The sequence below is a fragment of the Paulownia witches'-broom phytoplasma genome, assembly GCF_019396865.1.
Taxonomy (GTDB): Bacteria; Bacillota_I; Bacilli_A; order Acholeplasmatales; family Acholeplasmataceae; genus Phytoplasma; species Phytoplasma asteris.
In genome coordinates this window covers 634,387-749,729 of sequence record NZ_CP066882.1, presented here as the reverse complement: position 1 = coordinate 749,729, position 115,343 = coordinate 634,387, and the positions used below count along the sequence as shown (strand labels likewise).

The following is a 115,343-nucleotide window of genomic DNA, read 5'->3' as shown; positions in this document are numbered from 1 at the left end:
TAGAATGTTTTAAATTAACATTCCGCGGAAGACAATTTTTATATTTCCAAAGCCGTAAACTAATAACGAACCAACCGCCTTTGTCGTGTTAGACGATAAAGGAGTAGGTTGGAGAGTCTATTATTAAGCTAATAAAGCAAGAGGGCTGAAACTGGACCTAATGATGCAAATATAGGTGTTAGAACTAAACAGCCAACAACAACCTGCACCTGTTGGTTAGTGTTACTACTGAAATATCTTTAATTAATTTATTTTCATCGTTATCATAATTTGAATTCCAATCAAATTGTTATTGCTCTTCTTCTTTTTTTTGTTTTTCAGTTTGAGGTTTTAATTGCTTTAAAGTTTTTAAACGTTTTAAAGAATTAATTAATCCAATTATATTATTAACTTTATTAGTATCATAAATATATTGAGTTTGATATTTAGATTGGGTTTCAACTTTATTTTTATCTTGAATTGATTTAAATAATTTAGGTAATCTTAAACCTAAAAGGAATAAGAGAATTAGAAGAATAATGGAGATGAAGATAACCCAAATTATTAATATAATTTTTCTTTTTTTATTATTCATAATTAATAAGTTGATTCTTCTTTAACAGTTCCGTCTGGGTTATAAAATGTTTGTTTGATTATGTTTTCTTCGGAGTTGTATTCATTAATAGAGAAAATAGTTTTACCATCTTTAATGTAATTAGTGATTTTGGTTAGTTTACCTTCGGGGGTGTATTCCTCAATAGTTTTAATAGTTTTACCATCTGAGTTGTAAAATGTTCTTTGGATTATTTTTTTAGTTTTGGAATCATATACTTTAATATAATTTATAGTTTTACTACCTGGATGATAAACTATTTCTTCTTCGTTTGTTAATTTATCAACTTCTTTGTTAATCTTATTCAAAATATCATTATATGTTTCTTCTTCTTGTTGGGAATTTGGTTGTTGTGGTATTTGAATTTGTTTTGGAGTAGATTTAGAGGCTTGTTCTGGTTGTAATGCTAATAATAGAATTATTAAAAGACCAATAACAGATACTGATATAAACAATCCCCAAATGATAAAGATAATTTTTTTATTTTTTGATTTTGGTTGATTATTGTTTTTCATTTAGTTTCTCCTTATAAATGTTTATTCTTATTATCTTTTTCTAATTGTTTTTTTAATTTACCATTTTGTAATATTAAAATTAATAATTCTTTTCCCATTTTTTCTAATATTGATTGTTGTGTTTTAGAATTATTAGTTTGAACTGGTTGGGTTAATGCTGATTTGGGAGTAAATAAATATTTTAATAATAGTAAAAAACCATATATTGCTAAAACAAAATATTTAATTGGGTAATAAATAGTATATTTTATTATTTGCTTAACGATATTAAAAATAGAACCCATAAAAGATAAAATAGTAATGAAAATTAAAATATAAAAGATAGATAACCAAATTGAATAATTATTCCGATAGAATTTGGGATATCAAATAAACTAAAACTAACATTTCTAATAGCAATTATATTGTTGAAAGTGTTTTTAAGGAATGATATAATAAAGATAGCATATTCATTTATTTTATCAATAAATGCGCTTATGTTTAAATTGAATATTTGCATGAATAATGCATCCTTTCATGGTAGTTATATAAATCTTTTTGCTTTTGGTAGGGCATTGATTTATATAGCTATTTTTTTTATACTTTTTTAATGTGGACTTTACATAACAAAAATGACCCTACATATATGCCATCTGACAAACATATACATAGAGTCATTAATAATTTTAACATTTTATTTATATCAAAATTAAATAATAATATTTTTTGTCAGATGAATACACTTATATTATATCAAAAAACCTAGTAAAATACACATCAAAATTAATAAAAAAAAGCATTTAAGTATATAAATATTTTAAATATTTTTATCTAAATCTATTTTTAAATCTTTATAAATCTCCTCTTTTTGTTCTTTTTCGCTCAATCTTTTTATTTGGAATTCATTTAATAAAGTATTAGGTTGTTTAAAAGGTTTATCATATTTCTTATCAACATTATTCCAAACACTAGTATAAATATATTTGGAATCAATACTAATATGATAAGTACAACGACGTTTTAATTGAATAATGCTTTCATCTTTTTTAAAAATATCTTCAAAGAAATCATCAATGCTTTTAACAGTAGTAATAATAATTAATTTACATTCTAAAACTTTATTTTTATAACGTCTCTTAACTGATGATGCAGTATTATTATCTAACATTTTTATTAAATCAGATAAACCTAGGCAATAAGAACGTAGGTCATCTAAAATAATACATTCTTCACCACAATAATCATCTAAAACATCATTACTACCAGATGAAATATAAGCTTTATAACCGTTATCTTTGGCTATTTTTTTGGCAAGAGTAGATTTCCCTGAACCACTCATACCAGTGATGAAAACACATTTCATTTCTCTTTTTAGTTCCTTTAAATCTCTAATTCTATACTTAAATGCTTTTTCTATTGCAGCAGAATAAATATTATTCTCTATAATAGAAATATTTTTATTTATATTATACTCTTTTATTTCTCCTGAACTTATTTTAAGTAAAATATCTTTTAAGCGAGCATCCATTTTGTATTTTCTGTTAAAAATATCTTGTTGGGCCTCGCTTTTCCAATCAAAATTACTAACTACTTCTTTTTCATCATATTGATGTTTGTCAGAACGATTAGCATGAATCATATACATTAAGGCATCACTAAATCTACCTTTTATTTTAGATACAAAATTTTCTTGAGTATTAAACCATTGAGATATATGTTTTGTATCATATGCATTATTAAATCTTAAATATATATGCCAATGAGGGGCTTTTAAATCTCCTACTTTTTTACCATTCAATTGAGCTTCTTTTTTATTTTGGTAAATATCTTTATCATGTAAAATATAGGCATAATTTTGAATAGCTTTTTTTTAGTTTCTAAAATATTTTCTATTTTGGTTTTAGTAATTAAATTACTATTAATAACAATTTCACAGATGCGTAATTTCATTTTATTGATTCCTTTTAATATTTTTTAATGGACTCTCCAACCTACTCCTTTATCGTCTAACAAGACAAAGGCGCTCGATATTATTGTAACATATATATGCAACAAATAAAGGTTTTTTTTGTTGTAAATGATAAATTGAATATTACTTAAAAAACCTAATAAAATTAATAATTTCTTGCAACAATTGCAACCGCCATAGAGACAAGCCCTTCTATGTCGTAAATACTCAGTAATATTTTGTTTTACAACATATATTTATATGTACGTTTGGGTATAAAAATGACCTTACATATTACGAATCTCTGAAAAAAATATATGTAAGGTCATTAATAATTTTAACAAATTTATGTATTATAAAAACCCCCTAAATCCCCAAAGGGGACTTTATAGGAGGAGGGTAAGAGTTAATTTGGTTGTACTTCGGCTGGACGCCTAGTTCGCTACGCTCGTCTTTGAATACTTTTAGATTTAGTAATTTAATAAATATTTTAAAAAAATAAAAATTGAATGCATTTTTTAGTTATAATTATTTTTGGAATTAAAAAAAATATTAAGATAATTGGTGTTAATAATGCAAAAATTAAAGAAAAAGATAAAATTATTACAAAATATGATTTTCCATATTCAAACCATTAATAAAAAAATTGTTTTTCAACTGGTTAAACAATTTGTCAAAGACCTAAATTTAACTACCATTTTAAAAACAATTCGTATTAATCGAAGTACTTATTATTATTGGCTAAAAATTGAAAAAAAGTTAAAATTAAAACAAACAAAATATTTTTTGCAACAACATCGCATTCAAGGGTTTTTTGTAGGCGATTACTGAGTTTTTTTCAAAATATTGTTTCTTTTTAAAAAAATCTTTTTCTTATTACTTATATTATAGCATTAATAATTTTAATAATTTAAAGTTTTTTTAAGTTTTTAAAATTTATAAATAATTTTATTTATTTTTTCCCAACAACAAAAGCCGTCCAATAATTAGACAGCAAAATTAATTAAAAATATTGAATTTAAAATAATTTAATCAAATTAAATTAAGGAGAAAGTTGAAAACTTTGAATATAATTATTTTCAAGATATCTATACCAATATTGACATTCAACTTTATTTAATATTTTAATATCTTTTTTTTCATAATCTTTTTTAAGTTTTAATTTAAGTTTTTGTAACTTAAAATATTTTTGAAAATTCTTATTAAGAAAATGATTTTTTGGTTGAATACCAGATAAATTTAAACTAAAATAATTAGAATTTTGAAATTGATCTGAATTCATATAAGATTTACACAACAAAGTTAAATTATGTGGAATTTTAATATTTCTTCCATTAACTCTTTTGTTTAATATTCCAATCAAATATATTAGAAAAGTTAAAATTAACAATTGGAAATGGACTTAATTCTATTTCTTTAATTATATCATAAGGAAATAATGCCAAAAAAGATTTTTGCGGACAAGTAAAACATGTACGAGAAAATCCAAACAAATGACGACTATAAAAATCAATTCCTTTATTAGAATTTGTTTCAATTAGTTTATCATTTTTAGAAACATATTTACTAACATATGAAACAATTTTATTGACATAATCTTTTTTATCAAAAGTACCTTTATAAAAAGTTTTACATTTACTAATTTCAATTTTTTCAAATAAAAGATTTTTTTTGATGGTCTAAAAATTTGCACGTTTTGACTAATTGGATTTAAATGTTTATAATGTTTTATATTATTTTTATTCATAACAGATGCATAAGCATTAGCCCAAAGCAAAATAATTTTTGGCACTTTAACATTCTTTTTCTCATAATAATTTTGAGGTATTTTAATATTACCTTTTTCATCTATTTTATGCATTAAATAATCATCATAAAAAATACTCTTATTTCCTTTAATAGGTCGGTTTTTTAAACCCAAAGCATAATCTTTATCAGTACACAAATAACGAGAATATCCACCAAAAGAATTTAAAACATCAATATTAAAAATAATATGATAATGAATAACTCCTAATTTAGTAGTTTCTAAAGACCAAAAATAACGAAAATCTTGCATTTTAGAATAAACCAAATCGTTTTGAGAGAATTGTTGAAATAGATTTGATAAATAACTTTTTCTCACTAAACGAATAAAACGTTTCCTTACTTGCCCCATAATATCAGGTTAATGAGTATATTTTATAGTTTTACCTTGTAAATCATCATAAGGAGCTGCCAAAGTAATAAAAGATATTTTTTTAGAATCTTTGAAATTATATAAAAGTTTATCCTTAGCATTTTGAGAAGAATCTCGATAATGCCTTAAAATTTTTGATTTTGGTTTAATTTCTTGCAATTTATTTTCTTTTAATTGCTTTTTTAAAGAATAATCCAATTTCAAATCATCATCACTTAATGACAAATACCTTTCTTCTTTTTTTTCTTTTAAATGTTTTTTATAATATTTAATTCGTTCCAAAGGTTCAAACATAAAATAATTAAACCCTTTTAAACGAGTTTCATAACCATTATCTTTTTTATTTACTTTATAAATATTTTTAGAAATTTCCTTAAATAAAAAACATAATTTTAAATAACATTTCTTATAATAAGATTCAGTAATTTGATTAAATTTATGTTGTTTTTCTAATTGGTTAACTTTTTCATTATAAATTTTAATAGTAGTAGATAATTCATCATAATTTTCTATATCTTTTGAATTAGGTAACAAATTTTTAAATAATCTAAATCAAAAATTTTATCATTTAATCCTTTTATAAAATCATCAGAAATTAATTCTTTTTTTATTAAGGAATAAAAATAATCTATAAAAATAGAAGAATCATTTAAAGTTAAAATTTCAATATCACGTTTAGCACGTGTTATTGCAGTATAAATTAATTTTTTTTCTAAAACTTTATCTTGTGATTCATTTCGATTTTGCCAACCAATTAAATAAACGGATTCTTTTTCATATCCTTTATATCCATGTATAGTTAACAAAACAATTTCATTTTCTTTACTATTATTATAAGATGTAGTAAAAGGGATTTGGTTTTTTGTAAACTCATCTTTAATTTTTTGTAATTCAGCATTATTACGGCAAAGAACAGTTGTAGAATAAATTAAAGAATTTTTAATTTTTTCACACAAATAATTAATTTGTTGATAAAAATTATCAAAAAAAGAAAAATTTATAAAATCTCTATATTTTTTTTCACTAAAAGATAATTGTAAATATTCCTTATTATCAATTAATTCATTAGCTGCTTTAACAATATTAATACCTTTGGAACGATAATTAACATTTAAAAAATGTTTTTCAGGTTTAAAATCTTTTACAAAAAGTTCCAAAATACGTTCACTAGAACCAAAATAACTATAAATATTTTGAGTATAATCACCAAAACAATATAAAAAATTTGGTTTATTAAATAAAAGTTCTTTTATAATAAAATAATAAAAATAATTTAAATCTTGAAATTCATCAATAAAAACAGGACGATTATAAATTAAACCATTATTTCTTTCAACAAATTCAATAAAATCACTAGTTTCAATTAATAAACCATCAAAAGTTATTAAATTATAATAATTTAATTTTTCATAAAACAAATTTAATAACAATTCAAAAGATTTTTTTAAAACTTTATCATCAATTTTAATAGATGAATAACAGTTTTCTTTTTGGAAAGTCAAACGTATTAAATTATTTAATTCCTGTAAAAGCTTTCTAAATGAATATTTTCTTTGTTCTTTAAAATACATTTTTAAATCTTGATTTTCTTTTAAAATCAGTTTTTAAATATTTAATTTAGTTTCATCATCAATAAATTTTCTTTGTTGTGCTGTTTCATTAAAAATATTATATTTTAAATAACAAGAATAAGCAAAACTATGAAATGTTCTAATTTCATAATTTTCTTTTAAATATTTTTCTAATTCATCATCATTATAAGAAGGATAATCTTCTTTTTAATGATGAAAATAATTTATCATAAATAATGTTTTTAGTAGCATTAGTAGCTACCAAAATTAAAGGTTTTTCTTTTTCTTTTTGTCTTAATTTTTCAATTAAAATAGTAGTTTTGCCAGAACCAGCTCCACCATGTATATACATGCAAGAAGCATCTGAATTAATAATATCTTTTTGTTCTTTTGATAAATTAAATAACATCTTATTCTCCTTTATAATATTAAAAACCCCCTAAATCCCCAAAGGGGACTTTATAGGAGGGTGTAATAGATTAATTTGGCTGTACTTCGGCTGGACGCCTAGTTCGCTACGCTCGTCTTGAAATACTTTTAATATTAATTTTCTTTTTTTTATTCATGATTAACAATTTATAACTTCTTTAACAGTTCCGTCTGGGTTGTAATATGTTGTTTTTGTTTCATCACCTGTTTTATTATCATATTCTCTAATGAAGTCAATTGTTTTACCATCAGCTGAATAATTTTCTGATTTAATTATAAGCTTACCTGTTTGAGGAGAAAATATCCAAATATAATCTAGTGTTTTACCATCAGCTGAATAATTTTCTGATTTAATTATATTACCTGTTTGAGAATCGTATTCATTAATATAATCTAGTGTTTTACCATCATTACGATAAAAAGAAGTTTTTTTGATTAATTTACCATGTGAACCATACTCTTCAACATTATTATATTTATCAGTTTTTTTCAACAAAAGACCATTATTTTTATCATATTCCCAAATTGCATCATCTTTATCAATTTTTTTAACTAATTTGTGAGTAAATAAATTATAATATTCTTTTTCTCCATTATCTCTTATAAACTCATAAGGAGTATGTTTAAAATATTCGTTTTCTTTTTTAAGTTTTTGATTTTCATTATATATATCGTCATTTAACTCTCTTGCTTTTGCTTCAATATCTACTTCTTGTAATTTACTTCTTTCTTCGGTTTCTAAATGATATTTATAAGCAAGCCCACCTATCCAAAACACAAAAAACAGTAATGTTCCGGTAGTAATTAAAAAAGGAATTATTTTATAATGTTTATTGCCTATTCTAAAGCTTGACATTTTTAACATTTTTAAACCTCTTTTCTATTACTAAAAATAATTAAAGAATTTTTTTAGCATTTTCAAATACCCATAAATATAGGAAATTAATAAAAAATGATAAAACGAAACTCAATATTATTATAACCTTTTTAAACAAAAATAAAAATAATTTTAAAACAATTGAAATAATATCTAATATTCTTAAAACAATTTTAAACAACAAATCACCTATTTTAATGAAAGAGTTTAAAAGAAAACTATTAACTTCTTTTAAAAAATAAATAACAGAACCAGCAACAGTAACATTAAAAATTATCTTTGCTATTTCTTTTAATTTTTCCCACATACTTTCACTAGGGTCCATTAATTTTTGACCGGTAAGACTTGTTATAGAACTTTTTATATAACCTATAATACTACCAAAAACATCAATAAAAATTTTTAATATTTGCATTAAAAAATCAAACAATGAACTAAATAATTTTAAAGGATAAATTAAAAATATTAATTTTTCCCATATAAAAACAATTGCTTTTTTTATCATATTAAAAATAATTAAAAAATTATTATTCCAACCAACGTTAAAATCAAATAAAAAAGATGATTTAGTAAAAAAATACTATAAAAAATACTATATAATAAATAAAAAAAATCTTTAAATTCAAAGAAAATTAAATATTTTAAAAAATTAAAACTAAACATTTTCAGTATCATCAATAGATTCCGCAATTAAAGGATTTTTTATATTATTTAATTGATTTTTTAATTTTAAATTCTCTTTTAAAATTTCATCTAAATTATTATTATTTTCTTTATTTTCTTGATTATTATTTTTTTCATCAAAAATACCCTCAGAAAAATTAAGTCCTCCATGTTCTCCAAATTCTTTAATCATTGTTTCGACATGTTTTCTATATATACCTAAGTAATTACTCATTTGAGATATTATCCTAATTAAAGCTCCAAACTCTCTAACAGTAATTCGTCCATTTTTAATATATTTATTTACTAAACAATGCAATTCATCACTAAAATCATATTTACTTTTCCATTCTTTAATATAAAAATAAAGCCAATAAATAAAAATACCAAAGATAGAAGAAGTAAAAGAAATAAATAATTTAGATTCAACAATATTAATAATTGTTTGTTGCATATCCATCAATTATTCCTTTCTATAAAATTATTTAAAATTATTTAAAATATTTTCAATATCTTTTTTATATAAATAATTTTGGTTATTATAACTTATAAAATTATTTTTTAATTTATTTTTTAAATCTAATTTTTGAGAATTAGTTAAATTAACATATTTAATAATTTCTATTGGCTTTTCAATTTCCTTTATTATTTCAACTGGTTTATTATCTTTTTGGATTGTTTCTATTTTTTTATTATTTTTGATAAAAAAATTAATATATAAAAATATACCAATAATTGCGCCCATCAATAAACAAATAAAATTATCAAATAAATTATATTTTTTCATCTAATTTTCCTTTATTCTTTTCCAACCTTTTCATAATTTACTTCTTGAAAAAGTAATTTAGGCATCAAATGAACTATTAAACAAAATGAAAGAATACCAATACCCAAAATATAATTGAGAGTTGCAAAAATTTCATGATTAATTGGAGAAAATGAAAATAAACTCGAAAACCCAAATGATACAAAAATTCCAACAAAACTAATTAAAATCATTAAAGCCATTATTAAACCAAATAAAGCAACATTAGAATAATTCACACTTATTCGCGAATCAGTTTTGCAACATTGACAATGTTCGTTAAATTCTTTTTTTATTTTTTGTTTTTTATCCATTTTAATTAACTCCTTAATTTTAAATTAATTTATTCATATATTATCTCTTAATGAGTGGTTTTTTAAAAAACCACTCATTATTTAATCCATGTAATTTTAGTTGCATCAGGAACAATAAAACCAAGTTTATAAGCTGCAAACGTAAAAATAAAACTAAGAGCAATTAAAGTTAATAGTTGTCTTGTAGTCATTTTTTATCCTCCTTTTTATTATTTAGCTATTGATAAATAACCTTTTGAAGCAAAATAAACAATCAAAGGAAAAACAATGCCTAATGTAGGTAAAATCCAATATGTAAAAAAATTGCCTAAAGTTAATTTATTTCTTCTAAAAGATTTTTTACTGAAATAAGAACGTCTGTAATTCCTCGCCATTTTAATCTCCTTTTTTATTATTTAATAAGAAAAATATTTTTGAGTATTTAGAAATATTAAGGAAACCAACTTAAAAGTTGGTTTTTTTAATGGTTCTTTAATCGCCTACAATATTCAAGCTTTATGTTTGCAACACGAATATTTTTTCGGTCATCGTAAAATTACTGATTTATACCAAGAAATTTTTAACGAATTTATTACTAAGAAAAAAGTTTATCTTATCATGAAAGAAAATAATATTTGTTGTAAGTTAAGGCCTCAAAAAAATAAATATTATCATAAAAATTTAAAATCTAACCTCAAAGTAGTCCCAAATTTAATTAATCAAGACTTTACTACCTCCCAGCCCATGAAAAAACTCTTTACCGAGGTTACTTATTTCCCCACTCCCCAAGGATTTATTTATTTTTCATGTGTTATTGATTCTTTCAACAATCAAATTGTCTCTTCTCACATCTCTAACCGCCAAGATAAAGAATTAATTTTAAATACCATTAAAAAAATTCCTCCTTTGAAAAATCCTTGTATTATTCATTCTGACCAAGGTAAAGTTTATCAATCTCTAAAAGTACAAAAAGTTTTAACTAAAAAAGGGGTTTTAATCAGCATGTCCCGTAAAGCAACCCCACGTGATAACGCTGTCATTGAAAATCTTTTTGGCAAGATGAAAAGTATTTTACCCAACCAACATCCTTTTTTATTCCAAAAAACACCAGGAAAAATCAAAAAAATTATCAATCAATTCCCTTCTTTTTGGAATAATAAATGGATTTTAACTAAATTAAACAATTTATCTCCTTTGAAATACTTTCAAACTTTTAGATAAATATTTAATTACAGATATTATAAACTTATAACCTTTGAAAAAGGTTGTTTTGTCATGCATTTTTTTCTACCCAAAACAATAAATTCCTCATTATTGTGTAAAAAAATTTAACCCATGTCGTTTTATAGGTGAGTTTTTCGTTTTTTTGCCCTAACTATATAATGTAGGGATAAAATATTTTAAAAAATATCTTTTGAAACTAGCAAATTATGAAAAAACATTAGACACTTTTTAAGTTTAATGAAATTACTTTGTTAGTTTGAAAAGATATGAAATTATCTATTTAATTTTAAGTCTTAAAGAGTAATTTTTAAATAAAAAAGTGTCTAAAAAAAAGGAACACCTCACTAATTACCGTCCCAAAAACCAAACTCTCTTCGTCGATCCTCAAATCTTAGAAGAAATGAAACAAACCAAAATCACCTTAATTAATGATAATTTCTCTTCTAGTAATAGTAAACTATTACTTTATGATTTAACCCCACTTAAAAGCCAAAATAACCCCCTTAAACACCTCTATCCTCTTTTTCACAAATCAATTATCAAAATGAAACTAAAAACCGTATCAAAGAATTAATTGGAAAAATTGATGTCAATAAATTAGAAACTTTACAATTATATCAATTAGACCCTCAAAAGCTAGATAAATATCATAAACCAATGAAAACTAACTATAAGAAGAGGTTAAACATCATCTATTATCGAAAAGAAGATTTAAAATATCTTCAATTCTTTTTGACAAAAGATAAACAAGGTTATCGGGTGAAAAAACTACATCCTATGTATAAATATTTAATAAAAAAAGAAAACTAACAACTTTATGACACTTTACTAACCAGTTTTATAACACTTTACTAACAACTTTATAACAGTTTGACTTTGAAAATAATCTATATAAACATTAACTCATTTAAGGAGTGATATATTTGATATTTTATATCGATAATGATAATGATACTCGATATTTGATATTATCGCATTATCATTTTTCATATCATTATTATATCGATATCATAAAAACCTCTTTTGAGGTAATTTTATTTTTTTAATTTATTTCAATCATTAAATCAACTTTAATTTTTAAATTAACTGCCTTACCAAGTATTGATTATTATATATGAAACAAAAAGATGAACGCGCTGAAGCACTTATTAAAATCTTTTAGAGCTATAATAGTTGATATATTTAAAATAATTTATAAAGATAATTGGTGTTAAGATGCAAAAATTAAAACAAAAAATTAAATTATTACAAAAAATGATTGAAAAGATTAAAAAAACTGATAAAAAGATTGTTTTTCATTTAGTTAAGTGATTCAATCAAAATCTTAATTTAACCACCATTTTAAAAACAATTCAAATTAAAAGAAGTACTTATTATTATTGGTTGAAAGTTAAAACTAAACTAAAAGAGAAAAATACCTGTTACAACAAAAAAGAATTAAAGCTTTATGCCTTCATTATCAATATTTTTACGGTCATCGAAAAATCACTGATTTATACCAAAAAACCTTTAACGAATTCATCACCAAGAAAAAAGTTTATTTCATCATGAAAAAAAACGACATTAGTTGCCGTTTAAGAATCAAAAAAATTGTACTTATCGTAATTTAAAAAATAAGCTCCAAATAATTCCTAATTTAATCAATCAAGATTTTATGGCCACCAAACCTCTTCAAAAACTCTTTACTGATATTACTTATTTTAAAACGAATCAAGTTTTTCTCTATTTTTCTTGTATTATCGATTCTTTTAACAATCAAATAATTGCTTCTCACACTTCAAATCAACAAAATAAAGATTTAGTTTCAAAAACCATCAAAAACTGCCAAAATTAAAAGAAACTTGTATCATTCATTCTGATCAAGGAACCGTTTATCAATCACAAAAAGTCCAACAAACACTAACTAAAAAAGGTTTTTTAATCAGTATGTCAAGAAAAGCCACCCCTCGTGATAACGCCGTTATTGAAAACTTTTTCGGCCAAATGAAAACGATCTTACAACATCAAAATCCTTTTTTATTTCAAAAATCTCTAACAAAATGAAAAAATTAATCAATCAATTTCCTCAATTTTGGAATACTAAGTGGATTTTAAGCAAATTAAATCATTCAACTCCATCTCAATATTCTCAAAATCTAAGATAAATTTTTAGTTGAATTAATATAAAATAATATAAAATTGAAAAAGGTTACTTTAGTGCGCTTTTTTTACCTAAAAATAGTAAAATTTAAAAAAAATATCATTTTCTTTCATTTTGTTGACGAGTTTTTAACTTTTTTTACCTAACTATATAGTGAAGGGTTAAAATATTAAAAAAATATCTTTTGAAACTAAAGAATTATCAAAAAAAGTTTAGACAATTTTTTAAACGAAAAAAATATTTCTTTAGTTTGAAAAGATAGGAAATTATCTATTAATTTTTAGTCTTAAAGAATAATTTTAAAAATTAAATTTGTTTAAAAAAAGGAAACAGCTCAGTTTCATCTAAATATATATTATATTTTAATTGTAGCAAAAAATATAGCAAAAATCCAAGAAAAACAAAGTGTTTATGTACAAACCAAATAAAGGCTTTAACTATTTTACTAAATTATCAAATAAATATACAAATATAATGGAGATGATGGACAAAAAAGATAATAACCGTGCGCAAAATAACATAAAAACAATCAAATCAAATAATGTTGCAATTAAAATAAATCCCTATCCTAAATATAAAATTATCCCAAACCAAACAACTAACAATAAATTTATTTTTAACAAAAAAACATCATCCAAATAAACCCTTATTGTGATATAATAACTTATATATTGTAATTAACAAAGGAGAAAAACAATGAGTAAATGTTATATCACTGGAAAAACCACCCTTTTTGGTAATCGTCGTAGCCACGCTATGAACACAACTAAAAGAATTTGGAAAGCCAACTTACAAAACGTAAAAATTGTTGACGAAAACGGCAAGGTTCAAAAAGTAAAAATCTCTGCTAGGGCACTCAAAAAGCTCAAATTACAAAGAGCCTAAAAACTCTTTGCCTTCTTTTCTTTCTTATTTTTTATATTTATATTTTATGATTTTTTCATAAAGATAAAGAAAGAAATAAGAAATCAAAAGTTCAAAAATCCCATCAAAAAGTTAAAATAATAAAAATCAAAAATTGAAAAATAATAAGGAGTCCTAAACACATGAAAGCAAATATTCACCCTCAATTTGAAACAGTGGAAGTTTCTTGTGCAACTTGTGGCAAACAACACCCAATTGGCACCACAGTTACTAGCATCAAAATAGAAACTTGTTCTAATTGCCACCCTTTTTACACTGGCGCCCAAACTTTTGTAGTTAAAGCAGGGCCAGTTGACAAATTTAACAAACGTTATGGTATTACCCAAGACCAAAAAGTTAAAACAGTTTCTTCAAATGCTGATAACCAAAAAGAAACCACCGAAGAATTGATTAAAAATAAATAATAAATACTTAAAAAATAAAATAGCAAATCACCCTCCAAGTTCTTTTGGACCAACTATCACACCACAAAAACCAAAAAAATTAATTCAAATTATCTTATTTATAAAGGAGTTCAAAAGAATGAGCCAAAAAGAACAAGGGCAAGGTTTTATTGAAGTTGTTTGTGGACCAATGTTTGCAGGCAAAACAGAAGCATTAATTCAACGCAGTAATCAAGCATTACAACTCAACAAAAAAATTTTATCCTTTAAACCACAAATAGATGACCGTTATTCTGTTAAAGAAGAAATAGTTTCTCACAATCAAAACACTATTCCTGCTATTTTAATTGACAAAAGCAAAGACATTCTCCCGTTTATTACTCCCGAAATTAATGTTGTCATAATAGATGAAGCCCAATTTTTAGATAACGACATTGTCGCTATTGTAGATTATTTAGCTAACTGCAATATTGAAGTTATTATATCAGGTTTAGAACTTGATTTTTGCGGAAAACCATTCGGACCAATGCCTTATTTATTAGCAATTGCAGACACCGTTACTAAATTAACTTCAATTTGTGCTATCAGTGGTAAAAAAGCCAACCGCACTCAAAGATTAATTGACGGCAAACCTGCTCAAAGCAATGAACCTGTTGTTTTGGTAGGCGGAAAAGAATACCACGAACCTCGTTGTCGCAAACACCATTGTTTAGCAGATATTGACAAAACAAAAATTAACTGGCAAAACTTCACCAACCAATCTAAATAACTCCACTAAAATAATTCATCTCAATAATTCGTTTGGAATGTGGATTAATACTTAAAATATGGAAAATAACAACCCACAACATATTTTTTTTATGAAAGAAGCTTTAAAAGAAGCCCAAAAAGCCTACCTCAAAGAAGAAGTCCCCATCGGAGCTGTCGCTATTTTAAACCAAAAAATAATTGCACGAGCTCACAATAACAGAAACACTAAAAAACTTTTTTTTGGACACGCTGAATTTTTAGCCCTCATGAAAGCAGGCAAAAAGATAAACAGCCGTTTTTTAAATGATGTATCTCTTTATGTCACTTTAGAACCTTGCTTAATGTGTACAGGAGCCATCATACAAGCAGGCATCAAAAACCTTTATTATGGCACAAGCATGGAAAAATCATATTCTTTTAATGATATGTCATCTATCCAAAATATGCCTTTTATGGATAAATTAAATATCCAATCAGGACTTTTAGCTCAAGAAAGCATGCAACTTTTACAAAAATTTTTTCAAGAACTAAGAATCAAAAAAAAATAATTTACTATCCCGATAAAAACAACAAAAAACAAAAAAATAATTTCAGCAACCCAATAAAAACTCTTATCACAACCAAATTAGACCATCACAACCGATGGTCTTTTATTTTCAAAAAAACTAATTTGCCAATAATAAAATGTTGTTATCTTAAATATTGACACATCCTAAATAATACACCCTACATTAAAATTACAAATAAATACTAATAAAAAATACTATATTGAACCACATTTACCAAAAAATAAATAATAAAGCAAACTAAAAACAACCTTTAATATTTATATCTATTATCTATTTTACTTTTATCTTAACTATATTTATCATCAAAGGCAACCAACCAATCAAACACAAAAAAATAAAAAAATTAGAAATATTGCTAAAAGCCCAAAATATGAAACATTCCAATCAACTAAAAACAGCTCAAAAAATAATTACTATCTTAAAAACAAACGGATTTGAAGCCTTTATTGTGGGTGGCACTGTCAGAGATTATTTACTCCAAATAAATGCTAACGAAGACATCGACATCACTACTAACGCCGCCCCCCAACAAATAAAACTCCTTTTATGCCCAGAAAAAACAACCCAAATAAAAATTAATTATGGTAGCTTTAAAATAACTTTTGAAAATTATCTTTTCGAAATTACTACTTACAGAAAAGAAGGCACTTACAAAGACTATCGCCACCCTAGTGAAATTTTTTTCACCAAAAACGTCCATCAAGACATTTTAAGACGTGATTTTACTATTAACGCTCTTTTAATGGATGAAACTGGTAAAATATTTGATTTCACACCTGAAAAACAAGGAAAAAAAGATTTAAAGCAAGGTTTGATCCGCACCATCAAAGACCCTTTTATTAGATTCCAAGAAGACCCTTTAAGAATTTTAAGAGCTTTTTATTTTCAATCTAAACTAGGATTTTGCATAGAAAAAACTACCCAAAAAGCTATCATCCACAAAAACCATTTATTAGCTAAAATTTCTTCTCAAAGAATCTATGAACACATCGAAAAAATCATCACTCACAAAAACTGGCACCAAACTTTTAAAACTATGATAGAAACTAAAACCCATCTATTTTTACCCCAACTAAACCAAAGCATTCTTTGTTTAGCTTATCTACATGAAACTCAACTTAAATACATTCAAACACACCACAAATTAAAAAGAAGAATTTTTTGGTCAATGTCGCTTTTACTCAACAACCAAATCCTTGCATCTTTTCCTTTTACCAAACAAAAGAAAAAAAGCTACCAAAACATTGCCTCTTTAAGTTTATATCTTTGGGAAAATATTACTTTTAATTTATTTAAACATGGATTAAAAAATTGTCTCCTAGCTAATCAAATTAATTATCTTTTGCAAAAAGAACCTTATGCAGCAGCCAAAATACAATATATTTATCAATATTTACCAATAAAAACAATTACTGAACTTAATTTTAGTTGGCAAGAAGTCTTAAAACAATTACCCCACAAACCCAAAGGAACATGGATTAAACATACACAAAAACAACTAATTGCCAAAGTACTTAATAGAGAAATACCCAACATTAAAGAACAATTAATTAATTTTGTACTTAGCCAAAATCAAATCCTAGATAAACAATAAATAAATAAAATAATGAATAAAAATAAAATGAAATAAATTATGTAATAACAAAATTATAAACATCAATTTATTTTTGTTTATAAATGTAATAATGCAAACTTACTATTTCCATTTACAAACACTTCCATCAACATATTTTTATCAATCCCGATCTAGACCAATAGGAAACAAACGTATGAAAAAAAACCAAACCAACATATTACCCAAATATCAAAAAGGACAAATCAACTTTTTTACAGGCAAAGTAACAAGCATCAATCAAGGACTTCATTTTTATAATATCACCTTGCAATTACAAGACAAAAGCGACATCAACATCAAATTAGAACCTCAAACCAAACCACCTATCCAAGGACAAATATATCATTTTAAAACTATTTGTCTTCTCAAAAATGAAGAACTTATTTTGATGAATCAAACATACAATTTAGCTTATAATGTATTAGATATGCAAACTTTGTATGAAACTTATTTAGCCTTTTATGAATGTGCTCCTATTTCTTTTGCAATAGTAAAAGACGAATTAGAAAACTATTTACATAAAATAAAAAACAAAGTCTTAAAACAAATTACTTACAATTTATATTGCAAAAACAAAAATAAATTTTTAATTTCCAAAGCAGCGTTAAAAATTCATCATAATTATTATGGCGGACTTGGTTATCATACTTTAACTATGTTAAAAATGGCAGAATCTCTTTTAAAAATTTATCCTTTTCTCAATAGTGATTTAATATTTGCAGGTACTATTTTACATGACATGGAAAAAATTAAAGAACTAGATTTAGAACAAAAAAACTATACTCCCAAAGGTTTGCTATTAGGTCATTTAGTCATGGGTGCTTGTAAAGTAGAAAAAGAAGCCCAATTATTGGGTTTTCAAGATAAAGAAGAAGTATTATTATTAAAACATATGTTAATTTCTCATCATGGACTTTTAGAACATGGAGCTGCCAAAAGACCACAAATAGGAGAAGCTCTTTTACTTTGGTATTTAGATAATATTGATTGCAAATTAACATCTTTACAAGAATTTTTACAAAAAACCACCACCCAAACATTTACAAAACCCATCCCTGTTTTAGAAAGAAAAGGGTTTTATAAATCATTAGATTTAGATCAAAATAATGATGATGAATAATTTTGTTTTCTTAATTACAAAAAATAGTGAGTTTGAAAATGCATTTCATAATAAAAAAAGACCGTTTTTAAACGGTCTTTTTTGTTGTAATAATCATTATTTATTATCTATTTTATTTTTGTTATAATATGAAATATTAAAAGTTTTGTAATAAATTATCCAAGTAAGAATTCTTGCAAAGTTTGCCAAGGCAACAAAACACAATTAATTTTACCTGGCAATTGATAAACTATATCAAATGATTTTAGATCAGAATTAAGCAAAGTGCTGTCATAAGTTTGATTTTGTACCATAGCCATAAAATGATTAATTTTATTTAAGGTTTGTGTTTTGGTTAAATGTTGCAAATAAACTGACATAACACTGGCAGAAGCAACACAAATAGAACAAACATTAGCTTCATATTTAATATCTATAATTTTATTGTTATCACACTTTAATTGAATAATAACTTTATCACCACAATAAGAAGTTTGCTTTTCAAACAGAATATAGCCTGGAAGTCGATGAACTGTTCCAAAACTTTAGACACTTTTGACTTTTTAAAAATTCTTTAAGATTAACTATTAAGTTAGTCTTTTTTTTTCTTTTCTAAGACTAAAAAAATAATTTCTTATCTTTTCTAAAAACGTTTTTAGAAAGGGATTAAATAAGAGAAGAATTATTTAAAGATTTTTTAAAAAACCAAAAAGAATTTAGAAATACGAAATCAATTAATCGATTTACATTTGCCATTAGTAAATAAATTAGTTAAGCAATTTAAATATTATCCGCGTGTCCTTCAAAAAGAGGATTTATACCAAGAAGGGGTTTTAGGATTAATCAAAGCCCTCAATCATTACCAAGATTTAGGTTATGACTTTATCGCTTATGCTACTCCAACCATCAAATCGGAAATAAGAGAAATAATAAGAAAAAGCCATTCTCCTTCCATTTCACAAAAAAATCATAAAAAGGATAATCTTTCTTTTCAAGAAGATTTTTGTGAACCATATCAAATAAATAAACTAAATCCTCATCAATTATGGTTAAAACAAGTTAAGCATGAAAATTTTTTAAAAAAATGAAAGCTAAATTAAGCGAACCCGAATTCAAAATTATCCATTTAAGTTTTGGTGTTCCTTTAGGGAATATCAACGAAGATTATCAAAGATGTTATACCAACAACGAAATAGCTGAAAAACTTAATTTATCTTTAAAACAAATAGAAAATATTAAAAACATCGCTATCAAAAAATTAAAAAAACGTTAAAACCCATCGCTTGTCCGTAATGACGTTAAACAGTTATTCGAAACAATAAAAAAAACAGATTACTTTCAAAGTAATCTTTTTTTTATCAAAACTCAACATAAAAAGTTTTATTTATTAATAATAATTAAAAAAAGTAAAGAAGATAAAAAATGAAAACAAACAAAAAAATATTATTAGAATTTTTGCCACCAATAACATATTTATTAGATGAAGCAAAAGATTTAAGTTATCGTGAATTTTTAGATGCTGTAAATGAAATTGTTTGGAATGTAGAAGTTTCAGATGAAATCGAAAATTCAAAAAATTTAACTGATGATGACAAAGAAGAAATTAATTACTTTTTATCATCAATTCAACATTATTTTTACAAACTTAAAGATGACATCAGTAAAAATGCGCTTGAATCACTTAATGATGAAGTTAATAATTTATTAGAATATTGTAAAGATGAAACCATTGGAATTGTTTATGAAAATGACGATGATGACTACGAAAACAACGACGATAACGATGATGATAAAACAATAAAAAAAAAGGAAAAATAAAATTATGTTAAATAAAGTTCAATTAATCGGCCGTATAAGCCATGATTTAGAAAAACAATATATAAATTCAAACAACGAACAAATCCCTAAAATCGATTTTCAATTAGCGGTTAACCTTAAAGAGATAACCCAATTCATCCCTTGTGTCGCTTTTCGAAAACAAGCCGAAAACATGAAGAAATATTTACATAAAGGTTCAAAAATTTATCTTGAAGGAACTTTATCCATCCAAAAATACACGAATAATGAAGGACAAACTAAAACTAACACTAAAGTTATTCTTCAAAACGTGATCTTTTTAGACAACAAACCTCAAGAAACTTTACCTTTTTAAAACAATCAATTCATATAAAACTCAATAATAATCAAATAAAATTAATCATTTAAATCCTCTTTCAAAAGGGTTTTTTTATTTGAAGAACACAACAAATTGGTAAGGGCACCAAAAGAAATAAAAAAATAAAGGAGACAAAATGAAAAAAAGATACCCTATTTTATTAACCATTTCCTATTTATTTTTCATCATTAGTAATATTATGGCTTTATTTTTCAATTTTGAATTAGGATTAAAATTTAACGCTACAATCGCCATCTTTTCTGATATTTTCTTTTTATTTTATTTATGGAATAAGGAGAAGAAAGATGAAAATCCATTGGATTGGATGTAAGAAAAAACTTTTACCACAAATTATTGCTCATTTACCTTCTAAATTTAAAACCTATTACGAACCTTTTTTAGGAAGTGGGGTTCTTTATTTTTACTTAAAACCATCAAAAGCGATTTTAAACGATAATGATCACCAATTAATCACTATGTGGAAACAAAGTCTCCAAAATTCCCATCATTTTGTTAACAAGGTCAAAGCCATAGAAAATTATATTTACCAATATCACAACCAAAAGAACCAAAAACAAGCTTTTAAGCATTTATTAAATCAATATAATCAAAATGCCAAAAAAAGAAAAAAATTAACCAGGTCAGCTATCTTTTATGTTTTAAATAAATACGCTTTTCGTGGTATTGCTCGTTATGATAAGCAAAATAATTTAAAAACAAATTTTGGGTATAAACCCAAACAAAAACTCCCATCATCAATTTAAACGAATTAGTTACATTCAAAAGACATTTCCAAAAGAAAAAACATGTTTTATATTGTATGGATTTTCGTCAAGTTATCACCAATAGTCAACAAGGCGATTTTCTTTTTATCGATCCACCATATTACTATGAAGGGATTAAAGGTAAAGATTTTTATCAAAAACCATTTTCTTTTACTAATCATCAACAATTAGCCTTAAAATTACACCAAGCAACCAAAAGGGGAGTCAAATGGTTATACATCAATTACGAAACAACCTCAATTATTAATTTATTCCCAAACTGTAACATTATTAAAACAAAAAAACAACGAACCCAACATCTTACCAATAAAACATCAATCAAGAAATCATTATTAAAAATTATGAATAGAATTAAAATTTTTACTATTATTTACCATCATTCAATTGGATATGAAACTCTATTTTAATTTAAATAACAGTAATTTTCAAAAAAAACAAAATAAAGGAGTCAAATCATTATGACAAAAAAAGAATTAATTAAAAAAATCGCTTTAGCCAACAAAACTTCCGTAACTAAAACAGAAGAATTTTATCATATCTTCGAAAAGACTTTAATCGAAGCAATTACTACTAATGAAGAAGTAGTTTTATCACCTCAAATCGGTAAATTCCAATTAAAACCAAGAAAAACCTACATCGGTAGAAATCCTAAAACAAAGAAAAAACTAAAAATCCCTGCCAAAACAGTAGTCATTTTTAAACTTTCCAAAACCATCAAAGATAAAACGAAAACTTTAATTTTAAAATAACCCAATTATTTTCTTTCAAAAACCTAAGAAAGGAGGTTCTCTATGACATTACAAAAAAAATTTATTTGAGTTTGATCGGATTATTAAGTTTAGGTTTCTTGATTTTATTAATTTTTGGTATCACTCATTCTCGCCCACCAACTAAAAACCCATCATTAACTAAAAACCTCCATCAACACAACAACAAGAGATCGACCACCAAATCAAATTAGAACAAGCCAAAATTCAAGAACTCCAACAAAAAGATCACACCTTGAAAACCCAAATTGATGATAATGTTAAAACTTTAACCGACATTATTGTCAACATTAAAACTCTGCAAAATGAATTAACTAATAACCCACAATTACCCCCAAACACGAAAACCCAAAAAAACAACAATTAACAGAACTGAAAAACCAAAAACAAACTCAACAAACCTTAGTCGATAATTTAATGGAAAAAAGAAAAGCGTTAAACCAAAATCAAAAAGAAAAACAAGAAGAATTAGAAAAATTAGCGCAAGAAAAAGCCCAACAACAAGCCCAAGAAAACCTCCAGCAACAAATTTTTCAATTAAATCAAGCCCTTAATTATGTGGAAGCTAATCAAAAAAAGAATTGAAGAATTAAAAACTCAAAAAGAATATCGAAAAATCAAACCGAATTAAAAAATTTCAAGGATTTTCAACTTTTCTTAACTGATCAAAAATTCGCTTTTGAAAAACAAAAGAAAAATTTAACTATCCAATTAAATCATTTAAAAGAAAATAAACCACTTCCTCACACTAAAAAACAAGTGACATTTAAAGGCGTTTATGGCATGGAAAAACAGAAAAAGAAGAATTAGAAGACTTATTAACTTATTTTCGCACCCACCAATCTTTAATTAACTTCGATCAAGTTCGCCCCAAAGGTTATTTACTTTATGGTCCACCAGGAACAGGCAAAACCTTATTAATCAAAGCGCTTTGTGGCGAAGCTAATGTTCACTTTATTAACTTAATTCCTTCCAAATTCCGACAAAAATACATTGGTGAAGGGGAAAAAGAAGTGGAGAAAGTGTGGCAAGAAGCCGAAAATCATGATAAAACCATTATCTTTATTGACGAAATTGAAGGATTAGAAAATCGTAATGATGCCAACATTTCTTCTGGTGGAACCAACGTCATCAATACGCTTTTAGATAAATTAGATGGTTTTAATAGCAGTAATAAAAAAATTGTCTTAATGGGAGCGACTAATAACCTTCATAAAATTGACACCGCTTTACGCAGTCGTTTCAGTAAAGAAATCTATATCGGTCATTTAAAAGATAAAGAAATTGAAGGTTATTTAAAACATATTATCACCCCTTATCAAATTAGTTATCATACTCTTTCTTAGCTTTAAAAGAGATTACCCAATTATGTCAAGGGTTTTTTGTAGGCGATTACTGAGTTTTTTTCAAAATATTGTTTCTTTTAAAAAAATCTTTTTCTTATTACCTATATTATAAAACATTACTAATTTCAATAATTTAAAGTTTTTAAAGTTTTTAAAGTTTTTAAAGTTTTTAAAGTTTTTAAAGTTTTTATATTTTATTTGATAATTTTATTTGTTTTTTTACAACAACAAAAGCCGTCCAATAATTAGGACAGCAAAATTAATTAAAAATATTTAAAATCAAATTAAACTTTGAATATAATTATTTTCAAGATATCTATACCAATATTGAAATTCAATTTTTTTCAATATTTTAATATCTATATCTTTTTTTTCATAATCTTTTTTAAGTTTTAATTTAAGTTTTTGTAACTTAAAATATTTTTTAAAATTCTTATTAAGAAAATGATTTTTTGGTTGAATACCAGATAAATTTAAACTAAAATAATTAGAATTTTGAAATTGATCTGAATTCATATAAGATTTACACAACAAAGTTAAATTATGTGGCATTTTAATATTTCTTCCATTAACTCTTTGTTTAATATTCCAATCAAATATATTAGAAAAGTTAAAATTAACAATTGGAAATGGACTTAATTCTATTTCTTTAATTATATCATAAGGAAATAATGCCAAAAAAGATTTTTGCGGACAAGTAAAACATGTACGAGAAAATCCAAACAAATGACGACTATAAAAATCAATTCCTTTATTAGAATTTGTTTCAATTAGTTTATCATTTTTAGAAACATATTTACTAACATATGAAACAATTTTATTGACATAATCTTTTTTATCAAAAGTACCTTTATAAAAAGCTTTACATTTACTAATTTCAATTTTTTCAAATAAAAGATTTTTTTTGATGGTCTAAAAATTTGTACATTTTGACTAATGGGATTTAAATGTTTATAATATTTTATATTATTTTTATTCATAACAGATGCATAAGCATTAGCCCAAAGCAAAGTAATTTTTGGCACTTTAACATTATTTTTCTCGTAATAATTTTGAGGTATTTTAATATTACCTTTTTCATCTATTTTATGCATTAAATAATCATCATAAAAAATACTCTTATTCCCTTTAATAGGTCGGTTTTTCAAACACAAAGCATAATCTTTATCAGTACACAAATAACGTGAGTATACGCCAAAAGAATTTAAAACATCAATATTAAAAATAATATGGTAATGAATAACTCCTAATTTAGTAGTTTCCAAAGACCAAAAATATCGAAAATCTTGCATTTTAGAATAAACCAACTCTTTTTTAGAGAATTGTTGAAATAAACTTGATAAATAATTTTTTCTCACTAAACGAATAAAACGTTTCCTTACTTGCCCCATAATATCAGGTTCATGAGTATATTTTATAGTTTTACCTTGTAAATCATCACAAGGAGCTGTCAAAGTAATAAAAGATATTCTTTTAGAATCTTTAAAATTATATAAAAGTTTATCCTTAGCATTTTGTGAAGAATCTCGATAATGCCTTAAAATTTTTGATTTTGGTTTAATTTCTTGCAATTTATTTTCTTTTAATTGCTTTTTTAAAGAATAATCAAATTTCAAATCATCATCACTTAATGACAAATACCTTTCTTCTTTTTTTTCTTTTAAATGTTTTTTATAACATTTAATTCGTTCCAAAGGTTCAAACATAAAATAATTAAACCCTTTTAAACGAGTTTCATAACCATTATCTTTTTTATTTACTTTATAAAATTTTTTAGAAATTTCCTTAAATAAAACACATAATTTTAAATAACATTTCCTATAATAAGATTCAGTAATTTGATTAAATTTATGTTGTTTTTCTAATTGGTTAACTTTTTCATTATAAATTTTAATAGTAGTAGATAATTCATCATAATTTTCTATATCTTTTGAATTAGGTAAAAAAATTTTAAATAATCTAAATCAAAAATTTTATCATTTAATCCTTTTGTAAAATCATCAGAAATTAATTCTTTTTTTATTAAGGAATAAAAATAATCTATAAAAATAGAAGAATCATTCAAAGTTAAAATTTCAATATCACGTTTAGCACGTGTTATTGCAGTATAAATTATTTTTTTTCTAAAACTTCATCTTGTGATTCCTTTCGATTTTGCCAACCAATTAAATAAACGGATTCTTTTTCATATCCTTTATATCCATGTATAGTTGACAAAACAATTTCATTTTCTTTACTATTATTATAAGATGTAGTAAAAGGAATTTGGTTTTTGTAAAACTCATCTTTAAGTTTTTGTAATTCACCATTACTACGGCAAAGAACAGCTGTAGAATAAATTAAAGATTTTTTAATTTTTTCACAAAAATAATTAATTTGTTGATAAAAATTATCAAAAAAAGAAAAATTTATAAAATCTCTATATTTTTTTTCACTAAAAGATAATTGTAAATATTCCTTATTATCAATTAATTCATTAGCTGCTTTAACAATATTAATACCTTTGGAACGATAATTAACATTTAAAAAATGTTTTTCAGGTTTAAAATCTTTTACAAAAAGTTCCAAAATACGCTCACTAGAACCAAAAGAACTATAAATATTTTGAGTATAATCATCAAAACAATATAAAGAATTTGGTTTATTAAATAAAAGTTCTCTTATAATAAAATAATAAAAATAATTTAAATCTTGAAATTCATCAATAAAAACAGGACGATTATAAATTAAACCATTATTTCTTTCAACAAATTCAATATAATCACTAGTTTCAATTAATAAACCATCAAAAGTTATTAAATTATTATCGCTTAATTTTTCATAATATAAATTTAATAGTAATTCAAAAGATTTTTTTAAGACTTTATCATCAATTTTAATAGATGAATAACAATTTTCTTTTTGAAAAGTTAAACGTATTAAATTATTTAATTCCTGTAAAAGCTTTCTAAATGAATATTTTCTTTATTCTTTAAAATACAATTTTAAATCTTGATTTTCTTTTAAAATAAGTTTTAAAATATTTAATTTAGTTTCATCATCAATAAATTTTCTTTGTTGTGCTGTTTCATTAAAAATATTATATTTTAAATAACAAGAATAAGCAAAACTATGAAATGTTCTAATTTCATAATTTTCTTTTAAATATTTTTCTAATTCATCATCATTATAAGAATGATAATCTTCTTTTAATGATGAAAATAATTTATCATAAATAACATTTTTATTAGCATTAGTAGCTACCAAAATTAAAGGTTTTTCTTTTCCTAAATCTTTTAATTTTTCAATTAAAATGGTAGTTTTGCCAGAACCAGCTCCACCATGTATATACATGCAAGAAGAATATATTTTTGTTCTTTTGATAAATTAAATAACATCTTATTCTCCTTTATAATATTAAAAACCCCCTAAATCCCCAAAGGGGACTTTATAGGAGGAAGGTAAGAGTTAATTTGGTTGTACTTCGGCTGGACGCCTAGTTCGCTCTGCTCGCCTTGGAATACTTTTAATATTAATTTTCTTTTTTTATTCATGATTAATAAGTTGATTCTTGTTTAACGGTTCCATCTGGGTTGTAATATGTTGATTTGATTAGGTTTTCTTCGGGGGTGTAAAATGTTTTTTGGATTATTTTTTTACCTTCGGGGTTGAATTTATTAATATAATGTATAGTTTTGCCATCTGGACGATAAACTATTTCTTCTTCAACTAAAGCTTTAACTGTTTCTTTTAGTTTTTGATTTTCTTGATGTAATTGTTCATTTAATTCCGTTGCTTTTTGTTCAATATCAGTTTTTAATAATATTCTTCTTTCTTCAGTTTCTAAATGATATTTATAAACAAGCCCACCTATCCAAAACACAAAAAACAGTAATGTTCCAGTAGTAATTAAAAAAGGAATTATTTTATAATGTTTATTGACTATTCTAAAACTTGACATTTTTAAACCTCTTTTTTATTATCAAAAATAATTAAAGAATTTTTTTAGCATTTTCAAACACCCATAAATATAGGAAATTAATAAAAAATGATAAAACGAAACTCAATATTATTATAACCTTTTTAAACAAAAATAAAAAGAATTTTAAAACAATTAAAATAATATCTAATATTCTTAAAACAATTTTAAATAACAAATCACCTATTTTAATAAAAGAATTTAAAAGAAAACTTTGAATTTCTTTAAAAAAATAGATAACAACGCCACCAACAGTAAAAGTAAAAATCATCTTTGCTATTTCTTTTAATGTTTCCCAAAAACCATCATCAGGTTCTAATGGTTTTTGACCGACAAGAAAAGACATAGAACTTTTTATATAACCTATAATACTACCAAAAACATCAATAAAAATTTTTAATATTTGCATTAAAAAATTAAACAAAGAACTAAATAATTTCAAAGGATAAATTAAAAATATTAATTTTTCCCATATAAAAACAATTACTGTCTTTATAATATTAAAAAAAATTAAAAAATTATTATCCCAACCAACAGTAAAACCAAACAAAAAAGATGATTTAGTAAAAAAAAATACTATAAAAAATACTATATAATAAATAAAAAAAATATTTAAAATCAAAGGGAATTAAATATTTTAAAAAATTAAAACTAAAAATCATTTTCATCATTATCAATAGATTCTACAATCAAATTTCTTTTTTGATTGATTAATTCCTTTTTTAATTCCAAATTTTCTTTTAATAATTTATCTAAATCATTAGTATTTGTTTCTTTTTTTTCATTATCATCATCTTTTTTTATTTCATCAAAAAGTCCTTCAGAAAAATTAAGACCACCATTTTCTCCAAATTCTTTAATCATTCTATGAACATGTTCTTTATATATACCCAAATAATTACTCATTTGAGATATTATCCTAATTAAAGCTCCAAACTCTCTAACAGTAATTTGTCCATTTTTAATATATTTATTTACTACAAAATGCAATTCATCACTAAAATTATATTTACTTTTCAATTCTTTAATATAAAAATAAAGCCAATAAATAAAAATACCAAAGATAAAAGAAATAAATACTTTAGATTCAACAATATTAATAATTGTTTGTTGTGTATTCATCAATTTTTCCTTTCTATAAAATTATTGACTTTTTAATTTATTATCATTTCAACTAATTTATTATTTTCAGTAAAAAAATTAATATATAAAAAAATACCAATAATTGCACCCATCAATAAACAAATAAAATTATCAAATAAATTATATTTTTTCATATATTCTCCTTAAAACCATGGAATTTTGTCCCACACCGGATAACAATGCCAACCAACAAAAATGCCACTGATATAAAAAAATAGAAAAAATAAATAATTCTAATACTTTAGATTCTTTCATATATTTTCCTTATATGAGTGTTTTTTAAAAAAACACTCATTTATTTAATCCATGTAATTTTAGTTGTATCAGGAACAATAAAACCAAGTTTATAAGCTGCAAATATAAAAATACAACCAAGAGCAATTAAAATTAATATTTGTCTTAAAGTCATTTTTTATCCTCCTTTTTATTATTTAGCTATTGATAAATAACCTTTTGAAGCAAAATAAACAATCAAAGGAATAACAATGCCTAATGTAGGTAAAATCCAATATGTAAAAAAACTGCCTAAAGTTAATTTATTTCTTCTAAAAGATTTTTTACTGAAATAAGAACGTCTGTAATTTCTCGCCATTTTAATCTCCTTTTTTTATTATTTAATAAGAAAAATATTTTTTAGTATTTAGAAATAATAAGGAAACCAACTTAAAAGTTGGCATTTTTTTTTAATGGTTCTTTAATCGCCTACAATATTCAAGCAAATAAATAATTTATTTAAATTTAAGGATTTGAATGCAACGAAGCTATTAGAAATATTTTAATGGGTAGTATAAATAAAAAATAAATTCATAATATTTTTAGTAATGGTTAAAGCGTTGCAAAACAATTAATTTAAATTTTTCATAAATTAAAATAAATAGATTACAGTAAATAAAATTGGCATTATTTAACTAAATTATACAACAAAAGTAGTCAAATAAAATAATATTTTAGTAATTTTTAGTTGGTAATTAATTTTGGTTGGTGTTTGATTGTTTGAAAAAATTATTATATATAAATAACTTGGTGAATGCATGAAATGATAGCAATTTAGTCGATCAAAATAAAAAAGACCAACTTAAAGTTGATCTTAAATATTATATTAAAATTTGATTGTCTTAATGCTTAATAAATGAAATGGTTCAAAACATTATGCTTTGGGAACAGTTAAAATAATAGTTAAAGGATTTTGTTTTAAGACTTTTTTTAATTGTTTTTTGATTGAAACATGATTTAAGAAAAAAGGATAAGCAAAAGCTAAAGCAAAAAATAAAACTATATTTACCAAAAATAAATAAAGAGGCACAAATTCTTTTAAAGATGAGTAAAGGGTGGGCAAATAATTTAAAAAGAATTCTAATTTGCCTTGCAAAGAAGCTGATATTGCCATGAATAAAACAAATATCAAAAAGAATAAAGGAATTCCCAAAAATTGAATAATAACTATTTTTATATTTAAATGATGAAATATTTTGTGAATATCTCGATCAGAAACCCCTAAAGATTTTAGAATGCCAATATCTTTGTTTTTTAAGGTGATAATATTTCTCATATGAATAATCATTTGATAAAAAGATATACCTAAAAAATATATGTGAAATAATAAAGGTGCTAATAACAACCAAAATGTCTTGTTTTTGGCTTGATTTTCTGGTGTGACATAACCTAAATTACAAAGCCAAAGAAACATATTGAAAAATATTAAAAAAGAAAGAGTTAAGAATAAAGCAACATTACTAGATGTAGAAATAATTTTAAAAGCTAATTTCTTATTATTTTTTAAAATATTTTGAGTTACTAAAAGAGCTGTTTGTTTGGAAAGATGAGTTTGTACTAAAGGCAAATGCATTGCTTGATGTTGAGAACTATAATTTTCATTTGCCAAAGTGGGTGCAAAATCTAGTTCCATAGCATTATTTTTCTGTTTTAATAAATTAGCAACTTCTTCTTGGGTATAAGTTTTATTTTGTAATATTTGGGGTTTATCAGTGGAAGCTTTAGTTACTTTTTTAGTAAGGTCTTTTGCAATTTGACCATCAGCAAATTCAATAATGCGGTCTGCATATTTATAAGCACTTTGGGTATCATGAGAAACTATAACAACTAAGGTATCTTTTGATATTTGTTTTAAACATTCAAAGATTTTTTGTCCTGTTTTTTCATCTAAATTACCAGTAGGTTCGTCTGCCAAAATCATTTTAGGATTTTTAATTAAAGCACGAGCAATACTTACTCTTTGTTTTTGTCCTCCTGAAAGTTGATTAGGATAGCGAGTTTCTAGACCATCCAATTCTACTTGTTTTAATATTTGTTGTATTTTCCAATTATCTACTTGTTTTGATTGTAGTGCACAAGCCATTTGAATATTTTCACAAACTGTTAAATTATCTAATAAATTATATTCTTGGAAAACAAATCCTAAAAAATAATTGCGATAAGCATCTAGTTCGAATGAAGTAAATTCATTAATGTTTCGTCCTAAAACTGTAATATTTCCCTTAGTGGGTTTGTCAATCCCTCCTATGAGATTCAATAAAGTAGACTTACCAGAACCTGATTTACCAATAATAAAAACTAATCCTTTTTGAGGCAATTGAAAAGAAACATTTTCAAGGACTTCTGTATTTTGAAATTTTTTAAATAAATGGTTAATTTTTAACATAAAAATTAATCTCCTTTTTATTTCGTATGAAATTGAAATAAAAACACTAATAATGTAATATTTAAGAAATAATAATAGCAAATGATGTAAAATAAATTATTGTTTTTGCTTATTTATTATTTAAGAATAAAAAAGTTTATTTTGTTTTATTTAAGGTAACTTTTTTTACTTATTTGTGGTTTTTTAATTTGGTTTTTTTTAATTTTTTTAATTATAAACCAGTAAAGAAATGTAATAACTAAAGCAGTAAAAGCAACAGCAGCGGTAATAACTGAAAATATGTGGCCTTTAACTGCATCTGTAGCTTTTTGAGGAACATCTTTTTTAGCTTGTTCTACTTTATTTTGAAGTTTTTCCTCAGCTTTATTGCTTATATATTGAGCTAATCTGTTTGTTAAATTAGAAGCTATTGTTTTAACATCATTACTTTTTTCTCCTAAACACCAACCAAGCAATTTAGTTGCAAATTTATGATTATTTAGAAAATTTTTAATAGCAGGTATTCCTTCTTGTGAATTTAAATCAGAAGGTGTAGGAGTGACATCAGCATTAGCATAAGGCCAAAAATTATTAATTTTATCTTTAATAGACGCCCAAAGAATTTTATATTCTTGTACATCATTTATATTTTGCAATTTATTCCAATCTTCTTTTACTTGTTGAACTTTTTGTAAATTATCCAACGCAGTTTTATAAGCTTCTTTTAAGGGTTGAGGAGTTTGATTATCCATAAAAGGAAAAAAACTTATAAAAGATTTCCACCAAGTTGGAGAAGGTTTTAATAAATTGGAAGCTTCTTGAAACTTATTTTCTTTTAAATTGTTTTCTACTTCTTTATATTGTTGTTCCGCTTTTTTATATGCTTCATCAGATTCTAACATATTTTTTAATGTTTCGTCTTGTTGGGTTAATTCTTTAATTTGTTCTTTTGTTTCTTCAATGGCAGTTATTTCTTCTTGTATTTGGTTTTGTAATTGTGTGTCAATATTTTCAGGGGCTTTGGTTCCTGGCAATGTATTATAAATAGCTGTGCCAACTTCTTTGGCTTTATTCCACAACCAAGAACCACACCCTTCTTTTTGTTCTTCTTGCTTTTCTTCTTTTGGTTTATTTAATTGATTATCTTTTGCATCATTTTGATCTTTATTATTCCCCTTATTTGCACTTTCTTCTTTCTGTGCATAAACAACATTATTATTAAAATAAGGATTTTTCTTCTTAAAAAAACTAAAACTACAAACATTAAAAACTATAAAAATAAAAAAATTCACTAAATTTAATATTAATGCTAAACATAATATTTTTTTACCTATAAATTTCATCGTTTTACTCCTTAGTTTTATAGGACATTTAAGTATTACATTAAATGTTATGATAAGATATTTTATTGTCATTATAATTTATTTTAGTTTTTTCTAAGTTAAACAAATAAATTAATTTTTTTGATAATTATGGTTTTGCGGCGCAAAGTTAAAAATAATTCATGATGTTTTTGGTGATAATAAAGTGTTGATATAAAATAAGAAAGTGTTTTTTTTTCTAATTTCTATATACTTATAAATGCTACCATATTTATTATAACTTAATTTTATAAAACAAAAGCAAATTTGTGATGTTGGTAAGCTAAAAAAATACCTTAGCAAAGGGTTAATTTTTTTTATTTAAGTGTTTTAAAATTCTTTCAATATGATAAAACTCATTATAAATATGATAAACTCCACTTTATTGAAGTTGTTTGTTGGGTGTAGGTTTTTATATCCAAAGAGCAATTTTTTCTTCTAAAATATAGTTTCCTGAATCATTTAGTATTACTTGATTTTGCTTTATTTGAATATAGCCTTTTTTTAAAGCATTATTAAGACATTTATTATAACGAGATAAAGACCATTTTAGATCTTTATAAATCTCTTGAAAATGGTTTTTTTGTAATTGATCTTGATGATTTTTGAGATGCATTAGTAAAGAAATAATCATAAATTCTTTTTTTTGCAAATTATTTTTAATCATTTTGGCAACAATTCCAGTTTTAGGGGCTAAGAAGAAAAATAGCAAAAAGTTCACTAAATTCATAAAAGCAATTAATCCTGATACTGGTAAATTAAGTCCAATTGCCAAATAATAACCAAGACTAGAATTCACAAATGCAAGCCATAAAGAAAGCAAAAAGCTATTATATAGATTCTTAGTAATTAAAAGAGATGTAGCAGCAGGTCCAATCATACAAGAAATTACCATAATAGAACCAACTACATCAAAAGAAATAACAGCTGTCATAGAAACTAAAAACATCAATAAATAATTAATTAAAGTAGTGGAAAAGCCGAGGATTACAGCAAGAGTAGGGTCGAAAATATAGATTTTTAATTCTTTATAAAAGAAAAGCACAAACAACAAATTAAGACATAAAAGAGGAATAATTTTTTTGAGTTGTTTAATGTGGGTAAGTTCAATATTGCCTAAAAAAACAGCATCAGTATCTAAATGTTCGTGTCTTGTATAAAGACTTATCAAAATAATTGCTACCGAAAAGAAAAAAGTAAACACAATCCCAATAGAAGCATCTTTGGTAACTTTAGAATGTTTGCCTAAAAGTTCTACCATATAAGCTGTAAGAACCCCTACTAAAGCAGCTCCCATAATTAAAAGAGGGGAATTAAGATTTTTAACTACTAAAAAAGCTACAACTATTCCTAATAAAACACTATGACTAATAGCATCAACTACCATAGAAGACTTTTTCAATACTAAAAAAACTCCTAAACTAGCCAAAGTCAAAGAACAAAATAAAATAACTAAAAAAACATCTAATTCAAAGCCACCAACAACATTATTTATAAAACTTATCATTAAACAATACCATCAATTAAATTTTCAACTAATTTAATTCCTTTAGGTGTTAATTGGGCTTTTTGATTTTGTAACATTAAATATTTTTCCTTCCATAAAAAACTTTCTATTTGAATTATTGGCAAACTCAAAGTATGAGTTTCTTCTTGTTCGTAATAAAGATGGATAAGTTGACGAAATTTTTTAATCTTTTTTTGATATTTAATTTTTTGCACATATCTACTAATAACTCCATATTTAGGAGAAAATAGCAAGGACAAAGCAATAAATAAAGTAGTAATAACAATAATAATTGGTCCTATTGGCATATCTTGTACACTATTGCTTATAAAAACTCCAATTAAACTAGAAAAGAAAGTAACAATGGAAGCAACAATAACATTAGTAACAAATCTATCACTAAATTGACGAGCAATTACTCCTGGCATAATTAAAAAGGCACTTGTCAAAATAATACCAATAATTTTTAAACTAATAACTACTACTCCAATTAATAAAAAATTAAGAATAAAAGTCATAATTTTAGTGTTAAATCCTACACTTTGGGCAAACTTATCATCAAAAATATAAATTTTGAATTCTTTCCACAAGCCAACTACCACAACTAAAGCAATTAAAGCCATAATGCCAGTAGAAATCATATCTAGTTCAGTTACTAAAGCAATTTGCCCTAAGATAAATTTTTCCAAAGTAGCTATTTTGTTATCCTCACCAGTATTTTGAGCAATGGCAATCAAAACGTTGCCAAGACCAAAAAAAGAAGCAAGCACTAACGATAAGACTGTATCTGATTTAATTTTGGAATATTTTTTAATAAGTTCCATCAAAAGCAAAGTAACAAACGAGGCAAGAATAGCACCCAGCCACAAAACCCAAATATCTGTACTACGAGCAAAAAGATAAACTAAGGCAATTCCTGGCAAAGCGGTATGAGAAAGAGCATCTCCAATTAAGGCTTGTTTTTTCAGGATAATAAAAACACCTAAAATACCTGATGTAAATCCTAAAAAACTAGCTGTTAAAAGCACTTTAACAACAGTATAATTAAATTCTAAAACAAACATATTTCATCCTTTCTTATTTATTGGTTATTTTATTCTTTTTATTATATGATTATTTATTTTAATCATTTATATTTAATTTGATTATTTATTTTGGTTCTTTTTATTTAGTTGTTTTCGGGGTTTGCAAATTATGGATGTCTTTTTTTAATTGTTTATTTTGAAAAGTTTTAGTTAAATTAGTTTGGTTAAAAACTTCATCCGTAGTACCACTTGCAATTTTTTGTACGTTTACCAAAACTACATGATCAAAATATTGAGTCACTGTTTCTAAATCATGGTGCACTACAATAATGGTTTTATTTTCTTTTTGCAAATCTTTTAAAACTTGGATAATTTTTTTTTCTGTTTGGATATCAACTCCTTGAAAAGGCTCGTCCATAAAATAAATATCTCCTTGTTGAGCTAAGGCACGAGCTAAAAAAATTCTTTGTTGTTGTCCGCCTGAAAGTTCAGATATTTGACGGTCCTTAAGGTCTTGCATTCCTGTTTTTTCCAAAGATTGCATTACTATTTCTTTATCTTTAGCAGTTGGTTTTTTAAACCATCCTAAATGTCCGTAGCGGCCCATCAAAACAACATCAAACACAGTAGTTGGAAAATCCCAATCAACTGAATTTCTTTGTGGCACGTAGGAAATTTTTTTTCTTACTTGTCCATATTTTTGATTATAAAATAAAACTTCTCCAGAAACTTTGGGAATCAATTCTAAAATAGTTTTAATTAAAGTAGATTTTCCAGCACCATTAGGACCCAAAATAGCTGTCAAAGAGCTTTGATAAATATCTAAATCAATATCCCACAAAACTGGTTTTAGATGATAAGCTACAGTTAGATCTCTAATTTTAATGGCTATTTCTTTTTTCATTATAATCTCCTTATTTCTTTGTTATTGTTGTTATTGTTTTAATTCTTTTTCTATTGTATGAATGTTGTGTAATAAAGCTCCAATATAGGTGGAATGTTTGTATTTTGTTGGTTTGGAATTCCCGTCTTTATCTTTGTCGGCTTCAAATTCTATTGGCTCTTCACTTTCTGAACCCAAAGAATCAGCGTATAATTCTTCATCACTTTTTTTAATATTATGACCTTTACTTTTTACAGATTCTTTAAGAGAATCAAGCGTTCCTTCTGGAAAAGCACTTTCTACAAAAATAGCTTTTACTTGGTTTTCAACCAGTTTATTAGCTAATTCTTCAATATCGCTGATACTGGCTTCTGTTTGGGTAGAAATTCCTTGAATTGGACTTAATTCAAAATCATATTTTCTAACTAAATAAGAAAAAGCATCATGGACAGTAACTAAAATAAATGTTTTGCCTTGAGAAGAAAATTGTCCTTTTAATTCGTTAAATTTCTTGCCTACATATGTATCTAATAATTTTAATTTTCGTGCATATGTGTCGCAATTATTTTTTAAATTAGCAATATCCCTTTGGCTAAAACGTAGTTTTTTCAATACTGTTTTTAATTTGTATTTTAATTGTTTTAAAACTTTAATCCAAAGATCTATATCAAACCAAATATGAGGATCTGGTCCATGAGTATCTTCATCTCTCTTAATATTTTCTTCTTTAATGCGTTCCTCCTCTTCACCTTCTTGATTTATAACTTTGGTATGCGTTTCATCTAACTGCACTACGGTAAAGGAATTATTCATTAAAAGCGGGAAGGCTTCTGCCATTTTAGCTTCCAAATGCAGTCCATTAATCACAACCAAATCAGCTTCTTTAATTTTTTTGCGATCTGATAATTTGGTTTTGTAATTGTGCGGGTCAATTCCTACTCCCATCAAAGAATCAACTTGAATACCTTCAATTTTTTGATATTCGTTTTGTTCTTCTTCTGCCACATCACCAACTAAATGCTTGACTAAATCTTTTAACATGGTAGTAGTCGTTACTATTTGTAAATCTTTTGAAGCAGTTTTGGCATTATTGGTTTTTGTCAAAGATAAAAAAGGAATAGACAAAACCAGCGTTGTTATTGTTGCCAAAAGAAAAATGATTATTTTTTGTTTGTGTTTAATAAAAAAATCCATAATTATGGTCTCCTTTTGCCTTTCTGAATTGATTTAAAATGATCTAAAATGGCACTATTTTGTGAGGTAAAAAACGATGTTATAAAAAATATCTAATGATATGCAATTATAAATTAGTGGTTTTGGGATTTCTTTGTAAAATCCATCATTAAAAATTTCAATTTTGATACAGTTATGGCTATACATTTGTAATAAAGTAGCAAAAATATTTAATTATAATGAGGGCTAATTTGTTATTTGGGGGGTTGGTTTGGGTTAATTTTAGTAATAAAATGTTTTTATTTTATATTTTAAAATAAGTTTATTACTTATAATTTCATTTTTTAAAATGTGTTTCATATTTACATTATGAAAAAACTAAAACTTTAAAGATATTTATTATATCTTAATATAAATTAATGTAAAATATTATGCAAGTGTTTTTGAAATGGTTTTGTAATACCTCGTATAAATGACCCTGAATAAATATAAAAAAAAGGGGGGTACAAAAACTAAATTAAGGTGTTAAGGGAAATGTTGCAAATATAATAATTTAGTGCCAAAGTTATTAAAAAAAGATACAAATATGGCTTTAGGGTGTAAAATTTTGATAAAACTTACAATAATTAACAAAATCTAAATTACAATTAACGCTAATTTGTTGTTGGTGGTGTTTGTTGCGAAAAATGATAAAATTATGGCTAAGAATTAAATAAAAGAGGCTATTAACACAATAATAAGCTTAGAAAATATGTTTATTATTTTCCAAAACATTGCAAACATATTATAAAAATAATTTAATTAATGATTAAATATATTGGGGATTATATAAATTATTATACAAATAAGATTTTATTTTGTGAAAATCAATTGCAAAAAAATAATTTTTGGGTTTGAGTTTGAAAGCAATTGCAAAATAGAAATATATCCATTATGTAAATTGTATATAATTAAAAATAAAGAATAAATATAGTTAATTTATTATCTTGTTTGTTTTTCTAATATGTGATTTGTGAAAAATTAACAAAATTAATAAAATTAGAAATAAATAATTTATAAAGTTAGTAGTGGGTTTTGAATATTTTAAATCTAAGATAAGTAAGAGTTTAGAGTTAAGACTCAAAATATTTAAATAATTACACTTATATTATAATATAAAATTGTTAAAATTAAACATAAAAAAACAAAAAAATAACTTTTGGCACAATATTTTAATTCAAATTTTTTTATTTGGGGGGCGTAAAATAAAATTAAAGGATGCAAAGTTGTTGAAAAAGGCATAATAATAAAATGTGATAAATAAAAATGTTGCACAAAAAATATAATTATACTGTAATATTTTAATGGGGTTATTTTTGAAACCCTTTAATATTTATAGAAAAGTAAAATATTTGTAATATGAAAATCCAAAGCAAAGCAATTATGCGTTTGTTTCCCAAATATTTTACTTTAATTTTATTCATGATTTTATTGGGCATACATTTTTGCAATCAAATTAGTATTTATGCTGGAAAACAACAACAACTAGAAAACATCCAAGAAAAGGAAAATGGAGTAGGGGTTGAAAAAATGCAAATAACACAAAACAAAAACCCCAAATAATAAATAATCTGCCTTTAAAAAATTTAAAAAATCCCAAAAATTGCGAACAATTATTTCCCCTAGAAAAAAGAACAATCAATGATTTTAGTTATTATAAACAAAATAATCAATTAACCAAAGAAGATATTATAATTGCTTTAAATGGCATACTTAAAGAAATAAATAAAGAATCAAACATCCAAATACAAAGCGATGATTTTGAAATAGCAAGCGAACAATTAGAAGAAAAATATGAATCGGAAGAAATGCAATGGCAAGGCAGTTTTCAAATTGAAGATATATTGGGCAATAAAATAGAATTTAATTTTACTAAAAAAACAATAAACTTGGATGACATTATTACAAATGCCCATTTAGGAACAATACAAATAACACCTAATATTACCGATGAACAAAGAAAGCAATTAATATGTGAAGCTATTTGGCAAAAAAATCCTCAACTTCAAAATAAATTTTTACCTAAAGATTTTCAATTTAGCAAAAACAAAGATGGCAGTAATAATTTTTGTAAAATAGAATACAATTTAGCAAAAGAAAGACCAATATCACGAATATGAAAGCGAAATGGAACTAGAAATTAACTATCAACAAGAAACAAATGCAGCTTCAACAACTAAAACTACTACAACAAATTCAATAATTTTTTATACAATTATAATAATTATAATTCGTCTAATAGTTGCTTTTTTACTAATTTTAATTTATAAAATCAAACATCAAAAAATAAATAAATTGCTATCTTTACTTATTTAATATCTTTTAAGAAATATCACAATATAAAAGCATAAAGACAATGAAAGCCAAACTTTACAGTTTGGCTTTTTTGTTTATAAAGGGGGGACAAATAATTTTTAAATTACTTAAAAACAAATAAAATACAATAATTATAAATGAATAATATAAATAACATTAATTATAATTCTTGCCAAAATATAGATATACCAAATAATAAATATAATAGCAAGCAAATAATCTTTATTGATTTTTAAATAATTTAATAAAAAAGGTCAATGTGCATAAGCCATGTTCTGTTCTTGTTAAACAAGTGTGGCTATTTATCTTCTACTAACAAGTAGTGCAAAACTAATTTCATTTAATCGCTTTGCATGCCCCTACCATTATTTTGGGTTGTTAGCTTGAGGGGTTTATCGCGTTTCACTTAATTATTTCTAATTAACTCGTCTCTGTGACACTTTCAGTTTTTATCTCATAGATTAAAATAATGTAATTATTGCAATCCTTAGAGCTAAAAACGCCGTTACTTTTTACAGTACTCTAAGTTATTAATTCCTTAGACACAAACACTACATGCAATCGCAGCATGTGCTAACATGGACTTTCCTAAGCTTAAAATACTTATTTTAAACCTCAGCCACTTCCATTGACCTCTTTTATTGTATCAAACATTAAAGTAAAATGCAATCTTTAAATTATGTTTGTAAATATTTTATTAATTTTATTTAACAATCCACAATATTTTACATCCTTTGTAAACAAGTAGGATAATATTTAGGAAAAACATACCAATTACTAGAATCTTTAAAATAATGATATATTGCCTCATCAGGAATATAACAGGCTTTGGGAAAATGATACATTGAAGTTTCTTCAAAATAATTATCAAAGGGAGTTTCTATCATGGATTGCCTCATCAAAGATCCTGAATCTACCCATCCATATTTGGAAATAATGAAATCCATTACTTGTTTTCTTTCCCAATTTAATTTACTTTCACAAGTTTGAGAAACAGGCTCTTTAATAATTTCGTCTTTGTCATAATGTTTAAGTTTTTGATATAATCTTTTAAAAACAGGTCCTTTTTGCCATGCTTCTACTAGATTAACAGCCAAAGATTCTTTATATTTAACTAAATAAGCAGCATAAGAATAGTAAAGTAGCTTTTGGAGTTTCATATGATTAACATCAATTCTTTTAATAATATAATTAGCACAATCAGATATATAAATTCTAGTATTTCTAGTTACAAAATTCATGATTTAGTCCTTTTGTTTTAAGTATTTGTTTTTTGCTTTTTATTTTATTATAACTCAATTTTGATGAATTAGGTTATATTTTTGACTGGGGAAAATAAAATTTGGGTTGTTTAAGGGGGGTATGTTGTTTTATTTGCTTTGTATATTGTTTTTGTTGGTTTTGGGTAATAAAAAAGATCTTATATTAAGATCTTGCATTTGTTTATTTAGTTTTGGGGGCAAAAAAGATTTATAATGGGAGGTTATTAAGTGTAAGAAAAATATTTTTAAATAATAAGGGGAGTGATTTAGCATTTTTTTATGGAGCAAAAATATAATTTCTTTATGTTATAATTACCAAATTATAAAAAATCAAACAAACGATCACAAATTTTAACTTGATCTCCTGGTTTGGCTCCTTGTTTTTGTAATTGTTCTTCCATTCCTATTTTTTTCAATATTCTATTAAATCTTTTTACAGCTTCTTCGTTGTTAAAATCAGTACGATGAAAAAAAGTTTCTACTTGCTTACCAGACGCAACAAAAACAGAATCACTTTCTTTAATAACAGAAATAGTATTTTGATTATCAGGAAGGGTGTATAATTTAAATTCGTTGTTTTTGTTTGGAGTAACTTCTAAGGGAGTATTTTGCAAAAGGGAGCTCATTTCATATTTTAAGGCCTCTAAATTATCAAAAGAAACTAAAGAAAGAGGGATAATTGGTTTACCTTTGATTTGTTGTTTTAAAAGAGTAAGTTTTTGCAAAGCATCAGGTAAATCCATTTTATTGGTAACAATAATTTGTTTTTTAAGTAATAATTGGGGATTGTATTGACTTAATTCTTGATTTAAAGTTTGGTAATCTTGGTAAGGGTTGGCACTTTCCATACTTAAAATATGAACTAAAACACGACATCTTTCAATATGTTTTAAAAATTGAATTCCCATACCACAACCTAAATGAGCATTGGCAATTAGTCCTGGTAGGTCAGCAACTACAAAACTAAAACCATCTACTTCAATAACTCCTAAATGAGGTTTAATTGTGGTAAAAGGATAGGAAGCAACTTTAGGTTGGGCTTTGGAAATAGCAGAAATAAGAGAGGATTTACCAACACTTGGAAAACCTAATAAACCAATATCAGCTAAAACTTTAAGTTCTGTTTTGATTTTAAAACTTTCACCTAAATCACCTTTTTCAGAATAACTTGGAGCTTGATTTTTAAAAGTAGCTAATGCTTTATTACCTTTGCCGCCTTTGCCGCCTTTAGCAATAACTAAGGTTTGTTGATCGTATAAAATCTCTCCTAAAAACTTGTTATCAGCAGTATAAAAAACTGTCCCCAAAGGAACTTTAACATAAAGATGAGGGGCGTTGGCTCCATTTTGACCTTTATTTTTGCCATTTATTCCATGTGGTGCTTTAAGATGTTTTTGATATTTTAATTTTAATAAGGTAGTCTCGTCTTTGTCGCCTACAAAAATAACAGACCCGCCGTTGCCACCATTGCCACCAGCAGGTCCTCCAAAAGCTACATATTTTTCTCTTCTAAAAGCAACGATGCCATGACCACCATTGCCAGCAAAAACTTCATTAAAGGCTTCGTCAACAAAATGCAAACTAAATACCTGCTTTCATTAAATGCATAAAAAAATTATTGCAGATAAACAGAAACTTTTTTACGACCATGCTTTTTTTCAAATTTAATAATGCCACTCATTTTAGCAAATAAAGTGTCATCTCCACCTCTACCAACATTAAAACCAGGGTGAATTTTGGTTCCTCTTTGACGATAAATAATAGCGCCTGCTTTGGCAAATTGACCGTCAGAAAGTTTAGCACCTAATCTTTTGGAATGAGAATCTCTACCGTTTCGAGTAGAACCTGCTCCTTTTTTAGAAGCAAATAACTGGATTTGTAATTGCAATAACATGTTATAACCTCTTTCTTGTTTGAATTTGAGATATTTTTTTAAAATTATTGGGATATTGTTTGGCTAAATTGCAGATAGTGTATTCTAAATTATCTAGCAAAGTAAAAAGAACAGTATTTTGGGTGGTTTTCACTTCTAATTCAAACAACTTATCTTGTAGATTATAGGCAATATCTGTTTGGAATTGAAGTTTTTCTAAAGCATTTAAAGTTAAAATAATAGCAGTAGAAACCGAAGCACACACAATATCAAAACCTTTAGGAGCATATAAAGCGTGTCCCCAAACTTGAATACTAGTAATTTTTTTTTGTTCTTTGTAAAAACAATAGCGAATCATAGTTTTTAAACAGTGATTTTAGTAATCAAAAGTTTAGTATAGGATTGTCTGTGTCCTTGTTTACAACGATATTTTTTACGTTTTTTATACTTAAACACAATAATTTTTTTAGCGCGGTCGTGCTTGATTACTTGAGCTGTTACTTTAGCGTCTTTAACAAAAGGGGTGCCTAAAACAGGATTGGAGCCACCAACAGCTAAAACTTCTTGAAATTGATAAGTTGTTTCTGGCTCAACATTTAGTTTTTCAACATAAATTTCTTGTCCTTCAGAAACACGGAATTGTTTTCCCCCAGTTTTGATGATTGCAAACATTTTCTTTCCTCCTTGCAAAAATTGCAAATTATCTTGGATAATTTATTGGATCTGATAATAATTAATTGTTTAAAAACAATGGTTTTTTATATTTTTTTAATTGGGTATTGCAGCCAACCAAAAAAATACAATAATCATACATTATTATAACATATCTTATTAAAATATGAGTGTTTTTTTTGTTATGAGTTTGGATTATTGTGCTTTTTGAGATATCTATTTTGCGGATGGTTGCTACATTTATCACTGCAAGCTCCTAAATATTTGTGTTCGCTATGTTCGTGGCACAAAATTTGTTTGTTGCATTGAGGATTAGAGCAATTAATATAACGTTCACAAGGAGTGCCATCAAAATAGTCTTTACCAACAATAACATGTTCTTTTTGATTAACAGGAACTGCTATTCTTTGATCAAAGACATACATTTGACCATACCACAAAGCACCTTGAGTTTCGGGGTGTTTGCCATAAGAAATGATGCCTCCTTCTAATTGATAGACATCATCGAAACCTTCTTTTTTTAAGAAAGTGCTAAATTTTTCACAACGCACACCACCAGTACAATAAGTTACGATTTTTTTATCTTTTAATAAATGGGTGTTTTGTTTGACCCAATTTGGCAAATCACGAAAATGTCTAATATTTGGATTAACTGCATTTCTGAAGTGTCCTAAATCATATTCATAGTCATTACGAGCATCAAGAATTAAAGTATCTTTTTCTTGCAAGGCTTGCAAAAATTCTTGAGGAGCTAAATAAGCACCTTTGTCCTTAGTAAGATCAAAGTTTTCTTGAAGTCTCAAATTAACCAATTCGGGCTTAACTTTAATAGAAAGACGCGGGAAAACGTGTGCCTCTACAGTTTCTATTTTAAAAACGGTGTTGCAAAAACGAGGATCTTGTTTTAGTTGATCCATGTATTTATGTATTTGTTCTTCTGGGCCTGACAAAGTACCGTTTATACCTTCTTGGGCAACGATAATACGTCCTAAAAGTCCTAGAGATTCACAATATTTAAAATGTTGGTCTCTAAAAGTTTGAGGGTCTTTTATTGGAACATATTGATAATATAAAATAACTAAGTATTGGGAGTTAGAAGTTTGTGTCATAAAATAATTATGCCTCTTTTCAATTGAGATTGCATGCAAAATCTGATTAATTTGGACTTTATTTTATTATTAAAATAAATTGTTAGGAATTTGAAACAATGAATGATTAATGTTTTTGGCTTCATTTATAATTTTTTATTTAAGATTTTTATGGAGCAAATCTTAAACTCTAATAAATATTAAGGATTATAAAATAAATTTTAGGGGCGTTCTTTCCAAAAAATATACATATTGTGAGCACCATTTAACATTTGTTTTAAATCATCTAAACTATATTTTATTTCGCCTTTGAAACTTGCAGTCCTTGTGCCACCATCAAAAAAAGACTCCTAATAAATCCGAAGAAGCGTCTTTAATACGGCACAAAAGACAAGGATAAGTTTGGATAGTCTCAGAATTATAACAAGGATAATTAGATACAAACCCCAAAAAGATGGATTAATATTGGTTTTGATATAGGTTTTTATTTGTTGAGGAAAAGTTTGAGAATTGTGGGGTCGTAAATAAATGTTTTTAATTTGCATATTGATATTACCTCACAATTATTTTTGAAGATGAAAGTAATGAATTTTTGAGGTTGCCTTTGAAAATGGTGAAAAAAATAGTAAAGGTTTTGTTAGTGGCTTTTGTTTTACCAATAAAAAACGCCGAATCACTTTATTTTCATAAAAGATTCGACTCTATATTCTAAATTATTCTTGTTAAAAACATTCAAATTACTTGATAATATCGGTTCCTAAATAAGGCTGTAAAACTTCAGGAACTGTAATAGTACCTTCTTGGTTTTGATAATTTTCCAAAATAGCAATGACAGTTCTTCCAACAGCCAAACCTGAACCGTTTAGAATATGAACGTATTCATTTTTATTATTTGCAGGATTTTTCATTTTAATATTGGCGCGTCTTGCTTGGAAATCGCAAGAATTACTGATAGAACCAATTTCACGATAACAATTATAGCTGGGTAAAAAAACTTCTAAATCATAAGTTTTTGCCATACTAAAACCCAAATCCCCAGTAGAAAGTAAAACAACACGATAAGGAAGTTTGAGCAGTTTTAGCACTTCTTCGGAATCTTTTAACATTTGGTCTAGACATTCATAAGAATTTTGGGGATGGCAAAACTGGATTAATTCTACTTTATTAAATTGATGTTGTCTAAAAATTCCTCTAGTATCTTTGCCAGCTGAGCCTGCTTCTTGGCGAAAAGCAGTAGTGTAGGCGACGTATTTAATGGGAAGTGTGTCTGGTTTAAAAATTTCTTCACGATGCAAATTAATAGTAGGAACTTCTGCTGTAGGATTTAGATACCAATGATTTTTGGAGTTGTAAAGTTTGTAGACTTCATCTTCAAACTTGGGTAATTGACCTGTTGCAAACATGGATTTTTCATTGATAATATAAGGAGGAATAATTTCTTGATAACCTTTTTTACTATGAAGATCCATCATAAATTGTATTAAGGCTCTTTCGAGGCGTGCTCCTAGCCCTTTGCAAACAACAAATCCACTACCAGAAATTTTAGAAGCCTTTTTAAAGTCGAGAATATCTAATTTTTCAGCTAAATAAACATGGTCTTTGGGCGTAAATGCAAAAGTTCTTATTTGTCCTTCACAATACAATTCCTTATTTTCCTTATCGTTTGTGCCAATTGGTAAAGAATCGTGTGGTAAATTGGGGGTAATGCTTAAAATATCAAAAATTTCTTGTTCTTTTAGTTTTAACTTTTGTTCTAGTTTTTGTAAATCATCACGCAAAAAATTAGTGTCTTGCAAAACAAGAGTAATATCTTCTTTGGCGTTAGCTTTTTGGGCAACTTTTTTAGCTGATTGATTTTTTTGACTTCTTAAATCCTGTATTTCCAAAAGTAAAGATTTTCTTTGTTGTGCTAAAAGAGGCAATTTATTTAAATAAGCAAAATTTTGTTGCCTTTTTTCTAATTTTGCAATAACAGATGGAAGATTTTGGACTACAAAATTCAGATCTAACATAAAAAAATACCTCTTTAGTTTGGGAAAAATTAATTTAATGGTGGCAAAAATAATAAGTTTTAATTGGAAAAATATAAATGTAGTAAGAATATAAATTTTGTTAGTTAATGGGGTTTGAAAAATTTTTACTTATTTTTGTTATTAAAACCATTTATAAATTCAAACCACCAATGTAGAAATTCTTCACTAGAAGAAGGTTTTCCTGTAGGAGATTTCAATTTGGTACCTAAAAATTTATTAACTTCATTTACACCTTTTTTTACTGTGGTTTGTGCAAAATATTTAGGTTCATTTAATAACGATCTAAAATATAGACTTGTCCCTAAAACTGATCCTACAATAAATCCTGAAGTTACATAAATTACTTTATTTGCCCAACAAAAACATAAATTTTTCAACCTTTTCCACTCAAATATATTTAAATAAAATAATTACAATTAAAATATTAATGTTATGTTTGTTGGTCCAATATTATGATAAGTTTTGATGTTTGTTTTAATTAATGTGGTTTTTGTGAGTTTTGTAAAGAAAAATTAAAGGGTATTTACTAATTTTTGTAAATCAGATTTGTTTCTAGCAGAAAAGTTAGCGTGATAAACTCTTTTAGAAACCCCTTTATCAAATTTTTTATAAGCTACACTTAATAAAGCTAAGGCTTTTTGTTTATCAGCGTTTGCAACTGCAGTTTTTACTTGTTTTACCACTGTTTTTACAGATGATTTAAAAGAAACATTTTGCAAACGACGTTTTTCATTAGTTTTATTACGTTTTTTTTGTTGTTTAATATTAGCCATGATTATAATCTCCTTTTTTTAGTTACTTAATTATCAATTTATTATTAATAACTCTACTGAGGATTATACCAAAATTTAGATAAAAAAGCAATAAAATAGTGTAATTATAGTGTTTTTTTATATATTTTGCATTGCATAATAAATTATGTAATATTTGTAAAATAAAATTATGGAAACTCGTTTATGGAGATTTTTTTATAACTCGAAACAATACCCAAAATTACTTTCAAATACTTATTCATTTAGCTTTTTAAAATATTTTTTTTCAAATGCATCAGGAGTAACATAATTAAGTGATGAATGCATTCTTTCTAAATTATAATATGACATATATTTGCAAATAGTTTCAATCATAACTTTTTTACTAATAGTTCTAGGGTTTGGAATGCCATAATAAATACATTCACATTTAAAAGAAGAAAAGAAAGAAGTTAAATAAGTACAAGGAGAAGATTGTCCTTTTTGAATCCTTTGTCTATCTTCAAAACTCTGAATTAAATTTTTGGTTTCTAAAATTTCTTCAACATCCAATTTATAATATGGAAATTTAAGATAAGAATGAAAAATGCAATCATTTTCAAATACATTTAATTTATCAATAATATCTATAATTAAAGGTGCGCCTTCATAATCAGAAACATGATAAGCCAAAATTTTGCGACTATATGTATCTAGGACAACTGAAACATATAAAACTTTATCCTGGTAATAAACTTCGGTAATGCCACCACATAATATTTGATGAGGTCTTGTAGCTTTCATATTTTTAGCAAGATTTAAAAATTGACGATTTAATATCTTTTCTTCAGTATAATATTGCATATTTATCTATCTCCATTTATTTATTATAATCATTCCTAAACATTTAAAACATTAAATAATTCTATCACCCTAAATTATAAACAATTAAAACAATTTATCTACCCCAAAAGAAATGATAACCCAAACTGCAATTACAGTTTGGGTTATTTTAATAAATAATGATACATTTATAAGGAATCAAAAATCTTCAAAAAAAGCCTTAGATTTAGGAAACTTATCAGTTTCAAAAATTTCTTTCGGAGTACCTTTTTCAAGAATTTTACCTTGTTCCATAAAATAAATAGTATCAGATACTCTTTGAGCAAATTTCATTTCATGAGTTACAATAATAAGATTTATTTTTTTCTCTGATAATTTTTGTAAAGTTTGTAATACTTGCAAAGTAGATTCAGGATCTAGGGCAGAAGTTGGTTCATCTAAAAGAATAACTTCAGGTTTCATACATAAAACTCTAGCAATAGCAACACGTTGTTTTTGTCCCCCTGAAAGAGTTTCTACTCTTTGATTAGCAAGAGCTTCTAAATCTAGTTCTTTTAACCGTTCTAAAGCATTTTCTTGAGCTTCTTGTTTAGATAATTTTAATACTTTCATCGGAGCTAAACAACAATTTTCTAATACTGTTTTTCCTTCAAATAAATTAAAACTTTGAAACACCATTCCTACTTTAGTTCTTAGATCAGATAATTTTACTCCTTTATCTAAGATATTTTTATTATCAATTAAAATTTGACCAGAATTAGGTTCTTCTAATAGATTAAAACATCTTAATAAAGTAGATTTCCCTGAACCTGAAAAACCAATAATAGTTACTATTTCTTGTTTTTTAATTTTTAAATTAATATTTTTTAAAATCTCTTTATCGCCAAAATTTTTGCAAAGATCTTTAACTTCAATTAAATATTGCATTCTAAACTCCTTTTTTTTGTTTTTCTAAATATTTAACAAATAAATTAGCAATCGTAATTAACACTAAATAAATACAAGCAGTAATAGCATAAGGCATAGCAATGCTTCCTGTTTGAACAATTTGAGTTTTGGCTTTCCATGCTACATCTAACAAACCAACCAAACCACCAAAACAAGCACTATCTTTAATATTTACAATAAATTGTTGTACTACAAAAGGAAGTGATCTTTTAAGCGTTTGGGGGAAAATAACACAAAAAAATGTTTGTCTTTGAGTCATTCCTAAAGCTAGAGAAGCTTCTACTTGTCCTTTATCTAAAAACTTAATATTTTGTAATAAAATATTTGTAATACTAACTGCTGAATTTAATAATAACACTATAATACCTGAATACATCGGATTTAATTCAGGATTATAAGCTCTCCAACCAAAATGAACTATAATCATTTGAGCTGCTACTGGAATTGATTTAAAAATATAAAGTATTGCATCAAGCAAGTAAAGAAAACTTTGTATTAACCCTACAATAAAGGGATTTTGTGTTTGATAATTAGGTTTAATACTTTTAATCCCTGTTAAAACAATAGCTAAGATAAAACCTACAATAACTCCATCTAATGCAAGTAATAAAGTAGTTTTTAAAGGTGTGGCATAATCAGGTAAAACAAGAGATACTTTTTGATACCAATTTAATCCTTGTTTTTGACTTAACTCTTTTAAAGATTGTTCTAACCATTTATTAGTTATTTCTTTAAATTTAGATATTTTGTCTTCTAAAGTTTTTATTCTTTTTAGGTCTTGTTTGTCAGTTGGTTTTGATTGTTCTTCTTTTAATTCTTTGGTTAACTCAATTATATCTTTAACATCTAAACCATAACCCTCTAGAACAAGTTCTTCTTTTTTTAAAACTTCTTTAAAAGCATTATTAATTGGAATAATTAATTTTGTATTACCTTTTTTAACTACAATTCCTAAACCTGTAGGAGAAACAGTAAAACGAGCATCATCAGATATAATTGATATATGTTTTAATTCATCATTTTGCGAAGCATAATATTTAGTAATATAACTATCAGTTACAAAAATATCAGAAGCTTTATCTTTAACACTTTGAGCACACATAACAGCATCATCAATAGGATTGGATTTAGTAATGTGTAATAAATTTCCTAAATCTGATCTAATATTTTCAATAACTTTATCAGCCACAGAACCAGTAAGAGTTAAAAATTTAATTGGGTCTTTGGAATCTTTTAATATACCTTTTATATCTTCATATTTTACTTCTTTTAGCAAATCTTTAAAACGCGCATCATCTTTTCTTACTAAAAACCCTGTATTATCCAAAGTATAGGCAATAGGAAAATCAAAGTTTTCTTTTCTTTTTTCAGTAATACTAATAGAAGAAATAGCTACATCAACTGAACCATTTTGAACAGCAGTAAACATCCCATCAAAATCAAAAAGACTAAATTTACAACCTTCATACTTTTCTTCTTGAGGTAATGCTTTTACTATTTTATCAATTAAATCTATATCAAATCCTGAAATATATTCACCTTGAATAGTTCTATGAGCTTTACTTGTATCTTTATCAGATTTAATAGTCAAACTATTAGGAGCTGCATCAGCTACCACAGCCACTCTTAAATATTTCTTAGAATTATTAACTCTTTGAAATAACCCCACACTAAAATGAAGCCATACCCAAAAAATCATAAACATAAATAATAAAACATATTTAGTATATTTTAGATATTCAGTAATTTTGTATTTTTCTTTTTTCCTTTGAATCATAATATATAATTTTTACCTTCACTTTCAATTTTGGTGCTTGTAAAAACTATCTATTTGACAAATTTAATTTAAAATACCAAAAAAAAAAAAAAACATCATTGTTATAATAGATACAACAATTTTAATATACTTATGAATATGAAATCTATATTTGGGAGGCATCTTTTTAATTTTCATTTTTTAACCTTTTATTTATATATTATAAATATACATAAATTGTAATGTGCATCATTTATAAATATTTTTCAATTCTAAAACAATATCAAACTTTTAATAATAAGATATTTTTTAAAATAATACTTTATTATTTATGATAACATAAAAACAATTAAAATTAACATTTAATTAATATCAGTATAACTATTTTAATATAAAAGATTCAAAGGTAAGAAATAAATATTGGGTTAATAATTAAAATGTAGTGAGTTATGCATTAATTATCTTTATATTTTATATTAAGAATTAATATTTGTTTTATCTTAATATTTGTTTCTTATAATTCTTAAATTAATTTATTAAGCACTAACTACAGTTTTTAAAGCAGGATTTAATTTTTTTTCTAAATATTTACTTAACATATTAATAAATTGAATTAAAACTAAGTAAACAAAGGAAAGTATTACAAATGGAGCAACTAAATCTCCTGTAACATTCATAGCATCATTTGTAACAAATGACATATCAATTAATGCAATTAATACGAAGAAAGTAAAAGCTTTAATATTAGTAACAAATTGTGCTACTACTAAAGGAACTGATTTTTTTAATGCTTGTGGGAAAGTAACATAATAGAAGGTTTGTTTTTTATTCAATCCTAAAGATTGAGCCGCTTCTACTTGTCCTTTATTCTACAAATTTAAGAGTTTGCATTAAAACAACAGCAATATTAGCAACTGAATTTAATACAATGACAACTAATGCTGCATGAGTTTGATGCATTGTAGGGAAAATACTAGGCCACCATAAATGTCTTGCAAACTAAACTAACAATCCTTGAGCAGCAATTGGAACTCCATTTAATAACCAAACATAAAAATCTACAAATTTAGAACCTACTTTTTTAAAACCTTTTACAAAGACATTATTTGTTCTAGAAAGAGTAGATTTATTTTTAACTGCTAATAGAACTAATGATAATAAGAATCCAAAAACAACACCATCAACAGCAAGTAATAAAGAAGTATAAAAAGGTTTTTTATAAGTTGGTAAGTGATATTTAATTTTTTCCCATAAAAAATCGTCTCCTTTTTGAACAAAACCCTTTTCATTATAAACAGTTTCATCAAATACTACTTTTAATCTTTCATCTATTTTATTTTTTATTGCTTCCTTTTTGGATGTCAAATGTTCTTATTTTTGCACATCTGGAGAATCATTTTCTGTTGCAGTTTGTGCTCTTGTAGTTTTATTTAATTCAACAAATTCTTGTTCTTGTGCTGCGTTTCTTTGTTTTTTGTATTTAATTCTTCGTATTTCTTTTTAACTTGTTCTAATTGAGTTTTGTCTTGTTCGTCTAAACATTTTTCCAAAGTTTCTTTTTCTTTTTGGATAGCTTCTAATTCTTGTTGTTTTGCATTTAATACTCTTCTTGTTTTGGCTTCTTTAGTTTCATCAAAAAACGCAAATAGATACTTTTTCAAAAATTGATATTCTTGTTCTTCGTCTAATGTTCTTTCTTGGTTTTTATTTTTTTCTTCTGGTGTACTTGAAAATTTGTATGTTTTTTTAACTTTTAATTTATCATAATTTGTTTTGAAAGTTTGTCTTTGTGTACCACCTTCTAAACATTTAGTTAAAGTATCAACAACTTTTTTCAGTTGTTTCAATTCATTAGGTAAATTTTTCAATCTTTGTTTTGATGCATCTTTTTGTAATGTATTATTAAGAGAAAACCAAGACCAAACTTTGAATAAAACTTCAAATTATTTTTATTCATCATCATTTCTTGAATTAAGACCTTTTAATTCAGCAAATTTAGTTTCTTGGTCCTTTGTTCTTTGTGGTGCTAATCTTGGTTTTAATTTCCTAAGAGTTTCTAAAATCTTTTTAAGATCATATATTTTATCTTCTACTTTAAATGTTTTTGTACCATTACCTTCTTCTTTTTCTACTTCTTTTTTCTTAACATCTAAATCAAATAATTTTACTAAAGCATTATTAACTGCTTTTAGCATCTCTTTATCACCTTTATGAACGGCAATACCTATCCATTCAGGACTAGATAATAAAAGAGGATTATCAGTTTGAAGAGAAATATATTTTAAGTCTTTGCCACCTTCTACATTACCACGAGCAATAACATCATCAATTACATAAATAACTTCTTTGCCTCGTTCTTTATTTTCTCTTACTGCTTGTAAATTAGGAACTGCATTATCAGAACCAGTTGCATAATTAATTAAATTATCTCTATATTTAGGGCTTAATTGTGCTTTCATATTTCCTTGTTTAAATAATTCTTTATAAATGTTAAGCTTTCTCCTCCTGTAGAAACAACACTATTTTAAGCTGAAGCTTTTTCCGATCGTAGACAAATAGGACTCATCCATGAAAAAGTAGATACTCTTAGAACATTACCTTCTTGTTTGGTTTCACTAAACACTTGAACATGCAACCACCCCAAAACAACAAGCGAAAATCCTAATAATAAGTAATTTAGATACCGATATACTTTGTTTTTAGTAAAATATGCATTTGTCTTGGCAAAAAATGCTTTTACTTTGATTAAAATATTTTCTTAAGCCCATAAGTACAGTAAATTATCTCCTTTTTATATAATTTTATATATTTATTTTTTTAGTTATAATTTTTTTATAATTTTTATTTTGATAATAATAATAATAATACTCTTAAATTATTGTGTTCTTATAATTATTTTCTATAATTGTATTAATTCCTTTTTTGTGTTAATTCCTTTTTTGAATGACAAACAAAGATACACATACAATAAATAATTAAGCAAAAAATAAATAGAAAAACAAAGCAAAGTTATAATTGCAATTATAGTTTCATTAAACTTATAAATAATCAATAATAATATATTAATAAATAATAAATAATTTTTAAACATTAATCTATTACAAATCTATTACAAATTAATTTTTACTATCAGCTACTAAAAATATAATCACATAATACAAATAAAACTGTTCTTAAAGAACAATTAAAACGATAAATAAAACGATAATAAAAATAATCAAAATAAACCCAATTAAGGAAAAATTTCAATTATATTTTCCAATTCCCAACCATAAATTAAAAATGATAATCAATATAAATAGGTAATGCCATCTTTGTAAATTGCTAAATAAATATTAACTTGCAAACAAATTAATATCACTAGATATTGCTAAATATAATATCTAGAACCGTATAATTCGATAAGTAATCATTGATAAAAATACTCTAAATTGAATTTGTTTAACAACTAAACTCCTCCTTTAAGTTGTTTTTAAGTTGTTTTTAATGCACCAAAATAAAAGTATTTTTGGAGATATTTTAAAATATAATCTAAATATAATATTAAAATATAATCAAAATAATTTTTAATCACAATGATAAAAGGATAAAAGTCCAAAGGGTAAAAAATGGTGGGTGGAAACCTTAAAAAATATTTTGGCAAACAACAAACATTAAAATTAGTTACAAAAGATACCAAATAATTCAATAAGGGTAAAAAAAAATAATTAATTAAAGAAAATAATTTTTGTCTAAACCAATCTCAAAATATTACAATTGAAACATTTAACAAATATTTAATCAACCTTAATTAATAATTAATTTAAGTATTTAATCTAAGAAAACAAATTAGCATCTTAAACACTTTATAAAAAGAAAGTGAATTTAATCACTTTTAAACGTATATATTCCTATTTATATCAATAACAAATAAAATGATAAACGCAATTTTGGTTGCTATTTATCAAAATATTCATTATTTAATAATATACAACAATTATTTTAATTTTGCAAATATTAAAAAAATAAAGATGAAAGGAAATATTAATTTTAAGTATATATAATAAATAAATTACACAAACAAAAGATAAAACAAACATCCTTAAAGACTAGCCTAAAAACTAGTCTTTTTTTTATTATCTTAAATTAACTTTATCCCTATAAAATAACACTCAAACCCATCAAAACACCCTTAAAACCCCAAAAATGAGCATATTTACCGTTTTTTTGAGTTATAATATACTTTAATGGCAGCACTTTAATATACAAACTAGCTATTATATACAAAAAATGTAATAAGGAGCCTTCCAAAATGAAATATTAAACAAAAAAAATAAAATATTATTCCAAATAACAATTTAGCAACTGTATTTATTGACGTCCAAGACAAAGAAACAATTGAACTACCACAAGAACCATATACTTTAGAACAATTATTACAAAATTGCACAACAGCTAAAAATATCTATATCTTTTGGAAATCTCCAAAACCACCAAAAGACATTACTCTTGATGATAGAACAGATTTAAATATATCAGATTGTGAAAAAATGGAGATTACGAAGTGTGGGGTGGAAGCATAAAACCCAAAGGATCTTATAACAAATCTAATCCTCCTGAAAATACTATAACTATAACTAGTGTAGGTAGTTGTGGTTATATTCATTTCCATACTAACCCTTTTTGGTCTGATCAAAATTTATAAATTTTAAAATCTAAAGATGATTCTTTTGATGTTTTGTATTTCTATTTTTATTTAAAACAAAAAGAAAACGAAATTCAAAAAAATTTAAAACAAGGACACATTCCCAATTTCACCCAAAAGCTAATAAAAAAAATAAAAATAACTCTTCCCCCCATTAGAAACACAAAATGAAATAGCCACTTTTTTAAATAAAACCTTAAAACAAATAGAAGAAAAAACAAATTTACTCAATTCTTTAATGAAAGATTTATTAAATAAAACTGATGAACAAAAACAATATTTATTTAATAAATTATTATTTTAACTTACAAACCTTTTATAATTAATACCTTTAAACCCCAGACTCTTTTTACAAAGGGTCTTTTTATTTGTCATTAAATAAATATAGCATAACAAAACAATAAAACAACAAAATAAACAAATTACCTTGAATATTTCTAATAATTCATGTTATAATAAAGTAAATAAATTATATACTATTTATGCACAAAAACTTTTTACCAATTCTTCAATAAAAAAATCAAAATATGTAGAAAATAAGAGGCATTTTATAATAAAAATGTTATAATAAAGCTGTAAATGCAAACAATGGAGGCAAACATGTATCACATTCCAATAGGAATCTCAGGAAGACACACTCACCTATCACAAGAAACACTAGATATTTTATTCGGTCAAAAAAATTATCAACTCACTTTTTTCAAATCCCTCAAACAAACAGGACAATTTGCAGCCCAAGAAAAAATTGATGTTATGAGTCCATCAGGAAAAATTCTTCCACAAGTTCGGATTTTAGGACCCACAAGACCTTTTGACCAAGTAGAAATTAGTCAAAGCGATGCTTTAAGACACGGATTTACAGCTCCTGTTAGATCTTCAGGCGATATTAAAGGTTCAGGCAAAGCCACTTTAATAGGTCTCAAAGGTCAAGTAGACATTGAAGAAGGTGTTATTATTGCCAACAGACATATTCATTTATCTACCCAAGATGCAAAAAATTTTGGCATTACTGACAAACAAATGGTAAGTATTGAAATTGAAGGCATTAAACCTGGCATCTTAAAACAAGTTTTGTGCAGAGTACACCCCGATTTTAAACTTGAATGCCACTTAGATACCGATGACGGCAGTGCTTTTTTACTTAAAAATGGCGATACTGTTAAATTACTGAAATAAATCATTAAAAATAAAAAAATAAATAATTTTGTCAACTTAAATTCTTGCGTTATAAGGATCTTGCAACTCACCCCAAAGACCTTATAACCTATATTTATTTTCACCCCTTAGCAAAACTAACAATATAACTAACAATTATTTTATTTTTTTATTGAACGAAAGACATAAATTTCCTTTCATTTGTGTCTTTCGCTCAATAAAAACTCTTCTTAAAAACGCAAAAAACAAGAAGGAGGTAAAACGGATAAGGATAAAAATTACAAAAACCCAATAAACTTAATTAAAAATTATCCTCAATAAAATCAATGCAAACAACAATTCCATCTTTTAAAAAGTTTCTCAGATCTGAAGTTTTTCGTGACCCTATCTACGGTTATATTTATCTGGAATACGAATTGATTGAAAAATTAATTGATACTTCCGTTTTCCAAAGATTAAGACGTATAAAACAATTAAGCGGCGCTAACATCGTCTTTCATGGAGCAGAACATTCTCGTTTTACACACAGTTTAGGTGTTTATGAACTTGCAAGACGGTTTTTAAAAATCACAAATATTAAAAAACACTTTTCTGAAACCCAAAAATTAATTTTACTAGTATCTTCTTTGTTACATGATATTGGACACGGTGCTTATTCTCATTCTTTTGAAACCTTATTTGACGTAAACCACGAAACGCAAAGTGCACGCATCATCAAACATAACAAAGAAATTGGAGCTTTATTAGACCAAATAAGCCCTGATTTCAAAAACGATGTAGCTAGTGTGATTGAAAAAACAAAAAAATTTCCCTTAATAGAACAAATTTTAACTAGTCAAATTGATATTGACAGACTAGATTATTTAGAACGAGATTCTTATTTTACAGGTGCCACTTATGGGCATATCGATTTAGAACGTTTAATGCGTAGCATGATAATTGAGCCTTATCCTAGCAAAAATAACGAAAAATGTATTGCCTTTAGAAAAAGTGGTGTTTTTGCTATTGAAAATTATTTAATTAACCGCTATCATATGTTCTGGCAAGTTTATTATCATCCCAAAGTAAGAGCTTATAGCACCATTTTAGAAAAAATTTGTAAACGTTTATGTGATTTATTACAAAATAACTATCCTGTAGACCCATACACCCAACCTTTTTACAATTTTGTAAACAATCAAACTAACCTAGACAAATACTTAGCAATTGATGATTATTATATGAACGGTTTAATCCTACATCTTAAAAATAGTAAGGATACCATTTTAAAAAATTTATGTAATGATTTTCTCAATAGACGTATTTGGCACATTTTAGATGATAACGACCAAAACCAAGAACAAATTGCACACATTAAGCAACAATATCACAGCCAAAACATCGATTATATTAAATATTATACTTCAAGTAATACTGCTTTTCAAAATGCTTATTCCGAAAGTAAGCCTAAATTTGAAACCAAAATTTTAATTAAATCTAAGGGAGGACTCAAAAGTCTGAAAGAAGAATCCCCCATTATTAAAAGTTTAATCAAAAGTAGTCCTAAACAAGATAATAAATTTTTTTATCGCCCTTTATAAATCCAAAACTTCCCCTATAAACCCCTCCAAAACAACTTCCCCAATTCTCATACTAACAACAAATCCCAAAAGCCAACATCCATATCAATTTTATTTAAGGAAATCAAATGCATCATACAACCAAAAAAAAATACGGTCAAAATTTTTTAACAGATGTTAATTTATTAAACAAAATTGTAACTAAGGCTTCCATCACAGACAAAAATGTTTTAGAAATTGGACCTGGCAAAGGTGCTTTAACCAAAATTATTGTCCCTCAAGCTAAACGTGTTTTAGCCTATGAAATTGATGCTACTCTCAAACCTTTTTTAAATTTTGAAAATCATAACAATGTTAATATCATTTATGATGATTTTTTAAAAAGAGATTTATTAAAAGATTTTGATCATTATTTTAGTCCTAACTCTCAATTAAGTTTAATTGGTAACTTACCTTATTATATTACCTCACCTATTCTTTTTAAAATTATTGACACTCCCCAAATTAATGATGCTACTATTATGATTCAAAAAGAAGTAGGAATGCGTTTACTGGCTCAACCCAATAACAAAAATTATAACGCTTTATCTGTAATTATTCAATTTCTATTTAGTATTGAAAAAATCCAAGAAGTTAAAAGACATATGTTTTTTCCTGCACCCAAAGTAGACAGTATTGTTATTAAACTTACTAAAAATAACAACATTTGCCCTACTTTCTTGCAACAATTTATCAAGTTTGTAAAAACTTCCTTTAAACAAAAAAGAAAAACTTTACTCAACAACTTATCTTGTCAATTTTTTTTATCCAAAGAAACCATTGTTCCTTTTTTCTTACAACATCACATCCCTTTACAAATTAGAGCCGAACAGGTAACTTTAGAAACTTTTCAAAAATTAACTGTTAAATGGTTTATTTTTTTTAATATGTCATAAAATAATAAAACTTTTCATATTGAAAATAAATCACAAAGTTCATTAGGAAATGATTTTCCCTTTTTCCGATATTAAACATCAATATCAAAAAATTAAATATTAATCTTTTTTTAAATAAAAAACCATTAAAATATTAACTGCATCCAATTATTATTTATATTTTATTTGTAATTTTTAATTTGTATCATTACACAAACCATAAATAATTAATAATAAATAACGAATAATAATTTAGCATTTAATATAAAATGAAGCAAAACTGGAGGCTTAAGAAATGAAAGTTACCGATGTAAAAATTAGAAAAATCAACGGTGAAAGTAGATTAAGAGGAGTTTCTTCAATCACTTTTGAAAACCAATTTGTAGTTAATGACATCCGAATTATAGAAGGAGAAAGAGGTATATTTATTGCTATGCCAAGTAGAAAAACTTCCAAAGGCAACTTTAGAGATATCGCTCATCCCATCAATTCAGAAACCCGTCAACTAATTGAAAATTGCATCAAAAACAAATACCAAGATTTGCTAGATAACCCTCCACAAGAAGAAGATTTTTCTCAAAATTCTGAAAATTAATAATTATTAACTTTAAAAAATTCCAGATTTTTTTGGAATTTTTTTTACATGTTTTGAATTCAAAACGCCATTTTATTAAAAAAATTTTGCAAATGCGAAACTAAAACCCAAAACTAACAAACAACTCATCCATTAACACTTTTTCCAAAAATACTTTACATTACTAAAATATTTACAATTATATTTATCCAAAAAAATTAAGCAAAGAGGTACAAAAATTTGTCTTGTTGCAGCAATTCTTCATCCATCCACAATCACGAACACAACGATAAAAAACCATTAATTTGTTTTGTTATAGGAACATTTTTATATAGTTTATTTGCTCTATATTTGCATTCTCACAATTGCACAAACACACTAGTATTAGTTCTTGTTTCTTTGGCACTTTTATTTTTAATCGGCTATCATGTTATTTTAGAAGGCTTTATAGAAACTTGGCAAGATACTTGCAAATTAAAAAAATTCACTCCCAACATTCATATTTTAATGACTTTAGCGGCTCTGGGAGCTTTATATTTAAAAAACTACAACGACGGCATTTTATTAATTGTCATATTTTCAGGAGCTTCTTTTTTAGAAGAATACGTTGAGGCAAAAAGTCAAAAAGAAATCAAAAATCTCTTAAAGCTTCAAGTAGCAGAAGCAAGATTACAAAAAGAAGACGGCAGCACTGAAATTATTCCTTCCAAACTACTAAAAATCAATGATTTAGTCTTAATTTTACCAGGCGACCAAATCCCTACTGACGGCGTCATTGTTTCGGGAAATCCCAACATTAACGAAGCTAACATTACAGGTGAAGGCATTCCTTGTGACAAACAACCAGGCGATTTTGTCTACGGCAGCACCATTAACGGCAGCAACCATTTTGTTATGCGTGTCACAGCTACTAACGAAAAGACTGTTTTTGCCCAAATTGTAAGATTAGTAAGCCAAACCCAAAACAATATTTCCAAAACTGCTACTTTAATTAAAAAAATAGAACCAATTTATGTAAAAACCGTTATGGCAACAGTTGTTGTTGTCCTTGGTCTTGCAGGAATACTACATTTTACTGAACCAAGTAATCCCAATTTCGAATTTAGCAATTGGCTACACAAAACAATGATTTTTTTAACTGTATCATCTCCATGTGCCCTAGCTGCAGCTGACATTCCTTCCACTCTTGCAGCTATTTCTAACCTCACTAAAAAAGGGGTTTTATTCAAAAACGGCAGATCTTTGGAAAAAATGGCAGATATCAAAGCTTTTTCATGCGACAAAACAGGCACCCTTACCGAAGGCAAACCTCAAGTAACTGATGTTTATGTAGCCCCCGAAATCTCTGAAGAAAAGTATCACAAATATTTAGATATATTATTAGGGATGGAACAAAAATCCAACCATCCTTTAGCACTAGCTATTAAAAACCATTTCCACCACAAATCTCACCTCCAAATGGAAATTACTAGCTCAGTTGGCATCGGCCTTGAAACTTTTTATCAAAACAATCATTATAAAATTGCCAAAGCTACTGCTTTTACCCAAACTCCAATCTGTGCATCTTTACAAGCCAAAACGCAAAAATTTTTATCCGAAGGCAAAACCATCGTTTATTTTAGTTGTAATAATCACATTGTTATGGCTTTAGCTCTTTTGGATAAATTACGTCCTCAAGCTTATCATTTAATGCAATACTTCAACCATAAAAACATCTATACTGCAGTAATTACAGGAGATACCCAACAAAGCGCTTACATCTTACAAAAAAAACTTCATCTCAAAGCAGCTTGGGGAGATATTCTACCTGCCTATAAACTAGAAAAAGTTCAAGAACTACAAAAAGAAAAAGGCACTACAGTAATGGTAGGTGATGGTGTCAATGATGCTCCTGCCCTTACAGCTGCTGATGTAGGAATTGCGATGCAAAACGGTACTGATGTGGCAATGGATGTAGCAGATGCAGTTTTAATGCAAAACGATTTATCAAAAATTATATATACTCACCAAGTAGCTGTCAAACTACGCAAAATCATTTGGCAAAATATTATTTTTGCTATGGTAGTAGTTTGTATCTTGAATCTTTGTAATCTTTTTGGAGACATGAATTTACCTTGGGCAGTCACTTGCCATGAAGGAAGCACACTTTTAGTTATTTTCAATGGATTAAGACTATTACAAAGTCCCAAAAACCCCAAACTAAAAGACAAAAAGAAAAACACAAAATCTTTTAATAAATAATTTAATTTATTAACCTCATTATAAAAGACAGCACAAAGACAAAAAAACCACCCTAAAAGGGTGGTTTTTTATTTACATATTAAGATTCAAAACATAATTTAAAAGAGTGTTAAATTTGGAAGTATTTTATTTGAGTATAATGAAATCTCTTATTATTAAATAATTATCAATATAAAAGTTATTACAATATATAAAATATTTAATCTTGTTCAAATGTTTTATCACGTTTTAATTTAAGATAAAAAGTTGCAAAAATTAATAATGTAATGATAAAACAAATAAAATTACTAAGAAAAATACTCAAACCTACTCCCATTACACCTTGATTTAAAAAGTGTTTGGAAAAAAGAACAATAAAAAAGATACGAATTAAAGTTCTTAAAAAATTCAGATAAACCGAAGGTCCTACGCGTTTAAAAGCTAATAAAAAATTAAACATAATAATAGAACCACACGATAACCATAAGCTAGTAGTTTCAAAAAATAATAATGTACGGAAAGCATCTTGTTCCAAACTAGGAATCTTTTCCCAAGGACTATCATGAAATAATGGCAAAATTAACTTATAACCAAAAATATTAATCAAAGAACCTATTAAAGCCAAAACACACATACAAAAAATAATTTTTTTGAATGCTTCAAAGACCCTATTAAGATTGTTATGACCTAAATTTTGAGATATAATAGCATTTTGGGAATCAGAAAAAGAGTTAAGTGCATTATAAAAGACATTATTAATAGTTACTGCTAAGGCTAAATTAGCTCCAATTTGGGAACTACTAATTCCTTGAGGATCACCGTACCATTCTTTAACAATGATACTTACAATTAATTTGCCAACACTATAAATACTAATACTAGCACAAACAGGAATAGCTAATTTAGAAAGTTTTTTCAAAAATTCTTTATCAAAACTGATTTTGGATAAAATAATACGGAAGGGATTTTTGCTGTCAAAAAATAAAAACCACAAAGCAAATAAAGTAACAATTCCGTTAGAAATCAAAGTAGCCAAAGCCAAAGAAACCATGGAAGAATTCCAATAATGAAAAAGAACAAAAGAAAAAATAATTTTAGCAGAAGCGTTTAAAATATTTAAAAAAAGAGCAATTTTGTTATTACCTTTGGCACGCTCCAAACTTAAAAAAACTGTATTTATAATGATACAAACAAGCGACAATATAATAAGATTATAATATTTAATGCCTTCATTGTTTTCAATTGCATTTTGACTAATTTTTAAAATATTAGTTGCAATGAAACTTTTAAAAACAAAAATGCATAAAAAGACCAAAATAAAGCCAGTTAAAATGGAAAGAACAAACGTTTTTGCCAAATAAAGGTGCATTTTATTAATATTATTTTGTCCATAAGCACGCCCTACTAAAATAACTCCTCCTGTGGCAATAGAAATACCAAAAGGAACAAGAATACCTTTAAATATATGTACGCGACTTACAAAGGTAAGTTGATTATCTGAAATTTGATTTCTTTTTAAAATAAAAAGATCAATAGCATCTGATGCATTTTGAAAAATCCAATAAATAATGATAGGAAAGGTAAAATAAAAAATTACTTTCCATAAGTTTCCTTCTAATAAAAATTTTCTATTTCTTTTTTCATTAATTAAAATTTGTGTTGTTGCTTTTGATTTAACCAAAAAAAACCTCCATCTAATGTTTTGGTTGGGTCAAACAACTTGAAAATATGTGTAAATAAAAGCTATAACACATATTATATTTTATCAAAATTAGAGGGGTTTTGGGAGGCAAAAGGTGATATTTAGAGGAGGCGCGCTAACTATATTTCATTTATTTAGATAACTAACCATTTTTGACAGCTACCCTCAATTTAGCAGAGATACTACGCGAATTATTTTGCATTTCTTCCTCACTTGGCAAAAAAGCTTTTTTAGTAATAATACTTAAAGGAGTTTGGGGCATAATTGTAATAGGCAACTTTTTAGGCAAAACAAAAGTACTATGTTTTTTAAAAAAATGTTTAACAATGCGGTCTTCTAACGAATGAAAACTAATAACTACTATCCTGGCATTGGGTTTTAACAAATCAAGACTTTGTTCCAAGGCTTGTTTTAAAGATTCTAATTCTTGGTTAACTTCGATACGCAATGCTTGAAATATTTTTTTAGCACTATGTCCTTTTTGGCGATTGCAAAATCGATCAGTGATGGCAACCAAATCATAAGATGTGCGCAAAGGTCTTTGTTTAATAATTTCTGAGGCAACCAAAGCAGCATTTTTAACTTCACCATAAACCTTAAAAATATTTTTTAATTGTGCAAAGGAGTAATTATTTAAAATATATTGTGCAGTAATTGTTTGATTAACATTCATTCTCATATCTAAAGGGGTGTTGTGCAAATAACTAAATCCTCTTTGGGGATTGTCAATTTGACAAGAAGATAGCCCTAAATCAAATAAAATACCATCTAATTGAAAAACATTTCGTTGTGCTAATCGGGTTTTTAAATGCGAAAAGTTGCTATGAATTATTTCAATTGGCAAATGTGGTGGCAAGATTTTTTTAGCGTTTGTGCAAGCTTCTACATCTTGGTCAAAAGAATATAAAAACCCTTGTTGTAAAAGATTTGCAATTTCTATAGTATGCCCACATTGTCCTAAAGTGGCATCTACATAAATACCTTCGGGCTTTATCTTTAAAAAATCTATGGCTTCTTGTTTGAGAACTGAAATGTGGTTAAAATGTGTTTTATTCATGGATTTTACCTCACTTGCAAAGTTAAAAAATGTGATTAAAAATAATAAATGGTGGAAAAATAAAAGGAAGGTGAGAGATGAATTGCAATTATAAAAAAAATAGTTAAATTACACAATATTATTTGTAATTTAACTTATTTTATCAATTGTGAAATCGTACCTAAATATTAATTACTTAAAGACAAATTTAACTTTATCATTAATAATTTCTTCCAAAGCTTTACCAACTACTTTATTACACACAAGTTCAGGCAATTCTTTTTTTTGAGCTTCTATCACATGAGCAGTTTTGCTTGCAATATGAACTAATTTGTATTTGGAATTAATTTGATCCAACAATTTATCAATCGAAGGATAGATCAAACCTTCCTTATTGTATTTTTTTTTATTTGGGTTACTATTGTTCTGCATAACCATTATCCTCCAATATTTTTAAATAATTACGAATACTGCGTTTCGTTTTGGCATGTTCTGCTCTAATAATTGCAATAATACGGTCAGCAGCATTAGCCACTTCATCATTTACTACAATATAATCGTATTTGTGAGCTAAGTGAAACTCGTTATTGGCTTTGGCAATTCGTTTTGCAATATTTGCTTCTTGTTCAGTGCCGCGTTTTTTTAAACGATCGTAGAGAGTTTTTTTTTCAGGCGGAACCAAAAAAATAAAAACTGTGTTTGGCATACGCTTTTTTCTTAAATGAGTGGCTCCTTCAACTTCAATTTCTAAAAACACTTCTTTTCTTTGTTTTAAAAAATCTTGAATTTGCTTTTTAGGAGTTCCATAATAATGATCAATAAATTTAGCCCATTCTAAAAAACAATTATTTTCAATCCCTTTTTCAAATTGTTCTTTAGTTAGAAAATGGTAATCTTTACCGTCTTGTTCACCTGGTCGCGGTTTTCTGGTAGTAGCGGAAACAGAATACACAAAATTATGATTAGTCATTTCAAACAAAGCTTTTCTCACAGTGGCTTTGCCAACTCCTGAAGGTCCTGAAAGAACTATTAAAAGTCCTTTTTTATTTAATTTCATGTTAACTTTACCTTTTTTATTAAATTTTGTTAAATTGCTTAATAATATTAGTTGTGCTTCAATAATTTTAAAAATTAAGATTAAAATTAAAAGTGGCTTTGATTAAAATACACAATTGCCACCAAAAATTAATATTGATGTTAATATTGATTAATTAACAATAATATTTAATAATTTATTGGGAATATAAATCATATTTTGAATGTTTTTATGACGTACAAACTTATTAACTTTTGTATCTTGCAAAGCTAGAGTTTTAATTTGTTCTGAAGACAAATCACAAGGAAGTTCCAAAACAGCTCTTAATTTACTATTTACTTGCACAATAATTTTTACTTGCAGTTGTTCTAAATGAGTTTTATCATGCAAAGGCCAAGTTAAAGCAACTAGTTGGTTGTTATTTTTCAAAATAGTTTGATTAATTTCTTCTGTCAAGTGAGGAGCAATCGGATTTAATAGTTGCAAAAAGGTCTGTGCTTGTTTTTTGCCTATTTTTTGATGTTTATAAACTTGATTGACAAAAATCATTAATTGACTAATAACTTTATTGAATTTCAATTTTTCATAATCTTGGGTTGTTTGAAAAATGGTTTGATGATAAATAGCGTTTAGAGAAGTTTCAAAATCATTTGGCATTGCAAAAGAAAACATTTGATAAACTCTATTTAAAAAACGTTGTATTCCTTTGAAACCTTTTTCACACCAACTTTTAATATCTTCTAACGGACCCATAAACATGATATAAATTCGCAGTACATCAGCGCCGTAGCGTGCAAGCATTAAAGAAGAACTTACGCCGTTGCCTTTGGATTTGGACATTTTAGTGTGATCATTTCCCAAAATAATACCTTGATTAACTAATTTTTGAAAAGGTTCTTTGGTAGAAACTAAACCCAGATCGTATAAAAACTTATGCCAAAAACGTGCATAAAGTAAATGACCAACAGCGTGTTCTGTTCCTCCAATGTATAAGTCTACTGGCAAATAATAGTCAAGTAGTTCTTTTGCTTTGGTGGTATTTAATGGGATTAGACCCAAATAATTTTTCAAAATATAGCCAATATAGTACCAAGAACTACCTGCAAGTTGTGGCATAGTGTTAGAATCTCTGCGATATTTTTTGCCATCTTTTTCAAAATATAGCCAAAAATGGGCTTTGGAGAGAGGCGATTCGCCTGTGCCTGATGGTTTGATTTGTTCCAAAAAAGGAAGTTCTATGGGCAAGTTTGCGTCGCTATCAGTATAAATTTTATTGTTGGTGTCATCATAATAAATGGGGAAGGGTTCTGCCCAATATCGTTGGCGCGAAAACACCCAATCACGCAATTTATAAGTATAATGAGAGTACCCGTGATTATTTTTTTCTAAAAATTGCAACATTTTAGTTTTGGCTTGTTCGTTATTAAGACCATTTAAAAAATCACTATTGATGTGGATCCCTTCTCCCGTATAAGCTTCAGTTAAGGGAGGGTTGGTTTGGTTGGCGGTAGGATTTTCAAAATCAGAAGACAGGGGGGTTATAACTTGAATCATTTTTAGACCATGTTTTTGAGCAAACTCAAAATCTCTTTGATCATGACAAGGAACAGACATTAAAGCACCTGTGCCATAATGAGGAAGGACATAATCAGCAATCCAGATAGGAATTTTGGTGTTATTGCAAGGATTAATTGCAAAACTACCCGTAAAAACACCTGTTTTGTCTTTATTGATGTCTCTTTCTAAGTCTTTTTTTTGTTTGGTTAATTCCAAATAATTGTTAACTGCTTGTTGGTATTCGGGTTTGGTGAGTTGTAAGGCTAATTCGTGTTCGGGCGCTATTACTAAAAAAGTTACACCAAAAAGAGTATCAGGGCGAGTGGTGAAAGTTTTTAAAGTTATTTTTTGGTCAGAAACTGGAAAAGAGACGATTGCACCTTGATTTTTGCCAATCCAATTAGCTTGCATTTCTTTCACATTTAAAGGCCAATTAACTAAATTAAGGTCGTCTAAAAGTCTGTCTGCATATTGAGTTATTTTTAAAACCCATTGTTTCATCTTTTTTTTAACAACTGGATGATTGCCTCTTTCAGAAAACATCCCTTTTTCATTAGAAATTACTTCTTCATTAGCAAGCGCTGTTCCTAAATTAGGGCAAAAATTTACTTCTGTATTTTTGAGAACTGCTAGTCCTTTTTCGTAAAGTTTTTTAAAAATCCATTGAGTCCAGGCATAAAAATAAGGATCTGAGGTGGCAAATTCTCTATCCCAATCAACACTTTTACCAATACTTTGAATTTGTTTTTTAAAATTATTGATGTTTTCATAAGTAAAAGTGCGGGGGGTTTTGCCTGTTTGTAAAGCATATTGTTCGGCAGGCAGCCCAAATGAATCCCAACCAAAAGGATGCAAAACATTAAAACCTTGCATGCGTTTGAACCTACTCATAATATCGCTTGCAGTATAACCTTCAATATGGCCTACATGAAGCCCTTCAGAAGAAGGATAAGGAAACATATCAAGACAATAAAATTTCTTTTGTGAAAAGTTATCTTGAGTTTTGAACACCTTATTTTGTTGCCAATAAAGTTGCCATTTATGTTCTATTTGTTTAAAATCATAAATTAATTTTGTCATACTCGAAAGCCTTCTATATTTGTTTTAACTTTTATAATGTGTTATAATGTGGGAATAAATTTAAATTAATTGTGAAAATGATTGAAAAAGAAAATTAGTTAGTTTAAGGGGTGTTTTTGGTGATGTAAAAAACGATATCTTGAACGGTTTTAAAATTTTGTAAAGTTGCATCACTAATGTTGATTTGAAATGTTTTTTCTACTTCCATAACTAGTTCTAAAGCGTCTAGCGAATCAAGTCCTAAATCTTCTTTAAAACGAGTGTCTAAAGTAATTGTAGAAGCGTCTAAAGATAATTGGGTGGCAATTAAAGCTTTAATTTTTTCAAAAACCATTTTTTTATTTCTCCTTCAAAAAAGCAATAATTGCTTAATAATATTATAATAAAAAAATCTTTTTTTAATTTTTGCATTTGCCAAAATAAAAAAAAGTAAATTATTTGCTTGTGGTTTGGTGTGTAAGTTTGCAAAATAAGGTGGTCTGAAATGAAGTTATTTTGATTGTAAGTTATAAAAAGGTGCCTATTTACAAGAAACAAACTAAAATATTTTATTCAAATAATTTAGTTTGCCAATGAGAAATTATTTAATTTTGGAAGTGTTTTTATTGAAATAAAATTTCGTTAACTTTTTTTTCGTCTAATTGATTTACTAACAAAGTTAAAAGTTTAACAGTGTTTATGATGTCTTGTTTGTGAACTACAGAAGTGTGGGAATGAATGTAGCGTACAGGAACGCCAAAAGATAAGGAAGCAGCTCCTTCGCGCACTAAATGCATAGTTGCAGCATCAGTTCTACCACCACTGCCACTTATTTCTTGCACAGGGATATTGTTTTGGTCAGCGATTTTAAGGACAAAATTACGCAATCCTTTGTGAGCGACTAAGCCCACATCATAAACTAAAACTTGAGGACCTTTTCCTAGAGTGTGCCCTTCTTTTTCGCCCCCTGGAACATCATTTCCAATACCAGTATCAACAGCAATAGCAATTTGAGGGTGTACTTTGTGAGCACTGGTTTGAGCTCCGCGTAGTCCTACTTCTTCTTGGGTAGTAAAAACACCAAAAAATTGATTGGTAGTAGGATTGACATTTTGTAAAACTTGCATCACAATTGCAACTCCCACGCGATTATCTAAGGCTTTTGCAAGGAGATAATCAGAATTACCAAGCGTGCTGAATTCTATATAAGGAGTTATCATATCACCAACACGAACGCCTAATTTTAAGGCTTCTTCTTTATTGGCCACTCCAATATCTAAATACATAGAAGAAGTGTTGATAACTTGATTGCGCTCTTGAAAAGACATTACATGCGGAGGTTTGCAACCAGTAACTGCTTTAAGAACGCCTTTATCGGTGTGAATTTGCCAAACTTGAGCAAGCATTACTTGAGAAAACCAACCACCAAGAGTTTGGAATTTGATAAAACCTTCTGGAGTAATTTGCTTAACTATTAAGCCTATTTCATCCAAATGTCCTGCAAACATAATGCGAGGTCCTGTTTTTCCTTTACAAGCAATCACAGAGCCTAAATTATCATATTCGATAGAGTCTACTTGGTTTTTGATTTTGTCAACTACATAATTAGCAACTGCTTTTTCTTGACCTGGAATACCATTTAACATTGTTAAATCTTTTAATAAAGAAATTAAATCACTCATTTTCATTCTCCTTTTTGGGTGCGTGTAAACTAGCGGTTTGGAATTGTTTAATTCCTATAAATGTAAGATAAATACTGTGCATTAAAGATAAAAAAGCAAATGATTTTAAAATGATATCTTTTAAGTTTTCAAATAAATTGCTACCTAATCCGAAACAACCAAATCCAAACATTAAAAGATATAAAATGAAAAATGAAAAGTTTTGTTTCTTGAAATAATTAATATTTAAATTGATGAAGCTGTGAAGAACAAACATCAATGATAAACAATAGTTAAAAGTTAAAAGTTTGCCAACTAAAGGGTTTTTGGTTTGGAAATCATCAATATTTAAAAAGCCTAATCCCGGTAACAAAAAGGCAGTAACAATGACAAAAACAAAGACAAAAGCTTCTAGGGCAAAGAAAAAACGAAGCTTGGATAAAGTTTTTTTGTATTTTTTAAAAACTACTAAATAAGTAAATAGCGATAAAAGGACACCTAAGAAAAATAATCCTAGTTGGAATTTCAGACTTCCAAGTTGGAAAGTTTGGTCAAAAAAACAACATCCAGCTACCAAAAGGAAAAAAGTTGCCAATAATAAAGAGTAAAATCCTTGTAAACGTTTTTGTTTTATTTGATTCATTATATTATATAACTCCTATTTTATTTTTTCTAATTATTGTAAAATGAAAAATTAAAAAATAATTATTCATGAAAAAACATACAAATCAAGTTTAAAATTAAAAAATGAAAAATCATGAAAATACGTATTTTGAAATTTTTAAATTATTTTTTTAGCAAGAGCTTTTTTTAAAGCTGTAACAATTTCGGCTTTTTTAAGTTTATGAAAATTAGGAACTTTGTGTTCTTTAGCTAATTTTTTTAACTCAAGAAGCAACATTTTAGATAAATCTAAAGAAGGTTTTTTTGCTTTAACTTGGGTAGTTTGTGGTTTTGTTTCCAAAGCATCATCGGATTTTTCCTCAGAAAGTTCAGTAGATAAAACTTTTTCAGGTTGTAGAGAAGTTTTTTCTTCGGGTTGTGGTTGTGTTTCTTGTTGCAAAACTTCAACAGCTTTTACAGGTTCAACTGTTTTTTCTTGTAAAGAAGGTTTAGCTTCTAAATTTTGAGTTTGTTCAGTTTGTTCTTTGGTTGGTTCTGTTTTTTCTTGTTGTAATTCTTGTGTTTGTTCTTGCTCTTTTGTTTGAGTGGGTTCTTTTTGTTCTAATTTAGGAGCATTTTCTTTTAATTCTTTTTTTTCTAATTTTGGCGAATTTGTTTCTTCTAATTTTTCTTGAGTGGTTTGTGTTTTTGGGGTTTTTTCAAGTTGAGATGGTTTTTCTTCTTTTTGTGCAAGTTGGTTTAATTGTTCTTCTTGTAATTTAGTTACTTGCGCTTCTTTTTGTTTTAATGTTTGTTGAAATTGCACTAAGGCTTCTTTTGCTAATTGAACATATTGTGCGAAAGTTTCTGGTTGTAAGTGTGCTAAATCTGCTAATACTTTACGATTAACATCTACTTTTGCCAAATCAAGTCCGTGCATTAAACGAGAATACTGCATGCCGCATAACATAGCACCAGCGTTAATACGGGAGATCCATAATTTACGAAAATCTCTTTTTCTTTGTTTGCGGTCTCTATAAGCGTATTGCAAAGAGCGCATTACTTGCTCGTGAGCTGTTTTGTAAAGAGTGCTTTTGGAACCAAAATATCCTTTTGCCATTTTTAAAACTTTTTTGCGACGACGGTGTCTTGCAGGAGTAAAACTAATTTTTGCCATATTCTTTTTCCTTTCTATAATCCTCTAATAAGAGTTTTGATTCTGTTGTAATCACAAAGTTTAACACAAGTAACTCCTCTTAGTTGGCGGTTTTGTTTAGTAGTTTTGGAAGCTGCAAGGTGATTTTTGTAGGCGTGGCCTCTTAATAATTTTTTCTTTTTAGTAATTTTAATTCGTTTTTTAAGCCCGCTGTGGGATTTTTGCTTAATCACTTTAATCATCCTTTCTTATTTTATTTATTTTTAATTTTTAATTGGGTCCAAAAAAATATTTTTGGTTTGTAAATTGGTTGAGTCGCGTTTTGTTTTGGGTAATTTTTCAGCCATTCAAATACCATTCATAACCTTTAAGGGTTATTTTAAAGGGGACAGAACTGCTGTTAGTTGATTGCCTTGTAATTTTAAAGGAGTCTCAATTTGAGATAGGTTTTTCAAATCTTGCATAACTTGTTTAAAAACTGTTTCTCCTAATTGAAAATTATTAATCATACGACCACGAAACCGCATACTAACTTTTACTTTATCGCCTTGTTTTAAAAATTTTTGAGCTTGTTTAATTTTAGTATTTAGATCATTTTTATCAATGGTAGGATTGAGGCGAATTTCTTTTAAAACAATAATTTGGGTTTTCTTTTTGGCTTCACGAAGTTTTTTTTGTTGGTTATAACGATGTTTTTGATAATTCATTAGTCGCGCTACCATCGGTGAGGCATCTGCGTTTACCACTACAATATCAATTTCTTTTTGTTCTGATAATTTTAAAGCTTCTTTTTGGTCAAAAACACCTAATTGTTCGCCTTTTTCATCAATAATGAGATATTTTCCTTGTGGGATATTTTCATTATATAAATCGGAATTGGAACTTTTTTTAAATTTGTTGATTTTAATATTTAAAACCTCCTTTAGGTTTGGGGTTATTTTGTAAAAATGAAATGAAATGACATAACATGAAAATGAAACAAGGCAAAAAGAAAAAATAAAATAAAAAAAGAGAACCGCCCAATGAACATTTCTCTTCTCTAAAATAACTAACACTAAATGTTTTTTGCATTTTTTTTACAAAAAAATTAAATGTTTATGTGCCATTTGCCTAAAAACTAATTGTTAATCAGGCGAGAGAAAACTCTTCTTTTCACGTTAATATCATAAGATTATTACAAAATCTTTGATAATTTTTATAATTGTATTTTGAATATTATAAAATAAAACAATAACAATACCGTCCTAATTATATAATAAAAAGTGCGGTTTGTCAATAGTTTTTGGGGGATTTTGGCAATTAAGAGGTTATTTTTTTTGAAAAACTTGGTCTTTTAATAAAGAAACAAACTCATCAACTTGAATTGTGGTTTGTTGGTGAGAGCCATATTTTCTAAAAGTAATTAAATTGTTAGTCATTTCGTTGTCGCCAATTACAACTTGATAAGGAATTTTTAATTTTTGTGCTTCTCTAATTTTATAACCCAAAGTAGTATCTTTGGAATTAATTTCTACTCTGAAATTTTGTAATTGTAACATTTCTTTAATTTTTTGGATAAATTCCAAATGTAGAGGAGCAGACACAGGAATTAAAAGCACTTGTACAGGAGCAAACCATAAAGGAAAAACACCCTTTGTTTCTTCTACTAAATGCGCTAAAAATCTTTCCATAGTAGAAATAACTGCGCGGTGAATGACAACAGGACGATGGTGTTTGTTGTCTTCTCCAATAAAAGTAAGATCAAATTTTTGAGGGAGCAAAAAATCAAGTTGTACTGTTGATAATGTTTCTTCGTTGCCTAGGGCAGTAAACACTTGCACATCTAATTTAGGACCATAAAAGGCAGCTTCTCCGATGACTTCTTTAAAGGGTAGGCTCAATTCTTGAATAGTTTCTTTGAGGGTTTTTTCAGCGTGATGCCACATTTGATCGTCATTAAAATATTTTTCTGTGTCATTAGGGTCACGATAACTTAGGCGCAAATCATAATTTTTAATATTAAAATCACGATAAACTTCTAAAATTAAATTAATAATTTTTTTTATTTCTTCTTTGATTTGGTCAGGACAGGCAAAAATATGAGCGTCATTAAGAGTCATTTCTCTTACTCTTTGTAAACCAGAAACAGCTCCTGATTTTTCAAACCGATGCATCATTCCTAATTCAGCAATACGCAAAGGCAATTCCTTATAACTATGAGGAGTTTTTTTATAAATCATCATGTGATGGGGGCAATTCATTGGTCTTAAAACTAGTTTTTCACCATTTTCCAAAGTCATGATGGGAAACATATTAGAAGCATAATGGTCCAAATGTCCGGAAATACGGTAAAGTTCAGTATTTGCCATAATGGGCGTATAGACATGATGATAATCATAACTTAATTCTTTGTCAACAATATATCTTTCAACGATGCGCCTTACAGTAGCTCCTTTAGGAAGCCAAAAGGGAAGCCCCAAACCAACTTCTTTATTAAACATGAATAAATCTAGTTCTTTGTTAAGTTTTTTGTGGTCGCGCTCTTTTCTTTCTTCCAAAAGTTGCAAGTGGTCCGCAAGCGCTTGTTTTTTGAAAAAAGAAGTACCATAGATGCGAGTCAAAGTTTTGTTTTTGGCATCTCCTTGAAAATAAGCTCCTGATATTTTTAAAAGTTTAAAATGTTTAATAAGGCTTGTTTTGGTTACATGACCGCCGCGGCAAAGATCAAAAAATTCTCCTTGACGATAAATACTGATAGCCTGGTCGCGAAATTTTTCCAGCAAAACTTGTTTATAAGGGTTGCAAGCAAATAATTTTTGGGCTTGTTCGAAAGAAACTTCTTCTCTTGTAATGGGGTGGTTTTCCAAAGAAATTTGATGCATTACTTTTTCAATGGCAAGAAAACCTTTTTCCGAAATGGTGTGATTTTGAAAATCAATATCATAATAAAATCCTTCTTTAATGGCAGGTCCTACTGTAAAAAGGGCACCTGTATAAAGTCTTGCAACGGCTTGCGCCATAAGGTGAGCGGTGCTGTGATTAAGAACTTCCAAAGATTTAGGATCAGATTCGGTTAAAATTTCTAAATTGCCGTTTTCTTTCAAAGGAAAATCAAGTTCGATTGGTTGGTCGTTGAAAAGGGCTGCAACTGGTTTTTTGAAATGTGTAGATAAGTGTTTTTTCCAAATTGCCAAAGGAGTTATACCTGAAATAAATTCTTGCATTTGATTGTCAAAAAAGCTGATTTTAATCATAAAACCCTTTCTTTTGTAGTTTTTAGTTTTTTGATCTTTTAAAAAATTGGGGAAAAACAAAGATAATGGAGGAGAAAAAATAATAAAGGGCAAAAAAATTATCTAAATAACAATGTGTGATATAATTTGTGTTTTATACTAAAAAATTAAATAACATATATCATAACTATAACACAAATCACAAGAAAAAGGGAGTCTTTTTTTAGTAATTAGTTGATTGGTGTTTATTATTTGGAATCTAAATTTTTAAGTGGTTTTGAAAAAGGGGGCAATTTCTTTTTTTATTGTAACAACAAAAGGCAAAATTTCTTTTTCGGATGGCAAAAACATACTGCAAGCTCTTAGGTGACCTTTACAACCATATTTTTGAACAATATGATATATTTGCGGTCCGTTAGAACAAATACGCACTTGAATTTTAGAATCAGGACGTTCAAAAAAAAGAGCATAAAAGGGAAAATTTTTAATATTAGATAAAATATTAATCGACAAAAAAACCTCTTCTAAAGTAATGTTGAATTGTTCAATGATTTGTTGATTCACATAAACATAGGCAAATCCGTCACAAGCAATAATATTTTGACATATATATCCTTGATATTTTAAAAAATTAAGTGTTACTTTATTGATATTTTGTTCCACCAAAGCAACATCAATATCATAATTAAGTAATTCTGAGGCAATTCTTAAAGTTTGGGCACTTACTCTATGATACCTAAAATTACCAGTATCTGTAATTAAACCAACATAAATAGCCAAAGCACCTTTAAAAGTTAGGTTTAAATTGAGTTTTTCTTTTAACAAGTAAATCATCTCGGAGCACGAACCAAAAGAATCATCAACCCATTGATAATTACCATAATTTTCGATTAAAATATGATGATCAATTCGAATAACGACTTTTCCCAATTTAAATCTTTGGTCACTGATGGCTTGAGTAGTGCCGCAGTCAACTACAATTACTAAAGCATTTTGGTAAGTTTCATCTGGTATTTCATCCATTTGACCCAAAAAAGTTAAATGGTTTTTGGTTTCCCCCACCACATAAACATTTTTATGAGGAAAGGTATTTTGAATCATATTTTTTAAACCTAGTTGAGAACCATAACAATCCCCATCAGGATTTTTATGTCCGTGAATAATGATAGTGTCAAAAGTTTTAATTTGGGTTTCAATAAATTTCATATTTGTTCCTTTCTTTGTATTTGTTAAAATATTAGTTTAGTTAAAATGATGTTGGTTGGGGGTTGTTTTCTTGATATTTTCTTATTTTTTGGGTTTCTTTTATTTTCCTAAACAAAATTTAGAAAACAATTCTTTAATTAAACTATTTTTTTGATTATCACCTATAATTTGTCCTAACGCTTGATAAGCTTTAGTAAGATCAATAGAATAAATATCAATTGGCATTGATTGCAAAAGGGCTTGTTGCAAATCTTGGAAAGATCGAAGAGCAATTTGGATTTGATTAATGTGTCTTGCATTAGAAAAATAATTAAAATCTTTGGGCTGGATATCATTTAATTGGAATTTTTTTAAAATTGTTTGTTGTAACTCTAAAAACCCTGTTTTATCCAAACTCGAAACTGAAATAATTTCTTGTGGGGCTAATTGGGAAGAGTTGTTGGAAAGAGAAGAAATTAATTTATCACTTTTCAAATCCGCTTTGTTTCCTATAATAATGCGCGGATGGTTTTTGGTTAATTGCAAAAGTTGGATATCTTCTTCTTGCAAATGATTACTTTGATCTAAAACTAATAAAATTAATTCTGCTTGTAAAAGCATTTTTTCTGTTCTTAAAATTCCTATTTTTTCAATGGGATCATCAGTTTTACGAATGCCTGCAGTATCAATTAAATGAAGGGTGATACCTTGACAATTAAAATAAGCTTCAACAAAATCTCTGGTAGTGCCTGAAATATCAGAAACAATAGCTTTGGTTTCGTTTAAAAAAGCATTAAGAAGGCTTGATTTACCAACATTGGGACGTCCAACAATTAAAGTTTTTATTCCTTCTTTAAGATATCTATTTTTATGGGAGTGGTTCAAAATATTTTCTAATTGCTTGATTAAACTTTTAACTTCCAAAGCAATTTTTTGTTGGGTGATTTGAGGAATGTCATCATATTCAGGATAATCAATATTAACTTCAATTTGAGCAATTAAATTAAGGATTTGGTCGCGCAAAGAAGTCACTAATTGAGAAGTGTATTTTTGCAAACCAGAATGAGCAATTTTAATGGCATTTTCATTAGTGGCATGAATTAGGTCCATAATGGATTCAGCTTGAATGAGGTCCATTTTTCCATTAAGATAGGCTCTTTGGCTAAATTCGCCTGGAAAAGCCAACCTAATATCTAATGACAAAACTCTTTCTAAAACCATTTGCGTAATTAAAATACCGCCATGAGCATTAATTTCTACAACATTTTCGCCAGTAAAAGAATTAGGAGTTTTAAAAACAGAAATCAAAACTTCATCCAAAATAGTTTGGTTTTTGTTGAGGATAAAACCGTGAGTAATGGTGTGTGTTTTGGTTTTGGTAAGGTTTTTACCTTTAAAAATTTTATTTATTTCTGCAATAGAATTGTTGCCAGAAACCCTAATTACACTAACTCCTCCTGTTCCTAAAGGAGTTGAAATAGCAGCAATAGTATCAAAAAACATTTATTGGGTGCTCCTTTCTTTATGATTTTTGTAATCTTTTCATTTATTGAATGTTGTTTTAAATTGATATTTATCATTTATAATATGAAAATAATTTACAACCGAAAGGAAAGGGGAAAAGAATTATCAAAATAAAAGTTTTATTTGGTTAATTTTATTATTGGTTATTGGAGATTTTTTTTATATGTCTATTTATTGAATTTATTAATTTTATTGTTAATTAATTTTTAATTAGTTTTGGATTTTTGTCTTGGGATTTGGTTTCAAAAGTTTTAATTGAGTCTTTTATTTGAGCTATGAAAAAAGTCATTTCTTGATTGTTATTTAAAGTAGCACCACAAGCTCTAAGGTGACCTCCGCCTTTAAATTGTCTAGCAATGGAGTTAATTTCAGGACCACGAGAACGAATGCGAGCTCTAATTGTTAAATCTGGTTGTTCTAAGAAAAAAGCCCAAACTGGATGATTTTCTAAATGACCCAAAATATTAACCAAACTTGCAGCAACGTCAATATGTAAGTTAAATTTTTTCAATGTTTCTTGAGAAATAAAAACGTAAGCAAATCCTTGGGAAGTAACTACATTTTGATAAATATAGGCTTTATATTGAAACAAGGTAAGAGTTTCTTTGTTAAGATGAAAAAAAATTTGTGATACATCAAGGTCAAAAGCAAGTAAGGAAGCAGCAGCTTTAAGAGTGTTTTGGTCAACTCTATCAAAACAAAAATTACCAGTATCAGTTACCATACCTACATACATAGCCAAAGCACCTTTATGAGTTAATTTCATATTGCATTTTTCTTTAAATTCAAAAATCATTTGAGAACAAGAAGAATAATTAGCATCTACCCATTGATAATTGCAGTAATTATCCATTAATAAATGATGATCAATTCTAATTGTATCTTTAGCTAATTTAAATCTTTGGTCACTAATTTTGTTTTCTTGACCGCAATCAACAACAATAGCAAGAGCACTTTGGTACAAAGAATCACAAACTTCATCCATCACACCTACAAAAGATAAAGAATGATTTTGTTGTCCTACTGCATAGACTTTTTTTTGGGGAAAAGTTGCTGTAATTGCATCTTTTAAACCTAGTTGAGCGCCATAACAATCACCATCTGGATTGATGTGTCCGTGAATAATAATTGTTTCAAAAGCTTTAATTTTATTGTAAATAATTTTCATAATGTTCCTTTAATTTGTTAATTTTAATAAGTTTTTAGGAGTTTGCTTTTTGTTGGGCTTCATTAAATAATGTATCGATGTTTTTGTCTAAGTCTTTATCTAAAAAACAATCTATTACTAATTTTTCTACAACTATACGCGACATCTGGGATTTTCTAAAAGTGGGAGAAAAGAAATAAATGGGGTTACCTGTTTGAGATGATTCTTCATCTTCTTTTCTTTCACGTTTCATAAAGTCAAAAATATCTTTATTTATTTCTGGATTTTTAGAATTTTTGGAAGGATTTTTAGAATTTGTTTGTTCTGGTTGGGCGCTTTTATCATAACAAGGACGAGTAGGAAATTGACTAAGTTTTTGGATTAATTTTTCGTTTGTTTTTTTAGAAGTTAAATGTTTTAAAAACAACCAAGAAGCAAGCACTTCATCTTTATCTTTTTTATAAAATAAATTAATATTAGAACCTTGTTGTAAAACTTTTCTTTTGCCTGACTCGGGACCTTGCTTTCCTTTTTTCCAATAAGGAACCGAAGTTATCCCTACTTTAAATGGAGCTTTGGAAACATATTCAAATCCATTAGAAGAAGAAATATCCATTAAAATTTTTTGATCCATAAATAAATGAGTAGTATAACTTTCACCAGATAATTTACGAGTAATTAAATATTTTTTATCATAAAATTTTTTAAAATCTTTAATCATTTTTTTAGCATCTGGATTATTAAAACGTACTCCTACTTCACGACTTGATGGATCTTTTTTAGTTGGTGAAGTTGTATATTCAATTCCTCTTTGTTCGGAAGATATAATAAATAAATTAGATTCAGAATCGTAAGAAATAGGGATTTTTTCAGAGTCAACTTGTTTAATTACTTTGCATAACTTTTTCATTTGTTCCCATGTAATACCATCTTTTAGTTTGCCTTCAAAATTAGAGTTATCATAATTGTCAAAACAAGATTGAAAATCGGAATCGATTTCAATTTTTTGTTTTTGAATTTTGCCTTTTAATTGTTTAAAATAATCTTGATTATAATACATCAATTCAATAGATTTAGAAAATGGCAAGGAATACCATTTCCCTGGTTCTTTTTCATCACCCAAAGGCAATTGAGCCTCATTTTCAAAACTAGAATAAAAATATGTTTTTTCTGTTTGGGGATCTGTTATACAAGGGTCTAATTTGATTTTTTCATTGGTGTGATCTTTAAATCCATCAAGGGGAACTAATTTACCTGATTCATAATAATTTACTAAATGATCAGCATAAGAAACAATTAAATGAGGTTCGTTGTTGGCTGGAAGAGCTACATTAATGTTTTTTACAATCCCACTCCAACTAGGTTTATATTCTGTTTTTACTTTGATTTTGGGATATTTTTCTCTAAATTCTTCAATAATTTCTTCTAAAGCAGTTTTTGGTTTTCCTTTTTCTTTTTCAGGATCTAAACGATGCCAAAAAACAATTTCGATGGGTTTTTCTAGAAATTTTTCCCATGCTTCGCTATCTTTATATTTGGTAAGCATTTCATTTAATTCTTGTTCATGGTTATTTCTTAAAGCATTAGAATCAATTTTAGGAAATAATACAATAAATGCTAAAATAACAAATAAGCAAGTAAAAAAATGAATGATTTTTAATTTATCCTTTGATACCACTGTTTAATTTTCCTTCTAAAACATATCTTTTACAAAAAATGAACAACAAAACTAAAGGTAATGTCATCAAAACAGTAGCTGCCATTTGTTGATTGACTAAATGTTGGTTTTTTTCAGAGTCAAAAATATTTCTAATCACATTAGTAAGCAATTTTCCGCCTACAAGTTCAGGCCACAAATAAGCATTCCAAGCAGCAACTGCTCTAAAAATAATGATATTAATGATGTTATCTCTTAAAAGCGGAGTTAAAATTTTGTATAAAAACTTCCAATCACTACTACCATCAACTTTGGCAGATAAATAGAGTTCTTTGGGAATTTTTTTGATATTTTGTATTAATAAAAAAATATGAAATACATTGATTAGAAAGGGAAGAATCATTGCTAAATAAATGCCACTAAAAACGCGCGTACCTTGACCAGAATCAACAAAACCTAGGCGTGCAACTGTTTGATAGTTAGTTAAAAACATACTTTCAGTAGTTATCATAGTGGTGATTAGAAAGACTCCTAATATAATTTTTTTAGTTCTAAATTCTAAAATACTAAGAGCAAAAGCAGTTATAACAGAGACAAAAATACCTAAAACAGTAGAGATAAAAACAACAGCAAGGGTTTTAAAAAAAGTCAAAAACAAGCTATAACGGGTAAATAGAAAAGAGAAGTTGTTCCACGTCAAATCTTTAGGAAAAAAACTAGGACAAGCAGGATTGTCTTGTAGAGCTAAATTTAGCATCCAATAAAAAGGGATAGCCAAAAAAAGAGCAAAAACAGACAAAAAAAAGTATTTGGTAAAAGTGGCACAAACTTTGGGTAAATGTTTTTTAAGTTTGGCAAAAATGAGTTTTGTTTTATTATTTGAATTTGACATAATTATCAAGGTTCGATCCTTATTTATTATTTATTTTATTCATTTAATTTCTTTTCAAAAAAGAAAAAATTAATGGCAGTAAAAAGAATAGAAATTAAAAGCAAAATAACAGTGGCTGCAGCGCCTCTGGAATAAGAATCCATTAAAGTTCCTTCTAATTGTTGATAAATATAGCCTACCACAGTATTTACCTTAGTAATATCGGAATTACCAAAAACTCCAATAACAGATTCATATTCTTTAAAAACTTGAATTATTGCAATAATAAGTTGATAAAAAATAGTAGGAGCAAGTAGAGGAAGAGTAATTTTTCTAAAAATAGTTATTTTAGAAGCGCCGTCAATTCTGGCAGCATCGTAATAATCTTTACTAATGTTTTTTAATCCCACACTAAAAATTAAAATTTGGAAGGGAAGGGATTCCCACACTACATAAAAAATTAAAACAAACATTTTATACGAATAAGGAGCTGAAATGTTAATCCAATCTTGTTGGAGCCCAAAAAAAGAATTAAAAAAACCTTCGGGGCGCGTTTGGATGCCAAAACTATTGTGATAAAAAAGGACTGCAAAAACCATTCCCATAATAACAGGATTTGTTAAATAAGGGAGGAAAAAAATGGTTTGAAAGATATTTTTTAAAAAACGATTATAAACACTGTTAAGTGCTAAGGCAATCATTAAAGACAAAAAAATAGAAATAGGAACAGCAACAAACACCAGTAAAAAAGTGTTAAAAAGAGCAGTTCTAAAATCAGGATCACAAAAAGTAGTAGTGTAATTGGAAAAATTAAAAGAATAAGAAAATGTGTCTGCAAATTTATTATATCTACTATCCAAAGAAATAAAAAATGTTTTTACCAAAGGATAAAAATTAAATAAAACCATAAGAATTAAGGCAGGCGCCAAATAATACCAATGATTATGTTTGGAATATTTAGTGGAATTGTGATGGAAAAGTTTTTTTAGCAATGACATTTAAAAAATCCTATTTTCGGTTTTTTTATCAAAAAGAAAACACTTATTTTCTTTAATTTGGAATCTAATTTTTTTCTTGGCAACAAATCCTTGGGGAAAAATAATATCTTTACTTTTTTCATCAAAGACAAGGTGGAAAGTGTTTTTAACAGCTTGCGGATGTCTTGCTAACATCATTAAGTTTCTTCCCATATTTTCTAAAAAGAGAGGTTCGATTTCAAAATTACCGTTTGTGTCAAACCAATAACCTTCGGGACGAATGGCTACATAGATTTCTTGATTTAGGTTTTTTAAAGTTTTGTTAGAAGAAAAATCAAAAAGAAGTGAATCTCCAATAGTTACTTTTCCAAAAGTAATTTTTCCTTCAAAAATAGAGATAAGTGGATTGCCTAAAAATTTGGCAACAAACAAGTTGTTAGGATTGGCATAAACTTCTTGAGGAGCGCCTTTTTGTTGGATTTGTCCTTTATTCATTAAGCAAATTTCATCACTAATAGAAATTGCTTCTTCTTGGTCGTGTGTAACAAAAATAGCAGTGATTCCAGTTTTTCGTTGGATTCTTCTAATTTCTTCTCTAGTTTTGAGGCGTAACCCTGTATCTAAGTTGGATAAGGGCTCATCTAAAAGCAAAACTTGAGGTTCTTTTACTAAGGATCTTGCAATTGCTACGCGTTGTTGTTGTCCGCCTGAAAGTTGCTGAGGTTTTTTGTCTAAATGATCGGCAATTCCCACTAACTTGGCAATTTCTTCTACTTTTTGCACAATAATGTCGCGCGCAAATTTTAGATTTTCCAGTGGAAAGGAAATATTTTGTCTAACTGTCATATGAGGATATAGAGCGTAATTTTGGAAAACTAAACCAATACCTCTTTTTTCAATAGGCAGGTTAGTGACATCTTTGTCGCCAAAAAATATTTTTCCAGCCGAAATAGAATGAAGCCCTGCAATCATGTAAAGAGTAGTTGATTTGCCACAACCCGAAGGACCTAAAAGACTTACCAATTTTCCTTTAGGAATTTTGATGTCAATTTTTTTTACAGCATAAGTTTCTTTTTTAGTTTGTTTATCGATGAAAATTTTAGAAACTTGTTCTAATTTTATACCCATTTTTTTGTATTCCTTATTTTTAGCTTTTTGGCTTTTAATTTTGTGTTTGTGTTTGTGATTTTGGTTTGGTTTGATTTGGTTTTGGTTTTATTATTTTGATTTTGTTCGTTTTTAACTTTTTTTATTGTTTTTGGTTTTTTGATTTTTGGTTTTTATCTTTTAGATGAATTTAATCATTTTTTAATTATTGGTGATTTTTTTATTTTTGGACTTTTGGTTGCTTTTTTGAATTTTATAAAATTTTATAAATGTTTAAAAAATATTGACAATTAATAGTTAAAAAATATTAAACATTATTTTGCAATTTTTTTTGTTTTTTAAAAATAAGTAAAAGCGAAATTCCCAACAAAAAATAAAAAAATGTTTTAGAAAAACATTTTAGAGTTAAAAAATATTTAAGAAAAGGTTAAAAAGTTTTAAAGTTCTTATAAATTGATAAATAAAAAACGATACTATTAATTAAACTTAAAAAACTAAATTATGATAAGTTCTTGGAAAAGCAATTACATCACGAATATTATCTAATCCTGTTAAAAAAATTAGTAGTCTTTCAAATCCTAAGCCAAAACCTGAATGAATGCATCCCCCAAAACGGCGTAAATCTAAATACCATTCCAAATCTTTTTGAGGAATTTTCATTTGATTCATTTTTTCAATTAAAACTGATAAATTTTCTTCTCTTTGTGATCCGCCAATTAATTCTCCGACACGAGGAACTAAAAGATCCATCGCAGCTACTGTTTTTTGATCGGGATTATTTTTCATATAAAAAGCTTTAATTTCTTTGGGCCAATCAACAATAAAAACTGGTTTTTTAAAATGTGTTTCGGTTAAATATTTTTCGTGTTCGGTTGCCAAATCAGTGCCATAAAAAAGGGGGTTTTCAAATTTGGTGTTGCTTTTTTGCAAAATTTCTAAAACTTGTTCGTATTTTACTGTCAAAAATTCTTTTTCCTCAGCGATGTTTTTTAATTCTTCAATTAAACCGTTTTTTTCTGTCTTATCCAAAAATTCTATATCTTGATAATTTTGTTCTAAACATTTAGCAATAACAAATTGTAACATTTCTTGGGCGACTTTTAAATTTTGAGATAAATTGCAAAAAGCCATTTCAGGTTCTAACATCCAAAATTCAGCAGCATGTCTTGGAGTATTTGATTTTTCAGCTCTAAAAGTAGGACCAAAAGTATAGACTTTATTCAAACCCAAAGCCATCGCTTCTGCTTCTAGTTGACCTGTTACTGTTAAAAAAACTTTTTTGCCAAAAAAATCTTTTTGATAATCAATTTCATTTTTGCTGGTAGTCTCATCGGCAAGTTTGAAAGCATTTGGAATGTTTTTTGTTTGTGGCAAAGCTTCTAAATTAAGGGTTGTAAGTTGAAATAATTCACCCGCGCCTTCGCCATCATTAGCAGTGATAATGGGGGTGTTGATGTGAAAAAAACCTTTTTTTTGAAAAAAACTGTGCAGGGCAAAAAAAGCGGTATTTCTAATGCGAAAAACTGCTCCAAAAAGTTTGGTGCGCACTCTTAGATGAGATATTTGTCTCAAAAAAGCCTTAGAATGTTTTTTGGGTTGAAGCGGATAAGAAAAATCACTTGCGCCTAAAAGAGAAACATTTTGGGCACTAACTTCAAAAGGCGTTTGGGGATTGTTGGTTGCTTTTAGAATACCTTTCACTTGCAAAGAAGCCCCAATTTGCAACATTTCTTTTAATTTTTTTAAATTAATGTTATTTGGAGATTCATTGTTGTTGTTGAATTTTTGGTTTTCATGAAATTCGGTAATTTCGGCGGCGATTTCGATGTTTTTGGTTTTGGTTTCTTTACAAATAATTTGTAAATTTTCCAGAAAAGTACCATCATTTAAATCGATAAAAATTAATTTTTTTTGATAACGACAATTTCTAACCCAACCATTTAATACTATTTTTTTTTGATAAAATAACTCTGGTTTTTGGAAAATATCTTTGATAGAAATTTTCATTGTAATTTACTAATCCTTTGTTTTTATGTAATGTTGTAATATTTTGTTGTAAATAAAAAAGTGAAATGAAACAAATATGAATTAAAAAAAATGTAAATGGAAATAGAAAAAAAGGGGGGATTAAAATAAGAAGAAAAAGAAATTTAAAGAAAAAGAATCGGAGGAAAAATAATAGCGAAGCAAAAAAGCGAAGCAAAAAAGAAAAAAAAGAGAAGCAAAAAGTATTAGAATTAGTAATATGAAAAATAATTTTTTTGTTTATTTTTTTAATTAAAATAGCGATATATAATAAAAACTTGAAAATTTTAAAAGTTTTAGGAAATTAATAGATCTTAATTAAAAAAGTAAAAAAAGATTATAAAAATTGTCCAAAAAATAATAAAAATGTTTTAAAAAAGACACTCAAAATAAAAATAACCCAAAAAGAATTGAAAGAATTAAAAACAATTACAAATTTATTTTATCATTTTTAAGTTATATTTTGATATTTTTTTGAAAAAACGCAAAAAATTAGAATAAAAAACAATAACAAAGTAAAAATAAAATAAAAATAAAAGTTAGGAAAAAATAGGTTTAAATGTTCCTAAGTTTTAAAAAATGTTCCTAAGTTTTAAAAAACTAACTTATAAAAAGATTAAAATAAAAGTTAATTTTTTCTAAAATTGTTCCTTCTTTTTTAAAAAGAAAGGTTTTTCAAAGTTAGGAAAAAGTTATTTTTTTTGTTCCTAAAAACTGTGGCTTTTTATGTTATTATTTTATTGAATAATTTTATTTTTTCTAGAAAAAGCGTGAAAGCAAAAAGTTTTAAAAAAAGTTGTTAAAAATAAATTGTTTCAAAACTGTTAAAAATAGTTCCTAAAATGTTAATAAATTTTTCCTTAATTTGAGGAAAAAATAAAGTTAAAAGCTATTTTTTTAGAATTAGGAACAAAAAATGTGCTTCATAATAATAATAATTTAATAAAAAAATAATATAACAAATAAAAAACAATAATTAAAATAAAATATTAAAGGTAATATTAAAGGTAATATTAAAATGAATAATTATAATAAAATTTGGGAAATAATTTTGAATGAACTATCAAAAATTTATAGTGATGAAGTTTTTAAAGAAACATTTTTCAATATTAAAAAAATAAACCAAATTGAAGAAAAAATTATAATTTCAGTAGAAACTGAATTTATTAAGAATAAAATATATAAAATGTATTTTGAAAAAATCAAAAAAATAACTAAATTAAAATTTGAAGAAAAAATTATAATTGAATTTGTTTCAGAAAAAAATAAAAAAAATAGTAATTTTGATGATGAAAAAAAACATTTTGAAAATCTTAAAGAAAAATTAGAAAATGAGAATCAAAATTATTTTTCCAAAATTGAAAATAATGAAAATAATGATGAATTCCAAAATAATAAATATTTTGAAACAATTGAAAAAGAACAAATCGAAACTAAAACTGATAATGACACAAATGTTGAAATTGAAAATAGAAAAATAAGTTTTAATAAATACAATTATGGAAATACCAATCCCAAGTATAGTTTTGATAATTTTGTTGTAGGAAAAAGTAATAATTTTGCCTTTAAAATTGCAAAAAAAATTGCTGAAGAAAAAAAAGTAACTACCAATCCGCTATATATTTTTGGAAAAGCAGGAATCGGAAAAACCCATCTAATTCAGTCAATCGGAAATCATATTTTGAAAAAAACACATTCAGCCAAAAAAGTTCTATATGTAAAAGCTGACGGATTTATTGAAGAATTTACCAACCAATTAAGAAAAGCCAAAATGGAGGATTTCAACGAAAAATACCGTGATATTGATCTTTTATTAGTTGATGATATCCAAATTATGGCAGGTGCTACAAGAACTCAAATGGAGTTTTTTAAATTATTTGATTATCTTTATTTAAACCAAAAACAAATTGTAATTACAAGTGATAAACAAGCCTCAGAACTAAAAAATATTATGAGTAGATTAACTTCACGTTTTGAAGCTGGTCTTATGGTTGATATTCAAAGTCCTGATTTTAATCATCGTCTCAATATTTTGAAAAAGAAAATATTAGAATTTGAACCACAAAATCCTTTGAAAATAAAAAAAGATGTCCTTGATTTGATTGCTTCTTCTTTTGTTAATAATGTTCGTGAAATGGAAGGAGCTTTATTAAGATTGTTGAATTATGCCCAAACTTTTGGCTATGATATTGATATTAATATTGCCAATGAAGCTTTAGAACTTTTGATTAAAAGCAAAAAAAGTGTTTCTTATGATGAGGATGTTTTGGAAAAAATCAAATCAGTTGTTAGCAATTTTTTCAATATTTCAGTTCGTGATTTAATGAGTAAAAAAAGACAACAAAAATATACTTTACCGCGTCATATTGCTATGTATTTAATCAAAGAATTAAAAGATATTCCTTATAATATTGTTGGTAGTTTTTTCAAAAGAAACCATTCTGCAGTTTTTAAAGCTTATCAAAAAATTAAAAAAAATTCTCAAAGTGATTATGAATTAAAAAAATCCTTAGAACTTATTTTGAAAAAAATTAATTCTTAATAAGTGAATTAAATAATAAATGAATTGAATAAAATTGAATAATAATTAAATTAAAAATGAATTAATAAATTATCTATATTTTAAAAAAGTATCTTTTAATTATTCGATGATTTTTAACTTATTTTAGTCTGTTTTTGAAATTGTAATATAAATTTATTAAAAATAAGTTAAACATCAATTAAAATAACTTTAAACGTGTTTAAATGCCATTATATAAAATATTAATAATAAAATTAATAAAGATATAAAATAATTACTACAACAAAAAGATAAATGAGGTTTAATAAATGTATTTAGAAATTAATAAAGATATTTTTTTGGAACAACTTTTAAAAATACAAAAAATTTTACCCCAAAAAACTTTTTTCCCTATTTTTAATGCTCTCAAAATCCAAACACAAGAAAATAACTTAATTTTAGAAGCTAATAATGGCAATATTGCAATTAAAATAGAAATTAAAGATGAAAGTTTAAAAATTAAAAAACAAGGTAAAATTGCTTGTTTAGGGAGATATTTTATTGAAATAATTAAAAAAATTAGTGATTCTTTAATTAAAATTACTGTAATGGAAAATAATTTTTTAGTAATTAAAACTAGTTTTTGTGAATATAAATTAAAATTAATGGATGTTTGTGATTTTTTAGAACTTGATTTTTCTTTCCAAAAATTAGATTCTTTTCAAATTGAAACTCATTTTTTAAAAAATATGATTAAAGAAATAAATATTTCTACTTCTAAAAATGAAAAAAGACCTATTTTAATGGGACTTAACTTGATTTATCAAAACAACCTTTTAAAAGCTTGTGCTACTGATTCTTTTCGAATGAGTCAAAAAAAAATCAATCTAGATATTGAATATCACAATTTTAATATTGTTATTCCTAATAAAAGTTTAGAAGAATTAAGTAAAATATTAGAACATTGTCAAAGTAAATATTTAAAAATTTATTCTGATACTCAAAAAATCTTTTTAGAAATTGATAATTTATGGTTTCAAACTTCACTTTTAGAAGGAAATTATCCCCAAATTCAAGAAATTAAACTTACAAATTTTCCTTTTTCTATTCATTTAAATAAAGATGATTTAATGAAAGCCTTAGAAAGAGTTTCATTGTTGTTTTCCAAAGAACAAATAAATACTAATGTTATTAAATTTATTTTAACTAAACAAAATTCAATTGAAATTTCTTCTTCTAGTGAAAGTTTGGGAACTGCTTTGGAAAAAATTATTCCTTTAAAAGTTAGTGCAAATAGTTTCCAAATTGCTTTTAATGCTAAATATTTAGAAGATGTTTTAAAAGTTTTATCAGTTAAAGAAGTAGTTTTTTATTTTGATAATCCCTTAAAACCATTTATTATTACTACTTTGGAAAAAGATAGTTCTATTCATTTGATTCTGCCTATTCCTTTCGAAAATGATTGATATTATTATATAATGGCAAGATAATAAAAAGAACAGTGTTAATCTTAATTGTCTAAATAAATGAAACAGTTAGTTATGGGCTGTTCCATTTTTTTCATACAACTTTTTATTTTAAAATGACTCTTTAAGACTAAAAATTAATAGATAATTTCCTATCTTTTCAAACTAAGAAAATATTTTGTTGAATTAAAAAGTGTCTAAACTTTTTTTGATAATTCTTTAGTTTCAAAAGATATTTTTTAATATTTTAACCCTTCACTATATAGTTAGGTAAAAAAAATTAAAAACTCGTCAACAAAATGAAAGAAAATGATATTTTTTTTAAATTTTACTATTTTTAGGTAAAAAAAAGCGCACTAAAGTAACCTTTTTCAAGGTTATATTATTTTATATTAATTCAACTAAAAATTTATCTTAGATTTTGAGAATATTGAGATGGAGTTGAATGATTTAATTTGCTTAAAATCCACTTAGTATTCCAAAATTGAGGAAATTGATTAATTAATTTTTTCATTTTGTTAGGAGATTTTTGAAATAAAAAAGGATTTTGATGTTGTAAGAACGTTTTCATTTTGCCGAAAAAGTTTTCAATAACGGCGTTATCACGATGGGTGGCTTTTCTTGACATACTGATTAAAAAACCTTTTTTAGTTATTATTTGTTGGACTTTTTGTGATTGATAAACGGTTCCTTGATCAGAATGAATGATACAAGGTTCTTTTAATTTTGGCAGTTTTTGATGGTTTTTGAAACTAAATCTTTATTTTGTTGATTTGAAGTGTGAGAAGCAATTATTTGATTGTTAAAAGAGTCGATAATACAAGAAAAATAGAGAAAACCTTGATTCGTTTTAAAATAAGTAATATCAGTAAAGAGTTTTTGGAGGGGTTTGGTTGCCATAAAATCTTGATTGATTAAATTAGGAATTATTTGGAAATTATTTTTTAAATTACGATAAGTAAAATTTTTTTTTGATTCTTAAACGACAACTAATGTCATTTTTTTTCATGATGAAATAAACTTTTTCTTGGTGATGAATTCATTAAAGGTTTTTTGGTATAAATCAGTGATTTTTTCGATGACCGTAAAAATATTGATAATGAAGGCATAAAGCTTTAATTCTTTTTTGTTGTAACAGGTATTTTTCTTCTTTTTCTTTTAGTTTAGTTTTAACTTTCAACCAATAATAATAAGTACTTCTTTTAATTTGAAATGTTTTTAAAATGGTGGTTAAATTAAGATTTTGATTGAATCACTTAACTAAATGAAAAACAATCTTTTTATCAGTTTTTTTAATCTTTTCAATCATTTTTTTGTAATAATTTAATTTTTGTTTTAATTTTTGCATCTTAACACCAATTATCTTTATAAATTATTTTAAATATATCAACTATTATAACTCTAAAAGATTTTTTATTTGATCAATAAGTGCTTCAGTGCGTTCATCTTTTTGTTTCATATATAATAATCAATACTTGGTAAGGCAGTTAATTTAAAAATTAAAGTTGATTTAATGATTGAAATAAATTAAAAAAATAAAATTACCTCAAAAGAGGTTTTTATGATATCGATATAATAATGATATGAAAAATGATAATGCGATAATATCAAATATCGAGTATCATTATCATTATCGATATAAAATATCAAATATCACTCCTTAAATGAGTTAATGTTTATATAGATTATTTTCAAAGTCAAACTGTTATAAAGTTGTTAGTAAAGTGTTATAAAGTTGTTAGTTTTCTTTTTTTATTAAATATTTATACATAGGATGTAGTTTTTTCACCCGATAACCTTGTTTATCTTTTGTCAAAAAGAATTGAAGATATTTTAAATCTTCTTTTCGATAATAGATGATGTTTAACCTCTTCTTATAGTTAGTTTTCATTGGTTTATGATATTTATCTAGCTTTTGAGGGTCTAATTGATATAATTGTAAAGTTTCTAATTTATTGACATCAATTTTTCCAATTAATTCTTTTATGATATTTTTGAATTCATTTTTATAATTGATTTTGAAGATATTAAATAGATGTTTAAGGGGGTTATTTTGGCTTTTAAGTGGGGTTAAATCAGAAAGTAATAGTTTACTATTACTAGAAGAGAAAGAAATTATCATTAATTAAGGTGTTTTTTGGTTTGTTTCATTTCTTCTAAGATTTGAGGATCAACGAAGAGAGTTTGGTTTTGGGACGGTAATTAGCTTCTTGGTAAGTATTTTTCTTTTTGGAATGAGAGATAATAGTGAGATTGATTAAATCTTCTTTTAATATTTTTAAAAAGTTTTTAATTTGAGTTAAATCATTAGGGGTGGTTTTCGCGTTCCAACCTCCGATTCTAATTTCTTGGCTATTGTCTTTTTTCATTTCTTTTCTCCTTAATTTGGTTTTTTGTTATAAAAATAAAACCCTAAATAGTTAAATTTATTATATATATACTTTTATGAGAATGTATTAATGTTTTTATATGTGTAGATGTTATATATTTTGGTGTAAAAAAATAATTTAATTAATTACTTCAACTTTGTCTTCGCCAAAGAAATGAATCGCTAAATCGACGATGATTTTCTTTTTGGCCTCTTCATAAGTAATGTATGGAGCTAAAAAACATTTTTGATATGCTTCTTTTCCGTATTGACGTAATAAATCATCGACATCTTTACAAGTTTTATCATAAGGTGGTAAAATACATCTAATTTCGTAAATAATATTTTCTTCTTTAAGTTGTAATCCTAACACTTCACTGCGTTTTCCTCCTGTTTCATCAATATCTAAGGCGATAATCACTTAATCTTTTCTTTTTTGAGAATTTCTAATTGTGATTTAGAAAGTAATTGAGCGACACAAATGAGACCAACCACGTTTTTAATTTTGTTTTGCCAACAACTAATGACATCAAAAAAGCCTTCATGAATGATGATGGTTTTGGTTTGTTTGATAAAAGGTAACGCTTCAAAAAACCGATAACTAAAATGAAAGGTGGGGGTTTGACTGAAATTAGTTAAAGCTTGATATTTAGGTTGAAAGTAAGAAACTTCGCGAAAATGGTTTTGATAAAAATGAAAAGTTTGATGATAACCATTTTCAATGGGGATAATAATGGAACCATGAAAATTATCATGAAAATATTTTTATTTTGTTGATTGGTTTTTTCTTTGATAAAACCATATTCTAATAATTGATCGATCTTAATATTTTTCTTTTGACAGTAATTTACTAACCGAAAAGATAAAGGTTTATCAGATAAGGGGTCATAACCTAGTTTAAATTCTTTAATAGTTACTAGAGTGAGTTTCTTTTTTGAGTTAAATATTCTATTCCTGATTGACTTTCGTTATTTTGGTTGGAAATTAATAAATAATGATAATAATTTCTAATTTGGTTAAATAAGGGTGAGATTTTTTTAAATAATTGTTTCTTTTTGATATTAATTTCCTGTTCGTCAACTGGTGGTTTTGGTTTAATAGGTTGATATAACTGTTGAAAAGGGTTCGTAGTTATTTTCGTTGTTTCTTTTTCTTGTTGGATTAAGGTTTTAAATTCGAAAGAATTCATAAATCCTTCTATTATTTGAATCTCTTTAGAAAAAGATTTAATTTGACGGATAGTCATATAAACATCAATCAGATCGTAATCGCGAACACATTTCCAACAATGAATTTTGTTAGTAGAAGTGAAATGACAACAAGTAGGATTTTTTCCTTGATGAATGGGACAAGGGAAACGGTGGTTGATGTTAAAATTTAGTGGTATTATATTTAATTTTTTTAATAAAACTGACATGGGGAAATGAGTTTGGATGTGTTTTATTTTTCTTGATAATTCATTAATAAACTCCTTAATAACTTTCTAATGAATAAGGCAAAATATAACCGATTTCTTGGAAGGTTTGTGTGGTCATTTCAAAGTGATAAACTAAATTCTTTTTGGTGCCACTGCGATTCTTTTTAATAGATAATTCAATGATTTTTTGAGATTCGTTGTTTTTTGATGCTAAATATAATTGATTACAATTTTGATTATAGATATTTAAGGGCTTGTCTTGGTCTTTGGATAGTTTGGGTTGAAATTCAGACATTATTAAGACGATATCTGAGTTAGTTTCAATTCCACCACTTCTTTTTAAAGCGGTGATTTCAGGGGATTTCCCTTGAAAATTACTGTATGTATCTCTGGAAAATTGAGATAAAATGATAATAACGATGTTTAATTCCATGGCTAATTGTTTGAGTTTGGTCATAATTTCATCAATGGCTAGACGGTCATTTTCTAAATGATTGGACGTTTTAGTAATTTGAAGATGGTCGATAACGATGATTTCTACTTTTTGTTATAAATGAAGGCGATAAACTAAATCAATGATATAATCTATTTTTTTACTTTGTTCATAACTAAAGGATAAGTTAAGCTGGGAAAAGAATTGTTGAGCGTCATTCATCCTTTCCATGTAGGTATGTTGAGTGATGTTTGAGTCTTCCCAATTTTTAGCTAAAATAACATCTAAGGGAATTTGAGTTTGGTGGGCTAATAAACGACTTAAATTTTCTTCTAAGGTCATTTCATAAGAAAAAACTAAGAGATGAGGGTGATGATGAGTTTCTTGGTGTTTGGTTTTTATGATATCTAAAAGAAGATTGTAGACAAAAGTAGTTTTTCCTAAACCAGTATAGCCACCAATGGTGATGATTTGACCTTTTTTAAAGCCTTTTGTGGCTTGATTTAAACCTCGGAAAGTTTCTGATAGACGGCAATATTCTTCTTGGATTTTTTGTTTAGCTTGGTTATCAGTTTCAAAAAATTCAGGGTGACAAGAAGCCATTTGATTTAAATTTAATAATGTTTTATCTGATTGATGCGGAATCAAAGCCATAAATTTTCTTAATTTATCAAAGATTTCTTGGTAGTATAGATGTTTATAATAAGGATCTTTATTTTCAAAAGAAGGACTAATAATTTTTAAGAGTTGTTGGAACAGTTTTTCTTGGGTATAGGTATGTTTTAAGTTAGCTAAAAAATCAAGGTTATTTTCTTTACTCAAATCATTACTTAAAAAAGATAATGATTCTTTCTTAAAATGATCTTGGGAAAAATGAGTTCGAAGATAAGCGAGTAATTCTTTGATGATCTCAGTTTGAGATTTGATTTTATCAAAGGGATGAGTATTTGTCTGGTTTAAAGTTAAATATTTTAAGGTTTTAAATATTTTTGTGTTGTTGGGGTCAAGTAGGGTTTTGGGGTTGATGATTTGACAATAAAGGTTTAACTTTTCCCATTGGCCTTGTTCGATATAATTTATTAATTGTTTTAACGCTTTTTGTTCGTTGGTTAACATTTTATATTAACTCCTTTTTTTCTTTTTTAATGATGTTAATGTTAGAAAAAGCGATGAATTGACGGGTAATTAAGTTTTGTAAGAAATTGTTGGCTGAATTGGAAAATAAGTTAATTACTTGATTAATACCTTGGACTTTTCCTTGATTGATTTTATTATTTAATCTCTGAGTTTTTGGTTCGTTGTTGATTAATAAATAAAATTCAAAACGAGTATCGAGTTTTTTTAATTGTTGCCTTCTACCATGGCTTGTTTATAGCGATCACGCAGACATGTTTTAAAATTAAAAGCGATAATCCGTTTATTTTTCGTAAATAACACTAAATCAAATTTAATGTCGGGGATGAAGAATAAATAAGCTTTGAGGATATAAATGAATGATTCCTTGGTTTTGAAAATAGAGTAAAAAAAGATATTCATTGATTTTACCACGGATTACTTTTTGGCTTTGAGAGTTGATGTGATTTTGGTTAAAATAATGGTTTAATTGTTGGTAATTGGGTTTCATATATTCGTTAATAGAAAGATTAAAGGTGTCTTTGTTAAAAAAACATTTTAAGATTTCCACAGTTTGGATATTAGTATTAAATTGTTGAATATTAAAAAAATCTTGGTTATTTAACATTTGATATTCCTTTCTTTAAATAAAAAAAGACCTTTAAATTAAGGTCTTTTGTTGTTTTTTTTAGTTTTAAAAATTCTTTTTGTTTTCCAGATAATGGTGCCATCTTTATGAATGGTTTTGATTTTTCCATTAGAAAAAAAATAGAAGTAGTTATTGCCGTTTTGACATTTTTTCTTGATAACAATAGCCATTATCTTTCTCCTAGATATTTCATAATTTTTTGAATATTAGATGGAATGGGATCGCTTCAATTTAAGATTAATTTCTTAATGTCACTAGTATAATGAGTGAGATAATGATTGTATCCTTGACGAACGGTTTGAAAATAAGTTAACGATTATCTTTCAATGAGATCTCTTTGATGGTTTTTTTGTTTTTTCTTTCTGGTTCTTCCGATAAGAGGATCGATATCTAAATAAATTAATAAATCGGGTTTTTTTAAGATAGTTTCATGATTCAACTTAAAGATCTTTTTTAAAGGTAAAAGTTGTTTCTTTTCCTTAGAAAAGGGAAATAATTGATAAGCATAAGTGGATGGTAACCAACGGTCTAAGATAATTAATTGGTGATTTTTTAATTGAGGAACAATTAATTCCGCTTGGATTGCGACATATTAACCAGACTTAAATAAAAACGAGTGAGATAATCTACTTGTTGAAAATTTAAAAATAAATCTCTAATTTCCTTCCCAAGTGAACTACTCCCTAAGCCTTGATAAAGTTGATGAGGGGTTTTAAGAGGGGTTGAAGGGCGTGAATAAGAGAAGTTTTTCCACTCCTGTCAAGTCCTTCGAAAACGATTAATTTCATCATTTCTTTTCTCCTTTGATTTTTATATTTGGGCATAAAAAAAGACCTTCAAATTGAAGGTCTCAAAGTATTAATTATTTAATTTTACTTAATTGTTTTAAATAAGTTGTTTTTTCTAATTCGTCTTTGGCTTTAGTTAAAAGTGCTAAGTATTTTTGACTAGCTTGAATCATTTTATTGATAAATGTTTTATCTTGATAAATCCGCACTACATGATAACTTTGGTTGTTAAAATAAACTAAAAAATAAGCTAAATTAGCTTGACTACAATAAAGTTGACATTGAACTTGGGCCCAGTAGTATTTGGGGATATTTTCTAACTGAGGGTGAGTTAAAAAACTAGTCCAAGTGGATGAAACTTCTTGATTTTCATTCACAAAAGGACATTTAATTTCTAAAACAGCTCGATGTTGTTCATTGTAGCCATCTAAAGAGGCGGGAAAAAGGTTAACTTGATCATCAGTAAAAATGGTGTCTTAAAAAATTAAATTGGTTTTTTGTATGAAAAACTGGGAGCGATGGGTTCCATTTTTTGTCCATGAAGCGTAATATTGATTAGCGGTAAAAGTGGTGCCAAAGATTTTATCATGGACTAATTGTTCCATGGAACGAAAGGGATCTAAACCTGTTATCGAAGCAACTTCGGAAGCGTTGATGTATTTTTTTCGATGTTGGTACCATAATTTGGTGCGTTGTGATAGTTTGATTTGCATGGTTATTTACCTTTCTTAAAAATTTTCTTTAATAATAATAAAAAGATATTTTCCTAAATAATAAATAAATTTAATTATATGATAAAAAAATTTAAAAAGAAAATCAATTAAATATAAAAGATGAGAAAGAAATAATAAAATAATTGTTAATAAACCTAAGTTTAACCATTGATTTTGATAAGTAAAGAAATAATGACTGATAGTATTAAGGCTATTATTTAACTTAGTTAACCAAGTATTAATTAAATTCCACATGATGATTAGGTCGCTTCGTGGTTAAATATTGGTAAAATTTAACCACTATTCCTTTTTTTAATTGGTTAATACTTAGTTTAACACTGAAAAGATAGAATTTAATGACATAATAAACAATTATAATTGGAATAAATAAAAGTAGAGTGATGATGAAAAAGATGAGATTACTAGGTAAAGATTGAAAGATTTTTTTTGATGAACATGGTTATTGTTTCCTTTCCAAGTTATGTGTGTTAAATAAAAAAACCCTGAAAAGGGTCTTGAGTTAAGAATAATAAGTTAAAATTAAATTATTGAAATATATTGGAAATTTCTTCTAATGATTCAATTTGTTCTCTTAAACAATTAATTAAATTAGATAAATTAGTGTGTATTTCTAACAATTTATTTAAAGTTCTGTTGTTTGGAATATTTGTAAAAGCAATAATATAAGCTATTTGATTTTTTTGATTTATATATTCTTGTATTTCTTGTTTTTTATTAATAATAATTTCTTTATTGATTTGAATATTATTTGAGTTTTCCATAGCCATAACTTGATCATTATTATTTATTAAAAATAATCCCAAAAAAATAAATAAACAAATATTTATTATTTTAAATTTATTTTGTAATTTAAACATTAATTAAATTTCCTTTTGATATTTAATAATAAAAATAAAACACACTTTAAATTATTTTAACGTCTTCTATTATTATTTGGTTGATTTTGGTTATTTTGGGTTTGATTTTTAATGATATTTATTTGTCTTTGATTTTGATCTATTCTTGTTTGGATATTTCTTAAAATGTTTATTTCTTCTTCTGAAGCATAAAGCGGCGTGTTGTTAATGGCTGTTATCATTTCTTGTGTTAACAATAAATATTCTCTTTCTAATTGAACTCTTGTCATATTATTATCAAAATTTCTTAATATTCGTTCTTGATTATTTAGTTGTCTTTGTTGATAAGTTATTATTTCTTGATGTATTTGTTGAAGTTGTGATAATAAAAAATTAATTTCCGTTTCTGAACTATGATATAAAAGTTCATTAATCAATTGTTGAGATATTCTACCTTGGGTTAATAATAAGTTTCTAAAAATATTATATTCATCTATATGATTATCAACAACTGAATTATTTTCAGATATGCCATCATTATTACCCGTTGCCATCACTTGATAATTATTAGTTATAAATAATAGTCCTAAAAAAGTAAATAAATAAATACTTATTATTTTAAATTGATTTTGTAATTTAAACATTATTTTAACTCCTTTGTTTAATTAAGAAAAATTATTTTTGTTCATATTGCCAAAAAATATACATATTTGAAGCGCCATTTCCCATTTGTTTCAAATCTTCTAAGGTATATTTATCATCCTCATCATCTTTAGTACCATTATCAAAATAAACACCCAATAAATTATGAGGCGGATTTTTAATTTTCCACATAATGGCAGAAGTTGCTATATTTCCATTATAACAAGGTCCACTTATTGTAAAATCAAAATATTGTGAAAATGGTTGAAAATATTTGATACGATTAATATCTGAAAAAGTTGTATTAACAATTCTCATATCACCAATAAACTCTTCATTAGGAGTGGCTATTACTTGTTTATTACTAGTAATTAAAAACAACCCTAATAAAATAAATACAAATATGTTCAATAATAATAAATTATTTTTGATTTTAAACATTAAATGAAATCTCCTTTATATTTTAACATACTGGAAGTTGTTAAATTTAATCACCAGTTATCGCTAGTTCTTTTTTTACTTTCGGCTTATTTGGCTTTATCGTTATTGTGTTTATCTTGGTAAAGAGATAAAGTTTTTCTTTTTGGATTAAAGTGAAGGTGGAAATCGGTTAATTCGAAGTTGTCATCAACAACAAAAGCCTCGCCAAGGTAATAGTCTTTGTCGTCTTCTAAGAAGTATTTAGGACCTTTGTATTTAACGATTAAATAATTGCCACCTGGGCCTTTGTTTTGTTTTTTTCGAAATTCACATAGTTATCTAAATAACTATCATCTTTGGTATCGAAATGAGAGTGAGGTGTTTCAAAACTTTGGACAACTTTTTACTTTTTAAAAATTCTTTAAGACTAACTTAATAGTTAGTCTTTTTTTCTTTTCAAGGCTAAAAAAATAATTTCATATCTTTTCTAAAAATATTTTTAGAAAGGAATAAAATGTTAAGACAAAAATTATTTAAAGATTTTTTAAAAAGTAAAAACAATTTAACAATTCGCGATCAATTAATCGAAATTCATTTACCATTAGTAAAAAAAATAGTTAAACAATTTAAATATTTCCCTAAAGCACTTCAAAGAGAGGATTTATACCAAGAAGGAATTTTAGGTCTAATCAAAGCTTTAAATAATTACCAAGATTTTTCCTTTAATTTTATTGTCTATGCTACCCCAACAATTAAAGGAAAAATCACAGAACTTATTAGAGGTCTACAAACCACTTCTACTTCCAGAGAAGTTTTTCGGAAAGAAAATCAAGTAAGTAATATTCCTTTTGAAGAAACACAACTTCAAACTATTAATATCAACAATCTAAACCCTCATCAAATTTGGCTAACCCAAGTTAATCACGAATTGTTTATTGAAAAAATCAAATCCAATTTAAATAAACAAGAATTCGAGATTATTAGATTAAGTTTTGGGATTCCTTTAAAAATCCAAAACCAATACCCTCAAATTGAGTATTCCAACAAAGACATAGGTAAAATGTTGAATTTATCTGCAACACAAGTAAAATTTATCAAAACTAAAGCAATTAATAAATTAAAAAAAATAATAAAAAGGAAATAAATAATATGAATTATCAAAAAAATACAACTACTTATTATAATGTTGATGGTAAAAAAATTTGTGGTATTCACGAACATGCCCCTTATACATGGAATTTTATTAAAACAACCTGGTTTAATAAAAATGGTAAAACAATTGACTTTATTACTGAATATAATCCCAAAACAGAAGAACCAATCAAAGAAACTTATTATAATTTTAACGGAACAATCAAAGAAGTAAAAACTTTTTTTTAATCAATATAGAAACTAAACCCCTTTTTGAAGGGGTATTTTTTATACCCAAATTAAAAAAAGGAGTTAGAAAGATGATTGAAGCAGAACGTGCTTTGTTGGGGGTTTTACTTTTAAACCCCGAAATAATTTCTTTAGTTTTTAATGAAATTACAGAAACTGACTTTTACAGTCCTCATCATAAAAATATTTTTAAAGCCATGAAAATATTACATCAAAATAATAAAGAAATTGATTATTCTTCAGTAAGTGCTATTTTAGAAAATGAAAAATTATTAAAACAAATAGGAGGAATTAATTATTTAAATGAATTATCTGATTTGATGCCTTCTCCACATCACTTAGAAACATACATTGATTTAATTAAAGAAACATCTTTAAAAAGAGAAATTGGCGGTATTATTGCTAAATTATCCCAAATTGCAAGAAGCAAAATAGCTCCACAAGAGATTTTAGAATTAATAGAAACAAATACTGCAAAATTAAGAAAAAAACTCACTCCCAAGTTTAAAGATTTAAAAAGTTGTGTTTCTAAAGTAATCAAAGACATTTTGGAAAACAACAATAAAAATAACTTAGTTGGAGTTAAAACAGGATTTAATAATATAGATGATTTAATTGGAGGTTTTAAACCAGGACAATTAAATATTTTAGCCGCAAGAACAGGAATGGGGAAAACTGCTTTTATCTTAAATTTGGCTGTCAATATTGCTAAAGTTTTTCAAAATATTCCTAAAAAACATAATATTTTGATTTTTAGTTTAGAAATGACATCTGAAGAATTAATTAAACGTTTAATTAGTTGTGAATCTCAGATTAGTATCAAAAAAATGGAACAACAACAATTAACTCGTGAAGAAAAGTTACAATTATTGCAAACAGAAGAAAAATTAACTGAATTGAATATTTTAATTGATTATGACAGAAATACCAAAATAGAAGAAGTTAAAAGAAAATGCCGTCAATTAAAATTTCACCAAGGACTTGATATAGTTTTCATTGATTATCTACACCTTTTAAGAGGCGATCAATTTCTTAATTTAAATCAAGCAATTGGGATTATTACTCGTGAATTGAAAAAGTTAGCGATGGAATTACAAATTCCTATTATTGCTTTAAGCCAAATGAACCGCGCAACTTTAATGAGAGAATCTAAAATCCCTAATCTTTCAGATTTAAGAGATTCAGGTTCAATTGAACAAGACGCCGATATGGTAATTTTTTTGCATCGCGAAAGTTATTATGAAAAAAATCAATTTACAAACGTTGTAGAAGATTTTACCCAATTTATTGTTGCTAAAAATAGGGCAGGTAAATTAGGCCAATGCAATTTTAATTTTGATAAAGAAATCCAAAGAATTGAGGAAAAATAATGTTAATTTCAGAAAATATTTTATCCCAAATCAAACCTGATAATTACTTTAAATATCCTTTTAATCAATATATGAAATTAAATCATCAAAGTTTAAATCATTATTTTCAAATTACCAAATCAACTTCCCAAAAGCAAAAAGTACTGCGTGGCAAAATTAACGAATATCTAATTTTAATTTATTTTCGACATCGTGGAATCACCAAACAAAATCCCCAAACATATTTATTTTTTATTCCTGATATCAAATTTGATTTAGTATTGTTTACCCAAAACAAACGAATTGTTGCTTTTAATTTTAAAACTTGCCTCCGTGAACGTTACAAACAAGCTATCATCGAAGCTCAACAACTAAAAAAACTCGATACGCGTTTTGAATATTACTTATTAACAAATGATGCTATCGAATCCCAAAGGCTCAACAATAAAATTAAAAACGGCAAAGTCCAAGGAATTGATAAAGTAATTGATTGTTTTTCTCAAAAAGCTAATATCTTTGTAAATACCTTATTCCAAAGACAATTTATATCTTTTAAAGATATTAATTTAATCAAAAATACGAAAGGAAATAATTAAAATGTGGAATAAATTAATAGTTTTTGAAGGGCTAGATGGAAGTGGCAAAACTACTTTGATTAATAAATTAAAAAAATCTTTAATTAATAAAGGACAAAAAGTAAAAGTTTACCAAGGTTTAGGAAGTAGTTCTATTGGAAACGAAATAAGAAATTTGTTTTTATACCAAAAAACAACAACCACAAAAACTAAATATTTTCTTAGTTTTACCAACATGATTCAAATTCAAGATGAACTGATAATTCCTAATCTACTTAGTGGCCATCTTGTTATAGTTGAACCGTTGGTATGATTCGACTATAGCTTATCAAAGAAAAGGTAATTCCATAGATTATGATGATGAAATAACATCAAAAATTATTAATCAACATTTACTCAAACCTCATTTAACTTTCTATCTAGATATTGACCCCCCAAATTGGATTACAACGAAAACAAACCTAATCAAATCATAAATTAGATCTCATTGAAAAAAACCATTAAATTATTTTGAAAATGTTCGTCAAAATTATTTAAAACAACATAAATACTGTAATGATGCAAATTGTAAACACCAAAATTGCAAGTATTTTTTAATTAATGCAACCAACTCACAAAAAGATAATTTAGCCCAAATAATCAAAACTTTAATTAATAAAAAAATATTATAAAAAAGGAGACAACAAAACAATGACTAAGAAAGAATTAACCAAAGAAGTTGCAAAGCAACTAAAAACTTCAGTTGCAAAAACCGAAGAATTTTACAATTCATTTGAAAATACCTTAATTGAATCAATCACATCCAACGAAGAGGTAGTTTTATCACCTCAACTCGGCAAGTTCGTCCTCAAATCCCGCAATGCACGCGTGGGACGAAACCCCCAAACAGGTAAAAAACTCAAAATCCCTTCAAAAACTGTGGTAACTTTCAAATTATCAAAAAACCTCAAAGATAAAGTCAAAACCCTTAAATTAGAATAAAAAGGAGATAAAAACATGAGTGATGGATTGACAGAAGCATACCGTGGGACTTATTTCAAACACTGTAGCAAACCAATAACCAAGAAAAAAATCAACAAATACCGCCAACCCAAAGTGAAATGGCTTAATTTATCCCACCCTAATAAAACTTTTAAAAACAAAAAGAAATCGTTTAAAAAACGAAGTAAAATTCTTAAAAATTATTAAGAAAGGTAAAAAAATATGTGGTTATTTTCAATAGTTACAACAATTAGCAATTTTATTCTAAATTATACCAAAGGATTTAGCACTACCGAAATACTTGAACGAAGAATGGATGGAATCGAAACAACAATTTTCACTATTCTTATTGTTTCTGGGTTCAAACCTATTTTTAAATTAATTACAAACACTTTAATTTTCATCAAAGATATAATTTTGGCTATCTTTTTCCCCAACAAAAAACTACAAAACTTAGAAATCCAAAATGCCAGACAAGAATATTTAGAGCAAAAATTATTACAAAAAATAGATAAAATCAATGAAACCCAAGAAAAACTCCAATCCCAAATAGAAGTACAAAAAGTCAAAGTTGCTAATTGGAAAGAGAAAAAAAGAAGAAAAAAACAACTTAAATCAAAAAACACCAATTCAATTATAAACAAGGAGGATGGAAATGAATGATCTAAATTTCTCTATTGGATTTATCGTTGGCGCTCTATTTACAACTTCTTTAATGTTTATCATTAAAAAAATATTTTTTAATTTTCTTCCATCGCCAGAAAACGATGAATTAAATGAGCCAAAAAAAGAAAATACAACTAAAAGTTTATTTTCAATTATTACAAATCCAAATAACGAATCAAAAGAAAAAAACAATCCAATTAATGAAAAGGAGGATGGAAATAATTAAAAAAAATTATTTTATATCAATTTAATAATACTTATTTTAACAACATCCATAATTGGGTATTTTTGTTAAATCGTAATTTTAAATAATAATAATTCATTCTTTAAAAGAAAGTAGATGAATTAAAACAAGAAATTAAAAGAAAAATTTAATAAAATAGATAAAAAAATTAACTAAATTATAGATAATTTAGAAAAAACAGAAGAAAAAAAACAAAAGAAAGGAAATTTAATTTAAAATGAGAAAAATCCAAAAAAAAGCTATAAAAACCAAAAAATCTAAAGAAATACCAAAATTGAAAACAAAATCCATCCAAGAAAACACTAAAACAACTTCGTTTCAAACTAAATATTCAACACCAATTAAAGAAGATGTTTTTAAATCAAACAAGTTATTATTATTTTTACATTTCGTTGCTTGTTTAATGATTATTTTATATGTTCTTTTACGCTTAAACGTTATTTATTACGAAAATCAAATTCCTTGGTTAACGTCAGGAATAAATAATTTTATTAATTTATTTAAAAATTTAGGAGGCAAATAATATTATGATTCAAAATACAAAGAAAAAGACAATCATCACAACTTTAACAATCTTTATATGCTTATTTTTTACAATTTCATCAGTTTTAGCAGTAGCAAATTACTACGCCAAACAAAAAAAAGAAAATATAAAACTTTTCGATAAGAATAATTTCCCTTGTTTCACTGTTGAAAAAACAGACGGAAACAATGATAATAAAACTCTTTTACCACTTCCTATTCCAAACTTCAATCAAGTAAAATATAGCTATTTAATTACAGTCGACCATGAAGCTACTTTCAAATCAAACGGGATGGAGATCACAACTCCTTTATATTTAAAAACAAAACTTACCTACAATACTAAGAATACTTTTAATAATCCAGCAGAAATTTTTAATACAAGTTTAAAAATTAATAACAACGAATATGATGACGCAAAACGTCCTCAAATGGTACTAGATGCTGACGGCAACGGAAAATTAAAAATAAAATTTGGTATCGAACAACGTGAAATTATTGACGCAGCCAAACCTACTTTAGATGTGATTTTGGATTATGAATTAGTTGATTCCCAAGGCAAATCTTTTGGCGGCGGCTCACAAACAATCCAACAAAAAATAACGCAAACAGCTTAATCAAAATAAATTAAAAGACTAAGTAAAAACACCTTAGTCTTTTAATTAAGAAAGGAGCTACTATGGCTACAATAATCACCAAAAAGAAACAACCTCAATCAAAGGTTGTTTCAACTCTCAAAAAAACACAATCCCCAAGAAAACCTGAACCATTTTCTATTTTTAATCTCATTACAATAATCATTTTGTTTCTTTTATTTTGGTTAGCAACTTATGTCTGGATTCATCACCAAACTTTAACCACCACTGAGGAAAAAATAAACCAACACGAAGAGTTACTTAAACAACAACAAGAACGACCAAAAGATAAAAAACAAACTTTAACCTCCACTGAGGAAAAAATAACCCAAGAAGCCAAAGATAAAAAACAAACTTTATTAGACGATAATAATCTTCCTCCTAACACAAACCTCCAAAAAGAAGAAGTTATTTTTGAACCTTCCGACCCCCAAAAATTTATTGGTTTTTACAAATTAATTGGGTTTAAAGAAGAATTAAAAGCAGTTCAAGGATTTATTAATTATTTAAATAAACCTGAAAACTACCAAGGTATTGGACAAGTTGAATCACCCCTAGGGATTTTAATGTATGGGTGTCCTGGTACAGGTAAAACAACTTTAGCACGAGCGCTTGCCAAAGAAACTAATTTACCATTCTTTGAAGTTAATAGTTCCTTGTTTTCCCAAAAGTATAAAGGGGTAGCGCCGAAAATGGTAAAAGATTTATTCACTGATGCAAGAATTGTTGCAGAAAAATCTAATGGTGCTATCATCTTTTTAGATGAATGTGAAACTATTTTCACTGATTTAAGTATGTTAGAAGCAGGTTCAGAAATCGCGAATGTTGTAAACCAATTCAAAACAGAAATGACTTCCATGGATAGTAACCCTGAAAAACCAATTTTCATCATCGGGGCAACAAATCATTTCACCAAAATTGATGAAGCAATTAAATCACGTTTTACGTACAATATCGAAGTAAAACCAGGAAATAAAGCCGAACGACAACAAATGCTAGAATTCTTAATTAAGAAAAGAAAAAATCCTTACAGTGAAGAAGCGAAACAGTATTTATTTGAAGTCATTAACGAATCTTTAGAAAAAATACCTTCAGATAAAGAATATTTAAAAGCTAATCGTACCTTAGAAAACTTGTTAAAAACAACTGTTAGTATTTTTGCCGAAAACCGTGGTAAAGATGAGAACAAAAGAAGTGAAATCAACAAAGAAGACTTAAAACAGGCTTATCAATTGATTATTTCACCAGATACTACTTTATTAGACCAAATTGAAAATCAATTAAAACCGAAAGGAGGTGAATAAATATGATATCACCATTATACGTTCTGAAAGGTTTTATTAACTTAAAATCTTATTTAACGTGGTTTTTGATTGCTACCACTGTTTTTGGCCTTTTTTGTTTCATCAAAAATAAATTTTCTCACAAACAAAAAACTACAACCCTAAAAAGTTATTTAATTTACTTTTTAACTATTCTTACCCTATTCAGTTTTCTTTACTTATCTTTCTTTCATAAAACTGAACCATCATCTAAATATACAGGTCAATTAATTGGCAAAATTGGTGAAGCAATTAAAAAATACGATGAAACCATTAATAATTATCGTGGTTTAAAAAAAGATTGGGAAAAGGAATTGGAAAAATGTGAAGCGGAATTAAAAGAACTTTACGAACAAAAAAAAAATAACCCAAGAATCCAAAGATAAAATCAAAGAGGTATTGGATAACAATAAAACAAAAATTAAAGAAATAAAAGAAAATTTAGATAAAAATACCGAAAATATTACTATCTTAAAAGGGAAATTAATTCAATTAGAAAAAGAAAAAGAAGCCAAAGAAAAAGAAATTAAACAAAAACAAGAAGAACAAAATTTAGCTTCTCCTGATGATAAAACTAGATTACAAGCTGAAATTGGAAAACTTCAAGATGAAACTTTAGAAATAGTTGGTAAAATTGGCGAAATAAAAGTTCAAATCAAGAACTTACAAACAGACCAAGAATATTATCAAGATATGTTATCTAGCGCTGAAAACTACAAAAGAATTTTAGAAGAAAGATATGAAGATTTAACTGAAGGAGATAAAAAATTATTTAAAGAAATCCAATCAGTTGAAGAACGCCGTGCTAAAATCCAAAAAGAAATTGATAAAGTAAATGAAAAACTTGAAGAAATTAGAGCCGAACAAGAATTATATAAAGCCTAAAAGAAAAATATAAAGAAATGTATGACCGCATGCTAACTTATGAAAAAGAAAATGAAGCATCACTGGGAAATATTGTCAGATGGGGTTTTAAAGCTTTTGATAAAGTTACTGACTTAATTCCTGCTAAATATGGTATGAAAATTATAGGCAAAACAGCTACTTTTACACGTAAGTTCGCCCAAGGTATGTCAAAAACTACTTTAGTTCTTCACGAAGGCCACCGTTTATGGCACATATATAATGAAGTAGCTAATGAAAACAAAGAACATCCAAAAATGATTACCAAAGAAGCTTTAGAAATGTATACTAAAGATATTGACCGCGATTTAGCCAAACTCGACGCTGACTACAAAGATTCCGAAAATAATTTAGGTGGTTATAAACTCCAACAAAATGAAGATAATTTAACTAAAGAATTCGGTGAATCTATAAAAATAGTTAGAGGAATAGAAGCAGAAGAAAAATCAGTCATTAACGAATATAAAAATACCATCCGAGAATTAAAAAAACAACGAGATGCAGTTTCTGACACTGACAAACTATACCGAGAAAAAACAAATTTAGAAAACGATTTAAGTAACAAAGATGAAGAATTAAACATTGCAAAAGACCAATTAAAACAAAAAAATCCAAGTTATGCTCGCGCTCAACAACGCATTCAAGCTAGACGAGTTGGTAAAATACCTGAAATGGTTATGATTACAAATAAATAATTATTTTAGCTAATTATTTTATTAATAAAATTGTATAATAGTGATAAGCAATATATTTTTATCACTATTATCAGGAAAGGTAAATAAGTTATGAAACAATCCAACTTTTTTCAAAAACATTTAGTAACTATTATTATCATTTTACTTTTTGGAATAGCAATTATCATAGGCATTCACCAAGGATTTAATGATTATCAAAACAAAAAAAATCTTTATCTCCTTTAGGACAAACTCCAGAAAAAAATTCCTTAGAAAAAGAAACCCCACCAAGCCCTTCAAGAATGAAACGTTCTGCGGACGACCCCCCCAAATAAAAATTAAAACCACTGCTGCTCATTTAGAACAAATTAAAACTTATCTTTTTACCGAACCTACTGACACTTCTAAATTACCATCAGATCTATCAGCAAGAGAACAAGAAAAAATTGAAGAAATTAAAAATAGTTGGCAATTATCATTGAATTTATTAAAAGAAGAAAAAGATGCCATTAGCAAAGAACAAAAAACATGTGACGAACACCAATCTCACTTAAATTCTATTCAACCTCAAATAGAAAATTTAAAACCACAAAAACAAGAACTACAAAAATTACTAGATGAAAAAAATCAAGAACTTAATAGATTAAAAATTAATAGAAAAGGGAATGAAGCTGAAATTGGAAAACTTCAAGATGAAACTTTAGAAATAGTTGGTAAAATTGGCGAAATAAAAGTTCAAATCAAGAACTTACAAACAGACCAAGAATATTATCAAGATATGTTATCTAGAGCTCAAAACTACAAAAGAATTTTAGAAAAAAGATATGAAGATGTAGAAACAGTATATATAAATTCAATCTTAAAATCCCTCAACTCCCTCTATGAAATCACACCAACTGAGGGATAAAAAATTAAAGGAGTTATAAATTAATGTTTAAATTAAAAAAACAATTATACTTATTTAAAATAGTTTTATTCGTTTTTTTAGGAATATTTTTAATTACTGATAATCATCAAGTCATGGCGATGGATGATAATAGTTCTTCATCGCAAAATAATAATTACATTTTAAATAATTCTTGTGATTTTTTTTTAGAAACGCAATCAGTTTTTATTAATGAACGAAATTGGCAACTCGCTGGAACATGGAAAAATGTAGTTTTAAACATTCAAAATATGAATAAAAATATAAATCCAGAATCCTATCAAAAATTATTTTCATTATCCATGAAACTAGGTTCGTTAATTCAAATTACAGAACAACAAGGAAAATTAATTTATGAATTAAAAGAAATTAGAAAAAAAATTATAACCTCAATAAACATAAGACAAAATCCACAAGATTTATTAAAACAAGAAGAAGAAAAACGCGTTAAATTCCATGACTTAGATAAACAATTTTTTTCAATTAAATAAATATTATAAATAATAATTTTGCAAAAAAAAGCAATTAGAAGAATAAATAAAAAAAATAACAATTAAATAAAACTCTCTAAATACCCCTAAAACGCATTATTTTAACCCATAATGGGGTTTTAAAGATGTTATTTGATATAAACAAAAATTGTATTTTTAAAACGTTTTAAATTCCAATATTTTAATTAAAAAAAATTATACCACTGCATTAATATAAAATTCAAAATACAATTAAATTTTAATAGACTCTCTTTGTGAGAGTCTTTTTTTTATACCCAAAAATAACCAAATTAAACAAAAAATTAAAAAAGAAAGGAAAAATTAAAATGAATAAACAAGACTTAAAAAAAATAATCAAACAATTTAAATCACAAATTCCAACAGGCTATGATATAATTATAAAAAAAGGAGAAAATTAAAAATAGAAAAGAATAATGAAATAAATGTCTTTAATGTAGTTAATTGTTTGATTAATCATGTTGATACACAAGAATATAAAGTTTCTAATATGAAAATAAATAAATTGTTATATTATATCCAAGGATATTATGTTGCTAAATACGATAAACCATTATTTAATGAGCCAATAGAAGCTTGGTTGTTTGGACCAGTTATTCCACATGTTTATGGAAAATTTCTCGAATTTGTCGACCGCCCAATAACTAATAATTATGTTTTTTTCGAAGCATCCGAAACCGAATTAAACGAAGAAACAAAAAACATTATTTATAAAGTAATCGATAAATACGTCAAGATATCATCATACGATTTAAGCGTTATGACGCATGAAGAAAGTCCTTGGAAAAATGCATACAATCCTCGCCGAAAATGAAAAAACAATATTATTAGTCCTTCATTTTTAAAAGATTTTTTTTAAAAATAAAATAATTTAACAATTTCAAGGAGCGAAAACGGTTTTGAAAAAATTAAACTTGAAAGATTTTGATGAAATTATTCAAACGATTAACAGTATTTGCGTTAACATTTCTAGAAGTAAAAATTTACAAAAAAGTAATAACGCGCAAGGAAAAGAACGAGAGATGGAAGCTATTTATAGAGATACCATTTCCCTTAATTTAAACAGTTATCCTTCTATTTTTCGGAATCAGGTATCTTGTGAGACACAAAACAAGCATGGCAAAGCGGATATCGTAATACATTTTGATGACTCAAAAAAAAATATGTTGTGGAATGCACCGTTCTAAAAAAAGAAGAAAATCAAACATTAGTAAACAAAATCGAAAAAAAATATCGACAATTACTTTATAATACGACAGACAAAGATAATAAAATTTCATTGCTTTTTTTGTTTTAAAAAATGTTTTTGATTCTAATAAAATTTTTAAAATAATCGAAACCTTTATAGAAAAAGAAAACTCCGAATATAAAATTCATGAAACAATAACAAAATATCAGAATAATGATTGGGTAATAAAAACAAGACCGACGCGTTTTCCTGAAATAGATTTTTTTATTCATATTGGAATTTATGATTTTTTTTATAATGTGGATTACGCCAAATATCAAAAACCAAACAAGAAAAAAATTGAAGAAAACATTGAAGAAAACACAAAAAACAAGAAAAAAACTTAACAAATAAGGAGTTATAAGTTAAAATGATGCAAGTAAAAAATAAATTACATTTTTTATCATTCTTTTTTTTGATAAGTTTAGGATTTTTACTGATAAAAATAACTAAAAATATTATCAACATAAAAATTATCTTATTTATAAAAAACCCTTTTGGAAAGGGTTTTTTATTTAACCATACTTACTTATCCAAATAACAAGACTTCTTTAAACAAGAGTCTTTTTTTATACCTTTTTACCATTTGTCAGGCAAGAATAATTAAAAAAGAATTAGGAGGTTATTAAATAATGTCTAAAGTAATTAAAATTCCCTGTATCTAAAAAATTAATAATTATGTTATTAATTATTAATTTCAATTTTGTCCTTTCCATCAATGCTCATTCTTCTTTTTTTCATAATCAAAACGAAACCAAAATTAAATTAGCAGATTACCAAACCCTCCAACAAGAATGGTTAGCGACCCAACCCAAAATGAAAAGATATGACATTCCTGTTTTATCCAAAGAAAGTATCCCTGAAATCCTAAAATATTTCAACATTGAAATTTTTAATCGTGGTTTGGAAAATCCTGCCTACAATCCTTATGCCAAAGGTTACTTCTGTTGGGACCTAAAAGATCCTCCTTCAGGACTATTGGGTGTCTACTTCAAAGCCAGGCAAAACCCTTTTAAAATTGAATATCCCGATGGTGACGATGAATACACCTTAGATGACCTTTTAAAATAAGAAATCGCTATCGAAGAAGCTTTCGTATTTTGGGATGCTCAACAAAAAACTCAGGAAGAAAAGGTCAATATGGAATTAATCAGGGTCAATATCTTTGTTGACCAAAGTAAAGAAGAAGTGATTAATAATTACTTAATCCAACAGAAAATCATCCAAAAACCCAAACTAATTAAATTAGGTTGTTATAACCCCACTCCTAACACTGGTTTGGTTGTTCCTTTCCCTTTAGGTGGATTTAATTTTTTGGAAGTTGAGGCTATTTATTTCGATGATGGAATTCGCCTCCTCCCCCAACTAACTTCCACCATTGCAGATTTATTGAAACTCTCCAATGGCGCCAAAAATATCTATCTTTTTTCTTTCAATACTCAAAAAAGAATTAAAAGCATCGAATTACCTGATGCTATTGATCCTTACCAAGCCATTCGAACATGGAAAAGAGATAATAATTTATTTGATTATGAAGGTGAATTTATACACCAAACTGGTAGCGTAAAAAAGGCATTGTTAATAACTCCAAATAGAAAACAGACTCTATCGTGTGAAATTCACCAACTTAAAAATATTTTTAAAACCGAAAAGGAAAAATTTATTATTTCTTGTAAAGATGAAGAACCAAAATTGCGTATTTTCAATTATTATAGTTCTGAATATGTTAATTGGTTAAACCAATGTTACATTAAACCTGGCATTTCTTATTCATCTGTAGAAATAAGAGATAAATTTGGTCGTTCATCAAGGGGCATTTATAATCAAGAAGGGGAAAGCTGTCAATATCATTATGATCCAGGATTTTTCATAGATGATTGGTACGTTAATGGGATTAACTGTGTTGGCCCAAACAATACTTTTTCTAATTTTTATGACACCACTCCGCCACTCAAAAAACCTCAAGAAATAAATATTAATTGATATTAAGACCTTATAATGAAGGTCTTTTTTTCATTTTGGGGCTTTTTTGTTAAAATCAAAAAAATATTAAGATAATTGGTGTTAATGATGCAAAAATTAAATTATTTCTAAACTAAACTCCCTCTATGAAATCACACCAACTGAGGGATAAATAAAAAAGGGGTTATAAGTTAAAATTGAAACAAACTATGATACAATATTTAAGAAGAAAGAAGGGTAAAAAAAAATGAAAAATATGACTTCTTTTGATGCATTTTTAAGTATCAAAAAAAATCAAAGGAATAGATTTTATGTTAAATTATTTCCAAGTCCATAAAGGTACTATCAAACGTTGGGTAAAACAACAATCTATTCCTAAAAATTACGATACAGACTTAAAAAAAATAATTAATCAACTTGAAATTGAATATCCACATATCGATATAGTAAAATTTCAAAATAATTGTTTAAAAAAAAGAAAGAAAATTTGATGAATTTTATACTACTCATAAAATTGCTTTAAATTGTTTTGAAATTTTAAAAAGTAAAATGTTAGAATTAAAAATAAATTTCGATGAATATAATTTTATCGAACCTTCAGCTGGCAATGGAAGTTTTTATAATTTGTTGCCGCCAACTAAAATAATAGGTGTTGAAATTAACCCTCATATTAATAAAAATTACATTATTAAAAATTATTTAGATTTTATTCCTGAAAATAAAACAAAAAATATTGTTTTGGGTAATCCACCATTTGGGTTAAGAGGTAATTTGGCTTTAAGGTTTATTAATCATTCATATCAATTTGCTGATATTGTAGCGTTTATTTTGCCGCCTTTATTTGAATCAGATGGGAAAGGAACACCAAAAAAAGAGTTACTGGTTATAAATTAATGTATTCTCAAAAATTACCTTTGTCATCATTTGAATATCCAAGTGGTAAGAAAGTTAAAGTATCAACAGTTTTTCAAATTTGGACCAAAATTAATATCAATTTATTTAAACCGCCACTCATCAAAACAGCTAATAATTTTATCAAAGTTTATTCTTTATCAGATGGCGGCACTCCATCCAGTACCAGAAATAAAAAAATGTTGAATTTATGTGATATTTATTTACCAAGTACTTGTTTTAAAGGAATGAAAGTTTATAATTCTTTTGACGAACTCCCCAACAAAAGAGGATATGGAATTAAAATTTTAAAAAACATCACTAAAATTAAAAAAATTTTTCAAAATAATGATTGGACTAAAACAGCTTTTTTATCTACTAATAGTGCTTTAAATTTACGTAAAAGTTTAATAATTAAAGTTTTAATTGATGCTGGTTTTAGCGATGAAAAGGACGATAATGCATAATAAAAATCTTATTTCTATTTTTTTTTAATTCTGTTTATCAAGAAACTATCAATAATTTAAAAAAACCACCCAAATTTAATGAAAAAGATATTTATTATAAATTAAAACTTATTTCTATTGATGCTAGAGTTAGTTTTGGTCAAAGATTTTTGGTTAATGCTTTTAAACAAAATGGTTTTCGATCTTTTAATGACAAAGATAAAAATAAAGATTGGGATATAAAATTAGAAAATTATCGCATTGAATTAAAAACCTCAACTTTGGATGTTAATAATAAATTTCAACATGAAGGAATTCATAAAACTAACAATTATGATTTGTTAGTTTTTTTAGATATCGCTCCAAATAAAATTTTTTTAAAAGGAATGTTTTATAACGAAATTAATTTTAAAAAACTACATCTTAGAGGTGGAGGTAGAAAAACAGCTACTGGTACTGGTTATAAATATGATTATAATTTAACCAAACATTTAGAAGAAAAAAATGAAATAGTTATTTTAGAAGATTTTCAAAGGCATGCTAACATTTGGATAGAAAAATTAAATAAAATTAATATATAATCTTTTCAAGGCCATTTTTTTTAATTTGGTCTTTTTTATACCTAAATCCAACCATATCAAACAAAACAACAAAAGACAAAAAAATATTAAAATTGAATACTATCCCAGAAGAAAAAAATTAATAAATATTTTTTTTATTAATTGCATAAAAATGTTATAATATATGCAGTTAACAAAACGGAAATGAGTTTAGGAATGGAGAAAAAAATAAAATAAAAATTAACAATTAAAAACAACTCATAATTTTAACTTCAATTAACTAATTTTAAAATGAAAAATACCCCCCAAATCAGGAATGCCTCTTAAACGCATTATTTTGCCCCTCTCGCTTTGATTTAAATCCAATTAGGGTAATTTTTTACTAGTTTTAATTTAGACCCCACTTAAATTCAATTTAGCCTCAAATTGACCTCTTAAAAACCTAGGTAAACACTTACTTTTATTTTTTACAATTTTGACATAAATTAAAACGAATCATTTTTTTAATCTAATTTAGACCCCCTCATTTGAGGGGGGGATATTTTTTTCATTTTTTTCCATTTTTTATCTCTTCTGTCATCATTTTCGCTAGTGTTTATGTTGAGCATTTTGCCTTTAACCCTGTTATTATATGGCACAACTACCCCAAAATTAAAAACTCCGCATTATTACGTAAAAAAATTTAATCCATGTCGTTTTATATGCAACTTTTTCATTTTTTCGGCCT

At 26.4% G+C, this 115,343-nt stretch carries 122 protein-coding genes, 1 other RNA gene and 16 pseudogenes; 51 read left to right on the top strand and 88 right to left on the bottom strand.

What is annotated here, in order from left to right:
* Positions 1–289: 289 nt before the first annotated feature.
* From HGD80_RS04020 to HGD80_RS05265, 5 genes are all read right to left on the bottom strand, one after another.
* Positions 290–574: a hypothetical protein gene (locus HGD80_RS04020; protein ID WP_225904352.1), complete on the bottom strand. Its 285-nt coding sequence runs from the start codon at positions 572–574 to the stop codon at positions 290–292.
* A 2-nt stretch (positions 575–576) separates the two neighbouring features.
* Positions 577–1,107 (bottom strand): flagellar protein FlaG, encoded by a 531-nt coding sequence (locus HGD80_RS04015; protein ID WP_219474658.1) that lies wholly within the window; start codon positions 1,105–1,107, stop codon positions 577–579.
* An 11-nt stretch (positions 1,108–1,118) separates the two neighbouring features.
* On the bottom strand, positions 1,119–1,391 hold the full coding sequence (locus tag HGD80_RS04010) for a hypothetical protein (protein ID WP_219474655.1): 273 nt from the start codon (positions 1,389–1,391) through the stop codon (positions 1,119–1,121).
* A gap of 512 nt (positions 1,392–1,903) precedes the next feature.
* Complete coding sequence (locus tag HGD80_RS04005; protein ID WP_264081116.1) at positions 1,904–2,911, bottom strand: Rep family protein; 1,008 nt, start codon at positions 2,909–2,911, stop codon at positions 1,904–1,906.
* Positions 2,881–3,036 carry a hypothetical protein gene (locus HGD80_RS05265; RefSeq protein ID WP_225904351.1) on the bottom strand — a complete coding sequence of 52 codons (156 nt, stop codon included), beginning with the start codon at positions 3,034–3,036 and terminating at the stop codon, positions 2,881–2,883. Before HGD80_RS05265 ends, HGD80_RS04005 begins: the two co-directional genes overlap by 31 nt.
* A gap of 559 nt (positions 3,037–3,595) precedes the next feature.
* Here HGD80_RS05265 and HGD80_RS04000 point away from each other — a divergent pair.
* Positions 3,596–3,841 (top strand): annotated as a pseudogene (locus HGD80_RS04000) (IS3 family transposase); the annotation flags it as partial.
* Between the two features lie 235 nt (positions 3,842–4,076).
* Here HGD80_RS04000 and HGD80_RS05260 read toward each other — a convergent pair.
* From HGD80_RS05260 to HGD80_RS03955, 12 genes are all read right to left on the bottom strand, one after another.
* Positions 4,077–4,397, bottom strand: a complete 321-nt coding sequence (locus HGD80_RS05260) for a hypothetical protein (protein WP_225904349.1) — start codon at positions 4,395–4,397, stop codon at positions 4,077–4,079.
* The gene (locus HGD80_RS05255; RefSeq protein ID WP_225904348.1) at positions 4,369–4,527 is read right to left on the bottom strand and encodes a hypothetical protein; all 159 of its coding nucleotides are present in this window, start codon (positions 4,525–4,527) and stop codon (positions 4,369–4,371) included. Before HGD80_RS05255 ends, HGD80_RS05260 begins: the two co-directional genes overlap by 29 nt.
* A 44-nt stretch (positions 4,528–4,571) precedes the next feature.
* Positions 4,572–5,192, bottom strand: a complete 621-nt coding sequence (locus HGD80_RS05250) for a hypothetical protein (protein WP_225904347.1) — start codon at positions 5,190–5,192, stop codon at positions 4,572–4,574.
* A gap of 9 nt (positions 5,193–5,201) precedes the next feature.
* Positions 5,202–5,747 (bottom strand): hypothetical protein, encoded by a 546-nt coding sequence (locus tag HGD80_RS05245; protein WP_225904346.1) that lies wholly within the window; start codon positions 5,745–5,747, stop codon positions 5,202–5,204.
* Positions 5,723–6,784, bottom strand: a complete 1,062-nt coding sequence (locus HGD80_RS05240) for a 3'-5' exonuclease (RefSeq protein WP_225904345.1) — start codon at positions 6,782–6,784, stop codon at positions 5,723–5,725. Before HGD80_RS05240 ends, HGD80_RS05245 begins: the two co-directional genes overlap by 25 nt.
* 184 nt (positions 6,785–6,968) lie before the next feature.
* Complete coding sequence (locus tag HGD80_RS03985) at positions 6,969–7,193, bottom strand: UvrD-helicase domain-containing protein (protein WP_219474650.1); 225 nt, start codon at positions 7,191–7,193, stop codon at positions 6,969–6,971.
* A 159-nt stretch (positions 7,194–7,352) separates the two neighbouring features.
* A complete protein-coding gene (locus tag HGD80_RS03980; protein WP_425312572.1) occupies positions 7,353–8,078 on the bottom strand; it encodes a DUF2963 domain-containing protein in 726 nt (241 codons plus the stop codon).
* 31 nt (positions 8,079–8,109) lie between these two features.
* Positions 8,110–8,595 (bottom strand): hypothetical protein, encoded by a 486-nt coding sequence (locus HGD80_RS03975; protein WP_225904344.1) that lies wholly within the window; start codon positions 8,593–8,595, stop codon positions 8,110–8,112.
* Between the two features lie 150 nt (positions 8,596–8,745).
* The gene (locus HGD80_RS03970; RefSeq protein ID WP_225904343.1) at positions 8,746–9,213 is read right to left on the bottom strand and encodes a hypothetical protein; all 468 of its coding nucleotides are present in this window, start codon (positions 9,211–9,213) and stop codon (positions 8,746–8,748) included.
* Positions 9,214–9,234: 21 nt separating this feature from the next.
* Positions 9,235–9,540 (bottom strand): hypothetical protein, encoded by a 306-nt coding sequence (locus HGD80_RS03965; RefSeq protein ID WP_219475655.1) that lies wholly within the window; start codon positions 9,538–9,540, stop codon positions 9,235–9,237.
* An 11-nt stretch (positions 9,541–9,551) separates the two neighbouring features.
* Positions 9,552–9,872 (bottom strand): hypothetical protein, encoded by a 321-nt coding sequence (locus HGD80_RS03960; RefSeq protein WP_219474646.1) that lies wholly within the window; start codon positions 9,870–9,872, stop codon positions 9,552–9,554.
* A gap of 209 nt (positions 9,873–10,081) precedes the next feature.
* Positions 10,082–10,246: a hypothetical protein gene (locus HGD80_RS03955; RefSeq protein ID WP_219474643.1), complete on the bottom strand. Its 165-nt coding sequence runs from the start codon at positions 10,244–10,246 to the stop codon at positions 10,082–10,084.
* Positions 10,247–10,358: 112 nt separating this feature from the next.
* On the opposite strand from HGD80_RS03955, the pseudogene HGD80_RS03950 reads away from it, so the two are divergent.
* From HGD80_RS03950 to HGD80_RS03905, 10 genes and pseudogenes are all read left to right on the top strand, one after another.
* Positions 10,359–11,072: pseudogene (locus tag HGD80_RS03950) on the top strand (IS3 family transposase); the annotation flags it as partial.
* A 322-nt stretch (positions 11,073–11,394) separates the two neighbouring features.
* Positions 11,395–11,885, top strand: a pseudogene (locus tag HGD80_RS03945) (phase variable surface lipoprotein).
* Between the two features lie 405 nt (positions 11,886–12,290).
* Positions 12,291–13,219: pseudogene (locus HGD80_RS03940) on the top strand (IS3 family transposase).
* A gap of 407 nt (positions 13,220–13,626) precedes the next feature.
* Positions 13,627–13,857, top strand: a complete 231-nt coding sequence (locus HGD80_RS03935; RefSeq protein WP_219474640.1) for a hypothetical protein — start codon at positions 13,627–13,629, stop codon at positions 13,855–13,857.
* Between the two features lie 54 nt (positions 13,858–13,911).
* Entirely contained in the window at positions 13,912–14,100 is a 189-nt protein-coding gene (rpmB, locus tag HGD80_RS03930; protein WP_219474638.1) for a 50S ribosomal protein L28, read from the top strand.
* Between the two features lie 161 nt (positions 14,101–14,261).
* Positions 14,262–14,543, top strand: a complete 282-nt coding sequence (gene rpmE, locus HGD80_RS03925; RefSeq protein WP_011160480.1) for a 50S ribosomal protein L31 — start codon at positions 14,262–14,264, stop codon at positions 14,541–14,543.
* 118 nt (positions 14,544–14,661) lie between these two features.
* Positions 14,662–15,291 (top strand): thymidine kinase, encoded by a 630-nt coding sequence (locus HGD80_RS03920; protein ID WP_219474636.1) that lies wholly within the window; start codon positions 14,662–14,664, stop codon positions 15,289–15,291.
* A gap of 91 nt (positions 15,292–15,382) precedes the next feature.
* A complete protein-coding gene (locus tag HGD80_RS03915) occupies positions 15,383–15,820 on the top strand; it encodes a nucleoside deaminase (RefSeq protein WP_264081085.1) in 438 nt (145 codons plus the stop codon).
* A gap of 391 nt (positions 15,821–16,211) precedes the next feature.
* Positions 16,212–17,435, top strand: coding sequence for a CCA tRNA nucleotidyltransferase (locus HGD80_RS03910; protein WP_219474632.1), 1,224 nt, complete (start codon positions 16,212–16,214; stop codon positions 17,433–17,435).
* 175 nt (positions 17,436–17,610) lie between these two features.
* Positions 17,611–18,576: an HD domain-containing protein gene (locus tag HGD80_RS03905; RefSeq protein WP_225904342.1), complete on the top strand. Its 966-nt coding sequence runs from the start codon at positions 17,611–17,613 to the stop codon at positions 18,574–18,576.
* Positions 18,577–18,731: 155 nt separating this feature from the next.
* Here HGD80_RS03905 and HGD80_RS05540 read toward each other — a convergent pair whose 3' ends face one another.
* The gene (locus HGD80_RS05540; RefSeq protein WP_264081084.1) at positions 18,732–18,875 is read right to left on the bottom strand and encodes a hypothetical protein; all 144 of its coding nucleotides are present in this window, start codon (positions 18,873–18,875) and stop codon (positions 18,732–18,734) included.
* Positions 18,876–18,902: 27 nt separating this feature from the next.
* Positions 18,903–18,986 (bottom strand): annotated as a pseudogene (locus HGD80_RS05535) (iron-sulfur cluster assembly scaffold protein); the annotation flags it as partial.
* 239 nt (positions 18,987–19,225) lie between these two features.
* On the opposite strand from HGD80_RS05535, the pseudogene HGD80_RS03895 reads away from it, so the two are divergent.
* The 8 genes and pseudogenes from HGD80_RS03895 to HGD80_RS03865 form a co-directional block, all read left to right on the top strand.
* Positions 19,226–19,828, top strand: a pseudogene (locus tag HGD80_RS03895) (sigma-70 family RNA polymerase sigma factor).
* Between the two features lie 149 nt (positions 19,829–19,977).
* Positions 19,978–20,373 (top strand): hypothetical protein, encoded by a 396-nt coding sequence (locus tag HGD80_RS03890; RefSeq protein WP_219474626.1) that lies wholly within the window; start codon positions 19,978–19,980, stop codon positions 20,371–20,373.
* Positions 20,374–20,377: 4 nt separating this feature from the next.
* The gene (locus HGD80_RS03885; protein WP_219474624.1) at positions 20,378–20,707 is read left to right on the top strand and encodes a single-stranded DNA-binding protein; all 330 of its coding nucleotides are present in this window, start codon (positions 20,378–20,380) and stop codon (positions 20,705–20,707) included.
* A 139-nt stretch (positions 20,708–20,846) separates the two neighbouring features.
* Complete coding sequence (locus tag HGD80_RS03880) at positions 20,847–21,041, top strand: hypothetical protein (protein ID WP_219474622.1); 195 nt, start codon at positions 20,847–20,849, stop codon at positions 21,039–21,041.
* Positions 21,016–21,474, top strand: a complete 459-nt coding sequence (locus tag HGD80_RS05530) for a DNA adenine methylase (protein ID WP_264081083.1) — start codon at positions 21,016–21,018, stop codon at positions 21,472–21,474. Before HGD80_RS03880 ends, HGD80_RS05530 begins: the two co-directional genes overlap by 26 nt.
* Positions 21,462–21,902 carry a DNA adenine methylase gene (locus tag HGD80_RS05525; RefSeq protein WP_318839888.1) on the top strand — a complete coding sequence of 147 codons (441 nt, stop codon included), beginning with the start codon at positions 21,462–21,464 and terminating at the stop codon, positions 21,900–21,902. Before HGD80_RS05530 ends, HGD80_RS05525 begins: the two co-directional genes overlap by 13 nt.
* Before the next feature lie 51 nt (positions 21,903–21,953).
* A complete protein-coding gene (locus tag HGD80_RS03870) occupies positions 21,954–22,244 on the top strand; it encodes an HU family DNA-binding protein (RefSeq protein ID WP_219474620.1) in 291 nt (96 codons plus the stop codon).
* Between the two features lie 71 nt (positions 22,245–22,315).
* Positions 22,316–23,640: pseudogene (locus HGD80_RS03865) on the top strand (AAA family ATPase); the annotation flags it as partial.
* 247 nt (positions 23,641–23,887) lie between these two features.
* Here the strand turns inward: HGD80_RS03865 and HGD80_RS05235 are convergent.
* The 16 genes and pseudogenes from HGD80_RS05235 to HGD80_RS03805 all read right to left on the bottom strand — a co-directional run bounded on the left by HGD80_RS05235 (position 23,888) and on the right by HGD80_RS03805 (position 37,317).
* On the bottom strand, positions 23,888–24,334 hold the full coding sequence (locus HGD80_RS05235; RefSeq protein ID WP_225904341.1) for a hypothetical protein: 447 nt from the start codon (positions 24,332–24,334) through the stop codon (positions 23,888–23,890).
* A 44-nt stretch (positions 24,335–24,378) separates the two neighbouring features.
* The gene (locus HGD80_RS05230) at positions 24,379–25,314 is read right to left on the bottom strand and encodes a hypothetical protein (RefSeq protein WP_225904340.1); all 936 of its coding nucleotides are present in this window, start codon (positions 25,312–25,314) and stop codon (positions 24,379–24,381) included.
* A gap of 406 nt (positions 25,315–25,720) precedes the next feature.
* Positions 25,721–26,176 carry a 3'-5' exonuclease gene (locus HGD80_RS05520; RefSeq protein WP_264081082.1) on the bottom strand — a complete coding sequence of 152 codons (456 nt, stop codon included), beginning with the start codon at positions 26,174–26,176 and terminating at the stop codon, positions 25,721–25,723.
* 33 nt (positions 26,177–26,209) lie between these two features.
* A pseudogene (locus tag HGD80_RS05515) lies at positions 26,210–26,482 on the bottom strand (UvrD-helicase domain-containing protein); the annotation flags it as partial.
* Between the two features lie 90 nt (positions 26,483–26,572).
* Complete coding sequence (locus HGD80_RS03855; protein ID WP_219474618.1) at positions 26,573–26,941, bottom strand: UvrD-helicase domain-containing protein; 369 nt, start codon at positions 26,939–26,941, stop codon at positions 26,573–26,575.
* 202 nt (positions 26,942–27,143) lie between these two features.
* Complete coding sequence (locus HGD80_RS05660) at positions 27,144–27,548, bottom strand: DUF2963 domain-containing protein (RefSeq protein ID WP_219474615.1); 405 nt, start codon at positions 27,546–27,548, stop codon at positions 27,144–27,146.
* Positions 27,549–27,579: 31 nt separating this feature from the next.
* Positions 27,580–27,975 (bottom strand): hypothetical protein, encoded by a 396-nt coding sequence (locus HGD80_RS05220; RefSeq protein WP_225904339.1) that lies wholly within the window; start codon positions 27,973–27,975, stop codon positions 27,580–27,582.
* Between the two features lie 242 nt (positions 27,976–28,217).
* The gene (locus HGD80_RS03840; RefSeq protein ID WP_225904338.1) at positions 28,218–28,688 is read right to left on the bottom strand and encodes a hypothetical protein; all 471 of its coding nucleotides are present in this window, start codon (positions 28,686–28,688) and stop codon (positions 28,218–28,220) included.
* A gap of 32 nt (positions 28,689–28,720) precedes the next feature.
* Complete coding sequence (locus HGD80_RS05500; RefSeq protein WP_264081081.1) at positions 28,721–28,843, bottom strand: hypothetical protein; 123 nt, start codon at positions 28,841–28,843, stop codon at positions 28,721–28,723.
* Positions 28,844–29,136: 293 nt separating this feature from the next.
* Positions 29,137–29,301 carry a hypothetical protein gene (locus HGD80_RS03835; protein ID WP_011412364.1) on the bottom strand — a complete coding sequence of 55 codons (165 nt, stop codon included), beginning with the start codon at positions 29,299–29,301 and terminating at the stop codon, positions 29,137–29,139.
* A gap of 555 nt (positions 29,302–29,856) precedes the next feature.
* Entirely contained in the window at positions 29,857–31,368 is a 1,512-nt protein-coding gene (locus HGD80_RS03830) for an ATP-binding cassette domain-containing protein (protein ID WP_219474610.1), read from the bottom strand.
* Between the two features lie 146 nt (positions 31,369–31,514).
* Complete coding sequence (locus tag HGD80_RS03825) at positions 31,515–32,690, bottom strand: hypothetical protein (protein ID WP_225904337.1); 1,176 nt, start codon at positions 32,688–32,690, stop codon at positions 31,515–31,517.
* 430 nt (positions 32,691–33,120) lie between these two features.
* Complete coding sequence (locus HGD80_RS03820; protein WP_219474608.1) at positions 33,121–34,215, bottom strand: metal ABC transporter permease; 1,095 nt, start codon at positions 34,213–34,215, stop codon at positions 33,121–33,123.
* Complete coding sequence (locus tag HGD80_RS03815; protein ID WP_219474606.1) at positions 34,215–35,279, bottom strand: metal ABC transporter permease; 1,065 nt, start codon at positions 35,277–35,279, stop codon at positions 34,215–34,217. Before HGD80_RS03815 ends, HGD80_RS03820 begins: the two co-directional genes overlap by 1 nt.
* A 100-nt stretch (positions 35,280–35,379) precedes the next feature.
* Positions 35,380–36,144: a metal ABC transporter ATP-binding protein gene (locus tag HGD80_RS03810; RefSeq protein WP_219474603.1), complete on the bottom strand. Its 765-nt coding sequence runs from the start codon at positions 36,142–36,144 to the stop codon at positions 35,380–35,382.
* A 30-nt stretch (positions 36,145–36,174) separates the two neighbouring features.
* A complete protein-coding gene (locus HGD80_RS03805; RefSeq protein ID WP_219474600.1) occupies positions 36,175–37,317 on the bottom strand; it encodes a metal ABC transporter solute-binding protein, Zn/Mn family in 1,143 nt (380 codons plus the stop codon).
* A 1,401-nt stretch (positions 37,318–38,718) separates the two neighbouring features.
* Between HGD80_RS03805 and HGD80_RS05215 the strand changes: the two genes are divergently transcribed.
* On the top strand, positions 38,719–38,898 hold the full coding sequence (locus HGD80_RS05215; RefSeq protein ID WP_225904336.1) for a hypothetical protein: 180 nt from the start codon (positions 38,719–38,721) through the stop codon (positions 38,896–38,898).
* 245 nt (positions 38,899–39,143) lie between these two features.
* Entirely contained in the window at positions 39,144–39,455 is a 312-nt protein-coding gene (locus tag HGD80_RS05210) for a hypothetical protein (protein ID WP_225904335.1), read from the top strand.
* A gap of 455 nt (positions 39,456–39,910) precedes the next feature.
* Here HGD80_RS05210 and rnpB read toward each other — a convergent pair.
* The 17 genes from rnpB to HGD80_RS03710 form a co-directional block, all read right to left on the bottom strand.
* An RNA gene (gene rnpB / locus HGD80_RS03795) (RNase P RNA component class B) lies at positions 39,911–40,281 on the bottom strand.
* A gap of 95 nt (positions 40,282–40,376) precedes the next feature.
* On the bottom strand, positions 40,377–40,892 hold the full coding sequence (locus tag HGD80_RS03790; protein WP_219474599.1) for a Panacea domain-containing protein: 516 nt from the start codon (positions 40,890–40,892) through the stop codon (positions 40,377–40,379).
* A gap of 341 nt (positions 40,893–41,233) precedes the next feature.
* Positions 41,234–42,493, bottom strand: coding sequence for a GTPase ObgE (gene obgE / locus HGD80_RS03785; protein WP_219474597.1), 1,260 nt, complete (start codon positions 42,491–42,493; stop codon positions 41,234–41,236).
* Between the two features lie 35 nt (positions 42,494–42,528).
* Positions 42,529–42,807 carry a 50S ribosomal protein L27 gene (rpmA, locus tag HGD80_RS03780; RefSeq protein WP_011160463.1) on the bottom strand — a complete coding sequence of 93 codons (279 nt, stop codon included), beginning with the start codon at positions 42,805–42,807 and terminating at the stop codon, positions 42,529–42,531.
* 1 nt (position 42,808) lies between these two features.
* Positions 42,809–43,144: a ribosomal-processing cysteine protease Prp gene (locus tag HGD80_RS03775; RefSeq protein WP_219474594.1), complete on the bottom strand. Its 336-nt coding sequence runs from the start codon at positions 43,142–43,144 to the stop codon at positions 42,809–42,811.
* A gap of 5 nt (positions 43,145–43,149) precedes the next feature.
* A complete protein-coding gene (gene rplU, locus HGD80_RS03770) occupies positions 43,150–43,458 on the bottom strand; it encodes a 50S ribosomal protein L21 (RefSeq protein WP_219474592.1) in 309 nt (102 codons plus the stop codon).
* Positions 43,459–43,640: 182 nt separating this feature from the next.
* On the bottom strand, positions 43,641–44,567 hold the full coding sequence (locus HGD80_RS03765) for a rhodanese-related sulfurtransferase (protein WP_219474589.1): 927 nt from the start codon (positions 44,565–44,567) through the stop codon (positions 43,641–43,643).
* Between the two features lie 716 nt (positions 44,568–45,283).
* Positions 45,284–46,558, bottom strand: coding sequence for a serine--tRNA ligase (gene serS, locus HGD80_RS03755; protein ID WP_219474587.1), 1,275 nt, complete (start codon positions 46,556–46,558; stop codon positions 45,284–45,286).
* Between the two features lie 125 nt (positions 46,559–46,683).
* Complete coding sequence (locus HGD80_RS03750) at positions 46,684–46,956, bottom strand: hypothetical protein (protein ID WP_219474584.1); 273 nt, start codon at positions 46,954–46,956, stop codon at positions 46,684–46,686.
* A gap of 135 nt (positions 46,957–47,091) precedes the next feature.
* Positions 47,092–47,352, bottom strand: coding sequence for a 30S ribosomal protein S20 (rpsT, locus tag HGD80_RS03745; protein WP_011160456.1), 261 nt, complete (start codon positions 47,350–47,352; stop codon positions 47,092–47,094).
* Positions 47,353–47,586: 234 nt separating this feature from the next.
* Positions 47,587–48,174, bottom strand: coding sequence for an IS3 family transposase (locus tag HGD80_RS03740; RefSeq protein WP_219474582.1), 588 nt, complete (start codon positions 48,172–48,174; stop codon positions 47,587–47,589).
* A 177-nt stretch (positions 48,175–48,351) separates the two neighbouring features.
* The gene (locus HGD80_RS03735) at positions 48,352–49,080 is read right to left on the bottom strand and encodes an amino acid ABC transporter ATP-binding protein (RefSeq protein WP_219474580.1); all 729 of its coding nucleotides are present in this window, start codon (positions 49,078–49,080) and stop codon (positions 48,352–48,354) included.
* Between the two features lies 1 nt (position 49,081).
* Positions 49,082–50,878: an ABC transporter substrate-binding protein/permease gene (locus HGD80_RS03730; protein WP_219474578.1), complete on the bottom strand. Its 1,797-nt coding sequence runs from the start codon at positions 50,876–50,878 to the stop codon at positions 49,082–49,084.
* A gap of 515 nt (positions 50,879–51,393) precedes the next feature.
* Entirely contained in the window at positions 51,394–51,690 is a 297-nt protein-coding gene (locus HGD80_RS03725; protein WP_219474575.1) for an ABC transporter permease subunit, read from the bottom strand.
* A 166-nt stretch (positions 51,691–51,856) separates the two neighbouring features.
* Complete coding sequence (locus HGD80_RS03720) at positions 51,857–52,222, bottom strand: hypothetical protein (protein ID WP_219474573.1); 366 nt, start codon at positions 52,220–52,222, stop codon at positions 51,857–51,859.
* A 65-nt stretch (positions 52,223–52,287) separates the two neighbouring features.
* Entirely contained in the window at positions 52,288–52,725 is a 438-nt protein-coding gene (locus HGD80_RS03715; protein WP_219474570.1) for a hypothetical protein, read from the bottom strand.
* An 81-nt stretch (positions 52,726–52,806) separates the two neighbouring features.
* Positions 52,807–53,316 carry a hypothetical protein gene (locus HGD80_RS03710; protein ID WP_219474568.1) on the bottom strand — a complete coding sequence of 170 codons (510 nt, stop codon included), beginning with the start codon at positions 53,314–53,316 and terminating at the stop codon, positions 52,807–52,809.
* A gap of 2,258 nt (positions 53,317–55,574) precedes the next feature.
* On the opposite strand from HGD80_RS03710, the gene HGD80_RS05755 reads away from it, so the two are divergent.
* The 6 genes from HGD80_RS05755 to HGD80_RS03680 all read left to right on the top strand — a co-directional run bounded on the left by HGD80_RS05755 (position 55,575) and on the right by HGD80_RS03680 (position 61,984).
* The gene (locus HGD80_RS05755) at positions 55,575–55,712 is read left to right on the top strand and encodes a restriction endonuclease subunit S (RefSeq protein ID WP_219474566.1); all 138 of its coding nucleotides are present in this window, start codon (positions 55,575–55,577) and stop codon (positions 55,710–55,712) included.
* 417 nt (positions 55,713–56,129) lie between these two features.
* The gene (locus HGD80_RS03700; RefSeq protein WP_225904334.1) at positions 56,130–56,717 is read left to right on the top strand and encodes a phosphate propanoyltransferase; all 588 of its coding nucleotides are present in this window, start codon (positions 56,130–56,132) and stop codon (positions 56,715–56,717) included.
* A gap of 305 nt (positions 56,718–57,022) precedes the next feature.
* Complete coding sequence (locus tag HGD80_RS03695) at positions 57,023–58,276, top strand: HD domain-containing protein (protein ID WP_219474563.1); 1,254 nt, start codon at positions 57,023–57,025, stop codon at positions 58,274–58,276.
* A 107-nt stretch (positions 58,277–58,383) separates the two neighbouring features.
* Complete coding sequence (gene rsmA / locus HGD80_RS03690) at positions 58,384–59,190, top strand: 16S rRNA (adenine(1518)-N(6)/adenine(1519)-N(6))-dimethyltransferase RsmA (RefSeq protein WP_219474560.1); 807 nt, start codon at positions 58,384–58,386, stop codon at positions 59,188–59,190.
* Positions 59,191–59,464: 274 nt separating this feature from the next.
* Positions 59,465–59,764, top strand: coding sequence for a septation regulator SpoVG (gene spoVG / locus HGD80_RS03685; RefSeq protein WP_034172172.1), 300 nt, complete (start codon positions 59,465–59,467; stop codon positions 59,762–59,764).
* A gap of 219 nt (positions 59,765–59,983) precedes the next feature.
* Positions 59,984–61,984: a heavy metal translocating P-type ATPase gene (locus HGD80_RS03680; protein WP_219474558.1), complete on the top strand. Its 2,001-nt coding sequence runs from the start codon at positions 59,984–59,986 to the stop codon at positions 61,982–61,984.
* A 199-nt stretch (positions 61,985–62,183) separates the two neighbouring features.
* Here the strand turns inward: HGD80_RS03680 and HGD80_RS03675 are convergent, their stop codons facing one another.
* The 20 genes from HGD80_RS03675 to asnS all read right to left on the bottom strand — a co-directional run bounded on the left by HGD80_RS03675 (position 62,184) and on the right by asnS (position 85,460).
* The gene (locus tag HGD80_RS03675; RefSeq protein WP_219474556.1) at positions 62,184–63,644 is read right to left on the bottom strand and encodes an MATE family efflux transporter; all 1,461 of its coding nucleotides are present in this window, start codon (positions 63,642–63,644) and stop codon (positions 62,184–62,186) included.
* A 163-nt stretch (positions 63,645–63,807) separates the two neighbouring features.
* Entirely contained in the window at positions 63,808–64,722 is a 915-nt protein-coding gene (rsmH, locus tag HGD80_RS03670; protein ID WP_219474553.1) for a 16S rRNA (cytosine(1402)-N(4))-methyltransferase RsmH, read from the bottom strand.
* 171 nt (positions 64,723–64,893) lie between these two features.
* A complete protein-coding gene (locus tag HGD80_RS03665) occupies positions 64,894–65,139 on the bottom strand; it encodes a DNA-directed RNA polymerase subunit omega (RefSeq protein ID WP_219474550.1) in 246 nt (81 codons plus the stop codon).
* Positions 65,120–65,758 (bottom strand): guanylate kinase, encoded by a 639-nt coding sequence (gene gmk, locus HGD80_RS03660; protein WP_219474548.1) that lies wholly within the window; start codon positions 65,756–65,758, stop codon positions 65,120–65,122. Before gmk ends, HGD80_RS03665 begins: the two co-directional genes overlap by 20 nt.
* A 150-nt stretch (positions 65,759–65,908) precedes the next feature.
* A complete protein-coding gene (gene leuS, locus HGD80_RS03655) occupies positions 65,909–68,374 on the bottom strand; it encodes a leucine--tRNA ligase (protein WP_219474546.1) in 2,466 nt (821 codons plus the stop codon).
* Positions 68,375–68,477: 103 nt separating this feature from the next.
* Positions 68,478–68,708 carry an acyl carrier protein gene (gene acpP / locus HGD80_RS03650; RefSeq protein WP_011161081.1) on the bottom strand — a complete coding sequence of 77 codons (231 nt, stop codon included), beginning with the start codon at positions 68,706–68,708 and terminating at the stop codon, positions 68,478–68,480.
* A 268-nt stretch (positions 68,709–68,976) separates the two neighbouring features.
* On the bottom strand, positions 68,977–70,035 hold the full coding sequence (locus HGD80_RS03645) for a M42 family metallopeptidase (RefSeq protein ID WP_225904333.1): 1,059 nt from the start codon (positions 70,033–70,035) through the stop codon (positions 68,977–68,979).
* The gene (locus HGD80_RS03640; RefSeq protein ID WP_219474543.1) at positions 70,028–70,657 is read right to left on the bottom strand and encodes a hypothetical protein; all 630 of its coding nucleotides are present in this window, start codon (positions 70,655–70,657) and stop codon (positions 70,028–70,030) included. The genes HGD80_RS03645 and HGD80_RS03640 overlap by 8 nt, the downstream gene beginning before the upstream one ends.
* 138 nt (positions 70,658–70,795) lie before the next feature.
* Positions 70,796–71,794, bottom strand: a complete 999-nt coding sequence (gene rplT, locus HGD80_RS05675) for a 50S ribosomal protein L20 (protein WP_219474540.1) — start codon at positions 71,792–71,794, stop codon at positions 70,796–70,798.
* Between the two features lie 14 nt (positions 71,795–71,808).
* A complete protein-coding gene (gene rpmI / locus HGD80_RS03630) occupies positions 71,809–72,015 on the bottom strand; it encodes a 50S ribosomal protein L35 (RefSeq protein WP_219474538.1) in 207 nt (68 codons plus the stop codon).
* Between the two features lie 132 nt (positions 72,016–72,147).
* Entirely contained in the window at positions 72,148–72,828 is a 681-nt protein-coding gene (gene infC / locus HGD80_RS03625; RefSeq protein WP_225904332.1) for a translation initiation factor IF-3, read from the bottom strand.
* A 252-nt stretch (positions 72,829–73,080) separates the two neighbouring features.
* The gene (gene thrS, locus HGD80_RS03620; protein WP_219474536.1) at positions 73,081–75,006 is read right to left on the bottom strand and encodes a threonine--tRNA ligase; all 1,926 of its coding nucleotides are present in this window, start codon (positions 75,004–75,006) and stop codon (positions 73,081–73,083) included.
* Between the two features lie 246 nt (positions 75,007–75,252).
* Positions 75,253–76,191, bottom strand: a complete 939-nt coding sequence (locus tag HGD80_RS03615) for a DHH family phosphoesterase (protein WP_219474533.1) — start codon at positions 76,189–76,191, stop codon at positions 75,253–75,255.
* A 99-nt stretch (positions 76,192–76,290) separates the two neighbouring features.
* Positions 76,291–77,673: a tRNA uridine-5-carboxymethylaminomethyl(34) synthesis GTPase MnmE gene (mnmE, locus tag HGD80_RS03610; protein WP_219474530.1), complete on the bottom strand. Its 1,383-nt coding sequence runs from the start codon at positions 77,671–77,673 to the stop codon at positions 76,291–76,293.
* Positions 77,674–77,893: 220 nt separating this feature from the next.
* Positions 77,894–78,862 (bottom strand): DHH family phosphoesterase, encoded by a 969-nt coding sequence (locus HGD80_RS03605; RefSeq protein WP_219474528.1) that lies wholly within the window; start codon positions 78,860–78,862, stop codon positions 77,894–77,896.
* 34 nt (positions 78,863–78,896) lie between these two features.
* The gene (locus tag HGD80_RS03600; RefSeq protein WP_219474526.1) at positions 78,897–80,519 is read right to left on the bottom strand and encodes an extracellular solute-binding protein; all 1,623 of its coding nucleotides are present in this window, start codon (positions 80,517–80,519) and stop codon (positions 78,897–78,899) included.
* Positions 80,503–81,390: a carbohydrate ABC transporter permease gene (locus HGD80_RS03595; RefSeq protein ID WP_225904331.1), complete on the bottom strand. Its 888-nt coding sequence runs from the start codon at positions 81,388–81,390 to the stop codon at positions 80,503–80,505. The genes HGD80_RS03600 and HGD80_RS03595 overlap by 17 nt, the downstream gene beginning before the upstream one ends.
* 35 nt (positions 81,391–81,425) lie before the next feature.
* On the bottom strand, positions 81,426–82,367 hold the full coding sequence (locus HGD80_RS03590; RefSeq protein WP_219474523.1) for a carbohydrate ABC transporter permease: 942 nt from the start codon (positions 82,365–82,367) through the stop codon (positions 81,426–81,428).
* Entirely contained in the window at positions 82,368–83,474 is a 1,107-nt protein-coding gene (locus HGD80_RS03585; RefSeq protein ID WP_219474520.1) for an ABC transporter ATP-binding protein, read from the bottom strand.
* 465 nt (positions 83,475–83,939) lie between these two features.
* Positions 83,940–85,460 carry an asparagine--tRNA ligase gene (asnS, locus tag HGD80_RS03580; protein ID WP_219474519.1) on the bottom strand — a complete coding sequence of 507 codons (1,521 nt, stop codon included), beginning with the start codon at positions 85,458–85,460 and terminating at the stop codon, positions 83,940–83,942.
* 1,036 nt (positions 85,461–86,496) lie between these two features.
* On the opposite strand from asnS, the gene dnaA reads away from it, so the two are divergent.
* Positions 86,497–88,020: a chromosomal replication initiator protein DnaA gene (dnaA, locus tag HGD80_RS03575; RefSeq protein ID WP_219474518.1), complete on the top strand. Its 1,524-nt coding sequence runs from the start codon at positions 86,497–86,499 to the stop codon at positions 88,018–88,020.
* A 287-nt stretch (positions 88,021–88,307) separates the two neighbouring features.
* Positions 88,308–89,444: a DNA polymerase III subunit beta gene (gene dnaN, locus HGD80_RS03570; protein ID WP_219474516.1), complete on the top strand. Its 1,137-nt coding sequence runs from the start codon at positions 88,308–88,310 to the stop codon at positions 89,442–89,444.
* A gap of 409 nt (positions 89,445–89,853) precedes the next feature.
* Here dnaN and HGD80_RS03565 read toward each other — a convergent pair.
* From HGD80_RS03565 to HGD80_RS03510, 16 genes and pseudogenes are all read right to left on the bottom strand, one after another.
* Positions 89,854–90,792: pseudogene (locus HGD80_RS03565) on the bottom strand (IS3 family transposase).
* Positions 90,793–91,182: 390 nt separating this feature from the next.
* The gene (locus HGD80_RS05195) at positions 91,183–91,566 is read right to left on the bottom strand and encodes a hypothetical protein (RefSeq protein WP_225904330.1); all 384 of its coding nucleotides are present in this window, start codon (positions 91,564–91,566) and stop codon (positions 91,183–91,185) included.
* Positions 91,567–91,600: 34 nt separating this feature from the next.
* Positions 91,601–91,813 (bottom strand): hypothetical protein, encoded by a 213-nt coding sequence (locus tag HGD80_RS05190; RefSeq protein WP_225904329.1) that lies wholly within the window; start codon positions 91,811–91,813, stop codon positions 91,601–91,603.
* 138 nt (positions 91,814–91,951) lie between these two features.
* On the bottom strand, positions 91,952–92,233 hold the full coding sequence (locus HGD80_RS05750) for a hypothetical protein (protein ID WP_425312571.1): 282 nt from the start codon (positions 92,231–92,233) through the stop codon (positions 91,952–91,954).
* Entirely contained in the window at positions 92,230–92,307 is a 78-nt protein-coding gene (locus HGD80_RS05745) for a hypothetical protein (RefSeq protein WP_425312574.1), read from the bottom strand. The genes HGD80_RS05750 and HGD80_RS05745 overlap by 4 nt, the downstream gene beginning before the upstream one ends.
* Before the next feature lie 421 nt (positions 92,308–92,728).
* Positions 92,729–93,229: a hypothetical protein gene (locus HGD80_RS05740; RefSeq protein ID WP_425312570.1), complete on the bottom strand. Its 501-nt coding sequence runs from the start codon at positions 93,227–93,229 to the stop codon at positions 92,729–92,731.
* 55 nt (positions 93,230–93,284) lie between these two features.
* A pseudogene (locus tag HGD80_RS03550) lies at positions 93,285–94,778 on the bottom strand (replicative DNA helicase).
* A gap of 1 nt (position 94,779) precedes the next feature.
* Positions 94,780–95,403, bottom strand: a pseudogene (locus HGD80_RS05185) (hypothetical protein).
* 38 nt (positions 95,404–95,441) lie between these two features.
* Complete coding sequence (locus HGD80_RS03540) at positions 95,442–95,594, bottom strand: hypothetical protein (RefSeq protein ID WP_219474514.1); 153 nt, start codon at positions 95,592–95,594, stop codon at positions 95,442–95,444.
* A 146-nt stretch (positions 95,595–95,740) separates the two neighbouring features.
* A complete protein-coding gene (locus HGD80_RS05180; RefSeq protein ID WP_264081113.1) occupies positions 95,741–95,959 on the bottom strand; it encodes a hypothetical protein in 219 nt (72 codons plus the stop codon).
* Between the two features lie 148 nt (positions 95,960–96,107).
* The gene (locus tag HGD80_RS05175) at positions 96,108–96,248 is read right to left on the bottom strand and encodes a hypothetical protein (RefSeq protein ID WP_225904328.1); all 141 of its coding nucleotides are present in this window, start codon (positions 96,246–96,248) and stop codon (positions 96,108–96,110) included.
* 38 nt (positions 96,249–96,286) lie between these two features.
* Positions 96,287–96,925, bottom strand: a pseudogene (locus HGD80_RS05735) (YqaJ viral recombinase family protein).
* Positions 96,926–96,940: 15 nt separating this feature from the next.
* On the bottom strand, positions 96,941–97,180 hold the full coding sequence (locus tag HGD80_RS03525) for a hypothetical protein (RefSeq protein ID WP_219474512.1): 240 nt from the start codon (positions 97,178–97,180) through the stop codon (positions 96,941–96,943).
* 290 nt (positions 97,181–97,470) lie between these two features.
* Positions 97,471–97,803 carry an SVM family protein gene (locus tag HGD80_RS03520; protein WP_219474510.1) on the bottom strand — a complete coding sequence of 111 codons (333 nt, stop codon included), beginning with the start codon at positions 97,801–97,803 and terminating at the stop codon, positions 97,471–97,473.
* A 56-nt stretch (positions 97,804–97,859) separates the two neighbouring features.
* Positions 97,860–98,426 (bottom strand): SVM family protein, encoded by a 567-nt coding sequence (locus HGD80_RS03515; RefSeq protein WP_219474508.1) that lies wholly within the window; start codon positions 98,424–98,426, stop codon positions 97,860–97,862.
* A gap of 31 nt (positions 98,427–98,457) precedes the next feature.
* The gene (locus HGD80_RS03510) at positions 98,458–98,865 is read right to left on the bottom strand and encodes an SVM family protein (RefSeq protein ID WP_219474506.1); all 408 of its coding nucleotides are present in this window, start codon (positions 98,863–98,865) and stop codon (positions 98,458–98,460) included.
* A gap of 493 nt (positions 98,866–99,358) precedes the next feature.
* Between HGD80_RS03510 and HGD80_RS03505 the strand changes: the two genes are divergently transcribed.
* The 22 genes and pseudogenes from HGD80_RS03505 to HGD80_RS03410 all read left to right on the top strand — a co-directional run bounded on the left by HGD80_RS03505 (position 99,359) and on the right by HGD80_RS03410 (position 114,637).
* Complete coding sequence (locus HGD80_RS03505; RefSeq protein ID WP_219474505.1) at positions 99,359–99,988, top strand: sigma-70 family RNA polymerase sigma factor; 630 nt, start codon at positions 99,359–99,361, stop codon at positions 99,986–99,988.
* Between the two features lie 5 nt (positions 99,989–99,993).
* Positions 99,994–100,224: a DUF2963 domain-containing protein gene (locus HGD80_RS03500; RefSeq protein WP_219474503.1), complete on the top strand. Its 231-nt coding sequence runs from the start codon at positions 99,994–99,996 to the stop codon at positions 100,222–100,224.
* A 71-nt stretch (positions 100,225–100,295) separates the two neighbouring features.
* Entirely contained in the window at positions 100,296–101,594 is a 1,299-nt protein-coding gene (gene dnaB, locus HGD80_RS03495; RefSeq protein ID WP_219474502.1) for a replicative DNA helicase, read from the top strand.
* Positions 101,594–102,169 (top strand): hypothetical protein, encoded by a 576-nt coding sequence (locus tag HGD80_RS03490; protein WP_219474500.1) that lies wholly within the window; start codon positions 101,594–101,596, stop codon positions 102,167–102,169. The genes dnaB and HGD80_RS03490 overlap by 1 nt, the downstream gene beginning before the upstream one ends.
* A 1-nt stretch (position 102,170) precedes the next feature.
* A pseudogene (gene tmk, locus HGD80_RS05655) lies at positions 102,171–102,819 on the top strand (dTMP kinase).
* A 19-nt stretch (positions 102,820–102,838) separates the two neighbouring features.
* Positions 102,839–103,129 (top strand): HU family DNA-binding protein, encoded by a 291-nt coding sequence (locus HGD80_RS03480; RefSeq protein ID WP_219474498.1) that lies wholly within the window; start codon positions 102,839–102,841, stop codon positions 103,127–103,129.
* A gap of 15 nt (positions 103,130–103,144) precedes the next feature.
* Complete coding sequence (locus HGD80_RS03475) at positions 103,145–103,336, top strand: hypothetical protein (RefSeq protein WP_219474497.1); 192 nt, start codon at positions 103,145–103,147, stop codon at positions 103,334–103,336.
* Positions 103,337–103,351: 15 nt separating this feature from the next.
* The gene (locus tag HGD80_RS03470; protein ID WP_219474495.1) at positions 103,352–103,792 is read left to right on the top strand and encodes a hypothetical protein; all 441 of its coding nucleotides are present in this window, start codon (positions 103,352–103,354) and stop codon (positions 103,790–103,792) included.
* On the top strand, positions 103,785–104,021 hold the full coding sequence (locus tag HGD80_RS05485; protein ID WP_264081077.1) for a hypothetical protein: 237 nt from the start codon (positions 103,785–103,787) through the stop codon (positions 104,019–104,021). Before HGD80_RS03470 ends, HGD80_RS05485 begins: the two co-directional genes overlap by 8 nt.
* Positions 104,022–104,256: 235 nt before the next feature.
* Positions 104,257–104,562, top strand: a complete 306-nt coding sequence (locus HGD80_RS03460) for a hypothetical protein (RefSeq protein WP_219474490.1) — start codon at positions 104,257–104,259, stop codon at positions 104,560–104,562.
* Positions 104,563–104,566: 4 nt separating this feature from the next.
* Positions 104,567–105,178 carry a hypothetical protein gene (locus HGD80_RS03455; RefSeq protein ID WP_219474488.1) on the top strand — a complete coding sequence of 204 codons (612 nt, stop codon included), beginning with the start codon at positions 104,567–104,569 and terminating at the stop codon, positions 105,176–105,178.
* Between the two features lie 170 nt (positions 105,179–105,348).
* A complete protein-coding gene (locus tag HGD80_RS03450) occupies positions 105,349–106,500 on the top strand; it encodes an AAA family ATPase (protein ID WP_225904457.1) in 1,152 nt (383 codons plus the stop codon).
* Between the two features lie 2 nt (positions 106,501–106,502).
* A pseudogene (locus tag HGD80_RS03445) lies at positions 106,503–108,116 on the top strand (DNA double-strand break repair protein Rad50).
* 90 nt (positions 108,117–108,206) lie between these two features.
* Positions 108,207–109,002, top strand: a pseudogene (locus HGD80_RS03440) (hypothetical protein).
* Between the two features lie 23 nt (positions 109,003–109,025).
* The gene (locus HGD80_RS03435; RefSeq protein ID WP_219474483.1) at positions 109,026–109,511 is read left to right on the top strand and encodes an SVM family protein; all 486 of its coding nucleotides are present in this window, start codon (positions 109,026–109,028) and stop codon (positions 109,509–109,511) included.
* 466 nt (positions 109,512–109,977) lie between these two features.
* Entirely contained in the window at positions 109,978–110,343 is a 366-nt protein-coding gene (locus tag HGD80_RS03430) for a Panacea domain-containing protein (RefSeq protein WP_225904326.1), read from the top strand.
* Between the two features lie 85 nt (positions 110,344–110,428).
* Complete coding sequence (locus HGD80_RS03425) at positions 110,429–110,716, top strand: hypothetical protein (protein ID WP_219474480.1); 288 nt, start codon at positions 110,429–110,431, stop codon at positions 110,714–110,716.
* Between the two features lie 719 nt (positions 110,717–111,435).
* Positions 111,436–112,740 (top strand): annotated as a pseudogene (locus HGD80_RS03420) (hypothetical protein).
* A 290-nt stretch (positions 112,741–113,030) separates the two neighbouring features.
* Positions 113,031–113,210, top strand: a complete 180-nt coding sequence (locus tag HGD80_RS05160) for a hypothetical protein (RefSeq protein WP_225904325.1) — start codon at positions 113,031–113,033, stop codon at positions 113,208–113,210.
* Between the two features lie 58 nt (positions 113,211–113,268).
* Complete coding sequence (locus tag HGD80_RS05155; protein ID WP_225904324.1) at positions 113,269–113,613, top strand: hypothetical protein; 345 nt, start codon at positions 113,269–113,271, stop codon at positions 113,611–113,613.
* Positions 113,613–114,077 (top strand): hypothetical protein, encoded by a 465-nt coding sequence (locus tag HGD80_RS05150; protein WP_225904323.1) that lies wholly within the window; start codon positions 113,613–113,615, stop codon positions 114,075–114,077. Before HGD80_RS05155 ends, HGD80_RS05150 begins: the two co-directional genes overlap by 1 nt.
* Positions 114,078–114,226: 149 nt before the next feature.
* A complete protein-coding gene (locus tag HGD80_RS03410; RefSeq protein ID WP_219474479.1) occupies positions 114,227–114,637 on the top strand; it encodes a hypothetical protein in 411 nt (136 codons plus the stop codon).
* Positions 114,638–115,343 lie beyond the last annotated feature (706 nt).

Coding starts and splice junctions, on each gene's coding strand:
- HGD80_RS04020 (WP_225904352.1), bottom strand. CDS start 574: ATGAATAATAAAAAAAGAAAAATTATATTAATAATTTGGGTTATCTTC.
- HGD80_RS04015 (WP_219474658.1), bottom strand. CDS start 1,107: ATGAAAAACAATAATCAACCAAAATCAAAAAATAAAAAAATTATCTTT.
- HGD80_RS04010 (WP_219474655.1), bottom strand. CDS start 1,391: ATGGGTTCTATTTTTAATATCGTTAAGCAAATAATAAAATATACTATT.
- HGD80_RS05265 (WP_225904351.1), bottom strand. CDS start 3,036: ATGAAATTACGCATCTGTGAAATTGTTATTAATAGTAATTTAATTACT.
- HGD80_RS05250 (WP_225904347.1), bottom strand. CDS start 5,192: ATGGGGCAAGTAAGGAAACGTTTTATTCGTTTAGTGAGAAAAAGTTAT.
- HGD80_RS05240 (WP_225904345.1), bottom strand. CDS start 6,784: ATGTATTTTAAAGAACAAAGAAAATATTCATTTAGAAAGCTTTTACAG.
- HGD80_RS03985 (WP_219474650.1), bottom strand. CDS start 7,193: ATGTTATTTAATTTATCAAAAGAACAAAAAGATATTATTAATTCAGAT.
- HGD80_RS03980 (WP_425312572.1), bottom strand. CDS start 8,078: ATGTTAAAAATGTCAAGCTTTAGAATAGGCAATAAACATTATAAAATA.
- HGD80_RS03975 (WP_225904344.1), bottom strand. CDS start 8,595: ATGATAAAAAAAGCAATTGTTTTTATATGGGAAAAATTAATATTTTTA.
- HGD80_RS03970 (WP_225904343.1), bottom strand. CDS start 9,213: ATGGATATGCAACAAACAATTATTAATATTGTTGAATCTAAATTATTT.
- HGD80_RS03965 (WP_219475655.1), bottom strand. CDS start 9,540: ATGAAAAAATATAATTTATTTGATAATTTTATTTGTTTATTGATGGGC.
- HGD80_RS03960 (WP_219474646.1), bottom strand. CDS start 9,872: ATGGATAAAAAACAAAAAATAAAAAAAGAATTTAACGAACATTGTCAA.
- HGD80_RS03955 (WP_219474643.1), bottom strand. CDS start 10,246: ATGGCGAGGAATTACAGACGTTCTTATTTCAGTAAAAAATCTTTTAGA.
- HGD80_RS03935 (WP_219474640.1), top strand. CDS start 13,627: ATGTACAAACCAAATAAAGGCTTTAACTATTTTACTAAATTATCAAAT.
- rpmB (WP_219474638.1), top strand. CDS start 13,912: ATGAGTAAATGTTATATCACTGGAAAAACCACCCTTTTTGGTAATCGT.
- rpmE (WP_011160480.1), top strand. CDS start 14,262: ATGAAAGCAAATATTCACCCTCAATTTGAAACAGTGGAAGTTTCTTGT.
- HGD80_RS03920 (WP_219474636.1), top strand. CDS start 14,662: ATGAGCCAAAAAGAACAAGGGCAAGGTTTTATTGAAGTTGTTTGTGGA.
- HGD80_RS03915 (WP_264081085.1), top strand. CDS start 15,383: ATGAAAGAAGCTTTAAAAGAAGCCCAAAAAGCCTACCTCAAAGAAGAA.
- HGD80_RS03910 (WP_219474632.1), top strand. CDS start 16,212: ATGAAACATTCCAATCAACTAAAAACAGCTCAAAAAATAATTACTATC.
- HGD80_RS03905 (WP_225904342.1), top strand. CDS start 17,611: ATGAAAAAAAACCAAACCAACATATTACCCAAATATCAAAAAGGACAA.
- HGD80_RS05540 (WP_264081084.1), bottom strand. CDS start 18,875: ATGGCTATGGTACAAAATCAAACTTATGACAGCACTTTGCTTAATTCT.
- HGD80_RS03890 (WP_219474626.1), top strand. CDS start 19,978: ATGAAAACAAACAAAAAAATATTATTAGAATTTTTGCCACCAATAACA.
- HGD80_RS03885 (WP_219474624.1), top strand. CDS start 20,378: ATGTTAAATAAAGTTCAATTAATCGGCCGTATAAGCCATGATTTAGAA.
- HGD80_RS03880 (WP_219474622.1), top strand. CDS start 20,847: ATGAAAAAAAGATACCCTATTTTATTAACCATTTCCTATTTATTTTTC.
- HGD80_RS05530 (WP_264081083.1), top strand. CDS start 21,016: ATGAAAATCCATTGGATTGGATGTAAGAAAAAACTTTTACCACAAATT.
- HGD80_RS03870 (WP_219474620.1), top strand. CDS start 21,954: ATGACAAAAAAAGAATTAATTAAAAAAATCGCTTTAGCCAACAAAACT.
- HGD80_RS05230 (WP_225904340.1), bottom strand. CDS start 25,314: ATGTTTGAACCTTTGGAACGAATTAAATGTTATAAAAAACATTTAAAA.
- HGD80_RS03855 (WP_219474618.1), bottom strand. CDS start 26,941: ATGTATATACATGGTGGAGCTGGTTCTGGCAAAACTACCATTTTAATT.
- HGD80_RS05660 (WP_219474615.1), bottom strand. CDS start 27,548: ATGTCAAGTTTTAGAATAGTCAATAAACATTATAAAATAATTCCTTTT.
- HGD80_RS05220 (WP_225904339.1), bottom strand. CDS start 27,975: ATGCAAATATTAAAAATTTTTATTGATGTTTTTGGTAGTATTATAGGT.
- HGD80_RS03840 (WP_225904338.1), bottom strand. CDS start 28,688: ATGAATACACAACAAACAATTATTAATATTGTTGAATCTAAAGTATTT.
- HGD80_RS05500 (WP_264081081.1), bottom strand. CDS start 28,843: ATGAAAAAATATAATTTATTTGATAATTTTATTTGTTTATTGATGGGT.
- HGD80_RS03835 (WP_011412364.1), bottom strand. CDS start 29,301: ATGGCGAGAAATTACAGACGTTCTTATTTCAGTAAAAAATCTTTTAGA.
- HGD80_RS03830 (WP_219474610.1), bottom strand. CDS start 31,368: ATGTTAAAAATTAACCATTTATTTAAAAAATTTCAAAATACAGAAGTC.
- HGD80_RS03825 (WP_225904337.1), bottom strand. CDS start 32,690: ATGAAATTTATAGGTAAAAAAATATTATGTTTAGCATTAATATTAAAT.
- HGD80_RS03820 (WP_219474608.1), bottom strand. CDS start 34,215: ATGATAAGTTTTATAAATAATGTTGTTGGTGGCTTTGAATTAGATGTT.
- HGD80_RS03815 (WP_219474606.1), bottom strand. CDS start 35,279: ATGTTTGTTTTAGAATTTAATTATACTGTTGTTAAAGTGCTTTTAACA.
- HGD80_RS03810 (WP_219474603.1), bottom strand. CDS start 36,144: ATGAAAAAAGAAATAGCCATTAAAATTAGAGATCTAACTGTAGCTTAT.
- HGD80_RS03805 (WP_219474600.1), bottom strand. CDS start 37,317: ATGGATTTTTTTATTAAACACAAACAAAAAATAATCATTTTTCTTTTG.
- HGD80_RS05215 (WP_225904336.1), top strand. CDS start 38,719: ATGCGTTTGTTTCCCAAATATTTTACTTTAATTTTATTCATGATTTTA.
- HGD80_RS05210 (WP_225904335.1), top strand. CDS start 39,144: ATGCAATGGCAAGGCAGTTTTCAAATTGAAGATATATTGGGCAATAAA.
- HGD80_RS03790 (WP_219474599.1), bottom strand. CDS start 40,892: ATGAATTTTGTAACTAGAAATACTAGAATTTATATATCTGATTGTGCT.
- rpmA (WP_011160463.1), bottom strand. CDS start 42,807: ATGTTATTGCAATTACAAATCCAGTTATTTGCTTCTAAAAAAGGAGCA.
- HGD80_RS03775 (WP_219474594.1), bottom strand. CDS start 43,144: ATGATTCGCTATTGTTTTTACAAAGAACAAAAAAAAATTACTAGTATT.
- rplU (WP_219474592.1), bottom strand. CDS start 43,458: ATGTTTGCAATCATCAAAACTGGGGGAAAACAATTCCGTGTTTCTGAA.
- HGD80_RS03765 (WP_219474589.1), bottom strand. CDS start 44,567: ATGACACAAACTTCTAACTCCCAATACTTAGTTATTTTATATTATCAA.
- serS (WP_219474587.1), bottom strand. CDS start 46,558: ATGTTAGATCTGAATTTTGTAGTCCAAAATCTTCCATCTGTTATTGCA.
- rpsT (WP_011160456.1), bottom strand. CDS start 47,352: ATGGCTAATATTAAACAACAAAAAAAACGTAATAAAACTAATGAAAAA.
- HGD80_RS03740 (WP_219474582.1), bottom strand. CDS start 48,174: ATGCAATATTATACTGAAGAAAAGATATTAAATCGTCAATTTTTAAAT.
- HGD80_RS03735 (WP_219474580.1), bottom strand. CDS start 49,080: ATGCAATATTTAATTGAAGTTAAAGATCTTTGCAAAAATTTTGGCGAT.
- HGD80_RS03730 (WP_219474578.1), bottom strand. CDS start 50,878: ATGATTCAAAGGAAAAAAGAAAAATACAAAATTACTGAATATCTAAAA.
- HGD80_RS03710 (WP_219474568.1), bottom strand. CDS start 53,316: ATGAAAGCACAATTAAGCCCTAAATATAGAGATAATTTAATTAATTAT.
- HGD80_RS03700 (WP_225904334.1), top strand. CDS start 56,130: ATGGAGGCAAACATGTATCACATTCCAATAGGAATCTCAGGAAGACAC.
- HGD80_RS03695 (WP_219474563.1), top strand. CDS start 57,023: ATGCAAACAACAATTCCATCTTTTAAAAAGTTTCTCAGATCTGAAGTT.
- rsmA (WP_219474560.1), top strand. CDS start 58,384: ATGCATCATACAACCAAAAAAAAATACGGTCAAAATTTTTTAACAGAT.
- spoVG (WP_034172172.1), top strand. CDS start 59,465: ATGAAAGTTACCGATGTAAAAATTAGAAAAATCAACGGTGAAAGTAGA.
- rsmH (WP_219474553.1), bottom strand. CDS start 64,722: ATGAATAAAACACATTTTAACCACATTTCAGTTCTCAAACAAGAAGCC.
- HGD80_RS03665 (WP_219474550.1), bottom strand. CDS start 65,139: ATGGTTATGCAGAACAATAGTAACCCAAATAAAAAAAAATACAATAAG.
- gmk (WP_219474548.1), bottom strand. CDS start 65,758: ATGAAATTAAATAAAAAAGGACTTTTAATAGTTCTTTCAGGACCTTCA.
- leuS (WP_219474546.1), bottom strand. CDS start 68,374: ATGACAAAATTAATTTATGATTTTAAACAAATAGAACATAAATGGCAA.
- acpP (WP_011161081.1), bottom strand. CDS start 68,708: ATGGTTTTTGAAAAAATTAAAGCTTTAATTGCCACCCAATTATCTTTA.
- HGD80_RS03645 (WP_225904333.1), bottom strand. CDS start 70,035: ATGAGTGATTTAATTTCTTTATTAAAAGATTTAACAATGTTAAATGGT.
- HGD80_RS03640 (WP_219474543.1), bottom strand. CDS start 70,657: ATGAATCAAATAAAACAAAAACGTTTACAAGGATTTTACTCTTTATTA.
- rplT (WP_219474540.1), bottom strand. CDS start 71,794: ATGGCAAAAATTAGTTTTACTCCTGCAAGACACCGTCGTCGCAAAAAA.
- rpmI (WP_219474538.1), bottom strand. CDS start 72,015: ATGATTAAAGTGATTAAGCAAAAATCCCACAGCGGGCTTAAAAAACGA.
- thrS (WP_219474536.1), bottom strand. CDS start 75,006: ATGATTAAAATCAGCTTTTTTGACAATCAAATGCAAGAATTTATTTCA.
- HGD80_RS03615 (WP_219474533.1), bottom strand. CDS start 76,191: ATGAAATTTATTGAAACCCAAATTAAAACTTTTGACACTATCATTATT.
- mnmE (WP_219474530.1), bottom strand. CDS start 77,673: ATGTTTTTTGATACTATTGCTGCTATTTCAACTCCTTTAGGAACAGGA.
- HGD80_RS03605 (WP_219474528.1), bottom strand. CDS start 78,862: ATGAAAATTATTTACAATAAAATTAAAGCTTTTGAAACAATTATTATT.
- HGD80_RS03595 (WP_225904331.1), bottom strand. CDS start 81,390: ATGTCAAATTCAAATAATAAAACAAAACTCATTTTTGCCAAACTTAAA.
- HGD80_RS03590 (WP_219474523.1), bottom strand. CDS start 82,367: ATGTCATTGCTAAAAAAACTTTTCCATCACAATTCCACTAAATATTCC.
- HGD80_RS03585 (WP_219474520.1), bottom strand. CDS start 83,474: ATGGGTATAAAATTAGAACAAGTTTCTAAAATTTTCATCGATAAACAA.
- asnS (WP_219474519.1), bottom strand. CDS start 85,460: ATGAAAATTTCTATCAAAGATATTTTCCAAAAACCAGAGTTATTTTAT.
- dnaA (WP_219474518.1), top strand. CDS start 86,497: ATGAATAATTATAATAAAATTTGGGAAATAATTTTGAATGAACTATCA.
- dnaN (WP_219474516.1), top strand. CDS start 88,308: ATGTATTTAGAAATTAATAAAGATATTTTTTTGGAACAACTTTTAAAA.
- HGD80_RS05195 (WP_225904330.1), bottom strand. CDS start 91,566: ATGATAATTTCTTTCTCTTCTAGTAATAGTAAACTATTACTTTCTGAT.
- HGD80_RS05190 (WP_225904329.1), bottom strand. CDS start 91,813: ATGAAAAAAGACAATAGCCAAGAAATTAGAATCGGAGGTTGGAACGCG.
- HGD80_RS05740 (WP_425312570.1), bottom strand. CDS start 93,229: ATGTCAGTTTTATTAAAAAAATTAAATATAATACCACTAAATTTTAAC.
- HGD80_RS03540 (WP_219474514.1), bottom strand. CDS start 95,594: ATGGCTATTGTTATCAAGAAAAAATGTCAAAACGGCAATAACTACTTC.
- HGD80_RS05175 (WP_225904328.1), bottom strand. CDS start 96,248: ATGCCCAAATATAAAAATCAAAGGAGAAAAGAAATGATGAAATTAATC.
- HGD80_RS03525 (WP_219474512.1), bottom strand. CDS start 97,180: ATGTGGAATTTAATTAATACTTGGTTAACTAAGTTAAATAATAGCCTT.
- HGD80_RS03520 (WP_219474510.1), bottom strand. CDS start 97,803: ATGTTTAAATTACAAAATAAATTTAAAATAATAAATATTTGTTTATTT.
- HGD80_RS03515 (WP_219474508.1), bottom strand. CDS start 98,426: ATGTTTAAATTACAAAATCAATTTAAAATAATAAGTATTTATTTATTT.
- HGD80_RS03510 (WP_219474506.1), bottom strand. CDS start 98,865: ATGTTTAAAATCAAAAATAATTTATTATTATTGAACATATTTGTATTT.
- HGD80_RS03505 (WP_219474505.1), top strand. CDS start 99,359: ATGTTAAGACAAAAATTATTTAAAGATTTTTTAAAAAGTAAAAACAAT.
- HGD80_RS03500 (WP_219474503.1), top strand. CDS start 99,994: ATGAATTATCAAAAAAATACAACTACTTATTATAATGTTGATGGTAAA.
- dnaB (WP_219474502.1), top strand. CDS start 100,296: ATGATTGAAGCAGAACGTGCTTTGTTGGGGGTTTTACTTTTAAACCCC.
- HGD80_RS03490 (WP_219474500.1), top strand. CDS start 101,594: ATGTTAATTTCAGAAAATATTTTATCCCAAATCAAACCTGATAATTAC.
- HGD80_RS03480 (WP_219474498.1), top strand. CDS start 102,839: ATGACTAAGAAAGAATTAACCAAAGAAGTTGCAAAGCAACTAAAAACT.
- HGD80_RS03475 (WP_219474497.1), top strand. CDS start 103,145: ATGAGTGATGGATTGACAGAAGCATACCGTGGGACTTATTTCAAACAC.
- HGD80_RS03470 (WP_219474495.1), top strand. CDS start 103,352: ATGTGGTTATTTTCAATAGTTACAACAATTAGCAATTTTATTCTAAAT.
- HGD80_RS05485 (WP_264081077.1), top strand. CDS start 103,785: ATGAATGATCTAAATTTCTCTATTGGATTTATCGTTGGCGCTCTATTT.
- HGD80_RS03460 (WP_219474490.1), top strand. CDS start 104,257: ATGAGAAAAATCCAAAAAAAAGCTATAAAAACCAAAAAATCTAAAGAA.
- HGD80_RS03455 (WP_219474488.1), top strand. CDS start 104,567: ATGATTCAAAATACAAAGAAAAAGACAATCATCACAACTTTAACAATC.
- HGD80_RS03435 (WP_219474483.1), top strand. CDS start 109,026: ATGTTTAAATTAAAAAAACAATTATACTTATTTAAAATAGTTTTATTC.
- HGD80_RS05160 (WP_225904325.1), top strand. CDS start 113,031: ATGTTAAATTATTTCCAAGTCCATAAAGGTACTATCAAACGTTGGGTA.
- HGD80_RS05155 (WP_225904324.1), top strand. CDS start 113,269: ATGTTAGAATTAAAAATAAATTTCGATGAATATAATTTTATCGAACCT.
- HGD80_RS05150 (WP_225904323.1), top strand. CDS start 113,613: ATGTATTCTCAAAAATTACCTTTGTCATCATTTGAATATCCAAGTGGT.